The 85743-nt window shown below is 34.3% G+C and carries 75 protein-coding genes; 31 read left to right on the top strand and 44 right to left on the bottom strand.

What is annotated here, in order from left to right:
* Positions 1-707 precede the first annotated feature (707 nt).
* The 3 genes from OM074_RS12610 (at position 708) to OM074_RS12600 (ending at position 2212) form a co-directional block, all read left to right on the top strand.
* Positions 708-1271 (top strand): DUF922 domain-containing protein, encoded by a 564-nt coding sequence (locus tag OM074_RS12610; RefSeq protein WP_301199935.1) that lies wholly within the window; start codon positions 708-710, stop codon positions 1269-1271.
* A 514-nt stretch (positions 1272-1785) separates the two neighbouring features.
* Positions 1786-1974, top strand: coding sequence for a hypothetical protein (locus tag OM074_RS12605; RefSeq protein ID WP_301199933.1), 189 nt, complete (start codon positions 1786-1788; stop codon positions 1972-1974).
* The gene (locus OM074_RS12600) at positions 1961-2212 is read left to right on the top strand and encodes a hypothetical protein (protein ID WP_301199931.1); all 252 of its coding nucleotides are present in this window, start codon (positions 1961-1963) and stop codon (positions 2210-2212) included. Before OM074_RS12605 ends, OM074_RS12600 begins: the two co-directional genes overlap by 14 nt.
* A 314-nt stretch (positions 2213-2526) precedes the next feature.
* On the opposite strand, the gene priA is transcribed toward OM074_RS12600, so the two are convergent.
* From priA to OM074_RS12550, 10 genes are all read right to left on the bottom strand, one after another.
* Positions 2527-4995 (bottom strand): replication restart helicase PriA, encoded by a 2469-nt coding sequence (priA, locus tag OM074_RS12595; RefSeq protein ID WP_301199930.1) that lies wholly within the window; start codon positions 4993-4995, stop codon positions 2527-2529.
* A gap of 27 nt (positions 4996-5022) precedes the next feature.
* The gene (locus OM074_RS12590) at positions 5023-5982 is read right to left on the bottom strand and encodes a lysylphosphatidylglycerol synthase transmembrane domain-containing protein (RefSeq protein WP_301199929.1); all 960 of its coding nucleotides are present in this window, start codon (positions 5980-5982) and stop codon (positions 5023-5025) included.
* Positions 5983-6320: 338 nt separating this feature from the next.
* On the bottom strand, positions 6321-7625 hold the full coding sequence (locus tag OM074_RS12585; protein WP_301199927.1) for a KamA family radical SAM protein: 1305 nt from the start codon (positions 7623-7625) through the stop codon (positions 6321-6323).
* Positions 7626-7908: 283 nt separating this feature from the next.
* The gene (rodA, locus tag OM074_RS12580) at positions 7909-9330 is read right to left on the bottom strand and encodes a rod shape-determining protein RodA (RefSeq protein WP_301199926.1); all 1422 of its coding nucleotides are present in this window, start codon (positions 9328-9330) and stop codon (positions 7909-7911) included.
* Entirely contained in the window at positions 9317-11152 is a 1836-nt protein-coding gene (gene mrdA, locus OM074_RS12575) for a penicillin-binding protein 2 (protein ID WP_301199924.1), read from the bottom strand. The genes rodA and mrdA overlap by 14 nt, the downstream gene beginning before the upstream one ends.
* A 20-nt stretch (positions 11153-11172) precedes the next feature.
* Positions 11173-11691, bottom strand: coding sequence for a rod shape-determining protein MreD (gene mreD, locus OM074_RS12570; RefSeq protein WP_301199922.1), 519 nt, complete (start codon positions 11689-11691; stop codon positions 11173-11175).
* On the bottom strand, positions 11688-12515 hold the full coding sequence (gene mreC, locus OM074_RS12565; protein WP_301199920.1) for a rod shape-determining protein MreC: 828 nt from the start codon (positions 12513-12515) through the stop codon (positions 11688-11690). The genes mreD and mreC overlap by 4 nt, the downstream gene beginning before the upstream one ends.
* A 195-nt stretch (positions 12516-12710) precedes the next feature.
* Positions 12711-16133 carry an efflux RND transporter permease subunit gene (locus OM074_RS12560; protein ID WP_301199918.1) on the bottom strand — a complete coding sequence of 1141 codons (3423 nt, stop codon included), beginning with the start codon at positions 16131-16133 and terminating at the stop codon, positions 12711-12713.
* A gap of 30 nt (positions 16134-16163) precedes the next feature.
* Positions 16164-17276, bottom strand: coding sequence for an efflux RND transporter periplasmic adaptor subunit (locus OM074_RS12555; protein WP_301199916.1), 1113 nt, complete (start codon positions 17274-17276; stop codon positions 16164-16166).
* Between the two features lie 38 nt (positions 17277-17314).
* Positions 17315-18643 (bottom strand): TolC family protein, encoded by a 1329-nt coding sequence (locus OM074_RS12550; RefSeq protein WP_301199914.1) that lies wholly within the window; start codon positions 18641-18643, stop codon positions 17315-17317.
* A gap of 378 nt (positions 18644-19021) precedes the next feature.
* Between OM074_RS12550 and OM074_RS12545 the strand changes: the two genes are divergently transcribed.
* The 10 genes from OM074_RS12545 to OM074_RS12500 all read left to right on the top strand — a co-directional run bounded on the left by OM074_RS12545 (position 19022) and on the right by OM074_RS12500 (position 29988).
* Complete coding sequence (locus OM074_RS12545) at positions 19022-20020, top strand: hypothetical protein (RefSeq protein WP_301199912.1); 999 nt, start codon at positions 19022-19024, stop codon at positions 20018-20020.
* A gap of 562 nt (positions 20021-20582) precedes the next feature.
* Positions 20583-21878 carry an O-acetylhomoserine aminocarboxypropyltransferase/cysteine synthase family protein gene (locus OM074_RS12540; protein WP_301199910.1) on the top strand — a complete coding sequence of 432 codons (1296 nt, stop codon included), beginning with the start codon at positions 20583-20585 and terminating at the stop codon, positions 21876-21878.
* Between the two features lie 75 nt (positions 21879-21953).
* Positions 21954-23150, top strand: a complete 1197-nt coding sequence (locus OM074_RS12535) for a homoserine dehydrogenase (RefSeq protein ID WP_301199908.1) — start codon at positions 21954-21956, stop codon at positions 23148-23150.
* 149 nt (positions 23151-23299) lie between these two features.
* Positions 23300-23620: a hypothetical protein gene (locus tag OM074_RS12530; protein WP_301199906.1), complete on the top strand. Its 321-nt coding sequence runs from the start codon at positions 23300-23302 to the stop codon at positions 23618-23620.
* 102 nt (positions 23621-23722) lie between these two features.
* Entirely contained in the window at positions 23723-25657 is a 1935-nt protein-coding gene (gene mutL, locus OM074_RS12525; RefSeq protein ID WP_301199904.1) for a DNA mismatch repair endonuclease MutL, read from the top strand.
* Positions 25658-25734: 77 nt separating this feature from the next.
* Positions 25735-26493: a rhomboid family intramembrane serine protease gene (locus OM074_RS12520; RefSeq protein WP_301199902.1), complete on the top strand. Its 759-nt coding sequence runs from the start codon at positions 25735-25737 to the stop codon at positions 26491-26493.
* A gap of 42 nt (positions 26494-26535) precedes the next feature.
* Positions 26536-27426, top strand: a complete 891-nt coding sequence (locus OM074_RS12515; RefSeq protein ID WP_301199901.1) for a rhomboid family protein — start codon at positions 26536-26538, stop codon at positions 27424-27426.
* Between the two features lie 14 nt (positions 27427-27440).
* Positions 27441-28547, top strand: a complete 1107-nt coding sequence (locus tag OM074_RS12510) for an endonuclease/exonuclease/phosphatase family protein (RefSeq protein WP_301199899.1) — start codon at positions 27441-27443, stop codon at positions 28545-28547.
* Between the two features lie 104 nt (positions 28548-28651).
* On the top strand, positions 28652-29446 hold the full coding sequence (locus OM074_RS12505; RefSeq protein ID WP_301199897.1) for a thymidylate synthase: 795 nt from the start codon (positions 28652-28654) through the stop codon (positions 29444-29446).
* Between the two features lie 38 nt (positions 29447-29484).
* Positions 29485-29988: a dihydrofolate reductase gene (locus tag OM074_RS12500; RefSeq protein WP_301199895.1), complete on the top strand. Its 504-nt coding sequence runs from the start codon at positions 29485-29487 to the stop codon at positions 29986-29988.
* On the opposite strand, the gene OM074_RS12495 is transcribed toward OM074_RS12500, so the two are convergent.
* Positions 29985-30782, bottom strand: a complete 798-nt coding sequence (locus tag OM074_RS12495) for an ion transporter (protein ID WP_301199894.1) — start codon at positions 30780-30782, stop codon at positions 29985-29987. The two genes, OM074_RS12500 and OM074_RS12495, sit on opposite strands and share 4 nt — an antisense overlap.
* Positions 30783-30867: 85 nt before the next feature.
* On the opposite strand from OM074_RS12495, the gene lpcA reads away from it, so the two are divergent.
* From lpcA to OM074_RS12480, 3 genes are read left to right on the top strand one after another with little or no spacing between them, the layout of a single operon-like run.
* Complete coding sequence (lpcA, locus tag OM074_RS12490) at positions 30868-31449, top strand: D-sedoheptulose 7-phosphate isomerase (RefSeq protein ID WP_301199892.1); 582 nt, start codon at positions 30868-30870, stop codon at positions 31447-31449.
* Positions 31450-31468: 19 nt separating this feature from the next.
* A complete protein-coding gene (locus tag OM074_RS12485; protein WP_301199890.1) occupies positions 31469-32098 on the top strand; it encodes a hypothetical protein in 630 nt (209 codons plus the stop codon).
* Positions 32099-32109: 11 nt separating this feature from the next.
* Positions 32110-33537, top strand: coding sequence for a DUF5723 family protein (locus OM074_RS12480; protein WP_301199888.1), 1428 nt, complete (start codon positions 32110-32112; stop codon positions 33535-33537).
* A gap of 52 nt (positions 33538-33589) precedes the next feature.
* Here the strand turns inward: OM074_RS12480 and atpG are convergent, their stop codons facing one another.
* From atpG to OM074_RS12440, 8 genes are all read right to left on the bottom strand, one after another.
* Complete coding sequence (atpG, locus tag OM074_RS12475; RefSeq protein WP_301199886.1) at positions 33590-34465, bottom strand: ATP synthase F1 subunit gamma; 876 nt, start codon at positions 34463-34465, stop codon at positions 33590-33592.
* An 8-nt stretch (positions 34466-34473) separates the two neighbouring features.
* Positions 34474-36063 (bottom strand): F0F1 ATP synthase subunit alpha, encoded by a 1590-nt coding sequence (gene atpA / locus OM074_RS12470; RefSeq protein WP_301199884.1) that lies wholly within the window; start codon positions 36061-36063, stop codon positions 34474-34476.
* Between the two features lie 23 nt (positions 36064-36086).
* Positions 36087-36623, bottom strand: coding sequence for an ATP synthase F1 subunit delta (gene atpH / locus OM074_RS12465; protein ID WP_301199882.1), 537 nt, complete (start codon positions 36621-36623; stop codon positions 36087-36089).
* Positions 36624-36637: 14 nt separating this feature from the next.
* Complete coding sequence (atpF, locus tag OM074_RS12460) at positions 36638-37135, bottom strand: F0F1 ATP synthase subunit B (protein ID WP_301199880.1); 498 nt, start codon at positions 37133-37135, stop codon at positions 36638-36640.
* Positions 37136-37166: 31 nt separating this feature from the next.
* Positions 37167-37373 (bottom strand): ATP synthase F0 subunit C, encoded by a 207-nt coding sequence (atpE, locus tag OM074_RS12455; protein ID WP_301199878.1) that lies wholly within the window; start codon positions 37371-37373, stop codon positions 37167-37169.
* 38 nt (positions 37374-37411) lie between these two features.
* Positions 37412-38494, bottom strand: a complete 1083-nt coding sequence (atpB, locus tag OM074_RS12450) for a F0F1 ATP synthase subunit A (RefSeq protein ID WP_301199876.1) — start codon at positions 38492-38494, stop codon at positions 37412-37414.
* A gap of 401 nt (positions 38495-38895) precedes the next feature.
* Complete coding sequence (locus OM074_RS12445) at positions 38896-39276, bottom strand: bactofilin family protein (RefSeq protein ID WP_301199875.1); 381 nt, start codon at positions 39274-39276, stop codon at positions 38896-38898.
* 158 nt (positions 39277-39434) lie between these two features.
* Complete coding sequence (locus OM074_RS12440; protein ID WP_301199873.1) at positions 39435-41264, bottom strand: adenylate/guanylate cyclase domain-containing protein; 1830 nt, start codon at positions 41262-41264, stop codon at positions 39435-39437.
* A gap of 91 nt (positions 41265-41355) precedes the next feature.
* On the opposite strand from OM074_RS12440, the gene OM074_RS12435 reads away from it, so the two are divergent.
* From OM074_RS12435 to OM074_RS12415, 5 genes are all read left to right on the top strand, one after another.
* Positions 41356-42189 (top strand): universal stress protein, encoded by an 834-nt coding sequence (locus OM074_RS12435; RefSeq protein WP_301199871.1) that lies wholly within the window; start codon positions 41356-41358, stop codon positions 42187-42189.
* A gap of 161 nt (positions 42190-42350) precedes the next feature.
* Positions 42351-42938 (top strand): non-canonical purine NTP diphosphatase, encoded by a 588-nt coding sequence (locus OM074_RS12430; protein ID WP_301199870.1) that lies wholly within the window; start codon positions 42351-42353, stop codon positions 42936-42938.
* Positions 42939-42987: 49 nt separating this feature from the next.
* Positions 42988-45345, top strand: coding sequence for a type IX secretion system anionic LPS delivery protein PorZ (gene porZ / locus OM074_RS12425; RefSeq protein WP_301199868.1), 2358 nt, complete (start codon positions 42988-42990; stop codon positions 45343-45345).
* A gap of 67 nt (positions 45346-45412) precedes the next feature.
* Complete coding sequence (locus OM074_RS12420; protein ID WP_301199866.1) at positions 45413-48142, top strand: DUF3352 domain-containing protein; 2730 nt, start codon at positions 45413-45415, stop codon at positions 48140-48142.
* 15 nt (positions 48143-48157) lie between these two features.
* On the top strand, positions 48158-49144 hold the full coding sequence (locus tag OM074_RS12415) for a Gfo/Idh/MocA family protein (RefSeq protein WP_301199864.1): 987 nt from the start codon (positions 48158-48160) through the stop codon (positions 49142-49144).
* Positions 49145-49193: 49 nt separating this feature from the next.
* Here the strand turns inward: OM074_RS12415 and OM074_RS12410 are convergent, their stop codons facing one another.
* The 23 genes from OM074_RS12410 to OM074_RS12300 form a co-directional block, all read right to left on the bottom strand.
* Entirely contained in the window at positions 49194-49652 is a 459-nt protein-coding gene (locus OM074_RS12410; protein ID WP_301199862.1) for an ATP-binding protein, read from the bottom strand.
* Positions 49653-49713: 61 nt separating this feature from the next.
* The gene (locus tag OM074_RS12405) at positions 49714-50634 is read right to left on the bottom strand and encodes a hypothetical protein (RefSeq protein WP_301199860.1); all 921 of its coding nucleotides are present in this window, start codon (positions 50632-50634) and stop codon (positions 49714-49716) included.
* Positions 50635-50694: 60 nt separating this feature from the next.
* Complete coding sequence (locus tag OM074_RS12400) at positions 50695-53763, bottom strand: ATP-binding cassette domain-containing protein (protein ID WP_301199858.1); 3069 nt, start codon at positions 53761-53763, stop codon at positions 50695-50697.
* A 34-nt stretch (positions 53764-53797) separates the two neighbouring features.
* The gene (locus tag OM074_RS12395) at positions 53798-54178 is read right to left on the bottom strand and encodes a DUF1987 domain-containing protein (RefSeq protein WP_301199857.1); all 381 of its coding nucleotides are present in this window, start codon (positions 54176-54178) and stop codon (positions 53798-53800) included.
* 25 nt (positions 54179-54203) lie between these two features.
* On the bottom strand, positions 54204-54779 hold the full coding sequence (locus OM074_RS12390) for a SiaB family protein kinase (RefSeq protein WP_301199855.1): 576 nt from the start codon (positions 54777-54779) through the stop codon (positions 54204-54206).
* A 24-nt stretch (positions 54780-54803) separates the two neighbouring features.
* A complete protein-coding gene (locus tag OM074_RS12385) occupies positions 54804-57413 on the bottom strand; it encodes a PAS domain S-box protein (RefSeq protein ID WP_301199854.1) in 2610 nt (869 codons plus the stop codon).
* Between the two features lie 30 nt (positions 57414-57443).
* Positions 57444-58193, bottom strand: coding sequence for a GAF domain-containing protein (locus OM074_RS12380; protein WP_301199852.1), 750 nt, complete (start codon positions 58191-58193; stop codon positions 57444-57446).
* A 9-nt stretch (positions 58194-58202) separates the two neighbouring features.
* The gene (locus tag OM074_RS12375; RefSeq protein WP_301199850.1) at positions 58203-58778 is read right to left on the bottom strand and encodes a chemotaxis protein CheB; all 576 of its coding nucleotides are present in this window, start codon (positions 58776-58778) and stop codon (positions 58203-58205) included.
* Between the two features lie 9 nt (positions 58779-58787).
* A complete protein-coding gene (locus OM074_RS12370) occupies positions 58788-59594 on the bottom strand; it encodes a CheR family methyltransferase (protein WP_301199848.1) in 807 nt (268 codons plus the stop codon).
* Positions 59595-59597: 3 nt separating this feature from the next.
* The gene (locus tag OM074_RS12365; protein WP_301199846.1) at positions 59598-60440 is read right to left on the bottom strand and encodes a CheR family methyltransferase; all 843 of its coding nucleotides are present in this window, start codon (positions 60438-60440) and stop codon (positions 59598-59600) included.
* A 13-nt stretch (positions 60441-60453) separates the two neighbouring features.
* Positions 60454-62331, bottom strand: a complete 1878-nt coding sequence (locus tag OM074_RS12360) for a PAS domain S-box protein (protein ID WP_301199845.1) — start codon at positions 62329-62331, stop codon at positions 60454-60456.
* An 85-nt stretch (positions 62332-62416) separates the two neighbouring features.
* A complete protein-coding gene (locus OM074_RS12355) occupies positions 62417-63526 on the bottom strand; it encodes a protein-glutamate methylesterase/protein-glutamine glutaminase (protein WP_301199843.1) in 1110 nt (369 codons plus the stop codon).
* An 86-nt stretch (positions 63527-63612) separates the two neighbouring features.
* A complete protein-coding gene (locus tag OM074_RS12350) occupies positions 63613-64083 on the bottom strand; it encodes a chemotaxis protein CheD (protein ID WP_301199841.1) in 471 nt (156 codons plus the stop codon).
* A gap of 10 nt (positions 64084-64093) precedes the next feature.
* Entirely contained in the window at positions 64094-64996 is a 903-nt protein-coding gene (locus OM074_RS12345; protein WP_301199839.1) for a sensor histidine kinase, read from the bottom strand.
* 16 nt (positions 64997-65012) lie between these two features.
* On the bottom strand, positions 65013-65882 hold the full coding sequence (locus OM074_RS12340) for a CheR family methyltransferase (RefSeq protein ID WP_301199837.1): 870 nt from the start codon (positions 65880-65882) through the stop codon (positions 65013-65015).
* On the bottom strand, positions 65882-66364 hold the full coding sequence (locus tag OM074_RS12335; RefSeq protein WP_301199835.1) for a chemotaxis protein CheW: 483 nt from the start codon (positions 66362-66364) through the stop codon (positions 65882-65884). Before OM074_RS12335 ends, OM074_RS12340 begins: the two co-directional genes overlap by 1 nt.
* 2 nt (positions 66365-66366) lie before the next feature.
* Positions 66367-66828: a chemotaxis protein CheW gene (locus OM074_RS12330; protein WP_301199833.1), complete on the bottom strand. Its 462-nt coding sequence runs from the start codon at positions 66826-66828 to the stop codon at positions 66367-66369.
* Positions 66829-66834: 6 nt separating this feature from the next.
* Positions 66835-68865 (bottom strand): chemotaxis protein CheA, encoded by a 2031-nt coding sequence (locus tag OM074_RS12325; protein ID WP_301199831.1) that lies wholly within the window; start codon positions 68863-68865, stop codon positions 66835-66837.
* A gap of 2 nt (positions 68866-68867) precedes the next feature.
* A complete protein-coding gene (locus OM074_RS12320; protein ID WP_301199829.1) occupies positions 68868-69248 on the bottom strand; it encodes an Hpt domain-containing protein in 381 nt (126 codons plus the stop codon).
* Entirely contained in the window at positions 69245-69610 is a 366-nt protein-coding gene (locus OM074_RS12315) for a response regulator (RefSeq protein WP_301199827.1), read from the bottom strand. Before OM074_RS12315 ends, OM074_RS12320 begins: the two co-directional genes overlap by 4 nt.
* A 19-nt stretch (positions 69611-69629) precedes the next feature.
* Entirely contained in the window at positions 69630-69941 is a 312-nt protein-coding gene (locus OM074_RS12310; protein ID WP_301199826.1) for a hypothetical protein, read from the bottom strand.
* A 21-nt stretch (positions 69942-69962) separates the two neighbouring features.
* On the bottom strand, positions 69963-71666 hold the full coding sequence (locus tag OM074_RS12305) for a methyl-accepting chemotaxis protein (RefSeq protein ID WP_301199823.1): 1704 nt from the start codon (positions 71664-71666) through the stop codon (positions 69963-69965).
* Positions 71667-71679: 13 nt separating this feature from the next.
* On the bottom strand, positions 71680-72192 hold the full coding sequence (locus tag OM074_RS12300; RefSeq protein ID WP_301199822.1) for a YfiR family protein: 513 nt from the start codon (positions 72190-72192) through the stop codon (positions 71680-71682).
* 209 nt (positions 72193-72401) lie between these two features.
* On the opposite strand from OM074_RS12300, the gene OM074_RS12295 reads away from it, so the two are divergent.
* The 9 genes from OM074_RS12295 (at position 72402) to OM074_RS12255 (ending at position 83044) form a co-directional block, all read left to right on the top strand.
* Complete coding sequence (locus tag OM074_RS12295) at positions 72402-73442, top strand: hypothetical protein (protein WP_301199820.1); 1041 nt, start codon at positions 72402-72404, stop codon at positions 73440-73442.
* Between the two features lie 173 nt (positions 73443-73615).
* A complete protein-coding gene (locus OM074_RS12290) occupies positions 73616-75937 on the top strand; it encodes an efflux RND transporter permease subunit (protein WP_301199818.1) in 2322 nt (773 codons plus the stop codon).
* Complete coding sequence (locus OM074_RS12285) at positions 75938-76912, top strand: polyprenyl synthetase family protein (protein WP_301199816.1); 975 nt, start codon at positions 75938-75940, stop codon at positions 76910-76912.
* Positions 76913-76969: 57 nt separating this feature from the next.
* Positions 76970-78478 carry a F0F1 ATP synthase subunit beta gene (gene atpD, locus OM074_RS12280; protein ID WP_301199814.1) on the top strand — a complete coding sequence of 503 codons (1509 nt, stop codon included), beginning with the start codon at positions 76970-76972 and terminating at the stop codon, positions 78476-78478.
* Positions 78479-78497: 19 nt separating this feature from the next.
* The gene (locus OM074_RS12275) at positions 78498-78752 is read left to right on the top strand and encodes a F0F1 ATP synthase subunit epsilon (protein WP_301199812.1); all 255 of its coding nucleotides are present in this window, start codon (positions 78498-78500) and stop codon (positions 78750-78752) included.
* 79 nt (positions 78753-78831) lie between these two features.
* Positions 78832-79845, top strand: a complete 1014-nt coding sequence (locus tag OM074_RS12270; protein ID WP_301199810.1) for a glycosyltransferase family 9 protein — start codon at positions 78832-78834, stop codon at positions 79843-79845.
* Between the two features lie 117 nt (positions 79846-79962).
* The gene (locus OM074_RS12265; RefSeq protein WP_301199808.1) at positions 79963-80988 is read left to right on the top strand and encodes a glycosyl transferase family 90; all 1026 of its coding nucleotides are present in this window, start codon (positions 79963-79965) and stop codon (positions 80986-80988) included.
* A gap of 152 nt (positions 80989-81140) precedes the next feature.
* The gene (locus OM074_RS12260) at positions 81141-81899 is read left to right on the top strand and encodes a lipopolysaccharide kinase InaA family protein (RefSeq protein WP_301199806.1); all 759 of its coding nucleotides are present in this window, start codon (positions 81141-81143) and stop codon (positions 81897-81899) included.
* Positions 81900-81949: 50 nt separating this feature from the next.
* On the top strand, positions 81950-83044 hold the full coding sequence (locus OM074_RS12255) for a CDP-glycerol glycerophosphotransferase family protein (protein WP_301199804.1): 1095 nt from the start codon (positions 81950-81952) through the stop codon (positions 83042-83044).
* 18 nt (positions 83045-83062) lie between these two features.
* On the opposite strand, the gene OM074_RS12250 is transcribed toward OM074_RS12255, so the two are convergent.
* Both OM074_RS12250 and OM074_RS12245 read right to left on the bottom strand, forming a co-directional pair.
* On the bottom strand, positions 83063-83788 hold the full coding sequence (locus OM074_RS12250) for an SDR family NAD(P)-dependent oxidoreductase (RefSeq protein ID WP_301199802.1): 726 nt from the start codon (positions 83786-83788) through the stop codon (positions 83063-83065).
* Positions 83789-83855: 67 nt separating this feature from the next.
* Positions 83856-84347: an FAD synthase family protein gene (locus OM074_RS12245; RefSeq protein ID WP_301199800.1), complete on the bottom strand. Its 492-nt coding sequence runs from the start codon at positions 84345-84347 to the stop codon at positions 83856-83858.
* 126 nt (positions 84348-84473) lie between these two features.
* Here OM074_RS12245 and OM074_RS12240 point away from each other — a divergent pair, with 126 nt between their 5' ends.
* Positions 84474-85520, top strand: a complete 1047-nt coding sequence (locus OM074_RS12240; protein ID WP_301199798.1) for a CDP-glycerol glycerophosphotransferase family protein — start codon at positions 84474-84476, stop codon at positions 85518-85520.
* Positions 85521-85743 lie beyond the last annotated feature (223 nt).

The raw sequence follows: 85743 nt of genomic DNA, 5'->3' as shown, positions 1-85743 counted from the left end.
AAAAGCTCTAGAGCAAGAGATTCCTTCATCCCACACCGGCCTTCAATTCCGGCCGACTCACAACCGCCTCAAGTGCCCCTTTGAAGACCTCTCGCCATCCCCGGCCCGGACTCTTGCTCTGGCCTAGCTGAGCGTAGCGAGTAAATAATATAAAGCTCGGCGTACGCCCCCACGCTCAGCGTAGCAACTAAATAATGTAAAACGTTCGGCGTATGCCTCTGGCTACGTCGCTACACATAAGGCCTCTGGCCTGTAAATAAAACAACAAAACCCCCATCTGCTGCACGATTGCATCGTGTGGCGTAGCTCATTTATAAAACCTTTACTTACATAAATCTAGCATTGAAATATTTATCATACTACAAGGCTTTAATCTATTATATATTTTTATTTGCATTGTTTGAGAAAGCGATACAATCGCGCACTAGCGGGGAAGGATTATAGCGGTGATATTGGAATATTAGAAGGCGTTGTGATTGTAAAATAGTGAACCACTCGATGCAATGCTGCTAGTAATATTTATTACTTTAGTCACACGATACAATCGTGCGACAGCGAGGGTATCTAGAGATCAAGGGATAGTAGTTGCATAATTATTATTAAATGAAGCAATAAATGGTAAGAAGGTAGATTTTAATCAAGTGATAACAGATCCAAAAATGAAGAGTGAAGCTCCTGGAGTAAGTATATCTTTAATTGAATAAGTTATGAAGTATGTTTTTATTGGTCTTGTTCTTATAGGTTTATACCTGCCAAAGGAGAATAGGTATAAGAGTTGGAATGAAGAAGAAAAGTTAACATGGAATGATTTTACATTTGCAAGTAAGGATACGTGTTCATTTGCAAAGGATGCTTTAATATCAGTATTGATAAAGTATAAATCTTTCTACAATCCAAAACTTGGCTTTTCAGTTGTTGCAGTAATTGACAAGAAGACCTCATGGACAATAGATACTATTTCTAAAGATCTTTTGGAGCATGAGCAGTATCATTTCGATTTGTGTGAATTGTATGCTAGAAAGATAAGGGAGACCTACGACAGCTTGCTAAAAACAAACAATACAAATATACTCAAATATACAGAGGTGTTTGAGAGATTAGATGAAGAGCATTTCTTGGAACAAAGTAGGTATGATGTTGAGACTAACCATGGCGCAGATAAATCAGAACAAAAGATGTGGGAGACATATATTGAAGAGGAATTAATGTCCTTGAATACTTATGCAGATACTTTAGTTTGTTCTAATTATGTTAAAGTCAGCTATAAATAATAAGATAAAAGCTTGGCAAGTCCCCCACGCTCAGCGTAGCAACTAAATAATGTAAATCGTTCGGCGTATGCCTCTGGCTACGTCGCTGTACATAAGGCCTCTGGCCTGTATATAAAATAACAAAGCCGCATTTTAGAGTGCGGCTTTTGTTTTTATAATCAATATTTGTTTTTAACTCCCACTCGCTCGGATATATAAAACCCCCAGCTGCCGCACGATTGCATCGTGTGGCGTAGCTCATTTATAAAAACTTTACTTACATAAATAGAGCATCGAAATATTTATCATACTACAAGGCTTTAATCTATTATATATTTTTATTTGCGTTGCTTTAGAAAGCGATACAATCGCGCACTAGCGGGTGTGATTGTTTACTGGTTAAAGAATTACAACTTAAGGCAAGCACAATACTTTACAGGTCATAAGTATGTGAGCAGACAGAAAGATATCAGATGAACAATATTTTTAAGTGCAGGGAGAAGTAAATAAATATCATCCTTTAAACTAAATCAATATGGAAAAGGAAGAAGAAAAAGCCACGATAACACTTGATGGCAAAACCCATGAAATAATGATTAGCAAAGAAAGGGCAATGCAAATCAAAAGACTGCAAAAGTTAATTAAAGAAAGTCGGAAACCAAAACTGAAATTAATCGTTAACTTTGTAAAGGATAAAAACAATGGAAGTTATGAATGTAGTTGAGAAAAGAGATTTTATACACAGTCGGTTGCATTTGATTGATGAAAACTTTATCAATGAAATGTACCAGAAAATGTATTCTGCCCTGGAAGATAACAACCCAATTGTTGGATATGGTCCGGTTGGAAAACCAATAAAGAAACAACAATTGCTAGCAGAGCTGGAAGAAGCAGAAAGGCAGATTGAAAGAGGAGAGTATATAACACTGGATGAACTGGATGAAGAGTCTAAAACATGGTAATCAAAAAATACAAAGTAGTTATCTCCAACAAAGCCAGAACTTCGCTCCGTAACTATATCGAATATTTAAAAGAAGAAGCATCGTAAGAAACAGCCGAATACGTCAGAGGTGGGATTATATCAGCATGTAAACAACTGACTGTTTTTTCTGGCTTCTCTGTTGAACAATACTTGGAAACGGAAGATAAGAAATACAGGTCTGTTACAAAGTGGAATTACAATATTATTTATACAGTCAAAGGTGATACGGTAAGGGTTTTAAATATCATCCATACCAGCCAACATCCTGAAAAAAAAAGATATTTAGATCTTCTTTTACATCGGATCCACATCGGCCTGAACAACTGTAGCCTTAAATCCAGGGTGGGTAACCAGGGTGGTGATGGCATCCCTAAGCAACCCTTTTATTTTATTCAATGAAACACCGGGTTCTATCTTGAGCATAATTTTTCTCAAATGCCAGTTTTGTATTTTACTAATGGTTGGTGCCTGTGGCCCAACTACCCTATGGCTAAATATACTTCTCAGGTACTCACCCAGATAATCAGATGCCTGATTGGCAGTATTGGCATTTCGATGTTTAACCGTAAGATGGATCAAGCGGTAATAAGGCGGATATTTAAATGCCTGACGCTCCTCCATCTGGCTGTTGAAATGGTTTAAAAAGTTATTGTTGATCACATCAACCACAACGGGATTGTCCGGGTTCGATGTTTGAATAATCACCTTACCTTGTTTGTTCTTTCTTCCCGCACGGCCACTGACCTGTGCCATCAACTGGAAACTCCGCTCAAAGGCCCTGAAATCTGGATAATTCAACATGCTATCGGCATTAAGGATACCAACCGTACTTACATGGTCAAAGTCGAGCCCTTTTGATATCATCTGGGTTCCTATTAAAATATCAACCTCACCCCTTTCAAAATTACCGATCAGGGTTTCATGCGACTTTCGTGTTCGGGCTGTATCCAAATCCATCCTGGCCACTTTGGCATCGGGGAATATAATTTTAATATCCTCCTCAATTTTTTCGGTACCAAAACCTTTTGTTTGTAACGAAGGAGAACCGCAAGCCTTGCAAACCCTGGGTAGGGCATATGAATTTCCACAATAGTGGCATGTAAGCTGGTTAATCTGTTTATGGTAGGTCATGCTCACATCGCAATAATCGCATTTGGGTACCCAGCTGCACTGGTTGCACTCCAGATATGGTGAAAAACCACGCCTGTTCTGAAAAAGGATTACCTTTTCGCCCTTTTCCAGGGCATCATTCATCTGCTGAATCAGAACCGAAGAAAAATGTGAGCTCATCTTTTTCTTACGTACCTCATCACGAACATTCACCGTAACAATTTCCGGCATTTTTATCCCTTCATAACGTTCAAACAGTTCCACAAGGCCATATTTTTTAAGCTGAACATTCTGGTAGGTTTCCAACGAAGGCGTAGCGGTACCCAGGAGAACCTTAGCCCCGTGCATATGAGCCAACACTATTGCAGCATCACGAGCATGGTAACGGGGAGCAGGATCAAACTGCTTATATGTATTTTCATGTTCCTCATCAATTATTATCAATCCCAGATTTTCAAAAGGCAAAAATACCGAAGAACGAACCCCTATAATAACCTTATAGTTTTTATTATTCAACACATCATCCCATACTTCAACCCTCTCGGCATCAGTATATTTTGAATGATAGATACCCAGCTCATCACCAAATACCCTTTTTAACCTGGAGGTAATCTGAGTTGTTAACGCAATTTCAGGAAGCAGATAAAGTACCTTTTTTCCCAGCTCAATCTGTTCTTTAATCAGATGAATATATATTTCTGTCTTCCCGCTGGATGTCACCCCATGGAGTAAAACTGCGTTCTTATCCTCAAACTGCTGTTTGATACTATCATATGCTACTTGCTGAGGCTGATTTAAAGTATGCACCCCCAGTAAAGTATCATTTGACTTTGACAAACGTGACACCTGTTCATCAAACTCCTCAAAGATGCCCTTTTTAACCAGCTCCTTAATCAGCGCTGAAGAGGCACCACTACGATCTTTCAGATCGTTTTTATCAATTGTTTTTGAAAAATTATCAGGATGAGCCCCACCAATCAGCGTAAAAAAGGACATCAGAACCTCTAACTGCTTTTTTGCTCTGCTCAAATCTGTAAACGCATTTTGTATCTTTTGCTCCTTATGATATTCTTCTGAAAGCCGAATTATCTTTTTTGTTTTGGGCTTATAACCTTCTTTCAGCTTTTCGCTTACAAAAAGAGCCTCCTTTTCGAGCAGAGATTTTACTACCGGAAGAGAGTTTTTCAGCTCGGTAATACCATTTAATTCCTGAATGGTAGCTACTTTTTTTTCTGCCAGATAATCCAGAACAATATTTTCTTTGGCAGTTAAGGTACCATCAGGAAGCCAATCCTGGTTATAATGCACCTTTGTTTCACTCTCAAGTTTTAATCCGGAAGGAAGTGCTGCCTTATATACCTCACCCAAAGTGCACATATAATAATCGGCAATCCAATGCCAAAAATTCAGCTGTATTTCATTAACAGCAGGATGTTCGTCTAAAACGGAGAGGATTTCCTTTGTTTCGTAATCCTCAGGTTTTGTATCATGAAGAGCATAGATGATCCCGGAATAGATTTTCTTCTTCCCGAAAGGAACAATTACCCTTGAACCCAACTCAACATGGGTTATATATTCTTCTGGTATTTCGTAAGTAAACAGCCTGGGAAGCGGAACCGGAAGAATGATATCTGCAAAATAAGTAGTCTTCATGTACCACAAAAATAACCACTAATTTTGTTATTCTTCCATTTCAAAACTATCCTTTTCAAAAATAACAGCCGGCTTATAGGCATAATAGCCACCAAACAAGGAGATAAACAGAGAGATCAGATAAAAAATAATACTCAAGGCTACTGCATGATCCAAATTCAGACCCAGATACTGAGAGCCATACATAAAAGTCATTTCACGCAAACCTAATCCTCCTAAGGAGATTGGTATAGCAGACATAATACTGGAAAGAAAAAACAGGAACAGGTAATCATCCTGCCTGCCTGCAAGTTCGGTTCCCATTGATTTAAGTATTAAGATAGCTGATAACATTTGTAGTCCCTGAATAACCAGTGACAACCCAAACACTTTCCAGGTAGAAGGCGCGAGGTGTGAACTGAAAACCTTGAGATACCAATAATATCCAACAGCGATAACAGGGATAAACACCACAAAATATTTTAAAAAAGGATTTATCCACAACAAGATATCATGTACTATTTTAACACCATCTTCAGGAACATCAGCCTTTCCTAAATCATAATCAATAAAATAAACCAGTGCGCAAATATAAACCACAATAACAGCCAAGCCACTTAACCTGTCGGCAAAAACGGTACCTATCAGTTTTTTAACAGAAGTATTTCTATACTTATTAAGCAAGAAAACCTTATATCCATCTCCACCTACTCCACCGGGAAGAAACATATTATAAAACATTCCGAGCCAGTATAGCTTTAAATTTGCGGTAGAACCAATACGAACAGGAACATACTTATAAAAATTATAAAGCCTGAATGAACTGATTACCTGAGACAGGGCGTACAGCAATATGGAGAGTATCAGATAACTGACTTTAATACCCATAACCGCGTCAAGGGTTTCTCTGTAATCAATCTTTTTAAATACGTAATACAGCGCAGCTGCAGATAAAACTATCTTAGCAATGAGCTTAAGTGCTTTGGAATATTTATTTATGAACTTCAAGATTATCAATTATTAATATCAACCAGGTGCAAAAATAGACTATATATTATAATTTCAAACAAAAATAATAATGCAGCAGAAAAAACAGAACAATACCTGGTAAAAAGAAAAAGGATGAAAGGATCATATTATCCATCGTAATCCTGGATAAGACTATAATCAAAATAGTATTGCAGATAGTTTCAGACTTTTAGTCTGATATAACAAGACTGCCAGGAGCCAGGTTGTGAGGTCAAAGACTTTCAGATACTAATCCAACATTCATAAAACACCAAAAATATTTGATTTTTTACGAATGTGAATTAATAAACTATTTTATAATAGTAAATCCTGTGTTACTATAGCAGAATTTCGCCTAACTCTTCTTCATAGAAAAAGTTTTCCATACCGAATGCCGGGTTCAGGTCGTCAATCCACTGAGCCTTGCAATCATATTTGGCAAAAAACGGACGAGCTACCCAATCACTGTTTCTACCCTGGATAAACTCAAGGGTGATTACCCTTTCTCCTTTAATCTCAGACACTCCCACAACCCTGATCTTTCCGGGAGTACACGACATACTTGGCCCCCTAACCGTACGGGCAATACCGCTTACCTGAGTATAGGCACGCCTAAAGATACTCCAGGCTTTTACAACAGGTATCCCAAAATATTCCTGAGCACCGGTATCCCGGGCAATAAACATATAGTATGGAACCATGCCAAGGTTCACCTGCTTTTTCCACATATCAGCCCAAATATCACCATGTGCGTTGATATGATTTAGAACTGGGGATTGGGTTCTGATAATAGCACCTGTTTCCCGGATTCTTTTTACCGCCTTTTTAACCACTTCTGTTTCCAATTCTCTTGGGTGGTTAAAATGGGCCATAAAAGACAAATTTTTACCTGCATTTGTTATCTTCTCAAAAACAGCAATCATATCATCTGCATCAGGATCAGTAAGGTACCTGTATGGCCAAAAACTCAAAGATTTTGATCCAATCCTGATTGTTTGCAAATGTTCAATATTCGCATCCAATATTTTAGTGATATAGGCATCAAATATATGAGCCTTCATTACCATTGGATCTCCCCCGGTTATCAACAGGTCTGTTATTTCAGGGTGCTGCTTTATGTATCCCACAATTGAATCAGCCTCTTTCATTGAGAACTTAAGCTCATTCATATTGGTAAACTGTGGCCAGCGGAAACAAAACGTACAATAAGCATGGCACGTTTGCCCCTGTGTAGGAAAAAACAACATAGTTTCACGGTATTTGTGCTGTACTCCGTGTAACTTTTCACCATCCAACTCAGGAACATTATATTCTAACTGCCCTGCAGGGTGAGGGTTAAGTTTTTCCCTGATAAGATTAGCCTCTTCTCTGATGATTTCTTTAGTGGCCCCTGATTTCAACAAGGTTGCCATATGGTTAAAATCATCCACAGGCAGCATACCTTTTTGTGGGAAATTTAGGATGAACATGGGATCTTCTTGATAATTTTCCCAATCTATTAATTCATCAATTACATAATTGTTGGTTTTAAAAGGAAGTACATGTCCAACCACTTCTATATTAAGAATATCCTCTTCTGACAACAGAGATATCTGCGGGATATTTTTAAAATTATGCAACGAATACGTTTGATACTTCATCATAATCATGCTTTCTTTTAAAATTAATAACCGTACACGCCTATCAACAATTTGGAAAAAGGGCATTCATTTCCAGCTCTCATATTCGAAAGGAGATGGAAATCCTTAATAACTTTAGAACGATGTTGCCCCAACACCAGGAATGACGGACTTATAAATTACGAAAATTTTCGAAATAAGTCAAATCGTCACTTACAATTGAATCACACAGTAAGTAATTGAACTATAGTCTTTTAATTACCGATAGCCGAAATCGATGGCAAAACTAATAAAAATTTGTTACAAATCACCTGATTAATTCACTTCTATTGGTATCCAATTTCAGGAAAATGAACAGCAAAGTAGTAAATCCCCATAAGGAAGAACCTCCGTAACTAAAGAATGGTAAGGGAATTCCAATAACAGGAGCCAACCCAATGGTCATTCCAATATTAATTGAAAAATGAAAGAAAAAAATGGAAGCTACACAATAACCATAAATCCGGCTAAAGACCGAATGTTGCTTCTCGGCAAGTATAACCAACCTTATCATTAAGAAAACAAAAAGCCCTACAACCAAGGCTGTTCCTGCAAACCCCCATTCTTCACCAACAGTACAGAAAATAAAATCCGTACTTTGTTCCGGAACAAAGTCAAATTTGGTCTGTGTCCCGTCCAGGTACCCCTTGCCTAAAAAACCTCCGGATCCTATAGCAATTTTAGATTGGTTTACATTATATCCAGCTCCCAAAGGATCATCCTTAAAACCAAGCAACACATTGATCCTGTTACGTTGGTATTCAGATAATATCTCCTCAACAAAATAATCGGTTGATATAGTAAAAGCAATAGCCCCCCACATAAAAACTATGGCTGGCAAAATTGCCTTTAGCCTTTTATTAAGTCCACTTATAGCCAGGTATATAGAAATAAATATGGCTCCAACAAGGGTAAAAAGGTCCAAACGAATGTCTTTGCCCAACACCTTAAATGCAATATAGGAAACCGAAAAACCTATAATGCCAAAAAACAATGCGTAGCCAATAAATTTGTATTGTATCTTAAAAGCAAGAAACACAAAACAACTGGCAATGATAATTGCCAGGATAATAACATTGGGATATACCAAAGTTAAAACCGATACTACAGCTCCAATCAAGGCAAAAACCAATACATTCCCTGATAAACCCTCACGGTAAAAAGGCAATACCATAATAAAAAACACCAAAGCCGAACCAGTATCATTTTGCAACAGAATACAGATTACCGGCAACATCCATATCAATCCAACCCGCATAAGGTTAGAAGTTTTTTTAAATGAAAAATCGTACCGGCTCATGATCCGTGCAAGGGTTAAGGCTGTTGCTACTTTTGCAAGTTCAACCGGCTGAAAACGAACCGGTCCAATCTCAAACCATGATTTGGCACCATTGATCTCTTTACCTAAAAAAATAACTGAAAACAACAGGAACACAGACAGTCCATACAAAAAGTAAGAAAATGCCACATAAAATTTGCTGTCGGTCATAAAAATCACCCATATAATCACACCCGACAAAGCAATCCACAACAACTGCTTTGCATATTCCCTTCCCACATCAAACAATACAGGATTTTCAGGGTTATAATTTGCGGCATAAATATTAAACCAACCGAATGCCACCAAGGTTACATAAACAATTACTACAACCCAATCTACCGATTTTAATAAGCTATTATTCTGAGGCATGAATCAAATCTCCTTCCAACATTCTTTTCTCCAACCACTTTCTGGTAGGATGAATTTCGTTTTTTAAATATTTTTCAACCATTAAACTAGCTATTGGTGCTGCATATCTGGAACCATACCCACCATTTTCCACGTAAACTGCAATAGCTATTTTAGGATCCTCTTTGGGAGCAAAGGCCACAAAAACTGAATGGTCTTCACCATGTGGGTTTTCAGCAGTCCCGGTTTTTCCACAAATCCTTATATCCGGTATTCGTGCAATCCCGGCTGTATTGCCGTCCGAACCCCAAACTGCCAGTTCCATCCCTTCAATAATAGGACGAAAGTGTGTTGAATCCACATTGGTTTCCCTTATCGTCTTATACTTTGACGGAATCGTATCATTTTCAATCCCTTTTATGATATGGGGCGTATAAAACCTCCCTTTATTGGCAATGGTAGCTCCCAGGTTTGCAATTTGCATGGGTGTAGCCAAAAGCTCTCCCTGACCAATAGCCAACGAAACCACTGTTAACGAAGACCAGCTTTTATTGTATATTTTATCGTATGTTTTATGGTTAGGAACAAAACCTCGCTTCTCATTGGCAAAATCTACTCCCAACTTATAACCAAAACCAAACCGAACCAGATAATTCTTCCACAACTCAAAACCATCCTGAACCGAAGAATTCTTAGATTGATCGATGATATTCCTGAACACATGGCAATAATAAGCATTACAAGAATTTGATATGGAGTGTCTCAGATCAAGCGGACTATAATGGCTATGGCAGCCCAAGTGAAAACTTCCAACGGAGTATCCCATATAGCATTCATACTTAGATTCTGGTGTAATAACACCTTCCTGCAGGCCAATCAGTGCATTCAGCGGCTTGAAAGTAGAACCCGGGGGATACAAGGCCATAATTGGGCGGTTAAACAAGGGCATCAAAGTATCCTGATTAAGTGTGGCAAAATTTGCGGCCCGCTTTTTCCCAACAAACAACGAAGGGTCATATGTAGGTGCCGAAATCATTGTTAATATTTCACCAGTTGCCGGCTCAATAGCAACAATAGACCCAATTTTATTGGCCATGAGTTCCTCACCATATTTTTGAAGTTCTATATCAATGCTGAGCGATATATCTTTTCCTGCCTCTGCCGGAATATCAAAATGCCCATCCCTAAAAGCACCCTTTTCTCTACCATGAACATCTACCAAAACATATTCATATCCTTTTTTTCCCCTTAGAAATTTCTCATAAGTCGATTCAATTCCATTAATACCATGATAATCACCGGTGATGTAATAATCATCCTCATTTATTGTACTTTGTCCTACTTCACCTATATACCCCAGTATATGCCCTGCATTAGGATACTCGTATTTTCTCAGGGTTCTGCGTTGCACGAAAAAACCATCAAACTTATAAAGCTTCTCCTGCAAATAACCATACTGCTCGGCCGATAACTGTTTATAAAACACAGAAGGTTTTATTGATGATATTTTACGTCGCTTTAATTTAGACCGCATCTCCCTGAAAAGCTCTTTCAGTTCATCTTTCGAAATGTTCAACCCCCGGCAGAAACTGAGCGTATCCATCTTTTTTAATTCCCGGGGCACAACCATTAAATCGTAATTGGCCTGGTTAGAAACAATTAGTTTTCCATTCCTATCAAAAACAAGCCCACGAGCAGGGTAGTTTATAATTTCCCGTCGGGTATTACTTTCAGCAGAATACTTATATGAGGGGTCGTATACCTGTAATATAAACAGTTTGATTAAAAACGCAATCCCAACAGAAATAAAAATCAGGGCAACAACTATGGTTCTTCTGTTCATGTTTTCCACGCTACTTTTATTTAAATCCTTTTGCGTTTCTGATAATTAAAAAGCAATGTTACTCCCATAATCACAAGTGTAAAAACTGTACTAAACACAGTTCGTGCTAGTATTTCAATGATATGGGTAAATGAAAATGCTTCAATAATAAAATAGAGGAAGTGATGAATCAGCACCAATATAACGGCATACTTAAAAAACCATGGGAAACCATAAAAAGAGGGCGTTGGCAAAGTACCTGGTTCATATCCATCCCTGGGGGCAATCCTTAATAAGATATAGGGGCGAATATACGCCAACAGTAAGGTTGCTGCCATATGCATTCCCGGGGTATTTGAAAACATATCAATGCTCAAACCCAAAACTCCTGCCAAGACCAACAGAAACCATCCTGGTGTTTCAAATGGCAATGTTAAAACAAACAGTACATATAAGTATGGATTAATAAACCCTGAGAATTCAATTTTATTGAGAATAAGCACCTGCAATAAAACAAAAAAGAAAAAATTAAATATATATCGTGGTATTAATCTTATCATTTTATGGTCTCCTCCTCTAATTTCAATTGTTGATCCTGAAAAATATTCTCCACTATTTCCACAAAATTCAATTTGGAAAAATCAACACTAAGTTTAACCTTGATCTTAAAAAAGCTCTCCCCAACAGGGTGTTCCACATTTTCCACCGTACCTATTAAAATCCCTTCCGGAAATGTAGAAGAATACCCGCTCGTAACAACCTGATCGCCTAGTTGAACATTGGCGTGTTCAGGGATTTCATCGAGAATAACATGGTGTATGGATTTATTATCCCAGCTTACCGACCCGAAAAAATCCGTATCCTTCAGTTTGGCAGAAACTTTTAGGCGGGGATTTAAAACCGATAAAGCAGTACTAAAGTTTTCGGTACACTTAATAACAATACCAATAACTCCCCGATTAGAAATTATCCCCATATCAGGCTTAACTCCATCTTTAAAACCTTTACTTAGGGTAATATAATTAAAGTGTTTGCGAATTGTATTGTTTATTACCCTGCAAGTACGGTATTTATATTGTGTTGTGGTATTGGTATCTCCTATCAACGTAAAATAATCTTTTGATTGCAAAAAAGATGTGGGAAGCTGACTACGCAAAAATGCATTTTCACTGGCAAGTTCTTTATTGATTTTCTTTAAAACAAAATACTCTTCAATATTACTTACACTTTCATACAATCCTCCGCTAAACCTTGATGACGAACTTAAATAAATGGCCCTTTGGTTTTGGTTGAAGGTTATTATCAATATAAAAGCAATCAATTCAAAAAATACAAACAAAAAACCTACATGATTCTTGATTATAAAATGTAAGAAATTCCTCATTAATGTGTTATGTTATTAACTTACTTACTTTGCCACTTTTTGCTTAAATACATGGCATCAAAAAAGGATTTTTAATCCACGACGCGTAAAGTTAGTCTTTTAGCAGTATTATTTGCTTACAAACGATTATAAACTCATAAAAAAAGGGAAACTTTTTTGTTTCCCCTTTTAATTTATAATGATACATAGTCGAATTCAATTCCTATGCATCAACTTCAGAAATCTCTTTTTGGTTAAAACTGCAATCCTATACATAACCGGGACTATCACCAAGGTTAAAAAGGTAGCAAAGGTTAACCCAAATATTACAGTCCACGACATTGGTGACCACATGGCAGCCATATCTCCGCCAAAACTAATATTTGGCTTAAAACTCTGTAACAAACCAACAAAGTCAATATCAATACCAACTGCCATAGGGAAAAGCCCTAAAATTGTAGTGATTGCCGTAAGCAATACGGGCCGCAACCTGGTTTTACCAGCCGTTACAATGCACTCTGTAGCCACTTCTACCGGAAGGAAAGTACCTTCTTCCAATCCCAGTTCCGTTCGCCTTTGACTCTTTAACAATTCAATATAATCGATAAGTACAATAGCATTATTAACCACCACACCGGCAAGAGAAACAATTCCAATACCTGTCATAATAACTACAAAATCCATTTTAAAAGTTGCCAAACCACCAAATACGCCAATGGTACTAAACAACACGCTGGCTATGATAATAAATGGTTTTACAATAGAGTTAAACTGAGATACCAGGATGATTAATATCAGAACTATGGCAAGCCCCAGAGCAAAAGATAAAAACTCCATTGACTCAGCTTGCTCCTCCTGCTCACCGGTAAACTCATATTTATAACCCGATGGCATATCAAAATCTTCAAGCAAAGCCTTTATCTCCCCATTAACTTTATTAGCATTATAGCCTTCCAAAACATTTGAATACAAGGTCACTACCCGGTCTAAATCAATCCTTTTTACAGCATCATAAGTTGTTTCGTATTTAAAGGAAGCAACCGAAGACACAGGCACCTCCATAAGATGTCCCATATTGTTTCGGAAAATAACTTTCTGGTTCATGAGCGAAGATACGCTATTCCTATAATGCCGGGCCAACCTCAACTGAATCGGGTATTTGTCTTCACCAATTTTATAATCTGAGATCTCTGAGCCAAACAAAGCTGTCCTTAATACACTCGCCACCTGGGCTGTTGACATACCAAAACGCCGAACACGTTCCCTGTCAATGCTCACAATCATCTCAGGTTTATTCACATTCAAATCTACCTTCAACCCTTCAATACCTTCAATCCGCTCATTGTCTATCAAAAACTGAATAGTATCTGACAACTGAATCAGCTGGTCGAAATCATATCCTGAAATTTCAATATTGATAGGTTTTCCTGTTGGCGGGCCGCCATGATCGCGATCAATGGTAAATATGGCACCCGGATAATTATAAGTCAGCTTGTCATTAAACAGTTTTAATATCTCAGCCGTATTAATACCATCCCGATCCTCATAATCCACAAAAGAAACTGTAACCAGGCATTTATTATCCCGAGTAGAAAAATCCAGGTCATCTTCCAACCTTGCTCCATCACCAATATTGGTCAATACCGATTTCACAATATGTTTATACGGTTTTACCAACTCTATTATGTCATCTTCAAGCTTTTGTGCAAACTTATCTGTTGCAGTAATATGAGTTCCGGCAGGCAACTCAACAAATACATTTATAAAATTTGGATCTCCCGACGGGAAAAACACCACAAAGGGAGATCGTGCAAAGTAAAAGGCAATAGTTAAAAACAACATTAAAAATGTACCCACCAACAAATTCCTGGGTCTTTTTCCTTTGAGTGCACCTGTCAAAAAATTTACATATACCTTTTCCAGATAATCCAGGAAACTGGTTTTAAACCAAAGTCCAATCTTTGCAAAAAACAACAAGTTCATTAAAGAAACAAAGGCAGCAATAAAAAGCAAGCTCCCCAAAACATTTACACCTAGCAAATAGAACAAAGTTCCAAGTACAACAAGGATGGCGATAATCCGATACACTAAGGCACTCTCCGGCAATTTATCCTCATCTGAATGCTTGATAAACATGGAGGAAAACACCGGTATTATAACAAGCGCAACAAACAAAGAAGAGGAAAGCACAATAATCAGTGTAATTGGAAGATACCTCATAAATTCTCCCATTATTGAATCCCAGAATACCAGGGGAAAAAAAGCTGCCAAAGTTGTTAGTGTTGAAGCTATAATAGCAATAGCAATCTCGCCTACCGCCAACCTTGCTGCTTCCAACGGCTTATACCCCTTATCCACAAAACGATATATATTTTCGACAACTACAATGGCATTATCAACAAGCATCCCAAGAGCCAGAATTAAGCCAAACAATACCATCATATTAATGGTATAGCCAATCATTTGTAACACTACAAATGATAAAAACATGGAGAGGGGAATAGCTAAACCAACAAAAAGGGCATTGCGGGTGCCTAAAAAGAAAAACAAGACCACAACCACAAACAATACGCTCATGATCATACTGTTTTCAAGGCTGCTCAACTGCGCCTTCACCATATCTGACTGGTCACCCGTTGTTGTAATCTTAAGCGACTCCGGAAACAAATGTTCTGCCTTTACTTCTTCAAGAATATCTTCAATCTGAGCAGTGGCATTCAATAAATTTTCGCCACTTTTTTTAACAACCTGAATAGAGATTACCGACTCCTTGTTTAACCGTGTTATGGTTGAAGGTTCTTCATAGCCATCAACAACCTCAGCCACATCCCTTAAGTATACAATTTTGCCTTCCTCACTCTTGACTATAATGTTTTCCATTTCCTTAACAGTAGTAAACTCACCCAAGGCACGGATAGACCTGCGGGTATCCCCAAGTTTAATTTCACCACTGGAAATGCTCATGTTTTCAAATTCAACAGCACTCTCAATATCTCCAAAGCTAATTTTATGGGCAGCCATTTTAAGCGGATCGGCATTAATCTGGATTTCCTTTTCATTAATCCCCTGAATCTCAACCTTTGATATCTCCGGCAGGGCCTCTATCCTGTCTTCCAGTATCTCACCATACTTTTTCAATTCATCGATACTATAATCGCCCGAAAGATTTATATTGATAATGGGAAATTCAGAAGCATCAATATCCTGAACTACAGGGTCAGCAGGCAAATCATCCGGCAAATCATCCATTGCATCATCAACCGCATCCTTACAATCCTGCAAAGCCACCTTGGTTTCCACATCAGTATTAAAAACAACCAATATATACGAAAAGCCCTGCGATGAAGTGGATTTTATATCCTTAATCCCATTAATGGATTCCAACTCCTTTTCAATAGGCCGGGTAACTAAGTTCTCAATATCCAAAGGGGCATTTCCAGGATATGGAGTCATCACCATAATCCATGGGAACTGCACTTCTGGAAAAAGTTCTTTAGGCAATGTATTATAAGATACCAAACCAAATACTGCAAGTGAAAGTGTTAACAATAAAACGGTTGTTTTATTTTTTAACGCTAGCGTTGTCAACTTGAATTCCCTTACAACTTTATCTTTAATATGATTTTTGCTTTCTTGCATTTGTAAAAAAGTTAAGGTGCATTTAACAAATTACCTCACACTTACCTGAGTGCCGTTTGAAACCGTATTATATCCCTCTGTAATAATTTCATCCCCCTGACTAAGCCCTTTTATAACCAAGGTTTCATCCTTGTACGACCTGCCAGGCTCAACATAAACCTTCTGAGCTACCTTATCCCTGACTACAAAAAGGAACTTTCCGGTAATATCATTTTTAATAACCGCCGAAGGCACAACAATTGCATTACTTACACTAAAGTCATTAATTTTTAGTGTTGCCATCATATTGGGCTTCAACTTTTCATCAATATTCTTTAACAACAACTGAACATTAAATGTCCGGTTATCAGGATGAACAATATTTCCGGTCCTGAATATCGGACACTTTACTATTAAATCGGGATATGTTGGGAAAGAAACTTCTACAGTATCACCCTTTGCAATACTAGGGATATACGCTTCGGAAACATCCGCATTAATTTTCATTGTTCTTAGGTTCACAAACTGAAGAATGATGGCACCCGGGGATGACAACTCACCTTCTTTTGCAATAACATTATCCACAATCCCATCAAAAGGGGCGCGAATATGATACATTTCAAGATTGGCCTTTTGGGAATTTAGCGCACTCTCCAATGCTTCTTTATTTGTTCTTGCCTGCAAATACTCTACTTCCGAACCAATTTTCTGATCCCACAGTCTTTTTTGCTTTTCAAACACATCTGTTGCCAACCTTAAGTTTGTTTCAATTTCTTTTATGGCATTTGAAATTGCATTTGAATTAATGCTAACCAACAGTTGGCCCTTTTGTACTCTTTGTCCCTCTTTAACATAAATAGTTTTTATCTGACCTGGAACTTCGGGGCTAATATCTGCACTTTGTACCGATTCCATAATACCATTTGCTTCTATATAATGAAAAAAAGACTTCTTCTCCAATTTTAAAGTAACTACCGGAATTTTATGTTTGGCTTCTTCTTTAGTATTCTTCCTTATTTTTTCTTCCAGCTTTAAATTTTCCTTCTTAAGTTCCTTTATTTTTTCTTTGTTTTCGGCAAGTTTTGCTTTCATTTCATCATTGGCTGAAGAAGAACAGGCAGCCAATATAGAAAGAAACATTAGGCCCATGATTAATTTTTTCATTGTTACAGGTTTAATATTAGTATGTTTAATTGCATCTATCAAAGCTGTGAAGAAGCTTTTTTGTATATAACAAACTGGTTAAAATAGTTTGCTGCTGCATTGTTGTAATTCAAAATTGCTTCAATCAAACTATTTTCATTCTGGGCTAATTCAAGGCTATTCATTAATCCATTTTTAAACTTAATTGTAGATTTATCATAAATCCTGTTAGATATTTCTTTTGACTGCCTGGCATTTTCAAATTGTTTACGGGCATTTGAAAGATTACAGCTGGCAGCAAAAAGTTCTCTTTTTAGATTTTCTTCCACTTGCCTTTTTTCAATATTGAGTTTGTTAAGCTCCAGCTTTTTTTGATTTAACTGCGAGGTTCTCATTCCACTTGAAAATATTGGAACAGAAAGTGACAAACCTAACATTGAACCCTCTGTTTTTGTTAACGATGACCAGCTTTGACCAAAATAGGCGTAATCATAGGTTAAAAAAGCATTTAACTTAGGCATGGCCTGGGCTTTCTGATTTTTTATTTCCAAACCTTTGGCATCCATTTGTGTCAAAATCATTCTATAATCAATATGGGTCTGTATTTGATTGCTGGCATCCGGATCCTCAGGAATTGAAACCAATAAATCCAACAGACTGTCTGAAAGCTTCAGGGGTTTGTCAATATCGTACCCCATCACAAATTTTAAAACCGACTTGGCAATCTTATATTGGTTTTCAGAATCATCATACAAGCGTTGAGATTCATTAACAATCAGCCTTACCTGATCAACATCAATATCCTCCCTGAACCCATTTTCGTAATAAGCCTTTACATGTTCCAACATTCTTTTGTTGGTTTTGAGGCTTTCAGAAAAATCTTCAATATTTTGCCTGGCAATTAATGTCAAAAAATAAGCTTCTGCAACTGCCTGTTTTAATTCAATATCTGTTTTTTCCTTAGCATCTTCCGAAAGTCGCACATACACTTTACTTGCCTGCAATCCTACAAAGTATGACCCGTCAAATAAAAGCTGATCCACTCTACCTCCAACCGAGTTATTATACTTTGTTCCAAATTTTCCTGAAAACCTTTGGGTTTCGCCGGTATTCAAATCTTTGAATTCGATTAAATTTTCCTGCAGCATCAAATTATTGGTAATGGTTCCACTACCCGTAATCTGCGGAAGCCCGATGGCAAGGGTTTCATTCACTTTTTTTCTGGCTATATCAATATCATGTTGAGCATTGACACTCTGATAGCCAAACTCAGTTGCATAGTCCATAGCCTGGCTCAACGACAATTCCAATGTATCGGATTGCGCCATACTTCCCAGGCTAAAAACACAACCAAAAATGCTAATAAACCATATAGCTTTTGTAATCATTTATATTGATTTAAGGGTTTAATATATTCTCACTCTTAACTACTACAGCCCATCCCTTCACTATTTCAAACAAAATCCGTTTACGGATTCCTAACCACTATGAAAATCCTGCTATTATATTCATTTTGACAAAACTACAAATGAAAACGAAGTATGAAAACAATTTCGTCTTTAAAAATTTATGAAGTTTGTTAAATATCAGAGTATATTATTTCTTTGTTCTTCAAATAATTAGTTTTTATAATCGTTATCACATTAGCAATTGAAATAAAATTCTCAATTTCCATATAACATTACTCCTATAACAGTAATCAAAAAGCAATATCAGGTAAATATTTATAAAGACAAACAACAATATTATATAAAGCACAATAAACAATGACAAATAATAATTATCAAGGTTGCGTAAATAGAACACTTCATATAAAAAGACTTGCCTTTATGGCTCTTTTGCTGTTTTTTTTCTTTAATTGCATTGATGCTCAAAAACGGAACAAAAGAACATCCAAAAGAGAAATCAGAAAAAGACAAGAAGAAGCCAATAAAAAAAGCAACTACAACAAATTCAACGAACTCATCCCCATGGGCAGTTCTGTCTCCATTGCACGCAACGATTATCTATGGAGTTACGAAACAGCCAACACGGTACCTGTACGCGGGGGCGATGTTAATTTGATACAGCCTTCACGCTTCTGCTTCAGAAAAGGCAATGAGTTTGGAACCTCCATTGCTTCTGCAGCTATAGTCCCGATGATATATTACAAGAAAAGATGGCATGACAAATATATATATATTGCCACAAGACATCAACTCTACTCATTTTTACCCGGGTTAAACAAAATGCACAACAAGGGACATTACCAATTCATCCCTGAAAACTCTTCAGTACCTGAAGTAATTGCACTTAAAAACGAACTTATCGTTAGCAAACCATTTTTAAAAGATTTAAAATGTGGAAGCGTAAAACAACCATATATAATACTGACCGCTGCAATTGGATACGACTATGGTTTTTCAATTTCAGATACAGACGTATCGATGATTGACTACAAATTTATGCGCTCCCGCAGTGGAGTTGTCCTGGGGGGCAGCGGATTTTTCTCGGCAAGGTTGCAGGGTGACCTGTACTTAACTCAAGACCTGTTTTTAACCTTAGCTGTAAGAGGCCTGTTTCCCAATAGTGAATTTGGGAAATCCTTTGAACAAAACTCTTTAATAAAATATAAAATATCACCAAAATTTTCGGTTAGCGCAGGGTATTGGATGAATTTTGGAAAAGGAGACGGAACATTTATCGTTCCTGTTTTAGATATTAGTTATCACTTTGGAAACCGCGAAATCAGGGAAAAAGGTTTGTTTGGAAAGGGCAGGATGTAAACTGCCCTTTCAGATTATTTTAAACTAAAAAATTAAAGTGTAAATAAGAGCACAGCTGAAATCACAACAATAAATTGCAAAATCAAAAACCGAAGAGGGATGTCAATCTGCTTTAGATTCTCTAAAAAAGTAAGCACCAGAACTTTCATAAAATAGATTTTTTTTGGATTTAGCTTCTTTGCTTAGACTTTAAAAAAATAATAAGGTTGTTATATATAACGAGATAAAAATCAAAATATTTCATTTTAGTAGGATAAAATTTATCTGCGGATGCAAAAAAGGAATCTGAACTCTTTTTTTATTTCGCCATAATCACTTTATTTGTATCAATATTTTTATAAAAAAGTGAAATACAATAATCACATATCATCTTTCCTTTTGGGCAATTCAATTGCCATTTACAATCATTTTTTTGGTTATACAGGTATGATGTGTCACATGATGGCATTGTAGTGTCGTGGCGCATTGTATCAGGATAATTTAAATCATCACCATATAATGCGCCAGGCATTGTAAAGTGTGTATTGTATGATTTAGATTATTAACTTAAATATTTTATACCATGTCAGAATTAAAGTTTGAAACCCTCCAGTTACACGCTGGCCACAATGTTGATTCGGATACAAATTCGAGAGCCGTGCCTATTTACCAAACATCCTCGTATTTATTTAACGATGCCGAACACGCAGCAAACCTGTTTGGTTTAAAAGAGTTTGGAAACATATACACGCGAATTCAAAACCCTACTACTGATGTTTTTGAAAAAAGAATTGCTGCCTTAGAAGGAGGAGTAGCTGCTGTTGCGGTTTCTTCAGGCCAGGCAGCACAATTTATAGCCCTGAACAACATCCTTCAGGCGGGCGACAACTTTGTTTCCACTTCCTATTTATATGGGGGAACTTACATCCAGTTTAAGGTTCAGTTTAAAAGACTCGGAATTAATGTAAAATTTGTAGAAGGCGATAATCCTGAAGATTTTGAAGCAAAGATTGATAAAAACACAAAAGCGATCTATCTGGAAACCATTGGAAACCCAAAATTCAACATCCCTGATTTTGAAAAGATTGCTGCCATTGCAAAACGTTATGATATTCCATTAATTGTAGATAATACTTTTGGTGCCGGAGGATATCTTTTCCGTCCCCTGGAGCATGGAGCTAATATCGTGGTGGAATCTGCCACAAAATGGATTGGCGGGCATGGTACTTCCATCGGTGGAGTCATTGTTGACGGAGGAAATTTTAATTGGAACAACGGAAAATTCCCTTCCATAACAGAACCAAGCGAAGGATACCATGGATTAAAATTCTGGGATGCATTCGGTGCTGATAGCCCCTTTGGGAATATAGCATTCGCCATTCGTTGCAGAGTTGAAGGATTAAGGGATTTTGGCCCGGCCTTAAGCCCGTTTAATTCTTTTTTACTCCTCCAAGGCCTGGAAACCCTTTCGTTAAGGGTAGACCGGACAACAGAAAACGCATTAAAAGTTGCAAAATGGCTTGAAAACAACGAGGAGGTTGAATACGTTAACTATCCGGGATTAGAAAGTTCTTCCTATCACCAACTGGCAAAAAAATATCTGAAAAGAGGTTTTGGTGGGGTTTTAACATTCAAGATTAAAGGAGGAAATGAACGTGCAGACCAATTTATTGAAAACCTTGATTTAATAAGTCACCTGGCAAATATTGGAGATGCAAAAACATTAATCATCCACCCAAGTACCACAACCCATGAGCAGCTAAGCCTGGAAGAACAAAAAGCTTCTGGTGTTGAACCCGGCTTACTGAGACTGTCTGTAGGAATTGAACATATAGACGACATTATTTCTGATCTTAAAAAAGGTTTTGGCAAATCTTAATAAAACTCATATTTATTCCTGCTTTAAGTATCTACTTTTGAGCAGGAATAAATTCCTGACAAATTAAACTACAAAATGAAAAAGAAATTAAAAATTGGACTAGTTGGCTTTGGTGTTGTTGGACAAGGATTATATGACGTGCTTCAAAAGAGCCCGGCTCTGGATGCAGAAATATTAAGTATTTGTGTAAAAAACAAAAAACAAAGAAGCCTTCCCGATGGCTTGTTTTGTTATTCTGCCGATGATATTTTAAACAACCCTGAAATAAACCTGGTTGTAGAATTGATCTCAGAATCGGAACAAGCATATCATATTGTTACCAAAGCCCTAAAAGCTGGAAAAAATGTTGTTTCTGCAAATAAAAAAATGATTGCAGAAAACCTGAATGAGTTAGTCCAATTACAAAAAGAAAATAACGTTTCATTGCTTTATGAAGCCTCTGCCTGCGGTAGCATACCGGTAATCCGAAATCTGGAAGAATACTACGACAACGACCTTTTGCTTTCTGTTACCGGAATTCTCAATGGCTCATCAAACTATATCCTATCTAAAATATTTGACCACAACAAAGACTATTCTACTGCCTTAAAAGAGGCTCAGGATTTAGGTTTTGCAGAAGCCGACCCAAGTTTTGATGTGGATGGATTTGACTCCTTGTTTAAGCTAGTGATTCTTACTGCACACAGCTTTGGAACCCTTGTTAATCCAAATGATGTATTGAACTATGGAATCTCAAACATTTCCGATTTCGATATTCGGTATGCGAAAGAAAAAGGGTACAAAATAAAACTTGTTGGACAGGTTGAAAAGCTAGAAGAAAACAAAATTTCATTATTTGTATTGCCCCGTCTTGTACAACGCGACAAATACATATATAACGTTGAAGATGAATTCAATGGAGTTGTAATCAAAGGATTGGCTTACGATAAACAATTTATGTTTGGAAAAGGAGCAGGAGGACACCCCACGGGCTCAGCTGTGCTATCAGATATTACTGCCATTGCACACGATTACAGATATGAATACAAAAAAATGAATTTTTACAATTCATTCAAATACGAAAAGGATGTAACTATTGAGATTTATCTTCGATACAAAAAGATGGAAGATTTAGAAAAATTTAAATTTGAATCCATATCAGAAGAATACATCGGCCCTGAATACAATTATAAAATTGGCATGATCAAAATCAAGGATTTAATGTCATTAAAAGAGCATCTCAGGTCAATGGATATTTTTATTGCTGTTACACGAAAAACACTTAACTATTAATAAAAAACAATAATTCTTTTTAAGCTGATTGGCGTAATTTTTGAAGTATATATCAGATAAAATTCATTAGCATTTCATGTTAATATCTAAATTCCGATTTTAGGATTTTTACTTGTATCTTTGTTGTGTAAACAGATCAATATTAAAAAATGAGATTTACATTAATAAAAACGGCCAGGCACAGAACATTTCATCATAATCCAATATACTATGATGAAGCGAAGGAAGAGCGTGATGACAGAAACAGAAGAATCAGGGATGAACTTGGGCTTGAGCAAGAGGAGGACAACAGAAGTAACGAGGATCGAATCAGAGGTAAAATGCGTAGAAAAATTCAAACTCACTTTGATGTTGCCCGAAAAGAAAAACGCAAGTCAAATTTGAGGTTAATTGTTATCCTCATAGGACTAATGATTGCATTTTATTACTTATTTAATACAAGTAAGGAATGGATTATGCACTACATGTAAACCTCAATCCATTTAAAAATATTTAAATCAAAACATTACAAAAAACATCTGCTACACAGGTGTTTTTTGTTTTATTCAGGAATTTAATTTTCGTTTATTTATATGTCAGATATAATACAGCTATTACCCGATTCAGTCGCCAATCAAATTGCAGCAGGAGAAGTTATTCAACGACCAGCATCCATGATCAAAGAGCTTGTTGAAAATGCGATAGATGCAGGTAGTACCGACATAAAAGTAATTGTAAAAGATGCAGGAAGAACCCTTGTCCAGGTAATTGACAATGGATGCGGAATGTCAGCTTCCGATGCACGTATGGCTTTTGAACGCCATGCAACATCAAAGATCAGTAACGTAAATGACCTTTTTGCCATCAGGACCATGGGATTTAGAGGAGAAGCCCTGGCATCCATCGCTGCTGTTGCACAGGTAGAGCTCAAAACCAAAAAAAATGGTGACGAACTGGGGACACATATTGAAATTGCAGGTTCTAAAGTCGAAAAACAGGAAGTAGTAAACTGTGCATCTGGCAGTAACTTTATGATAAAAAACCTTTTTTATAATGTTCCTGCACGCCGTAAATTCTTAAAAAAAGATTCCACAGAACTAAGACATATCATCAACGAGTTTCAGCGGATTGCACTCGCTAATTCAGATATTACTTTCAGCCTGGACCACAACAACATGCCACTATTCCAGTTGCCGGCATCAAATCTCCGTCAACGGATCATCAACATGCTGGGTAAATCAATGAACCAACAATTGGTTCCGGTAGAAACAGAAACAACCTTGGTGAAAATTCATGGTTTTATAGGCAAACCTGAATCTGCCCGCAAATCATCAGGCGACCAATTCTTTTTTGTAAATCAAAGATATATGCGCCATCCATACCTGCACAAGGCAGTTACAGAAGCTTATTCAAATTTAATACAAGCCAATACAGTTCCTGCTTACTTCTTATTTTTTGAAGTAGACCCGAAGATTATTGATATTAATATTCATCCAACGAAAACCGAGATTAAGTTTGAAGATGAAAGAGCCATATGGCATATCACAAATGCCTGTGTAAGAGAAAGCCTTGGCAAACACAATATGGTACCTACTATCGATTTTGATACTGCTAATAAAGTTGACATCCCCGTTAACACTACAAATACCGACAACGACGAACCTACGATAGAAGTAAATCCATTCTTCAATCCTTTTGAAACCCAAATACCGGATACCTCTGGTTTTACAGGAGGAGGAAGTTCTAATTCCTATAATTCAGGGTCAGCATCAGGAGGTTCCTATTCACCAAAATCAACGCCAAAAAACTGGGAACAACTATACAATGATTTTGAATCAGAAAAAGGCACAATGCCATTTGATGACATACAGCCTGATACTGATAATACTTATGAAGAAACAACAACAGAACAAGAACCGGTTCAACAAACCTTTATGTCAAAAGGCATGAGTGAGGAATCATCCTCCGGCGCATCTTGTTTTCAGTTTAAAAACCGTTATATCATGACTTCTGGAAAATCCGGTTTAATGATGGTTGATCAAAAAAGGGCTCATGAACGCATTTTATTTGAACGGTTAATGCTTTCGATTTCTACACAACAAAGCATGACTCAGCAAAGCCTTTTTCCTGAACAAATAGAGTTTAATGCCGAAGATACCATTATTGTTGAAGAACTTCTTGTTGACCTTCAAATGTTTGGTCTGGATTTAAACAAATTGGGAGATAATTCATTTGAAGTGAGAGGCATGCCTGTTAACATGGAAAAAATGAATCCAAAAATGTTGATTGATGAAATTATTGAAGCATACAAAAGCGGAGAGGTAAACCTTGAATCAGATTTAAAAGAACGGATAGCCAAATCAATGGCTCAACAATCGTCGATAAAACACGGACAGTTTCTCACATCAGAAGAAATGGATGAACTTATCGGGCAACTATTTACCTGCCAGGTTCCTAATTATTCGCCAGATGGAAAACCTGTGATCTCAATATTATCGAACGATGAAATAGAAACGCGCTTTAAATGACAAAATGGCGTAAACAAAAATGGTGTGATACTTGTATAAGAGTAATGCATTAACATTAAGAATTATAACAAATTAATATGTTTCAAAGACAATCAATATTCAGTAATATTCCTCCAATAATAAAAAACATTTTAATAATAAATGCCCTTGCCTTTATTGCAATGCTTTTATTCTCAAAAGGTTTTTCCATTCCCGGAATTGGTTTTACAAGAATTGACCTGAACTCTATTTTTGGTCTGTATACACCTGGCAGCAACCAATTCCATTTCTTTCAATATATTACCTATATGTTTATGCATGGAGGTTTTGAGCATATCTTTTTTAATATGCTTGCCCTTTTTATGTTAGGTTCTGCCATTGAAAGAACATGGGGATCGCAAAAATTCCTGTTCTATTACCTGGCAACAGGAATAGGTGCCGGTTTAATATACGTTTTAGTAGCCTTTATCAGGGCAAGGTTTATAGCAGCTTCGCTTCCGCCAGAAATAGTTTCTGAAATATATGAAAAGGGATTTTCTATATTATCAGAATATAAAAACTATGTTGACACTACAGCAGCCAGTCTAAACCGAATTGTAAATGTACCAATGGTAGGGGCTTCTGGTGCAGTGTTTGGGATTTTATTGGCTTTTGGAATGTTGTTTCCTAATGAGTATATCTATATACAACTGATCTTTCCGGTTAAAGCAAAATATTTTGTAATGATATATGGTGCATTAGAAACTTTTTTAATGCTTCAGAACAACCGTGGTGATAACGTAGCCCATCTTGCTCACTTAGGCGGAATGCTAGTTGGATTTATTATCATTCGTTTTTGGCAGAGAAAGCAATTTTAAATAAATTTATCTTTACTGCTAATACCTAATATTATTTATGCTATGTCAATAATTGATGAAATTAAGCAATCATTCAGACAAGGAGGCGTTGTTACCCGGTTAATTTACATTAATCTGGGCGTTTTTGTTGTAATCAGAATACTACATGCTCTTTTTGCTTTAACACTAAGCGATATTAATATACCCATACTCTACTGGTTATCCGTTCCTGCCAGCCTGGAAAATCTTATATTCCAACCATGGAGTATTATCACTTATATGTTTTTACATTTCGATTTTATCCATATCCTATTTAATATGCTGACCTTGTTTTGGTTTGGAAAAATATTTCTTCAGTTTTTTAACCCAAGGCAATTATTGGGAACCTATTTTATGGGAGGTATTTCCGGTGCACTGCTATATATTATTTCATATAATATTTTTCCGGGGTTACAGGATTTTGTTCCCAGTGCTATCATGCTGGGAGCTTCAGCTTCTGTAATGGCTATTATTTTTGCATCTGCAAAGTATGCGCCAAACTTTAAGGTGCATTTATTGTTTATAGGTCCTGTAAAATTGATGCACCTTGCCTTAGTAATATTAATTATGGATATTATTGGAGTGGGAAGTATGCAAAATACAGGAGGCCACCTGGCCCATATAGGGGGTGCTTTGTTTGGTTTATTTTACACTGCCCAACTTACAAAGGGAAAAGACGTTACCATGAAATTTAACCGTTTTATGGATCGGGCTGTTTCGTTTTTTTCTCCAAAGCCTAAAATGAAGGTAACATACAACAAGAGCAAAAGACCAATGAACGATATGGAATACAATGCCCAAAAAAGAAAAAAACAAAGCGACATTGACCGCATATTAGATAAAATTAAGGCAAGTGGGTACGAAAGTTTGACAAAACAGGAAAAAGAGGATTTGTTTAATGCCAGTAATAACTAATAAAAAAATCAGTTTTGAATAAAGTAACCCGCTCACTGGTATTTCTGCTTAATTTGTTTTTTGCATCAGTTTTATTGTTGGCATCAATAGGAGGATACATCAGCCCTGCGCACATAAGCTTTATTTCTTTCCTTGGGTTTGTTTTTCCGTTTTTCTGGGTAGCCAACGTACTATTTGTTATATATTGGGTATTCAAAAAAAGAAAACGTGTTCTTATATCTCTTACCCTGATCATAATTACCTGGTCGCAATGGAATGGCGTATTCCAACTAAACGGGAGAAACATTGAAAACATCAAACAACCTGAAACCGGCATATCCGTAATGTCATATAATGTTAGGATGTTCGATAAATATGTATGGACTAAAGATAAAAATACACCTCAAAAAATATATCAGTTTATTAAAGAACAAAACCCTGATGTTTTATGTCTGCAAGAATTTTACATCAACAACAAAAAAGATCAGTATTCTGAAAACAACATACTTTCAAAATTTAAGCAGTATAAATATAAGCACCTGGAATATAACATTGTTACCAAATCAGGTAAAAAATATGGTTTGGCAACCTTTTCTAAATACCCTATAACAAACAAAAAAGCTTTTAACTTTAAAAACACATCTAACTTCAGTACCCAAACTGACATTATTGTAGGTGGCAAAAATATCAGGATTTTTAACAATCACCTGGAATCCATTCGATTAAAAAAAGAGAACTATAACTTCATTGATAGTTTGGAATTTAAAAACGATGAAGAACGCAGAAAAGGAATTTCTGAGATATTTACTAAATTAAATACAGCGTTTTCAAACCGTTCGTATCAGGCAGAGACTATTGGACGCCATGTAAACAATTCTCCATACCCCGCTATTATCTGCGGTGATTTTAACGACACTCCGGTATCTTATGTATACCGAAAAGTAAAAGGGAATTTAAAAGATTCATTTATCGAATCCGGCTCAGGTTTTGGCGGAACTTACAATGGCAATTTACCCCCCTTTAGGATAGATTTTATATTCCACGATAAATCATTTGAATCTTATAACCACAAAAGAATCAAGGTAAACTATAGCGATCATTACCCAATAAAAACCTATCTGAAATTCCCAGGCTCTAATTAATATTATCAATTTATTAACAGCCATTGGCAAATAACCTTTTGTTAGTATTAAGTCTGTAATTTTTCTATTTTTGTGTATCATTAAAAAAGTTTGAACAATAGCTTATGCATCAATATCTTGATTTGTGCCAACGCGTGTTGGATGAAGGAGTTTTAAAAGAAGACAGAACCGGAACAGGAACAACCAGTGTATTTGGTCATCAAATGCGTTTTAACTTATCTGAAGGCTTTCCTTTGGTTACTACAAAAAAGCTACATCTAAAATCAATCATACACGAACTTATCTGGTTTTTAAAAGGGAGCACAAACGTAAAATACCTTCAGGAAAACGGCGTTAGAATATGGAATGAATGGGCAAAAGAAGATGGGGAACTGGGACCTATCTATGGATACCAATGGCGTTCATGGCCTGCAGCTAATGGTGAATATATTGACCAGATTAAACAAGTTATTGAGTCCATCAAAACAAATCCTGATTCAAGACGACATATTGTAAGTGCCTGGAACGTAGGACAGCTGGATGACATGCAGCTACCGCCATGCCACATCCTGTTTCAGTTTTATGTTGCCAACGGGAAACTTTCCTGTCAATTGTATCAGCGAAGTGCAGATCTCTTTTTGGGAGTACCATTCAACATTGCTTCATACGCTCTGCTAACAATGATGGTTGCACAGGTAACAGGTTTAGAATTAGGCGATTTTGTACATACCTTGGGCGATGTTCACATTTATAACAACCACATTGATCAGGTAAAACTTCAGCTCACCCGGACTCCTTTACCATTATCAAAAATGACCCTTAATCCTGACATTAAAAACATTGACGACTTTAAATACGAGGACTTTACGTTATCTGATTACAAAGCGCACCCCCATATTAAAGGAGCTATTTCTGTATAAACCCTTTATTCAAAAGGCGTCACAATTAAACTATTTATATGACAGAATTTTCAATTATAGTGGCCATAGCAAAACTAAATGCTATTGGCCAAAACAATGATTTATTAACTTACATTTCTAACGATTTAAAAAGGTTTAAAGCCTTAACAAGCGGCCATACTATCATCATGGGCAGAAAAACTTTTGATTCATTACCTAATGGAGCTCTGCCCAAAAGAAGGAATATTGTTATCAGTCGTAACCAGGATTTGAAACTTGAAGGTGCCGAAGTCGTTAATTCTCCGGAGGCAGCTGTTGAGCTCTGTAAAAACGATGGCGAAGTTTTTATCATTGGCGGAGCAACTATTTATGAAGCGTTTTTACCTTTAGCAACCAGACTCTATACTACACAAATAGATTGTTTCTTTAATGAAGCAGATACATTTTTTCCCGAAATTAATATGGATGAATGGGAAGAGGTATATAAAGAAGAAGTTACCGATGACAACCAAAATGATTTTAACTATACTTTTATAGACTTAAAAAGAAAAAACAAAGTCTAATCATTAAGCTTTGTTCCACAAAATTTACAATGCTCAGCATCCTTATCATGTCCCTCTTTCAGGCACGAAGGGCAAACCTGGGTTGTTGTAAGTTTTGATACCCTTGTCAATTCAGAAGTAACAATCCCAGTTGGAACGGCAATAATTGAATAACCCATAATCATAACTAAACCAGCCAGAAATTGTCCTAATGCGGTAACCGGAGCAATGTCTCCATATCCTACAGTAGTTAACGTAACCACAGCCCAATATATACTAATGGGAATACTTGTAAATCCACTATCACTGCCCGACTCTATAATATACATCAAGGTACCAAGGATTATAACAAGGATGAGAACTGTAAATAAGAACACCCCAATTTTATTCCTGCTGGCTACAAGTGCCTTCCATAGGTTAGAAGCTTCGTTAATATACCTTGTCAGCTTTAATACCCTGAAAACCCTCAACAACCTTAAAGATCTCAGAACAACAAGCATATGGGTACCAACTAAAAACAATCCCAGGAAAGAAGGAATTATAGCCAGCAAATCAATGATACCAAAAAAACTAATGGCATACCTGAGCGGTTGCCGAACCACCCATAGCCTGACAATATATTCTAATAAAAAGGCATAGGTAACACCCCATTCCAGTACACTTAAAACATTATAGAATTGCTTTGGGCGTCCTGGCAAACTTTCTAACATTACAATAGTAACGCTAAAAAGAATCAGTATAATTAATACAATATCAAATATCTTCCCCGCTTTGGTATCGGCTTCAAAAATGATATCATAAAGCTTTTGTCGCATATCTATATCCATGTTAAAAAAGTATCGCTAAAAATATTCCTAGTTAATAAAAGCCATCGTATATTTACCAAAAATAGAAACAAATATGAGTATTGATACGATAAAAGATAATTTCCTTGAAGTTCAACAGGTATTAAGTAAGTTCATTTCAAATGATGAAAACTTTATTAACCTAAAAAAAGCAGGTGACATTATGGTTTCATCATTAAAAAAAGAAGGTAAGATATTATCATGTGGCAATGGAGGATCAATGAGTGACGCTATGCATTTTGCAGAAGAATTAACCGGAAGATTCAGGGATGAAAGGAAAGGTTTACCTGCTATTGCCATTTCTGATCCAAGCCATATTACCTGTGTTGGAAACGATTACGGATTCGATTATATCTTTTCAAGGTATGTTGAGGCTGTAGGAAAATCAGGCGATGTTCTTTTGGCTATCAGTACAAGTGGAAATTCAGCAAACATTGTAAATGCTGTAGAATCAGCTAAGGATAAAGGAATCAAGGTTATCGCATTAACAGGGAAAAGCGGAGGAAAACTAAAAGACATGAGTGATGTTGAACTACGCATCCCCCATAATGGATATTCAGACAGGATACAGGAAATTCATATCCAGATTATTCATTCTTTGATCCATTATATTGAGTTAGAATATTTTAAACAATAACGAATTTGTATTAGACTGTATGATTTATCAGTTTAAACATATTATTTTTTTATGTATAGCGCTTTTTCTAAGCGGATGCTTTAAAGAAGATTTAAACAAAATCTCGGATAAATACATCTGGGAACCAGATATTTCAGCTCCTGTATTTAAGGAAACATACTATGCTTCGGATACCAGATTAGCAGGCAACATTGAATCCACCTATGCTGATCCATCAATTAGTTATATTCCAATTGCAAAAAAAATTGATTTAAATTTTACAGAAATTTTTGAAAAACCAGAGTACATACAGGAATTATGGTTTAACCTTAGTGTAGATAACTACTTTCCATCTGAAATACATATTTATATCGATTTCTATAGTAATCCTAACACTTTTATCAAACAACTGGAAACAGATGCCCCAATTATTATACCTGCTGCGCAAACCCACAATAATGGAGAAGTATCCAGCTTTCAAAAATTCTCTCAGCTAATACCAATTAATCATGAAGATGAGGAAATTATAAATAATACAGATTTTATAAGTGTTGAAATCCGGCTTGAAAACAGAGAAATATCTGACGAAATACTTTCTCAATTAAACAATTACTTTTGTAATTGCTACATTGGAATTAAAGCTAAACTAAAAGTTCCTTTAAACGAATAAAGCTTTTTCTCATGCGTATTGTTACAATTTGTATAATTCTATCCATAGCTTTAATAAAAACGAAGGCTCAGCAAAACAATACGCTATTTTTAATGCACGATTTACCTCAGTCAAACATTGTCAATCCATCCATCCCGATAAAATGCAAGCTTCATATTGCAATGCCCTTCTTAGGTTCAACTCACATAAATACGTACTCCACTGGATTTTCGTTTAGCGATGTGGTTGAAACATACAATGGAGATTCTCTTAGGTTTAATCCAGACAAGGCCATTCATAAATTCAACAACATTGAGGTCGTGGCAACAGAGGCGCACATTTCAATATTATCGATAGGAATTATGCACAAGCAAAACTACTTTACGTTTTCAATAAACGAAAAGGTAAACACGTACCATTCCCTATCAAAAAATGCATTGATATTTGCCAACGAAGGCAACAGTCAATTTGTTGGCAAATATTCTTCCATGGATGGAACAAGGATAAACGCTATCCATTATAGAGAATATGCTTTAGGCTGGGCAAGAAAGATCAATGATTATTTAAATATTGGCATAAGGGCAAAATTATTGTTTGGAAAAGGAAATATATATACTAAACCCATTTTAGCCAGGTTAAACACCGATCCATATACATACAACCTCAATTTGGAAGGTGTTGGTGACCTATACAGTTCCTTTCCAATAGACATTATAACAAACTCAGAAGGAGATATTGAGGAAGTAGATATGCAAGACAATATTAATTGGACAAAATATGCCCTAAATACACAAAATAAAGGTGTTGGCTTAGATCTTGGAATGACATATCAAATAGATGAAAAAACTACCTTCTCTGCCAGTCTTTTGGATATCGGGTTTATCAAGTGGAATTCAAATACAAATCATTTTCATTCGGGCGGAAGATTAGATGTTTCAGCAGATACTTTTAATGAGGGCTTGGACGATTCTGAAGAAATGGCAGATACACTTTCTGCCATATTCAATCCTGTTATAAATCAGGAAGCATATAGTACTCCATTAGTTCCGGCACTTTACACCGGAATTAGCAGAGATTTAAATTCCCGGACAAACATTGGGGCTGTTTTCCATACGGAGATGTACCAAAACAGATGGCACCCTTCATTAACATTTTCTTCCAATTCAACCTTTGGTAATATTTTGGCTATTAGTGCATCTTATACAATACAAAATAAGCAACTGAATAACATTGGTATGGGACTCGGTGCCAAACTGGGATTTATTTACTTACATGCCATTAGCGATAATGTGCCGGCATTTTTTGATTTAGGAAAAGCCCGCAATATCAATCTTCGCTTCGGCATAAGCTATTTATTCAAATGTAACGAAAAGAGCACAGAAAGAGGTGCACTACCATGTTTTGGGGAACCTTATAGGGCAGTAAAAACCAATACGCGAAAACCATATAAGAAAAAATAAAAAAGGCTGGGCATCCCCAACCTCTATATCTTTTATAATATATCAAAACTACTTATTTCGATAATGCTTCAGCCCCTCCGACAATCTCCAGGATTTCATTTGTAATTGATGCCTGACGTGCCTTATTATAACTTAACTCCAATTCTTTAATTAATTCAGTGGCGTTATCTGTGGCTTTATGCATTGATGTCATCCGCGCTCCATGTTCTGAAGCTATTGATTCCAAAATAGTTTTATAAAACATCGTTTTTAAGGATTGCGGCACAAGGTCTTCAATTATTTCACACCTATCTGGCTCATAAAGATACTGAGGCATATAAGTATAATCAAACTCAGGTAATTCCAAAGGTAAAAACTGTGAAACTGAAACATTTTGAACCGCTGCATTCACAAATTCATTATAAGCTAAGATTACCCTATCATATTTACGGCTCAAAAAATCCTTAATCAAGTTGGCTGAAATAGCTTCAACCGACTCAAAACTCACATGCCCGTATATATCATTATACTCTTTAGCACATTCAATCCCAGCAGACTTTAGTAATTTTTGCCCCTGTTTCCCAATAGAAACCACATCAATAAATCCATTTTTATAATGCGATGAATATTTATTTCGAACCAGGTTAACAACCTCCTTTACTATGCTAGAATTAAAAGCCCCGCACAATCCCCTGTTCGAAGTGATCATCATGACCAAAACTCGGTCAGGTTCTCTTGGTTCTGCTAATGCTATCTTCTGGTCCTCATCCAATGAGCTTACCAAATCCAAAATAATATCATTAAGCTTATCCACATAAGGCCTGATCTGAACAATATCATCCTGAGCTTTCTTTAGTTTTGCTGCAGAAACCATTTTCATTGCACTCGTAACCTGACGAGTTGTTTTAACTGACTCTATGCGTGTTTTTATATCTTTTAAACTGGGCATAGTATAAATTAATTATCTTCAACCTTATCAAATCGTCTGCCTACATCAGCAGCAACCTCTTGTAAAACTTTAGTCTCCTCATCAGAAATTTTACCGCTACCCAAAACTTCTAAAACATTTGGATATTGCATCTGAAGGTCATCAATAAAACTTTGTTCAAAATCCTTAACTCTATGTTCCGGAACAGCAGATAGCAAACCCTGTGTACCGCAATAAATCAGAGCCACCTGATGGGCTACATTTACAGGTGAATACTGGGGTTGCTTTAATAATTCCACATTCTTTCGTCCTTTATCCAACACCGATTTTGTAGCAGGATCCAAATCTGAACCAAACTTAGAAAAAGCCTCTAATTCCCTGTATTGTGCCTGATCAAGCTTTAAAGTACCAGAAACTTTTTTCATGGATTTAATTTGAGCACTACCCCCCACACGAGACACGGAAATACCAACATTAATAGCCGGACGTATACCTGCATTAAACAAATTACTCTCAAGGAATATCTGCCCATCAGTAATTGAAATTACATTTGTAGGAATATATGCTGAAACATCACCCGCCTGAGTTTCAATAATTGGCAAAGCTGTTAGAGATCCGCCCCCTTTAACCTTACCCTTAATAGATTCAGGCAAATCATTCATATTTGCAGCTATTTCATCTGATTCAATAACCTTCGCTGCTCTTTCTAACAAACGTGAGTGTAAGTAAAATACATCTCCCGGGTATGCTTCACGACCAGGCGGACGTCTTAACAACAAAGACACTTCCCTGTAAGAAACCGCTTGTTTAGATAAATCATCATAAATAATTAAAGCTGCCCTACCTGTATCTCTAAAAAATTCTCCAAGAGCAGTTCCTGTAAATGGAGCATAAAATTGCATGGCTGCGGGATCAGCCGCTGGTGATGAAACCACAGTTGTGTATTGCATGGCTCCATGTTTTTCCAATGTTTTTACAATTTGTGCAACCGTTGATCCTTTTTGACCAATAGCGACATAAATACAATAAACAGGATTTCCTTTTTCAAAATTTTCCTTCTGATTGATTATCGTATCAATAGCAATAGCTGTTTTTCCGGTTTGCCTGTCACCAATAATCAATTCACGCTGACCACGACCAATAGGTATCATCGAATCTACAGCCTTTAAGCCGGTTTGCAAAGGTTCTTTCACGGGTTGACGATAAATAACCCCTGGTGCTTTTCTTTCTAATGGAAATTCAAATACCTCTCCTTCAATGCTTCCTTTACCATCAATTGGATCACCATTAGTGTTAATGACCCTACCAAGCATCCCTTCTCCAACTTTAACTGAGGCAATACGTCCTGTTCTTTTAACAATATCACCTTCTTTTATTTCTCTGGAAGATCCTAACAATACGACCCCCACGTTATCCTCTTCCAGGTTTAACACAACGCCTTTACATGACTCAAATTCCACAAGTTCATTAGCCCTAACATTATTTAGGCCATAAACCCTGGCAATACCATCACCCACCTGAAGAACCGTACCCACTTCTTCAAGATTTGTATTACTGGTAAAACCTTCAATTTGCTTTTTTAATAATTCCGATACTTCGGCAGGTCTTATATTTTCCATTGGCACATTTTAATCTGAGGTAACTAACTAAGCAGTTTATTTTTAAATTCCTTAAGCTTATTGAAAATACTGGCATCCATCATTTTCCCATCTACCATCAATACAAAACCTCCAATCAGGTGGCTTTTTACATATACCTGTAAATCAATTTTAGCATTAAGTTCCTTTTCCAGCAATTTTAAAATTTTACTAAAATATTCATCAGATAATTCAATAGCAGTATAAATAGTTGCTGTTTTGAGACCAGTCTTTTTTTTATAAAAATCGATATAATTACGTGTAATTGATGGCAACAAAACCTCTCTTTTATTATCTACAATTACATTAAGGAAATTCATTGAAGTCTCGCAAATATACTTTTCAAAAGTTGATTTAAAAAACCTTTTCTTTTCGGCAGGAGTTATATTCGGACTTTCTAATACCTGACAAAATGCAGGAGTGCCTGAACATTGTTCAGAAAGCAACTGCATATCACTATAGATAGTCTCAATATTATTATTCTCCAGACTTAAAGAAAACAAAGCCTTTGCATATCTTACGGAAATCAAGCTATTATCCATACTATAACCTGTAATTAATTAAAATTCACATTGTCAAGATACTTATCAATCAATTCTTTTTGCTTTTGATCTGATTGCAGTTCTGATTCAAGAATAATACCGGCTATATCCACAGATAACTCAGCAACTTGTTTCTTTAGTTCTCTGATCGCAGATAACTTTTCAGCTTCAATTTGCTTACGGGCTAAATCAATTAACTTATTGGCTTCTTTCTGAGCACTATTACGAGCTTCATTAATAATTTTTTCTTTCAACTCTCGTGCTTCTTTCATAATATCATCACGATCAGTTTTGGCAGAATCTATTAATTCCTCACGCAATTTTACGAGATCCTCAACTTCCGACTTGGCCTTATCTGCAGCCTTTAAAGAATATTCAATTGTTTCTTCTCTAACCCTTAAAGCATGTAAAATAGGCCCCCAGGCAAACCTTTTCAAAACAAAAACTAATATCCCAAAAGTTAAAGTCGTCCAAAAGACTAAACCTGGATCTGGTGTTAATAAAAAATCCATTGCCTCAATTTTAATTCAACCCAAAATAATATTATCCCTTCAATAGAGCTACTACAATAGCAAATAATGCAGCACCTTCAATAAGTGCAGCAGCAATAATCATAGCTGTTTGTATTTTTGAACTAATTTCTGGCTGACGAGCCATAGCTTCCATTGCACCATTTGCCAATTTACCGATTCCTAAACCGGCTCCTAATACGATAATTCCAAGACCTACAGCAGTAAGAGAAAGTGTCATAATTTTACAATTTAATTAATGATATAATAGTTTATAAATTAATGTTCATGGTCTGCAACAGCCATTCCAATAAACAATGCCGAAAGCAATGTAAATATATATGCTTGTAACACAGCGACTAAAAGCTCAAGCATAAACATTACCAATGATAAAAGTATAGATACTGGTGATACAAAAACTGACTGCAATATAAATATTAATGATACCAAACTTAATATTATAATATGGCCAGCGGTTATGTTTGCTAACAAACGAATTGTTAATGCAAATGGTTTTGTAAACAGCCCAATAAATTCTACAGGAACTAACAGTACTTTAACAAAAAATGGAACTCCCGGTGCTGTTAAGGTATGTTTCCAATAGCTCTTGCTCCCGTTTATGTTTGTAATCAAAAAGGTAAGTACTGATAACACCATAGTAACAGAAATGTTACCGGTAAAATTACTCCCGCCGGGAAAGAATGGTACCAACCCTATCAAGTTATTGATCCATATAAAGAAAAAGACAGTCAACAGGTAAGGAACAAATTTTTCTCCTTTTTTTTGCCCAATCTGTTCCATAACAATATCATCCTTTACAAACAATACTATAGGTTCCAACAACGACTGCAGTCCTTTGGGACTAGCAGGTTTGCCCCTATACTTTTTTGCAATTGACGTAAAAATAAGAACAAGCAGGACTACTGAAATCCACATTGACCAGACATTCCTGGTTAATGAAAAATCCCAAGGCTTAGAGTTTATTATATGTCCATGTTCATCCTCTTCAAAACTCCCCGCTTTGTCAGTATTGTAAATTTCTCCATGATGATATAAAAAATAACTCCCTCTGCTTTCAGCAATATGAGAATGGTGATCAAAACGGGAATATAAAAAGAAGTGAAATTTACCTTTATTAATAAGAATTATTGGCAGGGGTATTTCAATATGAGTTTGATGATCCCCTTCTCCCCATGAAACAATGTGCCACACATGAGAATCAGAGATATGATGCATAATCAGCTCTGTCGGATCAAACCCTTCAGCCTCATGACTCTCACTATCAATTTCAGATCTCTCTTCTGCCACAGTTGGCAGTAAAAAACCTATTATTAATATGAAATACAACAATACACGTTTCATATGCAGTATAATAACTTCAGTTTCTATACATCTCTCATAAAGAACTTTACAGACAACCCGAGATATAAAAAATAATTAGCCATAAAAACAAGAACCAAACCATTCTTGTTTGTAGTATTATATTGTAGCATAAGCATTATAAACAACAAAGCGAAGATCATTTTTATACCTATGCTCCCTAATAAAATTGCAACTTTTAAGTCAGGCAATATTCTTATAAGTATTTTTGAAATCCAGATAACAATGCCAAACAGGCTAAAACAGAAACAATTAATATAAACGGACTCAAAAACCAGATTTTTATACCAAAGTAATGATGAAATTACATTTGAAAGAAAAATCAAGATTGAAACAAATGCAAATTTATTTAAAACATACAATTGGAACTTATCTATCACCAACTACTTCTTTATATTCTCTGCTGGCTTTGATACAGAACCTTTACCGCCCATATCACACTTCCCGGTAAATACTGCACCTGGTTCAATTGTTAGTTTTGCTGTATTTATGTCACCAAACACATTTGAAGAAGCTTTCAAAGAAAGAAGTTCACTTACTAAGACCTTTCCCTCAATTTTTCCGGAAACCTCAGAGTTTGCACAGTTAATTTCTCCTTTAACCATCCCATTGGGACCAACAACCACTTTCCCTTTTGATAATATATTTCCTTCTATTTCACCATCTATCCTAATATCCCCATTGGTTTCGATATTACCTGAGATTTTGGTTCCTGAACCAATCATATTAGGCAGTTTGTTTTCCGGTTCGTATGATTTAGCCATTTTTAAAATGTTTTTTCTTATTACGATTAATACTATTTGAAGTTTCAAAGAAAATAAAAAATAAATAAATCAAACGAAAAAAATTTATCTGAGTTATTTAGTTTTTAACAGCCCATCTAATTTAGGTTAATTCATCAAAATAACCAAGGCTCTACTACTTATACAAGAAATTCTTTTATTTTCTTCAGCTGAATTTCCTTATTCACCTGTCTTAAATTTCGCGCGGTATTGGTGTAATATACATGTTTAGAAATAAACTCATATTGCCTCACATTCCATTGTCTTTGTGAGATTTTTCCATCATATAAACAAACTTCTTCCCACAGTTTTTCAGATAATGGAATAAAATCCGCTCTACCCAGGTAATCTAAATCCGCATCCTTAATTATCTTTTCCATCAACAGTTTAGGTTCCGACATCATTTCTGTAACCATAATCAACTGACTTACAGCTTCTATTTCACTATTACTATAATTAAACTTCGGAAGAATCTCCCTGGCCATCCGTGCACTTTGCACTTCATGTTTTACAGGATTAACCATATAACCTGTATCATGAAACAATGCCGCAGTTTTCACCAGTAGCAACTCTTTACTATTTAAACCTTCAGCCCTGCCAATTACTTCAACCTGGGTACATACATCAATAGTATGTTTCACATTGTGATATTTTAGCGAAGATGGCAATTCTTCGCGTAATTGACTAAGTACCAAATCCTCTAAGTCATTATATCTAATCCACTGAAGTTTTGTTTTAAAATCCTCATTAGGAATCAACCCTTCCTTATCCTTGGACAAATGAGGCACAATCCCTTTCACAAAATACATATCTGTCTCCCCTTTATATTTAATAGGCATCTTGCCTCTATACTCACAATCAAAAAAATCCTTAATTAATTGATATGTAATACCTGAAACATTGATTTTACCGGCAACACCTGACGACTCCATCCTACTTGCTATATTAACAGTATCCCCCCATATATCAAAGGACAGCTTTTTACGTCCTATTACTCCTGAAATAACAGAACCTGTATGAATTCCTATCCTCAATTGCCAAAACTCACCGGTTTCCATATTCCCTGAATGCTTTGACTTCTGCATATAACTTTGCATTTCCAAAGCTGCCAATACAACTTCAATAGGGTTAGTACTATCTTTTTCAGGTAATCCTCCGGCGCACATGTATGCATCCCCAATCGTTTTAATCTTCTCTACTTTATGCTTTTCTGCAACTTCATCAAAATAAATAAAGAATTTATCGAGTTCATCAATTAACGTTTCCGGATTCATATGTTCCACTATCTTCGTAAAACCCTGTATATCCGCAAATAGTACGGTAGCCTTATCATACTTCACCGTTGCTTTGTGGATGAGTTTCCGACTATCAACTTCATTAACTTCAGGTTCAGTTTTAACATACTTTTTATAAAGAGGTGCTATAGAATCACGATGCCAGTCATTTACACTTTTGTTAAAAAAGTCAACAATCCCAACCTTAAATATTACGAAAAATGCAATAACAAACACTATTAATATAATGCTGGATATATAGTATCTATTGAAGCTGCTATGTATAACAATTTTGACTCTTTCTTCTGCTAAAGTACCATGTGACTTCAAAACAAAGGAATACTCACCATCCTTTAAATTATGGTAGTTACAACTGTTTTTTAAAGTCCAGTATTCAGGTTCAGAATTATAGCCATGAAGAAAAAACTTAAACCTCTCCTCTTGATTTGAAAAATCAGTAAAAAAATCAAATTCTATAAGATCATCTGTTTTTGCCCTGATTACAACACCATCCGGTATTGGGAAAGTAGCAACAGTATCTCCAGAAACAATTATCCTTTGTATTAAGCAATTAGTAGTATCTCGAACAATGTTTGTATTTTCAGCATACACTCCAGTACACAGGAATATAAATCCAAATATTAATAGAAGATAAATAACTAAACATGAATAAATATGTCGGAATTTAACAACCACAAAATTTTGTTTTTTGCATTAATTGTTGATTTTGCTTCAAAAGTAGTATATTTATTTCGCAAAATAAACCAATGTTTTTTTAATTAGTTTTATGGAAAATTCTGAAAGAACAATACTCATACCCTATGATTTCACGGAAATGGCCTACCATGCAATAGAACATGCCAAGGATCTTTCTTCCGGGAAGAATATAGGAATAACTCTTTTACATATAGCAAAAAAAGAAAATGAGGTTAAAAACTTAGAAGAAAAACTTGCAGAAGAAGTAAATAGAATAAATGACGAATTAGGAATCAAACCTAATGTTATTGTAAAAGAAGGAACCATATTTAAAACCATTAACCAGGTAGCCGAAGAAATTGACGCTACCCTTATTGTAATGGGGACGCATGGGATTAGGGGCATGCAAAAACTAACAGGAAGCTGGGCTTTGAAAGTTATTGTGGGTTCAAAAATTCCATATTTGGTAGTTCAGGATTCGCCATCTAAAGCTGAAACAAAAAAAATGGTATTCCCTGTTGATTTTAAAACAGAAAACAAAGAAAAACTTCATTGGGCTGAGTTTATAACTAAATTTTTGGATACTAAGATATATCTATTTAGTACTTCGTCAAAAGATGGGGCTGTTGAGCCGAGAACAAAAGCAAACCTTGTTTTTTGCAAAAACTTCCTGGCAGAAAGGGGCATTGAGTATGAAATTGGCCTTTCTGAAGGTAGCGGATCATTTTCTCAGGAAACCTTGAAATATGCCAAAGAGATAGAAGCCAATGGCATCATTATAATGACCACCAGAGATATTGCTTTCCACGATTACGTATTGGGCGCTAACGAACAGCAAATTATAGCCAATGACTCAAAATTCCCGGTCCTTGTGGTAAATCCAAGAACTGACTTAATGAAATATGGTTATGGTGGCTTTGGGTGATTATTACTTTTCCTTACTATAATGCAAAACAACGGCTTTTATGTCGTTGTTTTTTTTTATAATCAATAATTTTGTCAACAATATAACGTTTTGTTAATACATAAATGAGCTAACACATAAGTTTGGCCATTTTTCTTAATTCGTAAGAAAATAAACTATATATGGAATTACTTTTTGCAACAAACAACACTCACAAATTTAAAGAACTAAAAAACATGCTAAACAAAAACATTACTCTTAAGTGTTTAGCAGACATAAATTGTACAGAAGAAATACCGGAAACAGGTAACACCCTGGAATCAAATGCTTCTCAAAAATCTTTTTATATTCATAACAAATATAAGATTAATTGCTTTTCGGATGACACAGGACTGGAAATTGAGGCCCTGAATGACGCTCCCGGAGTATATAGTGCCAGATATGCAGGAGAGGAAAAGGACGCAGAGCAAAACATGTTAAAAGTTCTGGATATGATGAAAAAAGAAACGAACAGAAAAGCTCGATTCCGAACTGTTATTTCTTTAATTCTTAATGACCATGAGTATCAATTTGAGGGTATTGTTGAAGGTAAAATAGAAAAAGAAAAATCGGGAAATGAAGGATTTGGATACGATCCTATTTTTACTCCAGATGGATATTCTCAAACGTTCGCTGAAATGAATCTGGAAGAGAAAAATAAAATCAGTCACCGAGGACAAGCTGTAAAAAAACTGGTTGATTTTTTAAACAAAAGCATTGTCAATATCTAGCTTAACTTTTTTATATTTTGATTGTTATAAGCTTTAAACATTTTTATTTATGAAATATTTACCTCTATATTTTCTGTTTATTTTTCAAGTAGTCTCTTCTCAGGCTCCTGTTGGTAACTGGCAAGAATACTTAAGCTTTTCAAATGTCCACAGTGTAGATAAAATAGATAATATTATATATGCTGCAACTGATGCCGGATTATTCACCTATGATACCCAAGAATATATCATTAGCAAATACACCAAAATAAATAAACTAAGTGATATTGAGGTTTCAACAATAAAAGCAATACCGAATTCAAAAAAATTATTTATTGGCTACGAAAACGGAAATATCGATATTCTAGAAAACGGTCAAGTAGAAAACATCCCGGATTTAAAAATTAAATCCATGACTAACAGTAAAAGGATAAATCATGTAGATTTCATAAACGACAAAGCTTACTGTGCCACTGATTTTGGTATTCTTGTAGTAGATTACAACAAACTGGAAATCTCTGATTTCTATTATATAGGAAAAGAAGCTAGTAAGGTTAAAATATATCAGATTGCACATACAACCGATTCTATTTATGCTGCCTCCGAAACAGGTCTGAAAAAAGCTGATATTAATAGCTCTGCCTTATCATTTTTTGAAACATGGGAAAATACGGGTAATGATCAAAGTGTATTTTGTGCAGTTATTTCCATAGATGACAATATAATTGCCACAAAAAAATCTGCAGAAAAATACGAAACCTACCACCATTCAAATTCGGTGTGGGAAAAGATTTCTTCATCATCAAATTTTAAAAGCTTACAAAACAATGGCAACACATTTTCTATTGTTAACAGTAATAAAATTGAAATTTTCTACAGTAATATGATTCTAAAGAATACAATTTCTAATTATCAAGTAGAAGATAAAGATTTAACATTACAATGTACATGTATTTATATGGATAATACTAATACACAGTGGATAGGTGATAGCAAAAATGGATTGATCAAGTTAACAGAAAACACCAGCTTACAAATTTTACCGGATGGCCCGATATCTAACCGAAGTTTTTTTGTAAAAGCCACTAACAAACACTTGTGGACGTCCCAAGGTGATCACAATCATGTAGTATACCTACCTGCTGAAATATCGGTATTTGATGGTTCCTACTGGAATCACTTAACAAAAGATACAGATCCTTTATTAAATGGCTATAATAACATTTGCGACATTGCTATTGATCCAAGAAATGAAGATCATGTTTATTTAGCCAGTTATGGTGATGGAATTTTAGAGTTAGATCAACAAAAAGTTATTTATCGGTACAACGATCAAAACAGCGGTTTGCAAAAAGTATATATATGGGAACTTGCAGCTGGCATTGTTTTGGACAACGAAGGAAATCTTTACTCTAACAACCAAGAAGTTACGCATCCCATTGTTGTTAAGCCATATAATATTACTGATGACAAAGAAGGGTGGGTTCAGTATGATTATTTACCATATGATGACCCTGATGATCAAACCTGGTTAAGAAAAATGATTTTTACAAGTTGGGGTGATATTTGGGCGGTGGCAGCAACTGAACCAAATGGGTTGTTTGTAATAGATATAAACGGAACACCATACGATGATAGTGATGACAGATACCGAGGACCAAAAAACGAGCGCAATGTTACTTTTACGGATTCAAGGTATTCTGATCTGGCAATATGGAATGAAGAAGGACAGGCTGTCAGCTCTAAGGTAATCTGCCTTGTAGAGGACAAGAGTGGATACATTTGGGTGGGTACAGAAAGAGGCTTATTGGTTTATTACAGACCAAGAAATATTTTTGATGAAGAAAGACCTCAGGCATCAAGAATACTGGTTCCCAGGAATGATGGCAGTGGGTTGGCTGATTATCTGTTAGAAAATGAAAGCATCATGGTAATAGAGATTGACGGAGCAAACAGAAAGTGGATAGGTACCCGAAATGGATTATTCCTCGTATCTGCTGATGGAACAGAAACCATACATCATTTTACCAGTTCAAACAGCCCACTAATATCCAATATTATAAACAGTATTTCCATTAATCCACAAACTGGTGAAGTTTTTATCGCGACAAATAAAGGTATCGTTTCGTATATGGGAACTGCAACAGAGGGAAAAGCTACTTATAATGAAGCTAGGGTATTCCCAAATCCTGTATATCCCAATTACGAGGGTTATATTACTGTAAACGGTCTGGTGGGAAACTCAACAATTAAAATAACAGATGTTAGTGGAAAACTGGTTTTTGAATCCATATCTGATGGAGGGCAAGTAGTTTGGGATGGAAGAAATCTAAATAATAAGCCCGTAAGTAGCGGAGTATATCTTGTTTTTGCAACAAATGAAGATGGTGAAAAAGCACTGGCAACTAAAATAATGATTATTAGATAAAACAGTTCCATTTTTATTTTACATTTTAGCAGATTACTTTTGTATAAAACAAAACTAATATCTCTCAATGCATAAACGAATTCTCACTATAACAATATGTGCCATCCTAGGCATTGCATTAATTTATTCTTACTTTTTTTTACACGATTACAAAAACTATAAAAACAATAACATCATTAAAGGTATTCCAACTGACGTTTGTTTAATTATAAAAATTGATGATATTGAAAAAATTACAAATCAGGTAAAAGAAAAAATAAATTATAAAGATGACTTATTAAAATTTAGTTTTTTTCAGAAATTTTACAATACCATCTCTATCATTGACAGTACATTAGAAAACAAAGATATATATAACATTTTAAAACATAAACCTGTTTCAATATCTCTTCATCCTGAAGGCAAAGACAACCTTTCACCCTTGTTTACTTATTCATTAAGTAACAAAGCAGAACAAAAAAAATTGATAAACTATCTTATCAATGAGAACGGAAATGCATGGGATATTAATACCCGGAAATACAATTCTAACAACATATATAAGTTAACACACAATAATTATAAAATTGAACTATTCTTTACTTTTGATAATGGTTTGTTGATTTTTAGCCCCTCATCATTAACTGTTGAGAAATCGATACGACAGCTTGATACTGAATTCTCTTTAATAAACGATGATACTTTTTTCAGACTATACAAAACGGCAGGAAACAGCAGTGATATAAACTTGTTTATTAATTTATCACAAATCCCTCAAGCTATTAAGTCCCTATTTAACACAAGTACTAGTAAACATTTAGCTTTTATAAAAAAAATGGGAAAGTGGGGAGAGCTAGACCTAAATATACACAGCAACACTGTTAATATCAACGGATTTATATACCCTGAAAAAGAACACAATAAGCTCAGTACAATTTTTAAAGATATAAATCCTTCTACTTCAAAAATTAGTAAGGTAATACCCTCAAATTGCCCATTTTTTATAAGTTACAACATTGATGACAGTAATAAATTCAAAGAAAATTTTCATAATTATTTAAAGACTAACAATCTATTAGACAATTATAAAAACAGAATTCTTTCAGTAACTAATAGCAATTCTGATTTTGAAAAATATATTTTTAACTTTTTAGGTGATGAATTTGCCCTATTATATAACTCAAGCAACTTACCAAACCATGATGAAGCCAAAACATTAATTATTGAAACGATTAGTAAATCAAAAACTCTAAATTACCTCGAGAAAATTACAAACATTCCAATTAAACCAATTTACAACTATAAAATTGACAGTAACACTTCCTATCCGGTTTATAAAGGAGAAGGACTTGAGGGGATACAAAACATATTTGCCCACTTTTTCCCTACCATACCAACAAAATACTTTTGCTTTATTGATAATTATATTGTATTTGCCAATAGCATAAATACACTAAAAGCCGTCATTTATTCCAACGAGTTAAAAAAGACAATCTACAACAGCAAATACTACCAACAATTCACAGAAAACTTTTCTTATAAAGAAAATATGTTTGTTTATTGTGATTTCTCCAAAATATCATCTATTGCTCCCAATATATCAAATTTTGAATTATTAAACCCTGGCAAAGATCAAAAAGAAGCCTTATCCAATTTCTATGGTGTTGGTTTCCAAATTACAAATGCAAAAGAACTTTTATATACAAACATTTCAATTGAACACCTTCCTGTGCGCGAAGCTGAACCAAGAACAATATGGCAGAGTGGACTTGACAGCACTATCTTCCAGAAACCCACGCTGGTTACCAATCATTATACCAATGAAAAAGAAATCCTTGTACAGGACAAATCAAATATCTTATACTTAATTGCTAATAATGGAAAAATTTTATGGCAAAAAAAATTAAACAACCAAATTCTTAGTACCATATATCAAATTGATTATTATAGAAATAACAAACTACAATACCTTTTCAACACAAAAGAGAAAATCTATTTACTTGACCGGAATGGAAACCATGTTGAAAAATATCCCATTAACCTAAACCATGAGGCAACAAATGGCATTGCTCTTTTTGATTATGACAAAAACCGAAATTACCGAATTTTTGTTGCATGTAAAGATAAACGAACGTATGCTTACGATAAAACAGGGAAAATATTAAATGGCTGGAAAGCAAAGCCCACAGAAGGCTTTATATCCCAACCAATACAACACTTCAGATTAAACAATAAGGATTTTATCGTATTTGCCGACGATAAGAAAAACTATATCCTGAATAGAAAAGGGAAGTCCAGAGTGTCTATTAATGAAGATTTTATTAGAGGAGCCAATAGTATTTTTTATGAATACGGAAGTACATCTATTATTACTTCCGACATTGAAGGGAATGCCAGAATAATAGACCTAAATAATGGCCTAACAACAAAAATTGACCTTCTTAATAATAGGGAAGATCATTATTTTACTTTCACAGATATTTCCGAAAAAACAGGAAATGAAATACTATTACTGACAGATAATGAGGCTACATTATACTCAGAAAAAGGCAAAAAGATCTTTACAAAAGAATTTGATGGTAATATATCATTAACCGCTGATATATATCAATTTTCATCTAACAATAAAAAAATTGGTGTTTTTGACGAACAAAACCAAAAAATATACCTGATTAATGGCAATGGGAGTTTATATAAGAACTTTCCTTTAAAAGGAAGATCGAGATTTAGCATTGGATTTTTAAGCTCAGAAAGCACCCAATTTAACCTTATTGTTGGTGGCGATAACAATTACCTTTACAATTATCGAATTGAATAGCATAAAGAGAAGTTTATGACAAAAATTAAGATTGGAGTACTTGGTGTATCAAACCACCTTATTAAGCGCATTATTTTACCGTTAAAACAAACATATAATTGCGAAATATATGGTATAGCATCCAGATCTCCGGAAAAAGCAGATGAACTGGCAAAGAAGTTCCATATTAATAAAAAATATGATTCTTATTCAGAGTTATTATCTGATGAAGAAATAGATGCTGTTTACATACCTTTGCCAAACCATTTACACCTAAAGTGGATCAAAGAAGCGGCCCAACACGGAAAACATATTCTTTGCGAGAAACCTTTGACACTTAATGCAGAAGAAGCTAAAGAAGCTGAGGAATATGCACGACTAAATAAAGTTGTATTGTGTGAAGCATTTATGTACAAATATCATCCTCTTTGGATTCATGCTCAAAATCTGATCAAAACATCTCAATTGGGTAAAATCATGTACATTCGTACATCATTTGCCTATAACAATCCAAACCCAGAAAACATTAGAAATATTAAAGAATATGGAGGTGGTGCCTTAATGGATATTGGCTGTTACGCTATTTCTGCTGCAAGGTTCTTAACGAGCAAAGAACCCATTAGGGTTATTTCACTTATGCAAGAAAATAAAACTTCCAAAACAGACATACTTACTTCAGGAATTCTTGATTTTGATGGGATTCATTCGTCATTTACTGTATCCACATTGAGTGAACCTAACCAAACTGTAGAAATTGTAGCCACTGCCGGATCCATTAAAATTCATGTCCCCTTTAACACATACGTTGACACAAAATCTTCAATAACAGTTTCTTCACCTCAGGGAACAAGAGAGATTGAATTTGATATCTGTGACCAATATGGATTGATGTTTGAAGCTTTCTCTGAAAAAGTTAAGAATAATGATATAGAAAACAATTCACTTTTAGACACATTAAACAATATGAAAGTAATTGATGCCATATTCAAGTCGGCTAAAAGTAATAGTTGGGAAATGGTATAAAAAAAGGCGGTGAAACCACCGCCTTAATCTATAATTTTATTTTCTACTGTTACATTGATGAAATTTCAGCAGCAGTGTATTGTTTAACCAAAGACATTACTCCTTTAGCGCAACCTTCGGCTCCTCCTTTAAAAGAGAAAACAAGACTATAAACTTTCGTTTTCCTACACAAAAATTCAAAAGCACTGTACATTTTGCCACCTTCAAAATTACTATACAACAATTTATCACCATCATAAAGCTGCATAATTACTTTTTCAGGATTACCTAAACCATTTACGGTATTAAATCTATATTGACTCCTACTATTAAGTATTACACTATATTTTACGTATCCTGTTTTAGTATCTTTTTTTTCCTGTTGCAAATCAACAGTAAAATCTTTCATATACTGTGTATCACCCATCTCTTTAAGAGCCTGCTTCAACAAATTATCGCCACATTGAGCACTACTTTTTACAGCGAAAAATGAAACGAATAATATAGATAATATTAAGATCTTCTTCATGTTACAATTTTTTTATTTCTTAAATAAAGCTATGCAAAGATAATTCTTTATACGATATTATCTAGGATACGATAAAATCTCTAAGACTGGAAATTTCTTTAACAATTGCGTCAATTTGCTCTTGAGAAATCTCTACATGGCTAATCTCATCCTGAACTATTATTAAAGTACCATTCTTTTCAATTCTCTTAGGTTCACCAAATTCGGTAGTAATTTTAACTCCAGCATACGCTTGCTTAATCTGCTCCATACGAGTTACCATTTCTGCAAAATTTGGATCCTTGCTGTAGTTATTCAAAATAATTAATAAAATGTCAATAATATCTTTTTGCTCACCAATCCTGTTAATCAATTCTGAATCCTTTGTCTGTTGGATAACATTACCTGCTATGTATAATCCCTCTATCCATGCTCCGGTAACAATTAAAGTACTAACATTACTCCTTTTTTGCTCTCTTAAGTAAGAATCCATTTTATTAAAGCTAGAAACAGATATTTCCATCAATGAATCCAGGTTGTTGCTATTGGTTGCTAATTCTTTTAACGAATTAAAATCAAAAAACTGACCAACTTTAATGCTCTCTGATAATTCTTTAATACCTAATAAATAAGAAACAACGATAGTATTTTTATCAAAAGTATTAATATAACCTAAATCAGCACTTAACACACCTAAGTTTAATGCCCTCTTAAAACTTGTATTATAATCTTTAATTTTTTCAGGCTTATTCAAAATCTTTTGTGAAAAATCAACACCCGATTGCTTAATCAATGCAGCCATCTCAACCGGAGAAGAAATATTTTGAATTACATCTCCAATAATTTCTTCCGAAAGCTCAAGAGGAGCATCACTAACCAAAGCAGAATCTGCTATAGAAAATTCATCTGAACCTGATTGCTTTTTTCCTGAATTGCCAGAACAAGCAGAAAACAAAACAATTCCGCTTAATATAGCCGTAGTGTACAATAACTTCTTTAACATGATAGGTTTTTTTTAATTTTCGAAATAATTAGGTTATACTTAAAACCTTTAAAAAGGTTACTATTTAAGCCTCTTTAATTCACCGATGGCATTAAATGACTTTCTTAATAAATCAAAATATAATACTGCGTACAATATTATAGTAAATATCCAAACAATAATAATATTAAACCATAAGGTCTCATAAAACTGCCCCCCGAAATGTTTTTTTGGAGCTAAAAAATGAGATCTAAACCCAATTATATTGTCAGGTTCGGGCATCTTATAAATTGGGTCTACGTTCTGTATCAGCTTGTCGCCGTCACGTAGGATTTCATTTTGCTCAAATACTTTTCTTACTATATCTGATATGCTTTCATTAATATAAGTATCCTTTAAATCATTGAACTTTTCCCTCCCATAGGTAGAAATGGCATAGTTCACCATTTTTTCCTTTTTATTGGTAGCTGCCACAAACTTATCGGAATAATATTTATGCAACGCATCAAGATGCTTAATCATGGCATTATATACGTCCATATCAAACAAGCCTTCTTTGAGCTTGTCAATATAACCAAACTGCATATCCTTAACCCGCCTGTTTTCATTACCAATTTCATTTTTCAACAAGGCAAGATTGCTTATATAATCTTCCTTTTCTTCTTCTGATCCTGAACCTGAGATATACTTTTTACATTCGTCCGCGGCATCCCTTAATTCGGGTAAATAGTGTACTACTTTAAAATCCGTTGCACTCTCTTCTTGTTCTACATCAAAAAATACTTTTTGAAATTTATTGTTCTTAAACTGATCTACCATCAATCCTTCATAAATCCATCTTGATGGCATAAATTCAGCAACAATTGGTACTTTATCGGCACTTGAAATATCTCTGTTGAGTTTATCAAAAGTAAACATTGCTCCCCCTAAAACCATTTGGGGAATCATCACAAGCGGGATTAAAATATAAATGGTAACTATTGAATTAAATGAAGCGGATAATATCAATCCTAATATATTAGCAAATGCAGATACAGAAAACAATGCCAGCCAAAAATCAAAATACATATCCTTAATACCAAGTACAGTATTTGCCACTCCTACAAATAAGCCCATTTGAATTGCAGAAATAGTAAAAAGGATCAAAACCTTTGATACCAAATAACTGGATCTTGAAAGGTTTAAAAATGCTTCCCTTTTCAAAATTTTAGCATCCTTAAAAATCTCCTCGGCACTTACAATCAAGCCAAAAAACAAGGATACAACTATCCCCATAAATATGTAAGGAGGAATATTTTCATTATCCCTGAATATATACACATCAGACTCGGGATCAACAATATACCGAATTAAAAAGGCCAAAATAAATCCAAGAATAGGCGCTTCCAGCAAGTTTAAAAGTATATACTGCTTATTCGAAATTTTTGAAAAGAAATCCCTGAGAGTATAAATCTGAAACTGCTTAATCCATGCCGGAATATTTAAAGACTTGGGTGGTGAGGTTTCAACCTCAGACAGTTTTGGTATCTCAATATTTTTTAAGTAATGTTGATTCCATTCCTGAGGACTAGTTTTTCGCTTATTAGTGTAATTACCATATTCATCTATAACATTGGCATCAATAATGTTAAAAACCATCTCAGGATTTAAATTACCACATTGCGGGCACTCACCCTGTTCACTGTTAATCTGGGCATCTAAACGCTTGAAATAAATGAGTGATTCACTTGGATTTCCGTAATAAACAGGATAACCACCTGTATCAAGGATATACATCTTATCAAACATTTTATAAATGTCGGAAGATGGCTGGTGAATTACTACAAATATAAGCTTACCTTTTAAGGTTAACTCACGTAAAAGATTCATTACATTTTCCGAATCCCTCGAAGACAATCCGGATGTAGGTTCATCCACAAACAAAATTGAAGGCTCACGAATAAGTTCTAAAGCGATATTTAACCTTTTTCGCTGACCTCCACTGATCATTTTATTTAAGGGTGACCCCACCTTTAGATTTCTTCTCTCAAATAGCCCCAAACTCTGAAGAGTATCATTTACCAGCTGGGTAATTTCTTCTTCATTTTTATCTTTAAAACAAAGTTTGGCATTATAGTATAAATTTTCAAATACAGTTAATTCCTCAATTAACAAATCATCTTGCGGAATTAAACCTATAACCCCCTCAACCTTATCTTTTTCTTTATGAAGATTTGCACCGTTAATCCTCACTTCTCCTGAACTCGGATTTTCTGTTCCTGACAAAACGTTAAGCAAGGTTGTTTTTCCGGCACCACTGGCTCCCATAATACCAATCAGGCGGCCATGTTCTTCTGCAAGGTTAACATCACGTAATCCTATACCTCCATTTTTAAACTGGAAACCAAGATTTTCTACAACATAGGAAATCTTTGGAGTTGAAGCATCTGTCATAAACCTGCTAACAACATCAGTATAGTAAATTGGTGCTCGGGCTGGCAGTTTTAAAAAACTCCCTTTGGGAAAAAGATATATTCTACGATTACTTAATAAAAGACCATTCAAAAAGATATCCTGATCTCCGGTATATCTCAAAAAATATAAATCAGCACTCTTAACTCTAAGAATTACAATATTTCCATGAAGCTTACTGGCCTTAATATGTTCCCTGTTCTTACCTTCATTGGCTTTGGCATTAATAGCAAGAACATTATCTATATCAAGTTTTGTCAGGTCATCATTAATTACAAAGGCCTCTATATTTCGTTTTTCTTCTTCCGAAAACTTAAATACATCCGCAGCAGTATTAATAATTGCCATCCTTTGGTCCGTAAACTTACGGTCGGCATTAACCAACTCATACATACGAACCAATACAACAACTTTTTGTTCCTTATTAAGTTGTTTATTAATCTTTTTACAAATTCCGATAATACGAACGGAATCCTTCATCGAAGTAAGTTGTACCTTGCCTTCTTCTTTTGGGTTGCTGTTCCTTTTATCTTTTGAGTGCTTCTGAAACAATGCAAAATATTCATCAACAGCCTCTGCAGTTAACTGTTGTTTCAAAAAGTTTTTAACAAACTCTATTTCACTTTCTTGTACACCCTCATCTTGTTTAGCAATCAGGCCAAACAATTGCATCAGGGCTTTTAATATCTCTTCACTCATAAGTTTTTATTTGCAACAACTTTTAAACTTATACTTAGTCTGTATAAGCTTCGTATTCAAATGGAATTTCTACTATATCAGCATATTCTTCACCTGCTTCAAGCATATCTTCCTCTTCTTCGTGATAATGCCATTTTATTTTTACATCATGACCACTCTCTACGATCTCTTCAAATTTAAGTAAGATATCCAAGATGATTTTTGATGATGCCGTATTAAAATACTCAAGTTTGAAGTTAAACTCTGTTTTTTCATTAGGAGCCTCTGCATATCCATCAATCCAATCCATTATTGGCTCGTAAAACATATTTACATCTTCAGGCAAAGAGCGCCCTGAAATTTCAAACTTGTTATTATTCTTATCAAGAATTACGTTAGGAGTATCATCTGTTCCCTGAATATTGATAACTTCCATAATCGATTATTTTATTTATTGGTGTTTAATTATTTCTTCTAATTGTTGAGGTTAGGATGAAAAAAGAAACTTCATCGCTAATCTTCTTAAATTGATAACTTAGCTCACTTCCGGTTTTTTTTGCGATATCAATCAAACCCAGTCCGGCTCCTCCTTTATCAGAGATACGTCCTTCTTTCATCTGCTTTTTATACAAATCGGACAATCCCTTTTTATCAAGAGAATTTACTTGCTCCAAGTTTTCTTTTAATCCTGGAATTTTTCCGTTCTTTATTACATTCCCTGTAATGATATTGTAACAATCGTCACCTTTACTCACCATCACAATTCCTCTTCTTTCATCTTCTTCTTCAGAAAGGGCATCTGCATGTTTACTGATATTTTGTAAACATTCAACCATTACATTAAAAACCTTACGCTGAACCGCATTTGATTCTTCACTTTTGGCTAAACTCTTTTCGGTTAACGAAGTAAAAGTCTTTGTAATATCTTGTGTTACCTCCCCTTCATAAACCAAACTAATCTCGTTGGTTTTCATAGTTCTGTACAGCTGATAAGCAAAATCGAGAAAACTATGATTTTCATGAGAATTTTCCATCATAAAAAAATATTTAGTTTGTATACTTTACAATTCAATTCCAATTAATAATACATCATCTACTTGCTTTTCTTCGCCCATCCACTCATAAAAATCACTTGAGAAATGACGGGCAAAATGAGCCATTGTAAGATCAGGACTTTCTGTCAATGCCTCCTTAATCTTTTTTGTTTGATATTTTCTTCTTCGCTCTCCTCCTAACTGATCGGGAAGCCCATCTGAAAAAATAAATATTTTATCACCCTCCATATAAGGTATTTCATGGTTATCAAACTCCTTTTCTTTCTTTTTTAACAAAGGTTTTCCACCAATCCCCTTTCTACTTCCTTTATATTCGATTAATTCTCCATTTCTAAGCAAATATAATGGATTATGTGCACCTGCAAATTGTATTGTCTTTTTTTCTTTATCAATTTTACACAAAGCAAGGTCCATTCCATCCCTACCATTATTGCCTTCTTCATTCTGTTTTAAAGTTGTTCTAACATCCTGATGAAGTAATTCTAATATTTGGGCAGCATTAAACCCATTGTCAATATTTACTATATTATTAAGTAGAAAATATCCGATAAATGACAAAAGTGCACCAGGTACCCCATGCCCAGTACAATCTACGGCTGCCACATAAAAGGTTTCATCTTTTTTTACAAACCATGGAAAATCTCCACTAACAACATCTTTCGGTCGATAAAAGATAAATGATCGTGGGAAATGACGTTGAATAAAAGTTGTATCAGGTAATATTGAGGTCTGAATCCTTTGCGCATAATTGATACTATCCGAGATTTTTTTGTTCTTTTCTTTAATTTCTTGTTCAATCTTCTTCACCTCAGTCATATCATGGGCAACAAAAAGAACAGATTCCAGAACTCTATCATCATTTAATTCTGGTATGGCTTTAATTTGCATTATCTGTGTTCCCAGATTAGAATCTACCTCAATTTCTTCATTTATTTGTTTGGTATCAATCCTGACATCATTAAGTACTGTATTTACAAATTCAATAAATCGCCCGTCTATTTGTAATTCTGAAAAACGCTTTTTTGTAATCTCATTTATAGGCAATCCAATAAACTCAGCAACTGCAGGGTTAGCATACACCAATTTACCTGAAGTATTGATACGTAAAATCATATCAGGCGAATTTTCAGAAAGAGATTGCATTCTACTTTTCATTCTCTCCTCTTTTTCCGCTCTAATCCTTTCTGTAATATCCTGAGTATTAAAAATAATTCCTTTTATTGCGGGATCATGCAATAGGTTTTTCCCCTTTGTTTCAAGAAACAGCTTTTCACCATTCTTTTTCAGATAGGTATATTGTGCGATACTTTCGCCACCGGGAGTTTGCTTTAAATATGAAAACAAATTGTTTATAGTTTTGTATCCCCTGGGCGTCATCATCTCCGGATCCATACCTATGATGTCATCTTCATCATTATAGCCCAAGATCCTCTTTACAGAGGGACTTTCAAACACAAGCCTTTGACTTTCGTCGTAAATAGAAATAAATTCTGATGCATTGGTTAACAAGGCCACAAGGCGCTTCTGTCCATTCTCCACCTCCTGAATTTTAGACTCTAAAAGCTCGTTAGATCTTTCTAAATCTTCCTGAGCAATCATCATCTCACGCGCATTCTCTTTTAATTTTTCCTCATTTTGCTGCAAAGTCACTGTCATCTGCTGTGATTCTTCAAGCAGATATTCAGTTTTTGCATTTATTTTTTGAGCATAAATAGTTCTACCTATCATAGAACTTAACTCTTCTGCAAAACTCAATTTATATGTAGGAATATGATCGAAAAGAAAACCAAGCTCAATTATGCCTTGTAATTGTTCGTCCTGAAGCAAGGGAAGAATTATTATACTTTTAGGTTTTGTATCACCGAGAATACCCGATGTGACGGTGAAATAATCATCTGGTATTTCTGTTCGATAAATCATTTCTCTTTCATAAGCAACCTGCCCAACCAATCCCCTTCCAATTTCAAATTCATGATTAACATACCTTTGCCTGTTAAAAGCATAGGTAGCCCTGCTAACTAATTTATTATTCTCTAATAAATAAAAAGCCCCCTGAACTCCTTCTGAATATTTTATTACGGCTTTTAGTAACTCTATTGCCAGTTCATCAATATTTCTATAGGTTCTTAAAATATCATTAACCAACTCCTTCCCTTTAGTAATCCACCTTTGCTCTTCTTCCTTTTGGTTGGTTTCCAAAAGATCCTTAGCCAAATCCACCAATGAAGAGGAATCTCCATTTTTATACTTAAAAACAGAGGGAAAGTCACCATTACGGATAAAGTTAGCTATTTGTATATTCGAATTTAAACTATGCTTTAATTGAGCTATATCCTTTTTTGTTTTCCGGACGTTTATCTTATTATAGTTATAAAAATAAATAATAAGCAAAGGAAAGCTGATAATTAAAAGATCTACAAACCATAATATAAAAGAGGCATGAATCTTGAACAAAGAGTTAAGCGACATCCTTTCGCCAGCAATATCAATAAAACTACTCCAAACAAAAAGATATATTAAAATAAGAAATATGATCAAAAAGAACTTATCTCTTTCATTTAAAATTGAAAGCGATAAATATTTTTTTATATTCTTAATTGCTTTTTTTACTTGCATTTTATAAAATTATAAAATCCCTATTTATTATTAAGACCTATAAATTAAGTCCCAATGACGATCTATATTTATTTCTTTAAAACTTGCCAATTCCAGCAAACCAATCACATTTTCATTGTTAAGTATTGGCAACAGATATATAAAACTGGGTTTGGACGACCCGGAACATGATTCAATATTGAAATAATCTTCATCAATATCTTTGATAACCATAGCTTTTTTATCTTCGATACATTGACCATTCATTCCTGTGTTGCCATCAAATTGTTCAACAACCTCTTCTCTTTCTAAACCATAAACACCTTCTACGGTAAATTGACCGGAAAGTTCTGACCTAAAATAACAAACTCCAAGACCAATCTCGTAATTTTTACTAATAAAGTTCAATAATGATTTCGCAACAGTTGTACGATCCTTATCTAACTTTAAAATCTCTTTTATTTTCTTTGAAAAAACATCAATTTCTTCCTTTATTTTATCTTTCTTCCCTGATTTTCTCAACAATTCCTCTATGTATTCATTTTGCTTTTCAATCTTTTCATTTGCATCTAGCCTTATGCATTCCAATTCCTTTTCTTTAGATTCTCTTGCACTGTGACATGCTCTAATTTGCCTATCAGAAAAATAAATAATACCAAGAAAACCAATAAATGAAACTATTTCAAATACAAAATACATGGAGGAAACATCTAAATTCCCCCAAAAACTATATTTTAATAAAGCAAAAACAAAAGCTATAGCTGCAATTGTATATAATTGTAAAAATATCTTTGTTCTCATATAGAAGCTTTAAAGATTATTCAAAAATTCAATTATTCCATCCGGCGATAATATTTGATCAGGCGTAAATAACTGCAACGCTGCTTTAGGCATGGTATCAACATCACATGTTAACGGATCCTGTACAATGGTATATCCCTTCTTTTTGTGAATTTCATGCATTCCCGTAGCCCCATCTTTATTTGCTCCTGTCAATATGATTCCTATAACTTTTTCTCTAAAAGAAGTAGATGCAGAAGAAAAAGTGTAATCAATTGATGGTCGACTATGATTGTGTACTTCTTCAGTGGATAGAGAAAAAGTTGAATCGAATTCAACAAACAAATGATAATTTGAGGGTGCCAAATAAACTTTTCCCGCCTCCATATTATCTTTATCAAAAGGTTCTAAAACCGGAAGATTAGATTTCAAATTTATTCCCTCCAACAGCCCGGAACGAATGTGCTTTAACCTATGTAAACAAACAATAATTGGGTATCTAAAATCTGACTTTATGCCTGCAAGTATCTTTGATACAATTGAAAAGCTACCAGCTGATCCTCCAATTACAACACTTTTATAATATGATGCCTTTCTGTTCATCATTGAAATAAATCAAACTTTAAAAATTTGTTCGTTCTTGTCGTGTGTTTCCAACAACATACTATTGGTTTTACTTATGTTCTCCCTGATACCCAAGGCTAGAAACCCACCTTTTTTAATATATTTGAAGATCTCGTTTTCTGCCTTTGTCTGCAGCTTAGAATTATAATATATCATCCTGTTCCGAAATAATGTAATATCTATTTCATTACCAGGACCTTCATTAAAATAACTATTATTTATAAAAATCACATTTTTTAAAAATTCTTTGTTAATGGTAATCGTATTATCTTCCTCTAAGAAATAATCTTCAAAATGACTATGTAATTCCAACCTCTTAAAATTTTGCTTACTAACCTCAATTGTTTTAAGAGGCACTTTTCCATCTTGTATTTCTTTAATTATATTCTTACTTGGAGAATTACAGTATATATTTACACTTTCTAATAAATCAACTTCCCTTAAAATTACAAGTAAAGAAAACAGCTCATGAATTGATACTACTTCTGGCAACCAAATATTGATATTACTCCCATTAAACAATGGTAGAAGTTTATTCCTCAAGGTTCGCCAAAACGAAGGGTCTCTAAACATCTCTGTATCACTTACATTAAAGTGATACAAAAAGTCAGAAACTAAATTACCCTTTTTTATCTCATCTATAAAATATGATACGTTTTTAATATTTAACTGTTTAAACACATAGGCAAAGCGTCTGCGTAAAAATGATAAAGCAAAATTATATATATCCAACTTTAGCTTATCCTCTAAAATAGGAGCTATTACTCTAATATCATTCAAAGTAGGTGCCACTGCCATTTGTTACTTGTATTTAAATTGAAAAGTTGAACTTTTTGTATAAACCATGCCACTTCGTATAAACCTAGTCTTAAAAAAACCATGCAAGGCTTCATGATTTCCAAGTATCAGAACACCTCCATCATACAATTTGTCAAAGAATTTCCTCACAATTCTCATTTGAAGTTCGGGATTGAAATAAATCAAAACATTTCTACAAAAAATAACATCAAACTTTTGGTAAAAAGGGATATCCTGAGAAACTAAATCATGACGCATATAGCCAACTTTCTTTTTTAGAAAATCTTTAAAAACAAACTTATCTGTATTTTTTTCCATATCGCAATAATGCTCAAACGTATGGGCATTACTATTATACTTTTTAATAAATTCATTATAGTCCTGAATACTACTTTGGTGGGCACTATATAAATATTCAGCTTTTTTTGCGTTAGAAATTACCTTCTGATTAATATCTGTAGCAACAACTTTAACTTTGTCTAACAAACCAAGTTCATTAAAAAGTATCAGGTTAGAATATACTTCCTGACCAGTAGAACAGCCAGCATGCCAAATATTTATGTTTTTTTTACTTTTAAGATTAGGAAACACTTTAGTATAAAGATGTTCCCATGTTTCCATATTTCTAAATAGTTCAGTAGTGTTTACGGTTATCTCATCAACCAGATTTTCAACAAAAGCTTCATCAGTTCTGGTCAAATGCAATAAGTCTTCCAATGTCATTTTGTGATCCTTCAAAACTTTATCAATCCGTCTTTGAATTGAATTATCTGAATATTCACAAAAATTATATGGTGTGTGCTTCTTAAGCTCTTCTAAATACGTTTTAAACGTTAAATTCCCCACAAATATTATTTATTTAAAATAACTCTACTTCCACATTTTGAATAAATGCAGTAAATGAATGATCATCGCCAACTTGTGCTTCAGATAACAAGAACAGCACATCTACCTCATCACCAAACTTATTTTTTATAGGTACTTCTTTACGTTCGCCTATCAATTTTTGTTCTCCAGTGGTAACATAAGCTTTAACAAATGGTTCGTTTTTGGCAATATCATCCGAAAACAACATAGAAATATGGTTCCCTAACACTTCAGCTCGCTCATACCCCCATAGTTTTTCTGCGGCAGCATTAAAAAACTCAAGAATGCCTTCTTTATTTGTTGTGATAATAGCATCCAGAGCTCCTTCAAGTGTTTTCTCGTTCCGTACTTTTACCGCTTCTATTTCTTTAAATTGTTCTTTCATTTCATCCCGGGCCTGATCCAACAACTCGCCAAGTTCTTCCTTAGAACGCTTCATTTGCTCTTCCATTCCCACTTGCTCGGTTACATCATTTTCCAAACTCAAGATCTTTACAATTTCTCCATTGTTATCTATTACCGGAGTATAAGTAGAGAGTAAGAATATTTCTTCTCCTAATTTAGTTCTCCTTTTTACCCTGCCTTTAAAGTTCTTTCCATTTTGTAAATCCGATAAAATCTTTGAAAGCTCCTCTACATCATCCTGAAATGCAAAAATTTTCAAATTTTGACCTTCAATCTCCTCAGGCAAATATTTAAAGGTTTCTAAAAACAACTGATTTACGGAAATCAGCGATCCATCTACTGCAAATTCACAACTTATTGCAGAGTTATCAATGGCTTCAAGAATACCTTTCATTTCAACCTCACGACGGTCAGATTCTTCCTGGGTTGCTTGCATCTCTTCCAGGTTCTGGCGCAACTCCTCTTCTTGTTGAGACATACGTTCAGCTTGAATCTGTGTTTCGTGCAATAACTTTGTTGTTTGGATATTTATTTGCACAGTAGAAATGGTTGATGCAATACTTTCGGCTGTTTTTTCAACAAATTCAATCTCAAAAGGCTCAAATTCCTTAAACGATGCCAATTCAATTACCCCGTAAACCTCGTCATTTACCTTTAAAGGCACCAACAATATAGCTGATGGGTTTGATTGCCCTAACCCGGAAGTAATAGTTATATATTCATTGGGAATATCTGTTAAATAGATTGTATCTTTTTCAATTGCACATCTACCTATCAATCCCTCTTCCCACTGAATAACTTTCTCTGCAAACTTCTTTCTATCAAAAGCAAGACACGCTGTCAGCTCAAAATACTTATCACCTTTAGCATTTGTATTCAATAAGTAAAACCCACCCTGGTTAATTTTTAGATAATTTACCTGATAACTAATGATATTAAAAGCTAGTTCCTCAAGGTTATCGTTATTTCTTCTTAATATCTCTCCAAATTGTGCTAATCCTTGAGTAACCCAAGTCCGCTGTTCTTCTTCAATTCGATTCTGTTCCTGTTCTTTTTTACTTTTTACTAAGTAATCACGAAGTTTTAAAAGAGATTTACTGAGTTGATCCCTTTTGTCATTAACTAAATCTGTATTATTCAAGTTCCCTTCACGAAGGTTATTAATGAACTTCAAAACCCTTTCAGATCTTTTTGCTTCAAACTTTAATGTTCTTCGTTGTTTTCGAATTATCTTAATAAACTTTAATGCAGCATAATAACCCAGAGCGCCTGTTACAAAGGGCAACACTATGAGGATCCACATCCCGGGAAAAATGTATAACATATCTGCAAAGGTTCTGTTTGTTTGCAGAAAAACATTGGAATTCATATTTAAAAGAAAAACCAGTAATACAACCAGAAATCCTAATAAAAACCCCCTAAAGGTGAACTTATTCAGTATATTAGATAATTCAATCCTTTTCACAACTAATATTTTTAATTATTATGAAACCTAATCACAAAAGTGTGCGCGAAAATATAATTTTATCAGCACAAAAGCTTACTAAAGATTATATTGATTTAATTAAATAAGGTGCTATATGATCTAAACCTAGAATATGATTTGCTGCTCCCAATTTAGCCGCTTCTTTTGGCATGCCATAAACTACAGAGCTTTGTTCATCCTGGGCTACAGTATCTGCACCACTTTCTTTCAACTCAAGCAAACCTTTTGCACCATCATTACCCATTCCTGTGAGTAATATGCCAATGGCATTATTTCCAGCATATCGTGAAGCACTACGAAACAAAACATCTACAGACGGCCTATGCCTGTTGACAAGGGGTCCATCTTTTACTTCTACAAAATATTCTTTACCAACACGTTTTAAAAGCATATGATGATTACCTGCCGCTATCAATACCCTACCTTGATAAAGTTTATCTCCATTTTCTGCTTCTTTTACCTCTAAATCGCAAATATTATTTAAACTGTTAGCAAAGGATTTGGTAAAACCCTCTGGCATATGTTGCACGATGGCTATCCCAGGCATTTTGGGAGGTAAATTCTTTAAGAAAGTCCGTATAGCCTCCGTACCTCCTGTGGACGCTCCTAATACAATAACCTTATCAGTTATGGTAATCCTATCTGACGCTGATGCCCTTTTTAAAATAACATCGGCACTGTATTTAGGTTTTACTTCAAGTTTAGGTGCAGGTTTTGATGCTATTTTTGAAACCTGTGACGCTGTGGCAATTTTCTTTCTTGAAAGCTTTACATGCGAAGCTGCCTTCACAGCATCACAAATTAGAATTTTTGATTCATTAATAAACTTTGCCGCATTCATGGCAGGTTTACCAATAATTTCAGAAGCTCCATATTCAAGAGCCTTCATGGCTGTTTCGGTACCTTCAGTTGTAAGAGAGGAAATAATAACGACAGGAATTGGGTGCTGCGACATGATTTTTCGCAAAAACGTTAATCCATCCATCCTGGGCATTTCGATATCCAGTGTAATTACATCCGGAACCTCTTTCATGATTTTTTTTACAGCGATTATCGGATCAGCAGCAGTTCCCATAACTTCAATATCAGGATCTGAACCTAATATTGAAGAAAGGCTCTGTCTGACCACAGCTGAATCATCAACAACTAATACCCGTATTTTATTATTCCGCATAGTACAAGGTTATTTATACTTTTTTATCATTTACGAAAATTAAAAAAAATTTTTACGCAAATAAATAAAAGACAAAAATATTCCTTTTATAAGTTCTTTTTGTCAAGCAATTTATGCCTGACTTCTCCTGTATCTGTAAAAAAGATAATTTTTCTTCCTCTTTTACCTCCTGTACTTGAGGCCACTATAGGAATTTTTCTTTCTTCCAGCATTATTTGGGCTACTCTAATATTCCTTTCCCCAATTTGAGTTTTGGAACTACCCGTTTGCATCAGCTCACCACCACCAAAAACCTTTGCCTGCAAATCCTCAATTCTGGAACCATGAAACAACAGCTTATCAATCAATTTATCGATGGCAATATTTCCATACTTTGGAGAAGCTAAATCATTTCCGTTCCAATGAGGGAGCATATAATGATTAATTCCTCCTATTTTAAGGCGTGAGTCCCACAAACAAATAGCAACGCAAGAACCTAAAATTGTTTTAACCAGAAAAGGTTCTTTACTTACAAAAAGAGAGGAAGGATATAGAAAATGTTGTAAATATTGACTCATTTATCTTCCATTAAAAAATCTCATCCTCTTCATCAAAGAAAATATCATTACCCTCACCACTAAATCCATCCACAATATTTTTAGCTTCAGGAACACTAATGGTAAATGTAGAACCTTCTCCTTTTTTACTTTGAATTTCAATATCGCCGCTTAAAACATCAAGCAAGGACTTGGTGATTGAAAGACCTAATCCATGACCTCTGTTAATTGAATTAATGCCAGTATCAAGTCTTTTAAACCTTTCAAATATTGTTTTTTGGTTTTTCTCTGAAATACCGGTTCCAAAATCCTGAACTGCAATTTTTAATACTTCTTCATCATCAAGCCATACAGGTATAATAATTTTACTATCCTTATAACTATATTTTAATGCATTATTAATCAGGTTGCTCAAAATTAATTTAAGCTTTTCAGAATCCGTTTTAAAGTAAAAATTCTTTCCAAAACCATGCTCTATATTAAATTGAATATCGAAACTAATACCCATTTTTCGAGAGATGATATTAAATGATTCCACCACGGTTTGTAGCAAACTACGAATATTGACCTTTGCAATATTTGGTGCCACTTCGCCAGCTTCAATTTTTGCTGCTACAAAAATATTTTTTAGCTGAAAGTCAAGATTAAAGGCTTCTGAGTGAATCAACGCAACCATAGAAACCACTTTTTTCCAATCGTGTTTTTCTACTGATAAAATTGCTTTTGATAAACCTAAAATAGAAGTAAACGGGTTTACTATCTCATTAGATATATTAGAAATAAAGTGACTCTTTAATGCTTCTGAATCTTTAAGTTTCTTAGATACACTTTGAAGCTCAAGAGTTAACTCTTTTATTTCCTTTTCACTATTTTTACCAGCTTCAAGACGCTGTCTAAGTTCTTTAAGTAATTGTCTGTCTGATAAATTATTCATGGTTCTTGTTTTGTTCTTATTTTTTTCTAAAAATAGTTGGCTTAATATGTTCCAAGGGTACATCCATACCCGTTAATGATTCTGAGTGTCCAATAAAAAAGTATCCGTCAGATTTTACATGGGAACTTAATTTATTTATCACACTCTCCTGTGTTTGCCTATCGAAATAAATCAACACATTTCTACAAAATACAACGTCATATTTTTCATTAATAGCAGAAAAAGATGAATCCATAAGATTCAAATATTTCAAGCTTAAATTACGCTGTAGTTCAGGTCGCACTTTTACGGTAGGATTATTTGTATCCTTGCTTTTTAAAAAGTATTTCTTTTTTAATTCCAAAGGAATAATATCCACCTTATTTAGGGGATAAATCCCTTTTGCAGCTTTACTTAAAACATTTTGTGAAATATCCGTTCCAAGCATATTATAATGAAATCCCGGATTATTTGCACTAAACTCATTTAAGGTAATTGCCAACGTATAAAGCTCTTCTCCACTCGAACAACCGGCACTCCATATTTTAAACGGTTCCCTACTCTGTTTTTCAACAAAAGCTGGCAATACGGTACTTTTCAGAAAATCAAAATGAACTGGTTCCCTGAAAAAGTCAGTTTTATTAGTCGTTACAACATTTAAAAAGTTAAATATTTCCTCACGCTGCCCATCATTGCTAAAAAGATAATCTTTATACTCAGTATAAGAATTCATATTTAACTCGCGAATCCTTTTCAATAGCCTGCCCTGAAGCATTATTCTTTTAACCGGAGGCATTTTTATACCAAACTCAGAATAGATAAACTGGCTAAAAGCTTCAAAGTCCTTTGAGGATAATTCAGCTTTAAAGCAATCTAAATCTTTTGAGTATGATTTATTATTCTCCACTACTTTTTAATTTTATTTAAAACATCACCCATGCCAATAATTTCATTCACACTAAATACTTTATCAGAATTTAATATTAAATAAAAATTATTATTGACCGAACATGTTGCTTTTATATATCCAGGACTGTAATCAGTATCTACTTGTTTAAATTCTTCCTCATTTACTTCAAAAACATCAGTAACTGCATCTGTTAAAATTCCCACCCGAAACGAGGTATCGGTATCTTTCCTTGTTACATCTACAACAACAATACAGGTTTGAGCTGTAATTTCCACAGCTTTCATACCAAATTTTAAACCGGTATCTATTACAGGAATTACTTCATCTCTATGATCAATTACTCCTGTCATAAAAGATACTGTTTCAGGTATTTTCCGAGGTTCCTGATACTCGCAAATTTCGCTAACCCTGCCAACATGAATTGCAAATAATTCAGTTCCAACTTTAAACGAAAGATATGAATTGTTAATGTCTTCCATCTTTAAACGTTTTTACTTTCAATTTGATTAATTACATGCATTAAATCAATCATATGAACAAATTCATCCTTCTCTTGAACTGTGCCTTCAAAAGATTCAATAAGCCCTATCCCCTTTTGGAAGGAGGGAGGCATAATTCTATCATTTTCTACCTCAAACACCTCTTTTACCAAATCGACCACAATACCGAACTGAGATTCAAGCTTATCTTCAGGAGATACCACAATTATTGAAGTATCTTTTGAGTTTTTCCAATCTGCGATTTTCATTATAATGCGCAAATCTGTAACCGGTACAATATTTCCATGAAGATTGATAACCCCCAAAATAAAATCTTTTGTATTAGGAACTTTTGCCACATTTCCTTCTTCATATGGAAGAATATTCCTAACCTGTAAGCTATCAAAAGCATAAACCTGATCTCCCAGGTTAAAAGATATTAATGTTATAAAATCACCTTCCATAATACACTATTTATGCAATTTTTGAACCCAGTGGTGATGAATTAACCTGTTTACATCAACTACCATTGAAATTGTTCCATCCCCCATTATAGATGCTCCGGAAATGACTTCCTGATCTCTTAGCAACCTGCCAAAGGGTTTCACCACTGTTTGAAATTCACCAATTACCTCATCTACGATTAAACCAATCTTTTTATTTTCAAACTTAACCTGAATAATATGCTTTTTGCCATCAAATTCCTCCTCATTGAAGATATCCCTCAAATCAATCACAGGAAATTGTTCCCCTTCAAGCGTAATAACACCATTAAAAATTTTGTTTTGGTCTTCAACTTCCAAAGGGTATATTTTCTCTATGGATGAAATAGGAATAACATATTGAGTATCACTAACAGTAACTAATAATCCATCAATAATTGAGAGAGTAAGCGGTAATTCAAGTGTAACAGTGGTTCCTTTATCAGGTTCTGAATCAATTGAAACTTCTCCCCTTATTTCACCAATTTTTCTTTTCACAACATCCATTCCAACGCCTCGCCCTGATAAATCGGAAACGCTTTCTTTTGTTGAGAAACCACTCATGAAAACCAGATCAAAAATTTCCTTTTTTGTCAGTTCAACGTTCTCATCAACCAACCCTTTAGCAATAGCTTTCTTGTGTATTACTTCCGGATTGATACCCTTTCCATCATCAATTACCTTAATAATTACTGAGGCACCTTCGTAATAAGCTTTAAAAATAATTGTTCCTTTTGGGGATTTGCCCTTTTTAATCCTTTCGTCAGGCATTTCAATTCCATGATCAACACAATTCCTGATCATGTGCAACAATGGATCGGTAAGGTGCTCAATGATATTTTTATCCAACTCTATATCCCCACCTTCAATTATAAAGTCGATTTCTTTATTTAGTTCTTTAGAAAGGTCGCGCACCAATCGCTGGAAGCGCATCAAATCATTTTGAATAGGAATAAGACTTATTTCAAATGCATTATCCCTTAACTGCCTTGTTAGTTTCTGAATATTTTCAGACAGGTTAACCAACTGGGCATCTCCACTATTTTCTGCATGTAAGTTAAGCTGCGCTTGAATTGTAACCAATTCACTTACCAAATTAACTAATTCATCAATTTTTGTTGATGCTACGCGAATACTGGATATTTTATGTTCCTTTAACTGTACTTTTTTCTTCTCTGCAGGTTCTGTAGATATATTTTCTGTTACCCATGATATACCCTTTAAAACCTCAGATGACAATTTTTGGCCACTATGAACAGCTTCGTCAATGAAATTTTTAAGCTCAGCACGTTGTAATATATTACCCTTAGATATTTCGGAAATATCAAGATCACATTCATCTTCAACAAAAATAAAAACATCTTGTATCTCATTAATGGGTTCCACTGTGTTTAATAGTACATCCCAACTAACAAAACAACTCTCAGGATCCAGGTTTTCTATTTCGGGAACATTATCTGTATACGAAATTACAACCGCTTGACCCAATGCATGAAGATCATCCAATAAAAATAACGGATTTGTTCCGTTTTGCAGGATATTGGAATGTGGCTTTATTGTAACTAAAAATGTTTTTGATTCATCATCTTCAGTACTTGAAATATCTTCGCTTATGTTGTTATCATCCTTACCAACTGAAGGACTGCTAACAAATTGCTGAATTCTTGTAATAAAAACATTTAGTTCTTTCTTTTCCTGTGGATCAGTAATATCTCCTACATTAAGAAAATGCTTTATTTGATCAATGGCATTAAAAGTGAGGGAGATCAAATCATCAGTAACAGACAGTTTCCCATTTCTTACCCAATCAAATACAGTTTCTAAATGGTGGGTAAACTCACTTAAATCGTTAAAGCCAAACATTGCACCACCTCCTTTAAGTGAGTGCATTGCCCTAAAGATACGTTCAATAATCTCTTTATCGCCTTTATCATTTTCCAATAACAATAAGGCTTCTTCAAGATCATGAACATTATCCAGTGATTCTTCAACAAACTTTGCTCTGAACTTATCAATCATGCTTATGCATTTTTTGTAATTAACGAATCAAAAAATCGTAACGATTCATCTACTTCATTTGATTCGACCCGGTGTTGTTGATTACTTTGAAGTTCGGACTTAATAACAGGAATTAACTTTTGCGTATTAGACACAATTTCTTTTGATGAAAGGATTGAACCACTCCTTAAACCACTAAACACTAATTCAATAGGTTTTACCATATGGTCTACACTATTAATCCCAAGCATAGGAGCAGTTCCTTTAATATTATGTGCAGTGGCAAAAACCTTCTCAATAACACAATCCTCCAATACGCCCTTTACATCTTTAACTAAATTCTCTATTGCTTCCAAATCCTTAATGGAATCTTTTATAAAAGTTTCCTTAATTTTTTCGATCATCGTAATACTCTTGAAATAGCACTCAATAATTTGGCCGGTACAAAAGGTTTAATAATCCATCCGGTAGCTCCTGCTTGCTTAGCTTCCATTTTTTTTGCCGCTTGAGATTCGGTAGTAAGGAATAAAATTGGAATATGCTTATAAGCATCTATTTCACGTACTTTTCGAATCAAACCCAAACCATCCAGATTTGGCATATGCAGGTCTGTAATAATAATATCGATGGTTCTTCCATCTAAAAACTGAAGGGCATCTTCTCCATCAACACCAACCAACACATCATATCCCTCATTTTGAAGGGTAAAGTTCACAACTTCCCTTATACTTTCTGAATCGTCAACAATAAGAACTGTCTTAGCCATAATTAGTTAAAATTAATTTCTATAGTTTAAATAGATTGTTAAATCCAGCATTAGATACTAACCCATATACATCTTCTCCCAAAGTACCTTCAACAGTACAATTTTTACCTTTATTTTGATATGATTTAACAAGCGAACTCATTAATTGAATAAAGGTAATATCCATGGCAGAAGGATTAGCAACTTGAATTTTTAAATCATTTGAAAAATCAACAGCATCCAATATACTTTCTTTGATCTTACCAATATGGTTGATGATAAGTTCACCTGAAATTAACATTTTACTCTGGTCCTTATCTATTTTAACATCTACAGAGAATGCTGTATCCATAATAAATATATCTATTATAAATTAAAACTTTTCGTAGTTATCTAGATCAAACTCTTTATCCAGATTGATAATATCTCCTTTTGAAGAAACATCTGTTTTTTGTTCTTTTACTCTTGTGGTTGCTTCTTTTGCTTCAACAGCTCTTTTTTCATCCCCTTTTTCTTCACTTTGACTTTGATCAAGGTCTTCTTCACCATCAATACTAAAGAAACTTACAGCCTCCTTAAGTCTATCAGCTAAAACAGCAAGCTGCTCAGCACTTTGTGTCAACTCATCGGACGAAGAAGCATTTTCCTGGGTAATAAGGTTCAGGTTTTGCATGGCCATATTAATTTGCTCTGCACCTGTTTTTTGTTCTAAACTGGCTGCTGAAATCTCTTTAATCAACTGTGTGGTTTTTTCAATATCCGGCACCAACAATCTGGATTTTTCTCCTGCTTCCTGAGATACTTTTAATCCTCCATTAACCAGGTTATGGATTTCATCTGCAGCTACTTTACTTCTTTCTGCTAACTTCCTAACCTCGGCAGCTACTACTGAAAATCCCCGACCATGTTCCCCGGCCCTGGCAGCTTCCACAGCAGCATTAAGTGCCAATATATTGGTTTGAAAGGCAATATCCCCGATAATAGTGATTTTTTCTGCCACACTTTTCATGGCATCTGCAGCTTCTGACGACAGTTTATCTGCTACATTCACATCTTTTGCTGTTTCTACAGTTATCTTTTCTGTTTCAACAGCATTTTCAGTATTCTGGTCTATGTTTGCAACCATTTCTTCGATGGAAGTAGATACTTCCTCTGCAGAGGCAGCCTGATCAGCCGAACCTTTTGAAAGTTGCATGGAACTATCCTTTACGTTTCGTCCACTAGCAACCAAATCATTTGCATTTTCCTTAATAGAAACAACAATGCCTTTTAAATTTGAAGCCATGTTATTTAACGCATCAGCCAACAAACCTATTTCATCATCCTGATCAATTTCTAATTCTGCAGAAAGATCACCTTGCCCGATGGTTTGCGCAAAAGTAACCCCTTTATTTAATGGCTTAACAATACTGGTATATAAAATATAGGCACTAAAACCAGCCACAGTAGCTAAAACAAGAACCATAATGATCACAAAATTATTAAACCACCTAAACGAAGCGTCCATTTCTTGTAAGGATGCGGAATTTAGATCTTTAAACTTATTCCCAATAACATCAAGGTCATTAATGATCTCATTTCCTAAATTAATGATATCACCATCTTCCTGAACCATGGGCTCTACTTCAAAAATAACCATTACATCGTCATAAGATTCAAATGAGTTAAGACTAGTCATTACATACTTTTGCTTAACAAACAAAGAATCTGTTTTATGCATAATTTTATCAAAGTTATCCTGATCAGCTTTGCTCCAATTAGTTTCAATTGCTTTAAGCTCTTCTTTTAGTTTAGGATAATCTTCATTTAAAAGAGCTTCTAATCTTTTCTTATCTGCGGTACCAGGTTGTCTGTCTACAAAAACCCAGCTCTTAATCAACGACTTGGAATTATTTACCATATCCTTAAACTGCTGGATTTTTTGATCGGAAGGACTATAAACCCCTGTAATTTGTTCACTTAAATTCCTACTGCTGTTTAAAGTAACAAAAGTAGATATTCCATTAACGACAATTGCCAATAAAATTAGCCCAAAAGCAACTAAAAGTTTTTGAGCTATATTTAACTTGATCTTCATAACTAACAAAAATTTATTTTTTTATGGCCGCAGCCATATTTGCCAATTTAGAACTGATACTTAATCCCAGGGATTGAGCATTAGCTTCGTGAACCTCAAACTTAAGGTTATTATCTCTTACTACAAAATTTATTACCGATCCATGTTTTGTGGCACCTTCTGCCTCCGTAATTATCAAAGAATTCTTACCTAACTTACCTTTTAAGGTATCTGCATGTTTCGAAAAGTTAATTATTGAAGAAACATACAATACTTGGCAGTCTGTAACTTCTTCAACAGAATTAAACTCTTTAACAACCACATTTTGATAACCAAATTTCTTTCCAGCTGATTGTTTGGTAATCCAATCAGAAATTTTGGAACTCTTCAATACTCCAATAACAAAATCACCTTGTTTGGCTTCATCAGCCCATCCAATATATCGTATAAAATTCAAGGTGAATACTGATTTATATTTCTCCACCTGGGTATATCCCTTTAATGGAATCAGTAATACAAAAAATAAAATTAACACTATTTTCCTCATAACACTATCCAAATAATTAGAATTGTTTTCTTCCGATTTATTACGGCGAATGTTGTTTTAGGTTACTTTTTTGTTCATAAAATATTGAATTAATTCATTCAACCTAAATAAAATTACACATTACATGGGTAAAAAAACATTATTCACATACCTTTGCAACAATTTAAAACACAATATTTATAATGAGAGAAATACATACTTTTAACTTATTGGATAGTGAATTATTTGAAACTAGAATTCATTTGACTATTAGCGATATAAAAAAACAACTAATTAACAAAATAATAGTTAAAACTGACTTCTATATTGATTCCGAAAACAATGAGGAATTTGAAAATACATGCGAAATAATTAAGGACAATATGAAGTTGGTATTTAAGGATCAAATACCAGCCATCACATTTATTTCTCAAAAACCTGAATCAAACAATGAGCTTTATATCGTATGCCACACTGTTAACCAACAATTCGCAAAGGTGAACTTTAAAAAAGTATTAGATCACCACTATATAACCATTGAACATAAAAATGGTATGGAGTTATTATCTGGAGGAATCAGTTTTAATGACAGTTCGCCACTTCTTAAAATACAAAGAACCATGGATTTAGCGGAACAGATATTAATGGCTGAAGAGATGAATTTTGGTCATATATTCCGACAATGGGATTATATACCTTCAATTGCTCAAAAAACTGAATTTAATGGTTCAGTAAAAACTACAAATGAAATATTCAACGAGGTAAAGTCCTATTTTCTTGAAGAAGCGCTATATAAAAGCGGATATCCTGCTGTTTCAAACATAAACGTTAAAAATGGAAATTTCACAATTGATTTTATGGCATTTAATAATTACGAGGCCTTTTCGTCATTAAACGTTGAATCCGATTACTATCTGCCTTTTTCTGATCAAGGTAAATTAATAAATATTGAAAAGGAAGAAATATGGTTTTCTGGTTCATGTTTAAATTTTGAACCTGCAAAAGATGTTGAAAAGCAAATTTTAAAATGCCTACAAGAATCTTTTAAACTCATTGAAAAGGATCTGGTACAACCATCTAATTCGCCTGAAAACAATTCAATAAAAGCTAACATTAAATACATTACAGCATACGTAAAACATGAATCGTATAATAATAAAGTAAGGGATTTTATTTCACAAGTTGCTCCTGATTGCACAATAGTTATAACAAACACAGAGTTTTACCAAAAAGATAAACTAGTTGAGATAGAAGGGTATTGCTCCCATTAAATAAAAAATAAGTTAATATTTGTCTTTTAATATTTCTATAAATCTTTTTATAATAACTTCGCAGCTCATTTTTATTCTTTAATACTGATTTTATAATGTGGATTCTGATTGCGCGCACTATATTAAAAAATAGAATACTCTTTCTGGCCCTTCTTTTAGTTATTACAATATTTATGGCATTTAAAGCAGGTGATGTACAAATGTCATATCAATACGCTCCCTTATTACCCGAAGACGACCCAGCTTATCTTGAATACGAAGCTTTTGAAGAACAATTTGGAAACGAAGGCAATTTAATGGTAATAGGCGTAACTGATAAAGATTTTTTTAAACTGAAAAATTTTAAGTTATGGACTGAATTAACAAATAATATATCGAATATTGAAGGTGTCAGTTCTGTATTTTCTGCCACTGAAGCCTATAACTTATTAAAGAACAAAGAGGAAAAACAATTTGAAATTGTACCTGTTTTTAATAACAAAATAAACTCTCAATACGAGCTCGATTCCATTTGTGAAGAATTCTACAATTTACCATTTTATGAGAATAACCTATACAACAAGTCTACGCATACCTATTTAATGGCGATAACCCTGGTACCGGAAATCCTACAAAGTCCGGAAAGGGTAGAACTGATCAATAAAATCATTTCCACAGGAAATACATACACAGAAAAATCGCATAATAAATTACATTATTCAGGATTACCTTATATCAGGGTAACTACAGCCGAAATGGTTAAAAAAGAGCTGAACATGTTTATTTATATGGCTCTTGGTGTTACGGCCATAATAATGTTCCTGTTTTTTCGCTCATTCAAAGTGGTTATGTTTTCCATGTTGGTAGTAGCTGTTGCTGTTATATGGGCCTTGGGAACCCAGGCTTTATTTGGTTTTAAAATCACAATTTTAACGGGAATGATTCCTCCTTTAATTATTGTGATTGGAATACCCAATTCAGTATTCCTTTTGAATAAATATCACCAGGAATATAAAAAACACGGTAATAAAATAAAGGCATTGCAACGGGTAATCTGCAAAATAGGTAATGCAACCTTTCTTACAAATTTAACGACTGCATCCGGATTTGGGACATTTATTTTTACCAGCAGCAAAATACTGGTGGAATTTGGAATTATTGCTGCTATCAATATTATTGGTGTATTTATTTTGTCATTATTATTAATCCCAATTATATTCAGTTTTATTTCTGCTCCAAAAGAAAGACACCTTAACCATTTAAAAAACAAGGCTGTAAACAAAATTGTTGATAAACTGGTACATATTTCATTAAACCACAGAACAACAGTATATATAGTAGCAGGAATAATATTAGTATTTGGTTTTATTGGAATTTCAATGATTAAAACCACCGGATACATGCTTGATGACATTCCTCATGACGACCCTTTATATGTTGATTTGAAATATTTTGAAGAAAACTTTGATGGATTAATGCCCCTCGAAGTAATGATAGATACTAAAAAACCCAATGGGGTTTTAAAAGCCAGCAACCTAAAAAAAATGGATCAGTTCCACAAAAAAATTTCGGGACACTCAGATATATCTAAAGCCATTTCTTTATCAGAGGTTGTCAAATTTGCTCGCCAGGGATTTTACAATGGCAACAAAAAATATTACGGTATACCTAGTAACCAGGAACGCAATTTTTTACTTTCATATGTTTCAAACAGTAAAGGCGACCAACAGAAAATAATCAGTACTTTTATTGATTCTACACGAGCAAAAACAAGATTAAGTTTCAGGTTAAAAGATGTTGGTACAACCAAAATGACAGAACTTAATAACATGGTTATAAGTCAAATAAAAGATATATTTCCGGATGAAAAATACCAGACTTCTGTTACAGGAGCTAGTATACTGTTTTTTAAAGGAACTAAATATCTTATTCAAAACCTGTTTGTAAGCCTTTTTCTGGCAATTATTTTAATTGCTTCATTTATGGCATGGATGTTTTCGTCTAAAAGAATGGTATTGGTGTCTCTTATACCCAACTTAATTCCTTTAATAATGACTGCCGCATTAATGGGATATTTTTCAATACCTATTAAACCATCTACTATTTTGGTATTTAGTATTGCCTTTGGTATTTCTGTAGATGACACCATACATTATTTAGCTAAATACCGCCAGGAACTGGGTGAAACCAACTGGAGTATTAAAGCAGCAGTAGTACTTGCTTTAAAGGAAACCGGAGTTAGCATGATCTATACTTCGATAATATTGTTTTTTGGTTTTGGTATATTTGGATTTTCTGAGTTTGGCGGAACAGTAGCATTAGGTGTACTGGTAGCAGTTACCTTATTAATTGCATTATTCTCTAATTTAATTCTATTGCCATCCATATTACTTACTTTGGAAAAACTTATTACCAATAAATCCTTTAAAGAACCTTTGTTACACATTTATAACGAAGATGAAGATATAGAAATTGAAGAATTAAGAATTGAAAAAAAATCAAAAGAAAAACAATAAATGCTATCAATTGATGACGTTCAAAAGCTTATCACAAGCGAAATAAAAAATACCAACTTTATTAAAAAGCCTTCAAACTTATATGAACCCATTGAATACACAATGGAAATGGGAGGCAAAAGGGTAAGGCCATTACTATGCCTTATGGCTGTTCAATTATTTGGTGGTGATATATCCAAAGCTATTAAGCCAGCATTGGGACTTGAAGTTTTTCATAATTTCACCTTGCTCCACGATGATATTATGGACAATGCAGATGTGCGTAGAAATATGCCAACCGTTCACAAAAAATGGAATGAAAACGTAGGTATTTTATCAGGTGACGCTATGTTGATAAATGCCTACCAATACATAGCCCAATGCAATAATAAAATGCTCCCTGAAATTCTGGATTTATTTAATGAGGTTGCGTTAGGTGTATGTGAAGGACAGCAGTATGACATGGATTTTGAAAACAGGATGGATGTAACTGTTGACGAATATCTTGAAATGATCAGGCTCAAAACTGCTATTTTATTGGCCGGAAGTTTAAAAATGGGAGCTTTGCTTGCAAATGCAGATGAAAAAGATGCCCAATTGATATATGATTTTGGAATTAATATAGGTATAGCTTTTCAGTTGCAGGATGATTATCTTGACACTTTTGGAGATCAAAAATCATTCGGAAAGAAAATTGGTGGAGACATTATTGCAAATAAAAAAACATTTTTGCTCATTACAACACTAAATAATGCAACTTTAGAAGACCAAACTACGTTAAAATCGTGGATTAAAGCAGATAATTTCAGCGAAGATGAAAAGATAAATGCTGTTAAATCAATTTATACTAAGAACCTGGTTGATGAATCCTCGCAAAAATTAATGGATAAATATTATAATAATGCCATGGAAAACATTGCCCAAATAAATGGTAATAAAGTTATAAAAAGTGAACTAATCCATTTCGCAACAAAACTGATGAAGCGAAACAACTAATTATTTTCAAAATTATTTGTAACTTCTTTGCCCAATTAAAAATATTTTCAATATCCTATGGAACAATTAGAAGGAAAAATTATTCAAATAGTAGGTCCTGTAATTGATGTAAGTTTTGACCTTAAAGAACAAGAACTTCCAAATATTTTAGACGCACTTGAAATTACCCGCGAAAACGGTGAAAAGATAACAATTGAGTGCCAGCAACACATCGGTGAAAATACAATTAGATGTATTTCCATGGATGCCACGGATGGTTTGGTTAGAGGAATGAAAGTGGTTGCTACGGGTCAGCCCATACTTATGCCTCCTGGAAATTCAGTTAAAGGACGACTTTTAAGTGTTACCGGAGCAGCCATTGATGGTATTGGAGATATTGACAAAACAAATGGTGTACCTATTCACCGCGAACCTCCCAAATTTGAAGACCTTTCTACTGAAGCCGAAATTCTTTTTACCGGTATCAAGGTAGTTGACCTGATTGAACCTTATGCCAAAGGAGGAAAAATTGGATTATTTGGGGGTGCAGGAGTTGGTAAAACAGTGCTAATCCAGGAACTAATTAATAATATTGCAAAAGGTTATGACGGCTTGTCAGTATTTGCCGGGGTAGGGGAACGAACACGTGAGGGCAACGACCTGCTTAGGGAAATGATTGAAGCTGGTATTGTAAATTACGGTGAAGAATTTAAAAAGAGTATGGAAGAAGGGGGCTGGGATTTATCAAAAGTAGATAAAAAAGCCTTGGATGAATCACAGGTAACCATGGTATTCGGACAAATGAACGAGCCTCCGGGTGCACGCGCCCGCGTAGCCCTTTCTGGTTTAAGTATTGCCGAAAGTTTCCGTGATGGCGATGGGGCAGGAGCTGGTAAAGATATCCTTCTGTTTATAGATAACATATTCCGTTTTACCCAGGCTGGCTCCGAAGTATCTGCACTTCTTGGACGTATGCCTTCAGCGGTAGGTTATCAACCCACTTTATCATCAGAAATGGGAGAACTTCAGGAACGTATCACATCAACAAAAAATGGTTCTATTACATCTGTTCAGGCTGTTTATGTACCTGCTGATGACTTAACAGACCCTGCACCGGCTACTACATTTACACACCTTGATGCAACAACTGTATTAAGCCGAAAAATAGCCGAGTTAGGTATATATCCGGCTGTAGACCCATTGGATTCGACATCAAGGATCTTAACCCCGGATGTTGTAGGAGAGGAGCATTATAACACTGCTCAAAGGGTAAAAGAAATTTTACAGCGTTATAAAGAATTGCAAGACATCATTGCTATTTTGGGTATGGAAGAGTTGTCAGAAGAAGATAAACTTGTTGTACATAGGGCCAGAAGGGTTCAAAGATTTTTATCACAACCTTTCCATGTGGCAGAACAGTTTACCGGTTTGAAAGGAACTTTTGTTAGTATTGAAGATACTATTAAAGGCTTTAATATGATTATTGATGGTGAGGTGGATAAATATCCCGAAGCGGCATTCAATCTGGTTGGTACTATTGAAGAGGCTATTGAAAAAGGGGAAAAACTCCTTACTGAAGCAAAATAAAGAGTTTAAAAACTAAATCATGGATTTAAATTTAGAAATCATAACACCTCAAAAAATATTATACTCAGCAGATGTTGGTTTAATTCAGCTACCCGGAATAAATGGTAGTTTTACTGTTTTAAAAAACCATGCTGCAATTGTATCAAAACTGGTTAAAGGAAAAATAAGGGTTATTGGTAAAGATGGTAAAGAAAGCTTTTTTAACTGTGCCAATGGCATTTTCGAGTGCAAAAACAATAAGGCTACCATTTTATTAGACTCTTATAAAATTTGATTTATAAATATTAAAAATATAACAACAAAACCGTTACTAGATATTTAGTAATGGTTTTTTGCATTAAATACAGTAAATTTTGAAAAAAGTTCTGATTATTAGATTAAGCTCGATAGGTGATATTATTCAATGCATGTCGGTTACGGGAGGGTTTAAAAATTTTAATCCTGATTGTGAATTACATTGGATTGTACGTAAGGATTTAGCTTCTTTATTAAGAATTGATCCCAGGATAGACCAATTAATTGAATTTGATCGCAAAGAGGGGATGCTGGGCTTAATAAAACTGGCTTTTAAACTTAAAAAAGAAGGCTATACGCACATTTATGATGCCCATAGTAATATCAGGTCCAATATACTTAAAGCAATTCTAAATCCTCTGGGAATGGGTTGCAAGGTAATTACCAGACGTAAAAACCGCTTCAAAAGGTTGTTACTATTTAAATTCCGGATCAACTTATTGCCAAAGCCATTCAGGGCATTTGAATCATTCAGAAATCCGGTGTATAAATGGGATATTAACAATTTTTATACCCCGCACAACAATTGGATATTTCCAAAAGAAACTGAGGATAAATGCAATAAATTATTATTTAACCAACCTGCCAAAACCATTACTTTGGTTCCATCTGCAGCCTGGGAATTAAAGCGCTGGCCTGTAGATTATTGGAAAAAACTAATTACTCTTTTACCAGATTTTCACTTCAATATACTTGCTGGACCTGAAGATACATTTTGCCAGGATATTGTAGATGCCGCCCCAACCAGAGTACTAAATTTGGCCGGAAAAACTTCTTTGCTTGAGAGTTTTTGTATTACAGCAAAATCACCTTATGTAGTAAGTGGTGACACAGGTTTTTTACATGCTGCTGATTTATTTAACATCCCGGGGTGTGCCATTATCGGTCCTACAGCATTTGGCTACCCTACAGGAGAAAAAATGAAAATTTTTGAAAGAAATTTACCTTGCCAACCATGCAGTAAACATGGAGATACAACATGTAAATTAAAAGAAAACAAAAAATGCCTGACGGATATTACCCCTGAGCAAATAGTAGAAGAAATAAAACTAAATTTAGAGGTATTCAATTAACACTTACCAAAACTAATTATAAAACATACATAATTTCATCTTAACATTTAAGTAAAACATTTCCTGTTAATTACTCAATTAAAATAAGGAAAAATAGTATTATTTAAATTATGTAGGATGAATTGTTTTAGAAAAGTAATTAATCAACTTTGGGATAGAAAAAATAAAAAAATTAAACTCTTATATTACGCAAATGAATACATCAAATTAATATTTTCTTTACCCTATTCCCCTTATGCTTTACCCAATAAGCTCAAAAAATTATCAAAATACAATATAGAGTATTTAAAGTACAGAATTAACTATTACAACAAAGTATCTGATAACACGGTATTACCCGATAACGTACAAAAATTAGGTCATTTTAAATATCAAAGTGAGTTTAAAACTTACTTTTTTGATACCTACAGATATAAAAGATATTTTATCCCCAATCAAAAGTTCAGCTATTTATTTGGCGACATTACAAAAATACCAAAGTATCCAACGGTAGTAAAAAGCCGACCTATATCTAAAAACAATACCAACTCCATTTTACTCAATTTAAACACTGTACGTCACTTTGTGTTTATAAACGACAATACCAGTTATGAAAAAAAATTTAACAAAATAGTATGGAGAGGCAATGTTTGGGACCACCAGCCTCAAAGGGTTAATTTCTTTAAAAAGCACTTTTTAAATCCTATTTGCGACATTGGTCACATTAACAATGCTGGTTTAAATCCTAACTGGATAAAAAACAAATACACTATAAACGAACAACTTCAATACAAATTTATTCTTTCAATTGAGGGTAATGATGTTGCCACAAACTTAAAATGGATTATGTCGAGCAATTCAATTGCAGTAATGCCAACTCCACGATATGAAACATGGTTTATGGAAGGAACCCTAATCCCGGATTACCATTACATTCATATAAACGATGATTACTCTGATTTAAATAAAAAATTAAACTATTACATCAACAATCCCGATAAAGCCATTAAAATCATCCATAATGCCCAGGCATTTGTAAAACAGTTTCAAAATAAGGAACAAGAAAAACTAATTTCTCTCCTTGTGCTCCAAAAATACTTTAATAAAACATCTGAAAAATATGCTGTTACTGATTTTCCTTCAATCTCACTAAAACCTATATAATATTAAATATTAATGATTTTAGATTCTAAACTAAAATATGGTCAGTTAAATAAATTATAACAACATAGTTAATATTGTTTTAATATCTTTGCCACAAAATAATTAAAGATATATTAATCAAGATTTACAAGCATATCTTCTAATAAAGCAATATGACTATATATATAAATCCCAAGTATCAACATCTCGAACCATTTTTAAAAGAATTATCCGACAACTTTGAAAAAATTGGCGAAACAATATACAAAGGGAGAAATATTATTAATGTAGTTGATTATAAAGGTTTAAAACTTAATATAAAATCATTTAAGGTTCCTCATATCATTAATAAAATTGCTTATGCATGGATCCGGGGGTCAAAAGCTCGCCATTCATATGAATATGCCGTAAAAATGCGCGATAGGGGATCGAACACACCAGAACCGGTTGCATATATTGAACTCACCAAAAAAGGTCTGTTTGACAGGAGTTTCTATGTTAGCATCCATTATAAATATGATTTCACTATTCGCGATTTAATAGGTTTTGAATTTCCGGATAAGACAAACATTTTACAACAGTTTGCAAAATTTACCTTTAAAAAGATGCACAAAAGGGGAATTCACCATCTTGATTACTCAAGGGGTAACATCCTAATTACTAAAAAGAAAAACAAAAAATACAAATTCAGTGTGGTCGACATTAATAGAATGCGATTTGAAAAAATGCCTTATTTAAAAGGACTTAAAAATTTTTCACAAATCTGGGCCAGTGAAGATGAACTTGCAATAGTGGCACGCGAATATGCCCGTTTAAACCATAAAGACCCGGAAGAGGCTGCCCAATTGTTAATTAATTGGGACCGTAAACATAAATCAAAGATTAATAGAAAAGCAGCTTTAAAAAAGAAGATTTTAAGAAGAAAAGAATAATGCTTTTTTATATACTTACAATTACAAGCACTTTATAAGCTCAACATTTCATGCAAAATTCAGAGTATTTCGCCATATTTTATACAGAACATTTATACTATATCCCACAATTTTTACCTGTTGCTAGAGAACTTGAAAAACGTCAGTATCCATACTTGTTCGTTGTGCTCGAAAGTAGCAAAAGGGATATTTTTAATCAAAACGAATCTATAATTAATGTATGTAAAAAGGAGAATATTCCTTTCCAGGTAGGTGAGAAGGGGCTTGAAAATTCAACTTGCGAGTACCTTATTTGCGGAGGAGATAATTATCCCGACTCAAATTTACCCCATAAGCAAAAAGTATTAATAGTACATGGAATAGGAACAAAAGTAAGTGCTTTTACTGAAGATAAGAACAAATTTGACATCAGGTTTGTAGAAGGTGATTTTAGACTAAGAAGACTTAAAGAACTTTATCCTGATGCCAAAGTAATATGGGAAAATGTAGGCTTTTCAAAACTTGATGATGTTTTTCGATACACCCGTGAAATGAAAAACGAACTCATAAATAATATAGGATTGGATTCAACAAAACCAACGTTACTTTATGCCCCTACTTTTTATCCAAGTTCTATAGAAAATATGTCAAATACTTTTCCAGATGAATTTAAAGATTACAATATTATAATTAAACCTCACTACTATAGTTATTTACGTAAAAAATATAAAACTCAGCGTAAAAAATTTAAAAAGTGGCAGCAATATAAAAATGTATATTTTGCAACGTTCGAGGATTATAATATTGCTCCGTTTTATGCTATTGCTGATTTACTAATTTCTGATGAATCCTCTGTAGTGTTTGAATTTGCTGCATTAGATAAACCTGTTATTTGCAACAGATTTATTCATTTACGTTTATCATACCGTATATTTGGAAAATACAAGTTCAATAAACGTATGGAAAGTGCCATGAACCGTTTTAGAGATATTGGTGAAAATGTGTGGAAATACAAAAAGTTAAAGTCTACAGTTGAGCAGGAACTAAACAATCCTTCACATAATCACAATAAAAGGGTGGAATATACTAAAGAAATCATTGGTCCTAATGATGGCAAAGTTTCGGTAAGAATGGTAGATATAATGGAAAAACACTATACAAAATAAAATAGGGATAACCCTATTTTATTCATAATTATATCCACCATCTAATTGAATTACCTGACCCGTTAAGTACTTATTTTGAATGATATGCCAACACAAATCGGCAACTTCCTGTTCTTTTGCAAATCGCTTTAAAGCAACTTTTCCTTTAATTTTTTCACGCAACCACTCTGGTTTGTTTTTTTGCCAATCAGTATCTACAAAACCTGGCGCAATGGCATTTATCCTAATACCATCAATACTTAAAAACTTCACCATATTTTTAACCAAAGCATGCACTGCACTTTTACTAACTCCATAGGACACTGAAACAGAATGGGGTAAGTTACCCAACATGGATCCCATAAAAACTATATTGCCATCTTTATTTAAAGATGGCAGGAGGGCCTGCATCAAAAAGAAAGGAACATTCAAATTGGCATTAAAAACTTTCAACCAGTTATCTGATTCTATTTTACCAAATACATCTCTATCTGTTAATCCTGCATTAAAAACAATAAGATCAATTTTAGGTATAATTGAAACAATACTTTCTGTAAGTACATCAACTTCATCTAAATTAGAAAAATCCGCTTTTAATATTTCAAATTTCCCTTTAAATTCAACAGTGATCTCATTTCGTAAAGATGTAGCACCTGATTCGGAATTAGAATAGTTAAAAACTACAAAATATCCTTCCTTTAAAAGCTTAATTCCAATAGCCTTTCCTATACCTTTAGTTGATCCTGTAACTAGTGCGTATTTCATTTAGCCAATTTTATAAATGCATAAAAAAGGTTTTTGAACATATTCAAAAACCGATTCTCTTACTAATTTAATTTGAGTTTTCAGTATTTTCAGTGCTATTGGGAACTATATCCGGATTATTATGATTATCAATACGTTTCTTTATTTTAGAATAACTTTCATAAATCTTCTTTTTCAATATAGTAGAACTGGTTCCTGCACCATATGGAAAATAAAAAACTTTTACTCCAAATTCTTCTAAATAATCATATTTTCCTGTCCAGTCATCACCAACAACAAAAATATCGATATGAAGTTTTTTTACAATTTCTTTGTGATCCAACGACCTCTGTGGGATAACAATATCAGGAGCTTTTAATCCCTCAACTATTGCCAATCGTTCCTCAAAAGGTACAATAGGGGGGGCCTTATAAGAACTAACCAACTCATCAGTACTAACACCAACAATTAATACATTTCCTAAACCTTTTGCATAATTAATCATTTTCAAATGATTACTATGGAACATATCAAAAGTTCCTGAGGTATAAACTATTAACTGCTTTTTCTTTTTCCCCATAACAATTTTTGAATTAAAAAACTGAACAAAGGTACATTAATTTACAGGAATTTAAGACCATAACAATACTAAGAATCCCCATAGTTAAAAAAATATTACTTTTGGCCTGAAAGTTAAAAGTTGAAGATGAAAGTTGTATTATTTTGTAAAAAGCCCTATGCTTTTGGAATCATGATGCCTTTATATAAGGAATTGATAAAACAAAAACATGATACTATTTGGTATATACCGGATAATATTAAGGATAAAATTCCTGATTTTTTAAAAACTTGTTCCCAGTGCAATTCTATGAGGGAATTGCTCCTGTTTAATGCTGAGGCAAATTTTGCACCTGGAAACGATTTTCCTCACTATTTACCAGGGGTAAAAATACAGATTTTTCATGGTATGGCAGGAGAAAAATCGGGTCATTTTCGTATCCGTCATTATTTCGACCTTTATCTAACACAAGGTCCATATTTCACAGATAGATTTTTAAAATTAAAAAGAAAATTCAAAAATTTTGAGGTGAAGGAAACTGGATGGTGTAAAATCGATACCCTGTTTACACCCTTAGAACAAAGCAAAGAGCTATTAAAAAATGAATACAAAGCAGTTATTTTATATGCCCCTACCTTTTCTCCTGGTTTAACTTCAGCATCAAAATATAAGGATGCAATTTATAATCTTGCTAAAAACAACAACTATTTTATATACATCAAGTTTCACGACAAGATGGATCAGGATGTAGTTAAAATGTATCAAGATTTTGCACATAAAAAGGAAAATGTAGCTGTATCAACAGATTCAGATATCATTCCTCTTCTGCAAACATGCCATTTAATGATAAGCGACACATCTTCTGTTGTTTATGAATTTTTATTGCTCAACAAGCCTGTTATTACCTTTAACTCTGCTTCGGAAAATATCCGATGGGATAACATTAGTGACTCTGAAGATCTTTCCTCTGTTGTTGAAAATAATTTAGAGAATGATCCATACGCAGATCAACGTCAATGGTTTATAGAAAATTACCACCCATTTACTGATGGGAATTCATCAGCTAGAATGATTAAGGCGGCAGAAGAATATATTACAACTCATGGCATTCCTAAAGAACGTAAAATACCTCTTTTGAGAAGAAGAAAGATGTATAAAACATTTGGAAAAAAGCCGAATATATTAATGGGGTAGAAGCTGATTATTTTTATATATGGCAATATATTTTTTCTTTACTGAATAATCAATTATTTTTGCGCTCCTAAGTGCAAATCAATTTTAAGCACTTCTTAACAACAATAGATCGTTATATTTTAGATAATAGACATTAGACTGATTTACAATTCGCTTAAAATCAATAAGATAATAATTTTGCCATAAATTATTCAATGTATTTAGAATCAGCACATTATAAAAA

The sequence above is a fragment of the Plebeiibacterium marinum genome (assembly GCF_026013615.1).
Classification (GTDB): Bacteria; Bacteroidota; Bacteroidia; order Bacteroidales; family Marinilabiliaceae; genus Saccharicrinis; species Saccharicrinis marinus_A.
This window is presented reverse-complemented; position numbering and strand designations above follow the sequence as displayed.

What these genes read in the sequence shown, in the direction of transcription:
- OM074_RS12545 (WP_301199912.1), top strand. Translation starts at nt 19,022, where the DNA reads ATGACAAATAATAATTATCAAGGTTGCGTAAATAGAACACTTCATATA.
- atpH (WP_301199882.1), bottom strand. Translation starts at nt 36,623, where the DNA reads ATGGATAATAGCTTGATTTCCGTAAGATATGCAAAGGCTTTGTTTTCT.
- OM074_RS12430 (WP_301199870.1), top strand. Translation starts at nt 42,351, where the DNA reads ATGGAATTACTTTTTGCAACAAACAACACTCACAAATTTAAAGAACTA.
- atpD (WP_301199814.1), top strand. Translation starts at nt 76,970, where the DNA reads ATGGAACAATTAGAAGGAAAAATTATTCAAATAGTAGGTCCTGTAATT.
- OM074_RS12530 (WP_301199906.1), top strand. Translation starts at nt 23,300, where the DNA reads ATGAGATTTACATTAATAAAAACGGCCAGGCACAGAACATTTCATCAT.
- priA (WP_301199930.1), bottom strand. Translation starts at nt 4,995, where the DNA reads ATGAAGACTACTTATTTTGCAGATATCATTCTTCCGGTTCCGCTTCCC.
- OM074_RS12325 (WP_301199831.1), bottom strand. Translation starts at nt 68,865, where the DNA reads ATGATTGATAAGTTCAGAGCAAAGTTTGTTGAAGAATCACTGGATAAT.
- OM074_RS12300 (WP_301199822.1), bottom strand. Translation starts at nt 72,192, where the DNA reads ATGAGGAAAATAGTGTTAATTTTATTTTTTGTATTACTGATTCCATTA.
- OM074_RS12265 (WP_301199808.1), top strand. Translation starts at nt 79,963, where the DNA reads ATGAATTGTTTTAGAAAAGTAATTAATCAACTTTGGGATAGAAAAAAT.
- OM074_RS12600 (WP_301199931.1), top strand. Translation starts at nt 1,961, where the DNA reads ATGAATGTAGTTGAGAAAAGAGATTTTATACACAGTCGGTTGCATTTG.
- OM074_RS12250 (WP_301199802.1), bottom strand. Translation starts at nt 83,788, where the DNA reads ATGAAATACGCACTAGTTACAGGATCAACTAAAGGTATAGGAAAGGCT.
- OM074_RS12330 (WP_301199833.1), bottom strand. Translation starts at nt 66,828, where the DNA reads ATGGAAGGTGATTTTATAACATTAATATCTTTTAACCTGGGAGATCAG.
- OM074_RS12290 (WP_301199818.1), top strand. Translation starts at nt 73,616, where the DNA reads ATGGCATTTAAAGCAGGTGATGTACAAATGTCATATCAATACGCTCCC.
- OM074_RS12355 (WP_301199843.1), bottom strand. Translation starts at nt 63,526, where the DNA reads ATGCGGAATAATAAAATACGGGTATTAGTTGTTGATGATTCAGCTGTG.
- rodA (WP_301199926.1), bottom strand. Translation starts at nt 9,330, where the DNA reads ATGCCTCAGAATAATAGCTTATTAAAATCGGTAGATTGGGTTGTAGTA.
- OM074_RS12555 (WP_301199916.1), bottom strand. Translation starts at nt 17,276, where the DNA reads ATGAAAAAATTAATCATGGGCCTAATGTTTCTTTCTATATTGGCTGCC.
- OM074_RS12445 (WP_301199875.1), bottom strand. Translation starts at nt 39,276, where the DNA reads ATGGCTAAATCATACGAACCGGAAAACAAACTGCCTAATATGATTGGT.
- OM074_RS12385 (WP_301199854.1), bottom strand. Translation starts at nt 57,413, where the DNA reads ATGCAAGTAAAAAAAGCAATTAAGAATATAAAAAAATATTTATCGCTT.
- OM074_RS12500 (WP_301199895.1), top strand. Translation starts at nt 29,485, where the DNA reads ATGACAGAATTTTCAATTATAGTGGCCATAGCAAAACTAAATGCTATT.
- OM074_RS12485 (WP_301199890.1), top strand. Translation starts at nt 31,469, where the DNA reads ATGATTTATCAGTTTAAACATATTATTTTTTTATGTATAGCGCTTTTT.
- OM074_RS12395 (WP_301199857.1), bottom strand. Translation starts at nt 54,178, where the DNA reads ATGGAAGTTATCAATATTCAGGGAACAGATGATACTCCTAACGTAATT.
- atpF (WP_301199880.1), bottom strand. Translation starts at nt 37,135, where the DNA reads ATGGATTTTTTATTAACACCAGATCCAGGTTTAGTCTTTTGGACGACT.
- OM074_RS12245 (WP_301199800.1), bottom strand. Translation starts at nt 84,347, where the DNA reads ATGGGGAAAAAGAAAAAGCAGTTAATAGTTTATACCTCAGGAACTTTT.
- OM074_RS12275 (WP_301199812.1), top strand. Translation starts at nt 78,498, where the DNA reads ATGGATTTAAATTTAGAAATCATAACACCTCAAAAAATATTATACTCA.
- OM074_RS12605 (WP_301199933.1), top strand. Translation starts at nt 1,786, where the DNA reads ATGGAAAAGGAAGAAGAAAAAGCCACGATAACACTTGATGGCAAAACC.
- OM074_RS12610 (WP_301199935.1), top strand. Translation starts at nt 708, where the DNA reads ATGAAGTATGTTTTTATTGGTCTTGTTCTTATAGGTTTATACCTGCCA.
- OM074_RS12415 (WP_301199864.1), top strand. Translation starts at nt 48,158, where the DNA reads ATGACAAAAATTAAGATTGGAGTACTTGGTGTATCAAACCACCTTATT.
- OM074_RS12420 (WP_301199866.1), top strand. Translation starts at nt 45,413, where the DNA reads ATGCATAAACGAATTCTCACTATAACAATATGTGCCATCCTAGGCATT.
- atpG (WP_301199886.1), bottom strand. Translation starts at nt 34,465, where the DNA reads ATGCCCAGTTTAAAAGATATAAAAACACGCATAGAGTCAGTTAAAACA.
- OM074_RS12260 (WP_301199806.1), top strand. Translation starts at nt 81,141, where the DNA reads ATGACTATATATATAAATCCCAAGTATCAACATCTCGAACCATTTTTA.
- OM074_RS12435 (WP_301199871.1), top strand. Translation starts at nt 41,356, where the DNA reads ATGGAAAATTCTGAAAGAACAATACTCATACCCTATGATTTCACGGAA.
- atpB (WP_301199876.1), bottom strand. Translation starts at nt 38,494, where the DNA reads ATGAAACGTGTATTGTTGTATTTCATATTAATAATAGGTTTTTTACTG.
- OM074_RS12495 (WP_301199894.1), bottom strand. Translation starts at nt 30,782, where the DNA reads ATGCGACAAAAGCTTTATGATATCATTTTTGAAGCCGATACCAAAGCG.
- mreC (WP_301199920.1), bottom strand. Translation starts at nt 12,515, where the DNA reads ATGAGGAATTTCTTACATTTTATAATCAAGAATCATGTAGGTTTTTTG.
- porZ (WP_301199868.1), top strand. Translation starts at nt 42,988, where the DNA reads ATGAAATATTTACCTCTATATTTTCTGTTTATTTTTCAAGTAGTCTCT.
- OM074_RS12345 (WP_301199839.1), bottom strand. Translation starts at nt 64,996, where the DNA reads ATGAATAATTTATCAGACAGACAATTACTTAAAGAACTTAGACAGCGT.
- OM074_RS12335 (WP_301199835.1), bottom strand. Translation starts at nt 66,364, where the DNA reads ATGGAAGACATTAACAATTCATATCTTTCGTTTAAAGTTGGAACTGAA.
- mrdA (WP_301199924.1), bottom strand. Translation starts at nt 11,152, where the DNA reads ATGAACAGAAGAACCATAGTTGTTGCCCTGATTTTTATTTCTGTTGGG.
- mutL (WP_301199904.1), top strand. Translation starts at nt 23,723, where the DNA reads ATGTCAGATATAATACAGCTATTACCCGATTCAGTCGCCAATCAAATT.
- OM074_RS12370 (WP_301199848.1), bottom strand. Translation starts at nt 59,594, where the DNA reads ATGGCAGTGGCACCTACTTTGAATGATATTAGAGTAATAGCTCCTATT.
- OM074_RS12255 (WP_301199804.1), top strand. Translation starts at nt 81,950, where the DNA reads ATGCAAAATTCAGAGTATTTCGCCATATTTTATACAGAACATTTATAC.
- OM074_RS12350 (WP_301199841.1), bottom strand. Translation starts at nt 64,083, where the DNA reads ATGAGTCAATATTTACAACATTTTCTATATCCTTCCTCTCTTTTTGTA.
- OM074_RS12520 (WP_301199902.1), top strand. Translation starts at nt 25,735, where the DNA reads ATGTTTCAAAGACAATCAATATTCAGTAATATTCCTCCAATAATAAAA.
- OM074_RS12405 (WP_301199860.1), bottom strand. Translation starts at nt 50,634, where the DNA reads ATGTTAAAGAAGTTATTGTACACTACGGCTATATTAAGCGGAATTGTT.
- atpA (WP_301199884.1), bottom strand. Translation starts at nt 36,063, where the DNA reads ATGGAAAATATAAGACCTGCCGAAGTATCGGAATTATTAAAAAAGCAA.
- OM074_RS12585 (WP_301199927.1), bottom strand. Translation starts at nt 7,625, where the DNA reads ATGATGAAGTATCAAACGTATTCGTTGCATAATTTTAAAAATATCCCG.
- OM074_RS12550 (WP_301199914.1), bottom strand. Translation starts at nt 18,643, where the DNA reads ATGATTACAAAAGCTATATGGTTTATTAGCATTTTTGGTTGTGTTTTT.
- OM074_RS12240 (WP_301199798.1), top strand. Translation starts at nt 84,474, where the DNA reads ATGAAAGTTGTATTATTTTGTAAAAAGCCCTATGCTTTTGGAATCATG.
- OM074_RS12375 (WP_301199850.1), bottom strand. Translation starts at nt 58,778, where the DNA reads ATGATGAACAGAAAGGCATCATATTATAAAAGTGTTGTAATTGGAGGA.
- OM074_RS12535 (WP_301199908.1), top strand. Translation starts at nt 21,954, where the DNA reads ATGAAAAAGAAATTAAAAATTGGACTAGTTGGCTTTGGTGTTGTTGGA.
- OM074_RS12410 (WP_301199862.1), bottom strand. Translation starts at nt 49,652, where the DNA reads ATGAAGAAGATCTTAATATTATCTATATTATTCGTTTCATTTTTCGCT.
- lpcA (WP_301199892.1), top strand. Translation starts at nt 30,868, where the DNA reads ATGAGTATTGATACGATAAAAGATAATTTCCTTGAAGTTCAACAGGTA.
- OM074_RS12380 (WP_301199852.1), bottom strand. Translation starts at nt 58,193, where the DNA reads ATGAGAACAAAGATATTTTTACAATTATATACAATTGCAGCTATAGCT.
- OM074_RS12315 (WP_301199827.1), bottom strand. Translation starts at nt 69,610, where the DNA reads ATGGCTAAGACAGTTCTTATTGTTGACGATTCAGAAAGTATAAGGGAA.
- OM074_RS12310 (WP_301199826.1), bottom strand. Translation starts at nt 69,941, where the DNA reads ATGGATACAGCATTCTCTGTAGATGTTAAAATAGATAAGGACCAGAGT.
- OM074_RS12320 (WP_301199829.1), bottom strand. Translation starts at nt 69,248, where the DNA reads ATGATCGAAAAAATTAAGGAAACTTTTATAAAAGATTCCATTAAGGAT.
- OM074_RS12390 (WP_301199855.1), bottom strand. Translation starts at nt 54,779, where the DNA reads ATGATGGAAAATTCTCATGAAAATCATAGTTTTCTCGATTTTGCTTAT.
- OM074_RS12540 (WP_301199910.1), top strand. Translation starts at nt 20,583, where the DNA reads ATGTCAGAATTAAAGTTTGAAACCCTCCAGTTACACGCTGGCCACAAT.
- OM074_RS12560 (WP_301199918.1), bottom strand. Translation starts at nt 16,133, where the DNA reads ATGCAAGAAAGCAAAAATCATATTAAAGATAAAGTTGTAAGGGAATTC.
- OM074_RS12400 (WP_301199858.1), bottom strand. Translation starts at nt 53,763, where the DNA reads ATGAGTGAAGAGATATTAAAAGCCCTGATGCAATTGTTTGGCCTGATT.
- mreD (WP_301199922.1), bottom strand. Translation starts at nt 11,691, where the DNA reads ATGATAAGATTAATACCACGATATATATTTAATTTTTTCTTTTTTGTT.
- OM074_RS12305 (WP_301199823.1), bottom strand. Translation starts at nt 71,666, where the DNA reads ATGAAGATCAAGTTAAATATAGCTCAAAAACTTTTAGTTGCTTTTGGG.
- atpE (WP_301199878.1), bottom strand. Translation starts at nt 37,373, where the DNA reads ATGACACTTTCTCTTACTGCTGTAGGTCTTGGAATTATCGTATTAGGA.
- OM074_RS12480 (WP_301199888.1), top strand. Translation starts at nt 32,110, where the DNA reads ATGCGTATTGTTACAATTTGTATAATTCTATCCATAGCTTTAATAAAA.
- OM074_RS12505 (WP_301199897.1), top strand. Translation starts at nt 28,652, where the DNA reads ATGCATCAATATCTTGATTTGTGCCAACGCGTGTTGGATGAAGGAGTT.
- OM074_RS12285 (WP_301199816.1), top strand. Translation starts at nt 75,938, where the DNA reads ATGCTATCAATTGATGACGTTCAAAAGCTTATCACAAGCGAAATAAAA.
- OM074_RS12515 (WP_301199901.1), top strand. Translation starts at nt 26,536, where the DNA reads ATGTCAATAATTGATGAAATTAAGCAATCATTCAGACAAGGAGGCGTT.